The 115,343-nt window shown below is 63.3% G+C and carries 92 protein-coding genes and 1 riboswitch (2 of these 93 cut by a window edge); of the genes, 37 read left to right on the top strand and 55 right to left on the bottom strand.

Annotated features, from left to right (window positions below; translation table 11 throughout):
* Together AC3WVQ_RS17665 and AC3WVQ_RS17670 are read right to left on the bottom strand one after the other, a co-directional pair.
* Nucleotides 1-383: the beginning of an ABC transporter permease gene (locus tag AC3WVQ_RS17665; protein WP_110818895.1), read on the bottom strand. It extends 2,170 nt beyond the left edge of the window; the window shows 383 of its 2,553 coding nt (coding positions 1-383); it begins with the start codon at nucleotides 381-383; its stop codon lies off the left edge, out of view.
* Nucleotides 380-1,105, bottom strand: coding sequence for an ABC transporter ATP-binding protein (locus AC3WVQ_RS17670; protein ID WP_090295445.1), 726 nt, complete (start codon nucleotides 1,103-1,105; stop codon nucleotides 380-382). The genes AC3WVQ_RS17665 and AC3WVQ_RS17670 overlap by 4 nt, the downstream gene beginning before the upstream one ends.
* 66 nt (nucleotides 1,106-1,171) lie before the next feature.
* Between AC3WVQ_RS17670 and AC3WVQ_RS17675 the strand changes: the two genes are divergently transcribed.
* Both AC3WVQ_RS17675 and thpR read left to right on the top strand, forming a co-directional pair.
* Nucleotides 1,172-1,813 carry an arylesterase gene (locus AC3WVQ_RS17675; RefSeq protein ID WP_090295245.1) on the top strand — a complete coding sequence of 214 codons (642 nt, stop codon included), beginning with the start codon at nucleotides 1,172-1,174 and terminating at the stop codon, nucleotides 1,811-1,813.
* Nucleotides 1,814-1,927: 114 nt separating this feature from the next.
* Nucleotides 1,928-2,518 carry an RNA 2',3'-cyclic phosphodiesterase gene (gene thpR / locus AC3WVQ_RS17680; RefSeq protein WP_090295243.1) on the top strand — a complete coding sequence of 197 codons (591 nt, stop codon included), beginning with the start codon at nucleotides 1,928-1,930 and terminating at the stop codon, nucleotides 2,516-2,518.
* On the opposite strand, the gene AC3WVQ_RS17685 is transcribed toward thpR, so the two are convergent.
* Nucleotides 2,455-2,931, bottom strand: coding sequence for a low molecular weight protein-tyrosine-phosphatase (locus AC3WVQ_RS17685; protein ID WP_090295240.1), 477 nt, complete (start codon nucleotides 2,929-2,931; stop codon nucleotides 2,455-2,457). The two genes, thpR and AC3WVQ_RS17685, sit on opposite strands and share 64 nt — an antisense overlap.
* 85 nt (nucleotides 2,932-3,016) lie before the next feature.
* Here AC3WVQ_RS17685 and AC3WVQ_RS17690 point away from each other — a divergent pair, with 85 nt between their 5' ends.
* The 7 genes from AC3WVQ_RS17690 to AC3WVQ_RS17720 all read left to right on the top strand — a co-directional run bounded on the left by AC3WVQ_RS17690 (nucleotide 3,017) and on the right by AC3WVQ_RS17720 (nucleotide 9,139).
* A complete protein-coding gene (locus AC3WVQ_RS17690) occupies nucleotides 3,017-3,334 on the top strand; it encodes a 4a-hydroxytetrahydrobiopterin dehydratase (protein ID WP_060611238.1) in 318 nt (105 codons plus the stop codon).
* A gap of 86 nt (nucleotides 3,335-3,420) precedes the next feature.
* Complete coding sequence (locus AC3WVQ_RS17695) at nucleotides 3,421-3,798, top strand: YkvA family protein (protein WP_034802857.1); 378 nt, start codon at nucleotides 3,421-3,423, stop codon at nucleotides 3,796-3,798.
* A 397-nt stretch (nucleotides 3,799-4,195) separates the two neighbouring features.
* Nucleotides 4,196-4,699 carry an invasion associated locus B family protein gene (locus tag AC3WVQ_RS17700; RefSeq protein WP_034803141.1) on the top strand — a complete coding sequence of 168 codons (504 nt, stop codon included), beginning with the start codon at nucleotides 4,196-4,198 and terminating at the stop codon, nucleotides 4,697-4,699.
* 232 nt (nucleotides 4,700-4,931) lie between these two features.
* Nucleotides 4,932-6,167, top strand: a complete 1,236-nt coding sequence (gene rlmN / locus AC3WVQ_RS17705; protein ID WP_034803143.1) for a dual-specificity RNA methyltransferase RlmN — start codon at nucleotides 4,932-4,934, stop codon at nucleotides 6,165-6,167.
* A gap of 139 nt (nucleotides 6,168-6,306) precedes the next feature.
* A complete protein-coding gene (locus AC3WVQ_RS17710) occupies nucleotides 6,307-7,260 on the top strand; it encodes an ABC transporter substrate-binding protein (RefSeq protein WP_090295239.1) in 954 nt (317 codons plus the stop codon).
* 209 nt (nucleotides 7,261-7,469) lie between these two features.
* Nucleotides 7,470-8,348 (top strand): ABC transporter permease, encoded by an 879-nt coding sequence (locus AC3WVQ_RS17715; protein WP_090295237.1) that lies wholly within the window; start codon nucleotides 7,470-7,472, stop codon nucleotides 8,346-8,348.
* Nucleotides 8,345-9,139, top strand: coding sequence for an ABC transporter ATP-binding protein (locus tag AC3WVQ_RS17720; protein WP_034802864.1), 795 nt, complete (start codon nucleotides 8,345-8,347; stop codon nucleotides 9,137-9,139). Before AC3WVQ_RS17715 ends, AC3WVQ_RS17720 begins: the two co-directional genes overlap by 4 nt.
* A 63-nt stretch (nucleotides 9,140-9,202) precedes the next feature.
* Here AC3WVQ_RS17720 and AC3WVQ_RS17725 read toward each other — a convergent pair whose 3' ends face one another.
* A complete protein-coding gene (locus AC3WVQ_RS17725) occupies nucleotides 9,203-9,844 on the bottom strand; it encodes a LysE family translocator (protein ID WP_492382886.1) in 642 nt (213 codons plus the stop codon).
* A gap of 171 nt (nucleotides 9,845-10,015) precedes the next feature.
* Here AC3WVQ_RS17725 and AC3WVQ_RS17730 point away from each other — a divergent pair, with 171 nt between their 5' ends.
* Nucleotides 10,016-11,233 carry an argininosuccinate synthase gene (locus AC3WVQ_RS17730; RefSeq protein ID WP_034802869.1) on the top strand — a complete coding sequence of 406 codons (1,218 nt, stop codon included), beginning with the start codon at nucleotides 10,016-10,018 and terminating at the stop codon, nucleotides 11,231-11,233.
* 99 nt (nucleotides 11,234-11,332) lie between these two features.
* Here AC3WVQ_RS17730 and AC3WVQ_RS17735 read toward each other — a convergent pair whose 3' ends face one another.
* From AC3WVQ_RS17735 to AC3WVQ_RS17755, 5 genes are all read right to left on the bottom strand, one after another.
* Nucleotides 11,333-12,565: a multidrug effflux MFS transporter gene (locus AC3WVQ_RS17735; protein ID WP_060521468.1), complete on the bottom strand. Its 1,233-nt coding sequence runs from the start codon at nucleotides 12,563-12,565 to the stop codon at nucleotides 11,333-11,335.
* On the bottom strand, nucleotides 12,562-13,065 hold the full coding sequence (locus AC3WVQ_RS17740; protein ID WP_034803154.1) for a MarR family winged helix-turn-helix transcriptional regulator: 504 nt from the start codon (nucleotides 13,063-13,065) through the stop codon (nucleotides 12,562-12,564). Before AC3WVQ_RS17740 ends, AC3WVQ_RS17735 begins: the two co-directional genes overlap by 4 nt.
* Before the next feature lie 159 nt (nucleotides 13,066-13,224).
* Entirely contained in the window at nucleotides 13,225-15,051 is a 1,827-nt protein-coding gene (locus AC3WVQ_RS17745; protein WP_090295234.1) for an ABC-F family ATP-binding cassette domain-containing protein, read from the bottom strand.
* 3 nt (nucleotides 15,052-15,054) lie between these two features.
* On the bottom strand, nucleotides 15,055-15,705 hold the full coding sequence (locus AC3WVQ_RS17750) for a thiamine diphosphokinase (protein ID WP_060586625.1): 651 nt from the start codon (nucleotides 15,703-15,705) through the stop codon (nucleotides 15,055-15,057).
* Nucleotides 15,706-15,789: 84 nt separating this feature from the next.
* Nucleotides 15,790-16,275 (bottom strand): GNAT family N-acetyltransferase, encoded by a 486-nt coding sequence (locus tag AC3WVQ_RS17755; RefSeq protein WP_060586552.1) that lies wholly within the window; start codon nucleotides 16,273-16,275, stop codon nucleotides 15,790-15,792.
* 135 nt (nucleotides 16,276-16,410) lie between these two features.
* Nucleotides 16,411-16,529, top strand: a riboswitch (TPP riboswitch).
* 51 nt (nucleotides 16,530-16,580) lie between these two features.
* On the opposite strand from AC3WVQ_RS17755, the gene thiB reads away from it, so the two are divergent.
* From thiB to AC3WVQ_RS17775, 4 genes are all read left to right on the top strand, one after another.
* The gene (gene thiB / locus AC3WVQ_RS17760; protein WP_090295233.1) at nucleotides 16,581-17,609 is read left to right on the top strand and encodes a thiamine ABC transporter substrate binding subunit; all 1,029 of its coding nucleotides are present in this window, start codon (nucleotides 16,581-16,583) and stop codon (nucleotides 17,607-17,609) included.
* A gap of 7 nt (nucleotides 17,610-17,616) precedes the next feature.
* Nucleotides 17,617-19,242, top strand: a complete 1,626-nt coding sequence (thiP, locus tag AC3WVQ_RS17765) for a thiamine/thiamine pyrophosphate ABC transporter permease ThiP (RefSeq protein WP_255380607.1) — start codon at nucleotides 17,617-17,619, stop codon at nucleotides 19,240-19,242.
* Nucleotides 19,239-19,958 carry a thiamine ABC transporter ATP-binding protein gene (gene thiQ / locus AC3WVQ_RS17770; protein WP_060586556.1) on the top strand — a complete coding sequence of 240 codons (720 nt, stop codon included), beginning with the start codon at nucleotides 19,239-19,241 and terminating at the stop codon, nucleotides 19,956-19,958. The genes thiP and thiQ overlap by 4 nt, the downstream gene beginning before the upstream one ends.
* 301 nt (nucleotides 19,959-20,259) lie before the next feature.
* Nucleotides 20,260-21,771, top strand: a complete 1,512-nt coding sequence (locus tag AC3WVQ_RS17775; protein WP_034802887.1) for a M48 family metalloprotease — start codon at nucleotides 20,260-20,262, stop codon at nucleotides 21,769-21,771.
* Between the two features lie 218 nt (nucleotides 21,772-21,989).
* On the opposite strand, the gene AC3WVQ_RS17780 is transcribed toward AC3WVQ_RS17775, so the two are convergent.
* The 8 genes from AC3WVQ_RS17780 to AC3WVQ_RS17815 all read right to left on the bottom strand — a co-directional run bounded on the left by AC3WVQ_RS17780 (nucleotide 21,990) and on the right by AC3WVQ_RS17815 (nucleotide 31,196).
* Entirely contained in the window at nucleotides 21,990-22,856 is an 867-nt protein-coding gene (locus AC3WVQ_RS17780; RefSeq protein WP_034802890.1) for an RNA polymerase factor sigma-32, read from the bottom strand.
* A 311-nt stretch (nucleotides 22,857-23,167) separates the two neighbouring features.
* Entirely contained in the window at nucleotides 23,168-23,737 is a 570-nt protein-coding gene (locus tag AC3WVQ_RS17785; protein WP_034802893.1) for a CarD family transcriptional regulator, read from the bottom strand.
* Nucleotides 23,738-24,148: 411 nt separating this feature from the next.
* Complete coding sequence (fdxA, locus tag AC3WVQ_RS17790; RefSeq protein ID WP_060521473.1) at nucleotides 24,149-24,487, bottom strand: ferredoxin FdxA; 339 nt, start codon at nucleotides 24,485-24,487, stop codon at nucleotides 24,149-24,151.
* 270 nt (nucleotides 24,488-24,757) lie between these two features.
* A complete protein-coding gene (locus AC3WVQ_RS17795; RefSeq protein WP_060521474.1) occupies nucleotides 24,758-25,171 on the bottom strand; it encodes an RNA-binding S4 domain-containing protein in 414 nt (137 codons plus the stop codon).
* 8 nt (nucleotides 25,172-25,179) lie between these two features.
* Nucleotides 25,180-28,245 (bottom strand): helicase-related protein, encoded by a 3,066-nt coding sequence (locus AC3WVQ_RS17800; protein WP_034803172.1) that lies wholly within the window; start codon nucleotides 28,243-28,245, stop codon nucleotides 25,180-25,182.
* 653 nt (nucleotides 28,246-28,898) lie between these two features.
* Nucleotides 28,899-29,624, bottom strand: coding sequence for a beta-ketoacyl-ACP reductase (locus tag AC3WVQ_RS17805; RefSeq protein ID WP_034802902.1), 726 nt, complete (start codon nucleotides 29,622-29,624; stop codon nucleotides 28,899-28,901).
* Between the two features lie 17 nt (nucleotides 29,625-29,641).
* Nucleotides 29,642-30,001: a hypothetical protein gene (locus tag AC3WVQ_RS17810; protein WP_090295227.1), complete on the bottom strand. Its 360-nt coding sequence runs from the start codon at nucleotides 29,999-30,001 to the stop codon at nucleotides 29,642-29,644.
* A 13-nt stretch (nucleotides 30,002-30,014) separates the two neighbouring features.
* On the bottom strand, nucleotides 30,015-31,196 hold the full coding sequence (locus tag AC3WVQ_RS17815) for an acetyl-CoA C-acetyltransferase (protein WP_034802919.1): 1,182 nt from the start codon (nucleotides 31,194-31,196) through the stop codon (nucleotides 30,015-30,017).
* A 223-nt stretch (nucleotides 31,197-31,419) separates the two neighbouring features.
* Between AC3WVQ_RS17815 and phaR the strand changes: the two genes are divergently transcribed.
* Entirely contained in the window at nucleotides 31,420-31,998 is a 579-nt protein-coding gene (gene phaR, locus AC3WVQ_RS17820) for a polyhydroxyalkanoate synthesis repressor PhaR (RefSeq protein ID WP_034802922.1), read from the top strand.
* A 94-nt stretch (nucleotides 31,999-32,092) separates the two neighbouring features.
* Here the strand turns inward: phaR and AC3WVQ_RS17825 are convergent, their stop codons facing one another.
* The 5 genes from AC3WVQ_RS17825 to mtgA all read right to left on the bottom strand — a co-directional run bounded on the left by AC3WVQ_RS17825 (nucleotide 32,093) and on the right by mtgA (nucleotide 35,237).
* Entirely contained in the window at nucleotides 32,093-32,494 is a 402-nt protein-coding gene (locus AC3WVQ_RS17825) for a membrane protein (protein ID WP_034802925.1), read from the bottom strand.
* Nucleotides 32,495-32,651: 157 nt separating this feature from the next.
* Complete coding sequence (gene rpmF / locus AC3WVQ_RS17830) at nucleotides 32,652-32,837, bottom strand: 50S ribosomal protein L32 (protein WP_034802928.1); 186 nt, start codon at nucleotides 32,835-32,837, stop codon at nucleotides 32,652-32,654.
* A 145-nt stretch (nucleotides 32,838-32,982) separates the two neighbouring features.
* Nucleotides 32,983-33,630 (bottom strand): glutathione S-transferase family protein, encoded by a 648-nt coding sequence (locus AC3WVQ_RS17835; RefSeq protein WP_034802931.1) that lies wholly within the window; start codon nucleotides 33,628-33,630, stop codon nucleotides 32,983-32,985.
* Nucleotides 33,627-34,361: a DUF1868 domain-containing protein gene (locus AC3WVQ_RS17840; protein WP_110818892.1), complete on the bottom strand. Its 735-nt coding sequence runs from the start codon at nucleotides 34,359-34,361 to the stop codon at nucleotides 33,627-33,629. Before AC3WVQ_RS17840 ends, AC3WVQ_RS17835 begins: the two co-directional genes overlap by 4 nt.
* Before the next feature lie 102 nt (nucleotides 34,362-34,463).
* The gene (gene mtgA / locus AC3WVQ_RS17845) at nucleotides 34,464-35,237 is read right to left on the bottom strand and encodes a monofunctional biosynthetic peptidoglycan transglycosylase (RefSeq protein ID WP_060529995.1); all 774 of its coding nucleotides are present in this window, start codon (nucleotides 35,235-35,237) and stop codon (nucleotides 34,464-34,466) included.
* A gap of 145 nt (nucleotides 35,238-35,382) precedes the next feature.
* Here mtgA and AC3WVQ_RS17850 point away from each other — a divergent pair, with 145 nt between their 5' ends.
* The 3 genes from AC3WVQ_RS17850 (at nucleotide 35,383) to AC3WVQ_RS17860 (ending at nucleotide 38,080) form a co-directional block, all read left to right on the top strand.
* Nucleotides 35,383-36,297, top strand: coding sequence for a polyprenyl synthetase family protein (locus AC3WVQ_RS17850; RefSeq protein WP_090295225.1), 915 nt, complete (start codon nucleotides 35,383-35,385; stop codon nucleotides 36,295-36,297).
* A 4-nt stretch (nucleotides 36,298-36,301) separates the two neighbouring features.
* The gene (gene hisC, locus AC3WVQ_RS17855) at nucleotides 36,302-37,357 is read left to right on the top strand and encodes a histidinol-phosphate transaminase (protein WP_090295223.1); all 1,056 of its coding nucleotides are present in this window, start codon (nucleotides 36,302-36,304) and stop codon (nucleotides 37,355-37,357) included.
* Between the two features lie 81 nt (nucleotides 37,358-37,438).
* Nucleotides 37,439-38,080 (top strand): LysE family translocator, encoded by a 642-nt coding sequence (locus tag AC3WVQ_RS17860; protein WP_090295222.1) that lies wholly within the window; start codon nucleotides 37,439-37,441, stop codon nucleotides 38,078-38,080.
* Between the two features lie 31 nt (nucleotides 38,081-38,111).
* Here the strand turns inward: AC3WVQ_RS17860 and ispG are convergent, their stop codons facing one another.
* From ispG to AC3WVQ_RS17880, 4 genes are all read right to left on the bottom strand, one after another.
* The gene (ispG, locus tag AC3WVQ_RS17865) at nucleotides 38,112-39,365 is read right to left on the bottom strand and encodes a flavodoxin-dependent (E)-4-hydroxy-3-methylbut-2-enyl-diphosphate synthase (protein ID WP_034803175.1); all 1,254 of its coding nucleotides are present in this window, start codon (nucleotides 39,363-39,365) and stop codon (nucleotides 38,112-38,114) included.
* 163 nt (nucleotides 39,366-39,528) lie between these two features.
* Complete coding sequence (locus tag AC3WVQ_RS17870; RefSeq protein ID WP_034802948.1) at nucleotides 39,529-40,713, bottom strand: MFS transporter; 1,185 nt, start codon at nucleotides 40,711-40,713, stop codon at nucleotides 39,529-39,531.
* 29 nt (nucleotides 40,714-40,742) lie between these two features.
* On the bottom strand, nucleotides 40,743-41,129 hold the full coding sequence (locus AC3WVQ_RS17875; RefSeq protein WP_090295220.1) for a VOC family protein: 387 nt from the start codon (nucleotides 41,127-41,129) through the stop codon (nucleotides 40,743-40,745).
* On the bottom strand, nucleotides 41,126-41,908 hold the full coding sequence (locus AC3WVQ_RS17880) for a DeoR/GlpR family DNA-binding transcription regulator (RefSeq protein WP_090295219.1): 783 nt from the start codon (nucleotides 41,906-41,908) through the stop codon (nucleotides 41,126-41,128). Before AC3WVQ_RS17880 ends, AC3WVQ_RS17875 begins: the two co-directional genes overlap by 4 nt.
* Nucleotides 41,909-42,181: 273 nt before the next feature.
* On the opposite strand from AC3WVQ_RS17880, the gene AC3WVQ_RS17885 reads away from it, so the two are divergent.
* From AC3WVQ_RS17885 to AC3WVQ_RS17895, 3 genes are all read left to right on the top strand, one after another.
* Complete coding sequence (locus tag AC3WVQ_RS17885; protein WP_090295217.1) at nucleotides 42,182-42,955, top strand: amino acid ABC transporter substrate-binding protein; 774 nt, start codon at nucleotides 42,182-42,184, stop codon at nucleotides 42,953-42,955.
* Nucleotides 42,956-43,061: 106 nt separating this feature from the next.
* Nucleotides 43,062-43,742 (top strand): amino acid ABC transporter permease, encoded by a 681-nt coding sequence (locus AC3WVQ_RS17890; RefSeq protein WP_089044284.1) that lies wholly within the window; start codon nucleotides 43,062-43,064, stop codon nucleotides 43,740-43,742.
* Nucleotides 43,739-44,500: an amino acid ABC transporter ATP-binding protein gene (locus AC3WVQ_RS17895; protein ID WP_060586573.1), complete on the top strand. Its 762-nt coding sequence runs from the start codon at nucleotides 43,739-43,741 to the stop codon at nucleotides 44,498-44,500. The genes AC3WVQ_RS17890 and AC3WVQ_RS17895 overlap by 4 nt, the downstream gene beginning before the upstream one ends.
* Nucleotides 44,501-44,621: 121 nt before the next feature.
* Here AC3WVQ_RS17895 and pyc read toward each other — a convergent pair whose 3' ends face one another.
* A complete protein-coding gene (gene pyc, locus AC3WVQ_RS17900; RefSeq protein ID WP_060586575.1) occupies nucleotides 44,622-48,080 on the bottom strand; it encodes a pyruvate carboxylase in 3,459 nt (1,152 codons plus the stop codon).
* Nucleotides 48,081-48,199: 119 nt separating this feature from the next.
* Complete coding sequence (locus AC3WVQ_RS17905; protein WP_034802969.1) at nucleotides 48,200-48,940, bottom strand: helix-turn-helix transcriptional regulator; 741 nt, start codon at nucleotides 48,938-48,940, stop codon at nucleotides 48,200-48,202.
* 388 nt (nucleotides 48,941-49,328) lie between these two features.
* On the opposite strand from AC3WVQ_RS17905, the gene AC3WVQ_RS17910 reads away from it, so the two are divergent.
* Together AC3WVQ_RS17910 and AC3WVQ_RS17915 are read left to right on the top strand one after the other, a co-directional pair.
* On the top strand, nucleotides 49,329-51,086 hold the full coding sequence (locus AC3WVQ_RS17910) for a glucan ABC transporter ATP-binding protein/ permease (protein WP_034802972.1): 1,758 nt from the start codon (nucleotides 49,329-49,331) through the stop codon (nucleotides 51,084-51,086).
* A gap of 154 nt (nucleotides 51,087-51,240) precedes the next feature.
* On the top strand, nucleotides 51,241-51,873 hold the full coding sequence (locus tag AC3WVQ_RS17915) for a LysE family translocator (RefSeq protein ID WP_110818891.1): 633 nt from the start codon (nucleotides 51,241-51,243) through the stop codon (nucleotides 51,871-51,873).
* Between the two features lie 29 nt (nucleotides 51,874-51,902).
* Here AC3WVQ_RS17915 and AC3WVQ_RS17920 read toward each other — a convergent pair whose 3' ends face one another.
* From AC3WVQ_RS17920 to AC3WVQ_RS17930, 3 genes are all read right to left on the bottom strand, one after another.
* Complete coding sequence (locus AC3WVQ_RS17920; RefSeq protein ID WP_060521488.1) at nucleotides 51,903-53,057, bottom strand: OpgC family protein; 1,155 nt, start codon at nucleotides 53,055-53,057, stop codon at nucleotides 51,903-51,905.
* Nucleotides 53,058-53,376: 319 nt separating this feature from the next.
* Complete coding sequence (ndvB, locus tag AC3WVQ_RS17925) at nucleotides 53,377-62,004, bottom strand: cyclic beta-(1,2)-glucan synthase (protein ID WP_492382887.1); 8,628 nt, start codon at nucleotides 62,002-62,004, stop codon at nucleotides 53,377-53,379.
* 361 nt (nucleotides 62,005-62,365) lie between these two features.
* Nucleotides 62,366-63,259, bottom strand: a complete 894-nt coding sequence (locus AC3WVQ_RS17930) for a LysR family transcriptional regulator (RefSeq protein WP_034802979.1) — start codon at nucleotides 63,257-63,259, stop codon at nucleotides 62,366-62,368.
* A 113-nt stretch (nucleotides 63,260-63,372) separates the two neighbouring features.
* Between AC3WVQ_RS17930 and hglS the strand changes: the two genes are divergently transcribed.
* From hglS to AC3WVQ_RS17950, 4 genes are all read left to right on the top strand, one after another.
* Nucleotides 63,373-64,773 (top strand): 2-oxoadipate dioxygenase/decarboxylase HglS, encoded by a 1,401-nt coding sequence (gene hglS, locus AC3WVQ_RS17935; RefSeq protein WP_034802982.1) that lies wholly within the window; start codon nucleotides 63,373-63,375, stop codon nucleotides 64,771-64,773.
* A gap of 10 nt (nucleotides 64,774-64,783) precedes the next feature.
* Nucleotides 64,784-66,205, top strand: coding sequence for an FAD-binding oxidoreductase (locus AC3WVQ_RS17940; RefSeq protein ID WP_110818889.1), 1,422 nt, complete (start codon nucleotides 64,784-64,786; stop codon nucleotides 66,203-66,205).
* 89 nt (nucleotides 66,206-66,294) lie between these two features.
* Nucleotides 66,295-67,827 carry an L-piperidine-6-carboxylate dehydrogenase gene (gene amaB / locus AC3WVQ_RS17945; protein WP_090295209.1) on the top strand — a complete coding sequence of 511 codons (1,533 nt, stop codon included), beginning with the start codon at nucleotides 66,295-66,297 and terminating at the stop codon, nucleotides 67,825-67,827.
* A 26-nt stretch (nucleotides 67,828-67,853) separates the two neighbouring features.
* On the top strand, nucleotides 67,854-69,086 hold the full coding sequence (locus tag AC3WVQ_RS17950; RefSeq protein ID WP_034802990.1) for a pyridoxal phosphate-dependent aminotransferase: 1,233 nt from the start codon (nucleotides 67,854-67,856) through the stop codon (nucleotides 69,084-69,086).
* Between the two features lie 34 nt (nucleotides 69,087-69,120).
* Here AC3WVQ_RS17950 and AC3WVQ_RS17955 read toward each other — a convergent pair whose 3' ends face one another.
* Nucleotides 69,121-69,669: a cupin domain-containing protein gene (locus AC3WVQ_RS17955; RefSeq protein WP_034802993.1), complete on the bottom strand. Its 549-nt coding sequence runs from the start codon at nucleotides 69,667-69,669 to the stop codon at nucleotides 69,121-69,123.
* A 149-nt stretch (nucleotides 69,670-69,818) separates the two neighbouring features.
* On the opposite strand from AC3WVQ_RS17955, the gene aptA reads away from it, so the two are divergent.
* Complete coding sequence (gene aptA / locus AC3WVQ_RS17960; protein WP_090295207.1) at nucleotides 69,819-71,156, top strand: omega-aminotransferase AptA; 1,338 nt, start codon at nucleotides 69,819-69,821, stop codon at nucleotides 71,154-71,156.
* Nucleotides 71,157-71,267: 111 nt separating this feature from the next.
* On the opposite strand, the gene AC3WVQ_RS17965 is transcribed toward aptA, so the two are convergent.
* The 9 genes from AC3WVQ_RS17965 to AC3WVQ_RS18005 all read right to left on the bottom strand — a co-directional run bounded on the left by AC3WVQ_RS17965 (nucleotide 71,268) and on the right by AC3WVQ_RS18005 (nucleotide 81,197).
* The gene (locus AC3WVQ_RS17965) at nucleotides 71,268-72,533 is read right to left on the bottom strand and encodes a glycerate kinase type-2 family protein (RefSeq protein ID WP_090295442.1); all 1,266 of its coding nucleotides are present in this window, start codon (nucleotides 72,531-72,533) and stop codon (nucleotides 71,268-71,270) included.
* A gap of 9 nt (nucleotides 72,534-72,542) precedes the next feature.
* Complete coding sequence (locus AC3WVQ_RS17970; RefSeq protein WP_090295206.1) at nucleotides 72,543-72,860, bottom strand: Dabb family protein; 318 nt, start codon at nucleotides 72,858-72,860, stop codon at nucleotides 72,543-72,545.
* Nucleotides 72,861-72,867: 7 nt separating this feature from the next.
* Nucleotides 72,868-74,523 carry a GMC family oxidoreductase gene (locus AC3WVQ_RS17975; protein WP_034803005.1) on the bottom strand — a complete coding sequence of 552 codons (1,656 nt, stop codon included), beginning with the start codon at nucleotides 74,521-74,523 and terminating at the stop codon, nucleotides 72,868-72,870.
* Nucleotides 74,524-74,627: 104 nt separating this feature from the next.
* Nucleotides 74,628-75,407: a 3-ketoacyl-ACP reductase gene (locus tag AC3WVQ_RS17980; protein ID WP_034803008.1), complete on the bottom strand. Its 780-nt coding sequence runs from the start codon at nucleotides 75,405-75,407 to the stop codon at nucleotides 74,628-74,630.
* Nucleotides 75,404-76,903, bottom strand: coding sequence for an FAD-dependent oxidoreductase (locus AC3WVQ_RS17985; RefSeq protein WP_090295204.1), 1,500 nt, complete (start codon nucleotides 76,901-76,903; stop codon nucleotides 75,404-75,406). Before AC3WVQ_RS17985 ends, AC3WVQ_RS17980 begins: the two co-directional genes overlap by 4 nt.
* A 6-nt stretch (nucleotides 76,904-76,909) precedes the next feature.
* Complete coding sequence (locus tag AC3WVQ_RS17990; protein ID WP_034803014.1) at nucleotides 76,910-78,025, bottom strand: ABC transporter ATP-binding protein; 1,116 nt, start codon at nucleotides 78,023-78,025, stop codon at nucleotides 76,910-76,912.
* A 4-nt stretch (nucleotides 78,026-78,029) separates the two neighbouring features.
* The gene (locus AC3WVQ_RS17995; protein WP_034803016.1) at nucleotides 78,030-78,911 is read right to left on the bottom strand and encodes a carbohydrate ABC transporter permease; all 882 of its coding nucleotides are present in this window, start codon (nucleotides 78,909-78,911) and stop codon (nucleotides 78,030-78,032) included.
* Nucleotides 78,911-79,789: a carbohydrate ABC transporter permease gene (locus AC3WVQ_RS18000; protein ID WP_090295203.1), complete on the bottom strand. Its 879-nt coding sequence runs from the start codon at nucleotides 79,787-79,789 to the stop codon at nucleotides 78,911-78,913. The genes AC3WVQ_RS17995 and AC3WVQ_RS18000 overlap by 1 nt, the downstream gene beginning before the upstream one ends.
* Nucleotides 79,790-79,964: 175 nt before the next feature.
* Nucleotides 79,965-81,197 carry an ABC transporter substrate-binding protein gene (locus AC3WVQ_RS18005; RefSeq protein ID WP_371589769.1) on the bottom strand — a complete coding sequence of 411 codons (1,233 nt, stop codon included), beginning with the start codon at nucleotides 81,195-81,197 and terminating at the stop codon, nucleotides 79,965-79,967.
* Between the two features lie 314 nt (nucleotides 81,198-81,511).
* Between AC3WVQ_RS18005 and AC3WVQ_RS18010 the strand changes: the two genes are divergently transcribed.
* Nucleotides 81,512-82,576 carry a LacI family transcriptional regulator gene (locus AC3WVQ_RS18010; RefSeq protein WP_034803036.1) on the top strand — a complete coding sequence of 355 codons (1,065 nt, stop codon included), beginning with the start codon at nucleotides 81,512-81,514 and terminating at the stop codon, nucleotides 82,574-82,576.
* Nucleotides 82,577-82,675: 99 nt separating this feature from the next.
* Here the strand turns inward: AC3WVQ_RS18010 and AC3WVQ_RS18015 are convergent, their stop codons facing one another.
* The 5 genes from AC3WVQ_RS18015 to AC3WVQ_RS18035 are packed head-to-tail and all read right to left on the bottom strand — an operon-like array spanning nucleotide 82,676 to nucleotide 88,618.
* A complete protein-coding gene (locus tag AC3WVQ_RS18015; protein WP_090295200.1) occupies nucleotides 82,676-84,184 on the bottom strand; it encodes an aldehyde dehydrogenase family protein in 1,509 nt (502 codons plus the stop codon).
* On the bottom strand, nucleotides 84,184-84,963 hold the full coding sequence (locus AC3WVQ_RS18020) for an enoyl-CoA hydratase/isomerase family protein (RefSeq protein ID WP_090295199.1): 780 nt from the start codon (nucleotides 84,961-84,963) through the stop codon (nucleotides 84,184-84,186). The genes AC3WVQ_RS18015 and AC3WVQ_RS18020 overlap by 1 nt, the downstream gene beginning before the upstream one ends.
* The gene (locus AC3WVQ_RS18025; protein WP_090295197.1) at nucleotides 84,956-86,575 is read right to left on the bottom strand and encodes an acyl CoA:acetate/3-ketoacid CoA transferase; all 1,620 of its coding nucleotides are present in this window, start codon (nucleotides 86,573-86,575) and stop codon (nucleotides 84,956-84,958) included. The genes AC3WVQ_RS18020 and AC3WVQ_RS18025 overlap by 8 nt, the downstream gene beginning before the upstream one ends.
* A gap of 4 nt (nucleotides 86,576-86,579) precedes the next feature.
* Nucleotides 86,580-87,581 (bottom strand): Gfo/Idh/MocA family protein, encoded by a 1,002-nt coding sequence (locus AC3WVQ_RS18030; RefSeq protein ID WP_090295195.1) that lies wholly within the window; start codon nucleotides 87,579-87,581, stop codon nucleotides 86,580-86,582.
* Nucleotides 87,578-88,618: a LacI family DNA-binding transcriptional regulator gene (locus AC3WVQ_RS18035; protein ID WP_090295193.1), complete on the bottom strand. Its 1,041-nt coding sequence runs from the start codon at nucleotides 88,616-88,618 to the stop codon at nucleotides 87,578-87,580. The genes AC3WVQ_RS18030 and AC3WVQ_RS18035 overlap by 4 nt, the downstream gene beginning before the upstream one ends.
* 297 nt (nucleotides 88,619-88,915) lie before the next feature.
* Here AC3WVQ_RS18035 and AC3WVQ_RS18040 point away from each other — a divergent pair, with 297 nt between their 5' ends.
* Nucleotides 88,916-90,088, top strand: a complete 1,173-nt coding sequence (locus tag AC3WVQ_RS18040) for a dihydrodipicolinate synthase family protein (protein WP_089044270.1) — start codon at nucleotides 88,916-88,918, stop codon at nucleotides 90,086-90,088.
* 88 nt (nucleotides 90,089-90,176) lie between these two features.
* Here AC3WVQ_RS18040 and AC3WVQ_RS18045 read toward each other — a convergent pair whose 3' ends face one another.
* Nucleotides 90,177-92,342, bottom strand: a complete 2,166-nt coding sequence (locus AC3WVQ_RS18045; RefSeq protein WP_250806584.1) for a TonB-dependent receptor domain-containing protein — start codon at nucleotides 92,340-92,342, stop codon at nucleotides 90,177-90,179.
* Between the two features lie 153 nt (nucleotides 92,343-92,495).
* Between AC3WVQ_RS18045 and AC3WVQ_RS18050 the strand changes: the two genes are divergently transcribed.
* Nucleotides 92,496-93,971: a glycosyl transferase family protein gene (locus tag AC3WVQ_RS18050; protein ID WP_090295192.1), complete on the top strand. Its 1,476-nt coding sequence runs from the start codon at nucleotides 92,496-92,498 to the stop codon at nucleotides 93,969-93,971.
* Nucleotides 93,972-93,988: 17 nt separating this feature from the next.
* On the opposite strand, the gene AC3WVQ_RS18055 is transcribed toward AC3WVQ_RS18050, so the two are convergent.
* From AC3WVQ_RS18055 to AC3WVQ_RS18065, 3 genes are all read right to left on the bottom strand, one after another.
* The gene (locus AC3WVQ_RS18055) at nucleotides 93,989-96,052 is read right to left on the bottom strand and encodes a M3 family metallopeptidase (RefSeq protein ID WP_110818888.1); all 2,064 of its coding nucleotides are present in this window, start codon (nucleotides 96,050-96,052) and stop codon (nucleotides 93,989-93,991) included.
* Between the two features lie 106 nt (nucleotides 96,053-96,158).
* Entirely contained in the window at nucleotides 96,159-96,800 is a 642-nt protein-coding gene (locus tag AC3WVQ_RS18060; protein ID WP_034803056.1) for a LysE family translocator, read from the bottom strand.
* 47 nt (nucleotides 96,801-96,847) lie between these two features.
* The gene (locus AC3WVQ_RS18065) at nucleotides 96,848-96,979 is read right to left on the bottom strand and encodes a hypothetical protein (protein ID WP_255380610.1); all 132 of its coding nucleotides are present in this window, start codon (nucleotides 96,977-96,979) and stop codon (nucleotides 96,848-96,850) included.
* Between the two features lie 197 nt (nucleotides 96,980-97,176).
* Here AC3WVQ_RS18065 and leuB point away from each other — a divergent pair, with 197 nt between their 5' ends.
* Nucleotides 97,177-98,289 (top strand): 3-isopropylmalate dehydrogenase, encoded by a 1,113-nt coding sequence (gene leuB, locus AC3WVQ_RS18070; RefSeq protein ID WP_192372017.1) that lies wholly within the window; start codon nucleotides 97,177-97,179, stop codon nucleotides 98,287-98,289.
* A 230-nt stretch (nucleotides 98,290-98,519) separates the two neighbouring features.
* Nucleotides 98,520-99,209, top strand: coding sequence for a phosphatase PAP2 family protein (locus tag AC3WVQ_RS18075; protein ID WP_034800174.1), 690 nt, complete (start codon nucleotides 98,520-98,522; stop codon nucleotides 99,207-99,209).
* A 101-nt stretch (nucleotides 99,210-99,310) separates the two neighbouring features.
* Here the strand turns inward: AC3WVQ_RS18075 and AC3WVQ_RS18080 are convergent, their stop codons facing one another.
* Nucleotides 99,311-101,200: an MFS transporter gene (locus AC3WVQ_RS18080; RefSeq protein ID WP_034800173.1), complete on the bottom strand. Its 1,890-nt coding sequence runs from the start codon at nucleotides 101,198-101,200 to the stop codon at nucleotides 99,311-99,313.
* Nucleotides 101,201-101,685: 485 nt separating this feature from the next.
* Here AC3WVQ_RS18080 and AC3WVQ_RS18085 point away from each other — a divergent pair, with 485 nt between their 5' ends.
* Both AC3WVQ_RS18085 and AC3WVQ_RS18090 read left to right on the top strand, forming a co-directional pair.
* Entirely contained in the window at nucleotides 101,686-102,720 is a 1,035-nt protein-coding gene (locus tag AC3WVQ_RS18085) for an aspartate-semialdehyde dehydrogenase (protein ID WP_034800169.1), read from the top strand.
* A 193-nt stretch (nucleotides 102,721-102,913) separates the two neighbouring features.
* Complete coding sequence (locus AC3WVQ_RS18090; protein ID WP_034800180.1) at nucleotides 102,914-103,735, top strand: lytic murein transglycosylase; 822 nt, start codon at nucleotides 102,914-102,916, stop codon at nucleotides 103,733-103,735.
* Between the two features lie 79 nt (nucleotides 103,736-103,814).
* Here AC3WVQ_RS18090 and AC3WVQ_RS18095 read toward each other — a convergent pair whose 3' ends face one another.
* Together AC3WVQ_RS18095 and pdxY are read right to left on the bottom strand one after the other, a co-directional pair.
* Nucleotides 103,815-104,468: a carbonic anhydrase gene (locus AC3WVQ_RS18095; protein ID WP_034800167.1), complete on the bottom strand. Its 654-nt coding sequence runs from the start codon at nucleotides 104,466-104,468 to the stop codon at nucleotides 103,815-103,817.
* Nucleotides 104,469-104,597: 129 nt separating this feature from the next.
* Nucleotides 104,598-105,479 (bottom strand): pyridoxal kinase PdxY, encoded by an 882-nt coding sequence (gene pdxY, locus AC3WVQ_RS18100; protein WP_060609297.1) that lies wholly within the window; start codon nucleotides 105,477-105,479, stop codon nucleotides 104,598-104,600.
* A gap of 285 nt (nucleotides 105,480-105,764) precedes the next feature.
* Between pdxY and AC3WVQ_RS18105 the strand changes: the two genes are divergently transcribed.
* Together AC3WVQ_RS18105 and AC3WVQ_RS18110 are read left to right on the top strand one after the other, a co-directional pair.
* The gene (locus AC3WVQ_RS18105; RefSeq protein WP_090295186.1) at nucleotides 105,765-110,558 is read left to right on the top strand and encodes an NAD-glutamate dehydrogenase; all 4,794 of its coding nucleotides are present in this window, start codon (nucleotides 105,765-105,767) and stop codon (nucleotides 110,556-110,558) included.
* Between the two features lie 132 nt (nucleotides 110,559-110,690).
* Nucleotides 110,691-112,118, top strand: a complete 1,428-nt coding sequence (locus AC3WVQ_RS18110) for an MFS transporter (protein ID WP_090295185.1) — start codon at nucleotides 110,691-110,693, stop codon at nucleotides 112,116-112,118.
* Nucleotides 112,119-112,173: 55 nt separating this feature from the next.
* On the opposite strand, the gene purH is transcribed toward AC3WVQ_RS18110, so the two are convergent.
* A complete protein-coding gene (gene purH, locus AC3WVQ_RS18115; RefSeq protein ID WP_034800161.1) occupies nucleotides 112,174-113,784 on the bottom strand; it encodes a bifunctional phosphoribosylaminoimidazolecarboxamide formyltransferase/IMP cyclohydrolase in 1,611 nt (536 codons plus the stop codon).
* A gap of 223 nt (nucleotides 113,785-114,007) precedes the next feature.
* Nucleotides 114,008-115,343: the 3' portion of a heparinase II/III family protein gene (locus AC3WVQ_RS18120; protein WP_110819700.1), read on the bottom strand. Its footprint extends 350 nt past the window's final position; only the last 1,336 of its 1,686 coding nucleotides appear in the window; its start codon lies off the right edge, out of view — the gene reads right to left on this strand; the stop codon is at nucleotides 114,008-114,010.

Genomic DNA, 115,343 nt, shown 5'->3' on the forward strand with positions numbered 1-115,343 from the left:
AGCGTGCCATAGAGCGGATAGGCCGCTTCGACGGCCTTCAGTTCCACCAGGGCTTGATTGGAACCGTCGGGCAGCCGCGCCATAGATCTCAGGCCAGCGGAAACCGCAACGGTTCCAAGACCATCGAGATAGGCGCGCTCTTCGGTCGTTGCGACACGATTGTTAAGCTCGAAGCGAATATCGCCGGCGAGCAGTTCCTGACCCTGCGATGCGATCGTCGCTGTGATCGATTGCGACAGCGAATTGACGCCGGCAATCGCCGCCGTACCCAGCGCAATGCAGGCGAGGAAGATGTAGAAGCCCTTGAGCCCGCCGCGCATTTCACGCAGCGCCAGCCGCAGGGCAAGCAGCGGCCGCAGCCGTACCGAAGGCGCGCCGATCATGCCGAGGCCGCCTGCTGGACCGGCGCCACGGCCACGGGGTCCGCGGCGCCGCCGGCAACGATCTCGCCCGAGCGCACCCGCACCTGCCGCGCGCAGCGGTCGGCAAGGGCGGCGTCATGGGTCACGAGCACGAGTGTCATGCCGCGGTCACGCTGTTCGGCGAAAAGCAGATCGGCGATCTGCCGTCCGGTTTCAGCGTCGAGGTTGCCGGTTGGTTCGTCGGCGATCAGAAGCTTCGGCGAGGGCGCAAGCGCCCGGGCGATCGCAACGCGCTGCTGCTCGCCGCCCGAGAGCTGGCCGGGATAATGGCTGAGCCGCTCGCCGAGGCCGACGGCGACAAGCTCCTTGCGCGCGATCTCGAAGGCGCCCGACACATTGGCCAGTTCGAGCGGCACGGCGACGTTTTCGAGTGCCGTCATGTTGGGAATGAGGTGGAAGGACTGGAAGACGATGCCGATGTTGCGCCCGCGAAAGTCCGCCACCCGGTCCTCGTCGAGCCGGTGCAGCGGCGTGCCGTCGATGACGATCTCGCCGCGATCCAGCCGCTCGAGCCCGGCAAGCACCATTAGCAAAGTCGACTTGCCTGAACCGGACGGGCCGACGATGCCGACCGATTCTCCGGCATTGATCGTCAGGCTCATGCCTTTCAGCACATGCACCGAGGCGGCCGCCTCGCCCAGCGTCAGATCCGCGTTTTTAAGTTCGATGATGGTGCTGGCCAAGCGAAACAACCCTATATGAAACGAAGTGGGGAACAGAAACGGCATTCGGGATTTAGGAACAGGCCCATGGCATTAAAAGGATTTCAACGGGTTTTCTTGGCACTGATGATGACATTTGCGTTATCATGCACCGCACGCGCCGAGACGATCAGCCTGATCGGGTTCGGCGACAGCCTGATGGCGGGTTATCAGCTCCCGCCGGAGGACGCCTTCCCGGCTCGGCTCGAAAAGGCGCTGAAGGAAAAGGGCTTCGACGTGACGATCGCGAACGCCGGCGTTTCCGGCGACACGAGTTCCGGCGGTCTTGCCCGCATCGACTGGTCGGTGCCGGATGGTACCAATGGCGTGATCCTCGAGCTTGGCGCCAACGACGCGCTGCGCGGCATCGCGCCTGAAGAGACCCGCAAGAACATCGAGGCGATGATCACCCGGCTGAAGGACCGCGGCATCGCCGTGCTGCTCGCCGGCATGATGGCGCCGCCGAACATGGGCGGCGACTACGCCGCCCGCTTCAACCCGATCTATCCGGAACTCGCCAAAAAATATGGGCTGGAACTCTATCCGTTCTTTCTCGACGGCGTGGTGACGGAGGCCAAGCTCAAGCTCGAAGACGGCATGCATCCCAATGGCGACGGCGTCGGCGTCATGGTCGAGAAGGCCCTGCCCGTCGTCGAGCGGTTTCTGGCAACGCTGAACAAGACGGAGTGATGACATCGTCCACAGTTAAGGCAACGTTAATATTCTGAAGCGTCAAATACCAGTTGCGTGCAGATGCGATGCGTGATTCGCTAAGACATCTGCAAGAGATTCGGGGAGCTCGCCATGCCGAGACTATTCACCGCCCTCGAAATTCCGCGCAATGCTGCAATGAGTCTTTCATTGCTGCGCGGAGGTCTTCCCGGAGCTCGCTGGATCGATGTGGAGAACTACCACATCACCCTGCGCTTCATCGGTGACGTCGACTGGCGCACCGCCGACGAGATCATCGACAAGCTCGATCGCATCGAACGTCCTGAATTCCAACTGCAACTGAACGGCACCGGCGCATTCGGCTCGAAGAAGCCGCACTCGGTCTGGGCCGGCGTTACCAACCATCCGGAAATGTATGCGCTGCAGGCCGAAATCGAGCGCATCTGCCAAAGGCTCGGACTGGGGCCGGACCCGCGCAAGTTCACCCCGCACGTGACGCTGGCGCGGCTGCGCTCCAGCCGTGTCGAAGACGTGGTCGAGTACCTCTCGGGGCGCGGCAACTTCATGACCTCGCTCTTCACGGTCTCCCGCTTCGTGCTGCTCTCGTCGCGCGATTCAGTCGGCGGCGGACCGTACCTGACGGAAGAGCTTTTCCCGCTTCACGAGGTGCGTTCGCCGAGCCTTTCGAGCAACGACGAACATCCGGCCTCCAGCATCTGGTAAAGCGCCTCGAAGGCTTCCCGCCCTTCGTAATAGGGATCCGGCACGTCCCGCAGGTCGCCTGACGCATAATCGAGAAAGAGATGCACCTTCTGCGCCGTGCCATCCGGCGCGAGCCTTTTCAGCGTGCGGACATTGTTCTCGTCCATGCCGAGGATGAGGTCGAAATCACTGAAATCTGCCGCCGCCACCTGGCGTCCGCGCAGTGTAGAAATATCGATGCCGTGCCGCCGCGCCGTCTCTATCGATCGCCGGTCCGGCGGATCGCCGATATGCCAGGCGCCGGTTCCGGCCGAATCGATCTCCAGCGCTACAGCCAATCCCTCTTGCTTCGCCAATGCGCGCAACACGCCCTCGGCAAGCGGCGACCGGCAGATGTTGCCGAGACAAACGAAAAGAACTCTGACCGGTTTCATGCTATTCAGATTCGAAGGCTGGAGACAGTTGACGCTTATACGCGACAGCTCGGGCTTCGAACAGGCGCATGGGAGGAGACAAGCGATGGCAGCGGAGAGACTGGACGAGGCGACGATTGCCGACAACCTTCACAAGATGGAAGGGTGGGTGCGGGCCGAAGACGGCAACTCGATCTGGAAGGCGTTCCGCTTCAAGAACTTCGTCGAGGCCTTCGGCTTCATGACCGAATGCGCGATCGTCGCCGAGAAGCTCAACCATCACCCGGAATGGTTCAACGTCTACAATCGCGTCGACGTGACGCTGACGACCCATGACGCCGGCGGATTGAGCGAACTCGACTTCAAGCTGGCGGCGCGCATGGACAAGGCAGCGTCAGGCCGCATGCCCGATCATTTGAAATAGGACGCGGAATTCCCATATTGAAAGCGCCGGAGCGCCGCGCGTTCACGAGAACGCCTGGCGGCCGAGAATATAGCGGAAGCGGGACGATGGACGACATCAAGATTGGTGAAATTCTCTTGCCTGGCGAAGAATCCGAGCAGGAGCGGCGGGAAAAGCGCGTGAAGCGCCGCTTCTGGCCGACCTTTCGCCGAGCTGCCCGCCAGATCCCATTCAGCCGCGACCTGGTTGCCGCCTATTACTGCGCCATCGATCCGAAGACCCCGACACGCACCCGCGGCATCCTGCTTGCAGCCCTCGCCTATTTCGTGCTGCCGATCGATATCATCCCCGACGTGCTGGCCGTCGTCGGCTTCTCCGATGACGTTGCCGTCTTGACCGCGGCCTTTGCTGCCATCAGCGGGCAGATCAAGGAAACGCACTATACCAAGGCCGATGAGACGCTGGCCGATACGCCGGAGAGCTGACGTCGGACGCCGCCTGTCCGGTTGTGGCGCCGCATTCCCGCCCGAAAGTCAAACTCTTGCCTAATTCTTTGTGGCATAGATCTGCAAGTGACGCTGGTCGCGCGCTTTGGTGCGGCTGACGCCATGCAATGGCTTGGGGCAGGAAACCTTCTGGAACGGGCATTCCGAGGTAACGCGCATCCTCGATCGAGCCCGGTTCGGCGAAGGCGCGAATCGGCGGTCGAAAGGCACTGTGCGATGGGGCAAACCGCTCCATTTCGGGGCTAAAGCCGCGGTTTTCGGCCACCGTTGACGGTTTGGTAACCTGAATTAAGTCAAAACAAATCAAATCATGACTACGCGTCGCCCGTCTGACCTGTTTCGGGTGATCGAAAAGCAAGAAAAGCGGCAGGACCTCATGTTTGTAAGAAAGATCGCAACCGCAATCGCACTCGTTCTGGCCACCGCCAGCATGGCTGCCGCCCAGTCTCCGACGCGCATCCAGCAGTTCAACGCCTGGGGCGCCTATTCCTACAATGCCGGCGGCGGCAAGGTCTGCTACGTCCTTTCGGTTCCGAAGGAAAAGAGCCCGGCCGGCGTCGACCATGGCGACATCTTCTTCCTCGTTTCCCAGCGCCCCGGCCAGAACATCAGCTACGAGCCTCAGGCAATGATGGGCTATGCGCTGCAGGAGAACTCCAAGGTCAACGTCGTCATCGACGGCCGCACCTTCGTGATGTTCACCAAGGGCAATTCGGCCTGGGTCGAAAATGCTGCCGAAGAGCCGGCACTGGTTGCCGCCATGAAGAACGGCAAGGCCATGTCGGTCAACGCCAAGTCGCGCAAGGGTACCGCGACCTCCTACTCCTACTCGCTCTCGGGCATCTCCGCTGCGCTGAAGCAGATCGAAGCCTGCAAGTAATCGCGAGACCGAAAGTCACGCGTAGGGGCCGGCTGCAAAGCCGGCCTTTTGCGTTCAAGGGGCCTGCCTCGTGACTCCCGGCCAAAACAATGCTAAAGGGCGGCCAACTTGAGAGCCTCCGCGCCCCGATAGGCCGCTTTCGATGGCTCGACCGATTTCAATTCGCGCATCAGGACGATTTCCGGACCCGCTCTCCGGACGGCCTCTCGCCGTATGACAGGACATCATGAGCATGGCAGCCACTGAAATTCTGAACCGGGTGGAAATCGCCAAGGCGCCGCAGGTGCGCGCAGCCGTAGAGGCGGAAAAGCCGTCGCTGATCGGACTTCTGCGCGAGGACATGGCCAAGGCACTGGTCGAAAAGGGCGTGCCGGAACGCCAGGTCAAGATGCGCGTCAGCCAGCTCTGGCACTGGCTCTACGTGCGTGGCGTCTCCGACTTCGATCACATGACGAACGTGTCCAAGGACATGCGCGAGATGCTGAAGCAGCATTTCACCATCGCGCGCCCGGAGATCGTCGAGGAACAGATTTCCGGCGACGGCACCCGCAAGTGGCTGTTGCGCTTCCCGGCGCGCGGGGCCGGACGACCGGTCGAGATCGAGACCGTCTACATTCCCGAGGAAGGCCGCGGCACGCTCTGCATTTCGAGCCAGGTCGGCTGCACGCTCACCTGCTCCTTCTGTCACACCGGCACCCAGAAGCTGGTGCGCAACCTGACGGCCGAGGAAATCCTCGCGCAGCTGCTGCTTGCCCGCGACCGGCTCGGCGACTTCCCGGAGCGCGACACCCCGCAGGGCGCGATCGTGCCGGCTGAAGGCCGCAAGATCACCAACATCGTGATGATGGGCATGGGCGAGCCGCTCTATAATTTCGAGCAGGTCAAGACCGCCCTTCTGATCGCCTCTGACGGCGAAGGCCTGTCGCTGTCCAAGCGCCGCATCACGCTGTCGACCTCAGGCATCGTGCCGGAAATCTATCGCACCGGCGAAGAGATCGGCGTCATGCTGGCGATCTCGCTGCATGCCGTGCGCGACGACCTGCGCGACATGCTGGTGCCGATCAACAAGAAGTACCCGCTGAAGGAACTGATGGACGCCTGCCGCGCCTATCCCGGCCTTTCCAACGCCCGCCGCATCACCTTCGAATACGTGATGCTGAAGGACGTCAACGACAGCCTCGAAGACGCCAAGCAGTTGGTGAAGCTCCTGAAGGGTGTGCCCGCAAAGATCAACCTCATCCCCTTCAACCCCTGGCCGGGCACCAACTACCAGTGTTCCGACTGGGAGCACATCGAGAAGTTTGCCGACTTCATCAACCAGGCCGGCTACGCCTCGCCGATCCGCACACCACGCGGCCGCGACATCCTTGCCGCCTGCGGCCAGCTGAAGTCGGAATCCGAACGCATGCGCAAGGTCGACCGCCTCGCCTTCGAAGCGATGATGATCGCCAATCACGGCGAAGATTGAGACGAAGCGCCTCCTCGGGTCCTTCGTTCCTCGCCCATCACCCATCGATGAAGAACTTTGATGGGTGATGCAGTTCCTATCGATTGATTTCATGTCATCGGTTTCCTAAGAAAGCGGGACATCAATTGGAGGACAACCCATGCGCTCACTTCTCATCGCCCTTGCCGCCACGGTGGCATTCACCCTGCCCGCCCGTGCCGATGAGGTGACCGTCGCCGTAACCGCGATCGTCGAGCATCCGGCACTCGACGCGGCACGCGACGGCGTGAAGGACGCGCTGACCGCCGCCGGCTACAAGGAAGGCGAGAACCTCAAATTCATCTACGAGTCGGCCCAGGGCAACCCGGCGACCGCCGCGCAGATCGCCCGCCAGTTCGCAGGCGAAGCGCCGAACGTGATCGTTCCGATCTCGACGCCGTCGGCCCAAGCGGTCGTCTCCTCGACCCGCGATATCCCGGTCGTCTTCACCGCCGTTTCCGACCCGGTCGGCGCCCAACTGGTCAAGGACATGGACAAGCCCGGCGGTAACGTCACTGGCCTCTCCGACATGTCGCCGGTTGCCGAACACGTTGCCCTGATCAAGGAAATCCTGCCGAACGCCAAGTCGATCGGCTACCTCTACAATTCCGGCGAAGCCAACTCCGTTTCGCTGCTCGCGGTGCTGAAGACCGAGGCCGAAAAGGCCGGCCTGACCGTCGTCGAGTCCGCCGCGACCAAGTCGGCTGAAGTCCAGGGTGCTGCCCGTGCCCTCGTCGGCCGCGCCGATGCGATTTACGTGCCCACCGACAACACGATCATCTCCGCACTTGAAGGTGCCGTCGCCGTCGCCGAAGAAGCCAAGCTGCCGCTCTTCACCGCCGACACGGACTCGGTTGCCCGCGGCTCGCTCGCAGCCCTCGGCTTCAACTACTACGACGTCGGCAAGCAGACTGGCGAAATCGTCGTTCGCATCCTCAAGGGCGAAAACCCGGGCGATATCGGCGTCAAGGTTGCTGCCGGTTCCGACCTGGTGATCAACAAGAAGGCCGCCGAGAAAATGGGCGTCACCCTTCCGGAAAGTGTCGTAAAGCGCGCAACCCGCGTCGTTGAATAAGGCTTTCGGCCTTTTCAGGTTCAAGTTTGTTGCGTTTTGCCCGCCTCCGTTCCATACGGGGGCGGTTCGCTATGAGGGGCCCGGAACACCGGAGGCCGCTCCAAGTTTCTAAGCCGCACATGCGCCCGGCCGTGCGCCCCATGTGCCAAGCGGGAGCGTCGCGCTCATAAGCACAATCAGGCGCGACAGGTAGAAAAGAGGGTCTGGGGTTGAGTCTAATTGCTTTCTGGGGAGCCGTGGAGCTGGGGCTGGTCTATGCCTTCGTTGCCCTCGGCGTCTTTCTCGCATTCCGGGTTCTCGATTTTCCCGACCTCACGGTCGACGGATCGTTTCCGCTGGGCGCCGCCGTCACCGCGGTGCTGATCATCGCCGGCGTCAATCCGTGGCTTGCCGCCTGCGTGGCGATGGTCGCGGGTGCCGCAGCCGGCATCGTCACGGCGATGCTCAACGTGCGCTTCAAGATCCTCAACCTGCTCGCCTCGATCCTGACGATGATCGCGCTGTTCTCGGTCAACCTGCGCGTCATGGGCAAGCCGAACGTCGCGCTGATCAACGCCGACACGATGCTGTCACCCTTCTACGGCCTCGGCTTGCGCGATTTCTACGTCCGGCCGCTGTTTATCGGCGTGCTCGTGGTCGTCGCCGTCATCATCGTCTGGCGCTTCCTTGAGAGCGATGCCGGCCTTGCGATGCGCGCCACTGGCGCCAATGCCCGCATGGCCCGCGCACAGGGCGTCGACACCAACCGCCAGATCTATCTCGGCATGGCAATCTCCAACGCGCTCGTCGCCTTCGGTGGCGCTTTGTTCGCCCAGACCAACGGCTTTGCCGACGTCACCTCGGGTGTCGGCACCATCGTCGTCGGGCTTGCGGCGGTCATCATCGGCGAGACGCTGCTCGGTGCCCGCGGCATCCTGATTGCGCTGATCGGCTGCGTGCTCGGCTCGATCCTCTACCGCATATCGATCCAGCTGGCGCTGTCGACCGACATGCTCGGCCTGCAGGCCTCCGACCTCAACTTCGTGACCGCGGCACTCGTCACCTTCGCCCTCGTCCTTCCCCGTCTGCGTCGTGGAGGTGCGGCATGATCAGCGTCAACAACATCGAGGTCATCTTCGGCAAGGGCACGCCGCTGCAGAAGCAGGCGCTGAACGGCGTCAGCCTGACGATCGAGCAGGGCTCCTTCGTCACCGTCATTGGCTCCAACGGCGCCGGCAAGTCGACGTTGCTCGGCGTGCTCGCCGGCGACGTGCTGCCGAGTGCCGGCCAGGTGACGATCGGCAAGACAGACGTCAGCCGCAAGGGTACCGCTGCGCGCGCGGGCCTCGTCGCTCGCGTCTTCCAGGATCCGCTGACCGGCAGCTGCGGCGCGCTCTCGATCGAGGAAAACCTGGCGCTTGCTGCCAAACGTGGCGAGGCTCGCGGCCTCACAGCCGCGCTCGGCCCGAAGCGCCGCGAACATTTCCGCGAGCGTATCGCCGAGCTCAACCTCGGCCTTGAAAACCGCATGGGCGACCGCATGGACCTTCTGTCCGGCGGCCAGCGCCAGGCGGTCTCGCTGGTCATGGCGACGCTCGCAGGCTCCGAAGTGCTGCTGCTCGACGAGCATACGGCAGCCCTCGACCCTGGCATGGCCGAGTTCGTGATGAACCTGACGCAGAAGATCGTCTCGGAGCGAAAGCTGACGACGATGATGGTCACCCATTCGATGCGCCAGGCACTCGACTACGGCCACCGCACCATCATGCTCCACGGCGGCGAGATCGTGCTCGACGTCGCCGGCGACAGCCGCAAGGAACTGCAGGTCGAGGACCTGATCGCCATGTTCCGCCGCATCCGCGGCCAGACGCTCGACGACGATGCGCTGCTGATCGGCTGAGTACAGAAGACTAATTCATAACAAGGCCCGGGCATCCAAGATGTCCGGGCTTTTTGTTTTTGTTTACCGAGCCGTCGTCATGAAAATCTTCACCGCAAACACCGAGAAGACGCCGGCGAAGCTGAAATTAAGTGCCCGCATCACGCCCTTATTGCGCTGCAGCCAGGAGGCAAGCCAGTCGGCGGTGAAGACGACCAGCATGTTCACCGGCATGCCGATGGCGATGAAGAACAGGCCGAGGAACAGAAGCTTGCCGGTGACCGAGGGATCATCGGCGCTGACGAACTGCGGCAGGAAGGTCATGAAGAAGATGATGACCTTGGGGTTCAACAGGTTCACCCAGAAGCCGGCCGAGATGTTGGCAAGCGCCTTGCCTTCCGTCGGCTCGACCTTCTGCACCGAAATGCTGGAGCCGAAGCGCATCGCCTGCACCGCAAGCCAGAGCAGGTAGGCGGCACCGCCGGTCTTGAGGATGGTGAATGCGGTTGGCGAGGCGGTGATCAGCGCCGAGATGCCGAACGCGACGAGCAGCGTATGCACGACGATGCCGAAGCGGGTGCCGAGCACGACGAAGAGCGCGGCCTTCTTGCCCTGGGCGAGCGCCCGGCTGATCGAAAGCGTCATGTCCGGACCGGGTGTGGCCGCCAGAAGCAGCGTCGCAGCGGCAAAGGTCAGGAGGGCCGGCAGGCTGGGAATGAAGTCCATCGTCGTTTCCTCGGCACGGGGGTCGCCTCCAGTAATCCTGCGCCTGCGCTTTTGCCAGCGGATTCGCATCGTCAAGCGTTCTAGCGCTTGTATCGCCGCAGGTTCTGGCTAAAGTGCCGCAGATTTGCACGCGGCATCGCCGCCCTCCCCAAGACCAGACGGACGGAAACCATGGCATCGCATAAAGACGTGAAAAAGGTCGTTCTCGCCTATTCGGGCGGTCTCGACACCTCGATCATCCTGAAGTGGCTGCAGACCGAACTCGGCGCGGAAGTCGTCACCTTCACCGCCGACCTCGGCCAGGGCGAAGAGCTCGAGCCGGCCCGCAAGAAGGCCGAAATGCTCGGCATCAAGGAGATCTACATCGAGGACGTCCGCGAGGAATTCGTCAAGGATTTCGTCTTCCCGATGTTCCGCGCCAACGCCGTCTATGAAGGCGTTTACCTGCTCGGCACCTCGATCGCCCGCCCGCTGATCTCCAAGCACCTGATCGATATCGCCAAGAAGACCGGCGCCGACGCGATCGCCCATGGCGCGACCGGCAAGGGCAACGACCAGGTTCGCTTCGAGCTTTCGGCCTATGCGCTGAACCCGGACATCAAGATCATCGCGCCGTGGCGCGACTGGTCGTTCAAGAGCCGCACCGACCTGCTCGAATTCGCCGAGAAGCATCAGATCCCGGTTGCCAAGGACAAGAAGGGCGAAGCGCCGTTCTCCGTCGACGCCAACCTGCTGCACTCCTCCTCCGAGGGCAAGGTTCTCGAAGACCCGGCACTGGAAGCCCCTGAGTACGTGCACATGCGCACGATCTCGCCGGAAGCCGCTCCCGACCAGGCCACCGTCATCAAGATCGGCTTCGAGCGCGGTGACGCCGTCTCGATCAACGGCGTACGCCTGTCGCCGGCAACCCTGCTTGCCAAGCTCAACGAGTACGGCCGCGACAACGGCATCGGCCGTCTCGACCTCGTCGAGAACCGCTTCGTCGGCATGAAGTCGCGCGGCGTCTACGAGACCCCCGGCGGCACCATCCTGCTCTCCGCGCACCGCGCAATCGAGAGCATCACGCTCGACCGCGGCGCCGCCCACCTCAAGGACGAGCTGATGCCGCGCTACGCCGAGCTGATCTATTACGGCTTCTGGTTCTCACCGGAGCGCGAGATGCTGCAGGCCGCAATCGACAAGAGCCAGGAGCATGTCGAAGGCGAAGTGACGTTGAAGCTCTACAAGGGCAACGTCATGGTCATCGGCCGTGAGAGCGACAAGTCGCTCTACTCCGACAAGCTCGTCACCTTCGAGGACGACCAGGGCGCCTACGACCAGAAGGATGCCGCCGGCTTCATCAAGCTCAACGCGCTGCGCCTGCGCACGCTGGCCGCGCGCAACCGCTAAGACGACGCGTTCTGAAAAAAGAAGCCTCCGCGACCCGTTCGCGGAGGCTTTTTCATATGCAGGCCGAAGCGGTATCGATGCCGATGCCGCACCAGATTTCTACTCCGCCGCTTCCGAAAGCGGATCCTTGACCGGCACGGCGAGCGGCTGCGAGCGAACATTGCGGCTATACCAGACATAGCTCAGGATGCAGACGAGGCCGAAGCATGGAATGATCGTGCCGAGCGCCAGCACCGGAGCGCCGACCGCAGCGGCGATCGCGCCACCAAGCAGCCCCGAGCCCATCTGTACGAAACCCATCACTGCCGACGCCGTGCCAGCGATGTCCGGAAACGGCGCCATCGCCGCCGTCATCATATAGGGCATGACGAAGGCGATGCCGAAGGCATAAATCCCGATCGGCAGCATGACCGAGAGGAAGCTCGGCTGCAGAATGTGCATGGTGTAGGCAAGCGCGAGGCTGGCCGCACCGATGAAGACGAGGCCGGCCGGCACCAGCGCCTGCGGCGTGAAACGCCGCATCAGCAGCCGCACCACCACGGTTCCCGAAAAGAAAAGGCCCGACTGCATCAGCATGCCGACGCCGAACTCGGTCGGTGTCAGCCCCACCGCATTGATCAGTACGAAGGGCAGCATGGTCGCCCAGGCATAAAGTGCGCCGACCGCTCCGCCGATCACAAGTGTCGAGGAAACGAAGCGGCTGTCGCTCACCAACCGCCGATAGGCCGCAAGGATGGGCTTCAAGTGGCCCTTGGCCGGATCCGGGGTCGCGGTCTCGGCCATGAAAAACTGCACGGTGAGACAGGCCATGGCGGCAAAGCCGACCATCAGGAAGAAGATCGACTGCCACCCGAAGAGACCGAGCGCCAGGCCGCCAAGCGTCGGGGACACGGCGGGTCCGAGGGCCAGCATCATGCCGATCATGTTCATGATGCGTGCGGCCTCAGTCCCGGTGAACTGGTCGCGCACGATCGCCCGCGCCACGGTCATCCCGACGGAGGCGCCGATGCCCTGCACCAGGCGGCCGGCCAAAAGCACCGCGACGGAAGGCGCAAAGGCCGCCATCAGGCTACCGACGAGGTAGATCGCCATGAAGATCAGCGTCGCGCGGCGGCGACCGATGACATCGGAGAGCGTGCCAGACACCAACTGGGCAAAGGCGAAGCCGGCGAAATAGAGCGACAGCGTCATCTTGATCGCCGCTTCGCTGGAGGAGAAGGCGCGCACCAGTTCAGGCATCGCCGGCGTATACAGCGCCATGGAAACGGGGCCGAGCGCCACCAGGAAGGCACCGATGATGCTTGTGCGCCGCTCGCTCATGCGACGCGTCATTGCGCGGCTCCGACCCGGACTTCGGCCTTCTCCGCTGTCTCCTTACCGGCAAGGCACGGATCGAGCTGACGCAAATTGTCACGCAGGATGCGCAGGTTGGAACAGAGAAGCGCGCGCGCTTCCGAGTCCAGCCCTTCCGTATAGGCATCCATCATTTCGCGAAGACCGGTCATCAGCTCGTTGAACAACGGACCGGCCTTTTCGGTGATGACGACATTCTTGGCGCGGCGATCCGCCGGATCGGGAACGCGGGCGACGAGCCCGTTCGCCTCCAGCCTGTCGAGATAGGCCGACAGCGTCATAGGCTCAATGCCCATGCGTGTGGCGATTTCGGCCTGTTTGATGCCCTCGGTGAGCGCCACCTGGATCAGCGTGCGCGCCTCGCCAGGCGTGATGCCCAGATCCATGGCATTGACCTTGCGGTCGAAGGCCCCGCGCAAGAGGCGCGAGACATCGGTCAGAAGCATTCCAATGGTTTCGGATTCTAGCTTGAAGGGCATCATGATCGTTCACAGGTGATATAATAAGTTTTACTTATCATACCCTGTGAAAACGTTCAACGCGGAAGGCCATCTTTCCCTTGCCAGTTTAACGGTAAAACTCGCAAGGATTCAACGTATTACCTTCGCAATCCCGCGCGGGACCGTCTTTGTTGTGTCTCAGCCCTCAAGCTCCTCGCGCAGCATTTCGAGTTCCAGCCATTCCTCTTCCATGCGAGCGAGGTCGGCACGCAGCTTTTCCAGCTCCTGCGCCAGCTTCGCAAAAGCATTTGGATCTTTTGTGAAAAGATTGGGGTCCGCCATCTTTTCTTCGCGCTTGGCAGCCTCGGCTTCCGCCTTGGCAATCTCTTTCGGCAGGTTTTCGAGCGCGAATTTCTGCTTGTAGGAAAGCTTACCCTTGGCAGCCTTCGGCGCTTCGGCGGCCGGTGCGGCTGCATCGGCCTTGGCCTTTTCCGCCTTCTCGGCCTTGCGCTTCTCCTCGATCGCGCCCTTGCGCTGCGCCATCATGTCGGAATAGCCGCCGGCATACTCGATCCAGCGTCCATCCGGCGCCTCCGGATTGGCCGGCGCAATCGTCGAGGTGACGGTGCGGTCGAGGAAGTCGCGGTCGTGGCTGACGAGGATGACAGTTCCGGCAAAACCGGCGACGATCTCCTGCAAAAGGTCGAGCGTCTCGATGTCGAGATCGTTGGTCGGCTCGTCGAGGATCAGAAGGTTGGTTGCTCGCGCGAGGATGCGCGCCAGCATCAGCCTTGCGCGCTCGCCGCCCGAAAGCTCGCGGATCGGGGTGCGCGCCTGCTCTGGCTGGAACAGGAAGTCCTTCATGTAGCCGGTGACGTGGCGCTGCTCGCCATTGACCAGCAGGTTGTCGCCGCGCCCGTCCGTCAGGTAGTGCGCCAGCGTGTCGTCGAGATTGAGGTCTTCGCGCTTCTGGTCAAGCGTCGCGATTTCGAGATTGGTGCCGAGCTTGACCGTGCCCGTATCCGGCTCGATCTGTCCGGTCAGGATCTTCAGGAGCGTCGTCTTGCCGGCGCCGTTCGGGCCGACCAGACCGATGCGGTCGCCGCGGTGCACGCGGATCGAGAACGGCGCGACGATGGTGCGCTCGCCATAGGCCTTGGTGACCTTCTCCGCCTCGATCACCAGCTTGCCCGATTCCTTGGCGTCGGCGGCCGTCGCCTGTACCGTTCCCTGCGGCCCCTTGTGGCCGCGATAGGTCGCCCGCATGGTCTGCAGCTCACCGAGGCGGCGCATGTTGCGCTTGCGTCGAGCGGTCACGCCGTAGCGCAGCCAATGTTCCTCGCGCTCGATCGCCTTGCCGAGCTTGTGCTGTTCCAGCTCCTCGGCCTCCAGCACCTCGTCACGCCAAGCCTCGAAATGGGCAAAGCCGCGGTCGAGCCGCCGCGACTGGCCACGGTCGAGCCAGACGGTCGCGGTCGAGACCTTCTCCAGGAAGCGCCGGTCGTGCGAGATCAGAACGAGCGCCGAACGGCTGCGGATCAGTTCGTCTTCCAGCCATTCGATCGTCGGCAGATCGAGATGGTTGGTCGGCTCGTCGAGCAGCAGGATATCCGGCTCCGGCGCCATGACACGGGCAAGCGCCGCGCGACGCGCCTCACCGCCCGAAAGGCGCTTCGGGTCTTCCTCGCCGGTCAACCCCAGGTGCTGCAGCAGATAGGCGACGCGATAGGGATCGTCACTCGGGCCGAGTCCTGCCTCGGCATAGGTCTGCACCGTGTCGTAGCCGTCGAAATCCGGCGCCTGGTGCAGATAGCGGATGGTCGCGGAGGGATGGCGGAAGATTTCGCCCGACTGCGCCTCGGCCAGGCCCGCGGCAATCTTCATCAGCGTCGACTTGCCCGAGCCGTTGCGGCCGACCAGACAGATGCGGTCGCCCGGTTCGACTTGAAAATTGGCGCCGGCTAGCAGCGGCGCGCCGCCGAAGGTGAGGAAGATGTCGTCGAGTTTCAGAATGGGAGGCGCCAAGGCTCAGGCTCCGGAAAGATCATAGGGGCGGGCGAGCACAATGGCGCGACCGCTCTGGAGAGTGAAGCGAAGGGGACCCTCCGCAACGTTGGAAACGGTTCGGGACGAGCCGAACGGCAAGGTGAAATCGTCGAGCGGATAGCGCGCATTGACGATCGAAAGACCGGTAAGCTCGGTCAACCCGAGCACCGAGAAGAGGCAGCCCTTGGGTAGGTCGAGGTCGAGCGAGCCGGCCAGCAGCGGATAGGCCTCTTCCTCGCCCGAGGTCATCAACACGGAAAGGCCACGCTCGGCAAGGGCGACGGCATGCAGCAGGTGCATGAAGGCGTGATCGCTGCGGGTACCGCCGAGGGCGCCGGCGAAAATCAGGCGATCGGCTCCACGCGACAGCGCCGCCTCGACCGCGATCTCCCCGTCCGTCGCGGCCTTCGCCGCCGGATAGGGCTCGCGCGGGACGGAGGCGTAGTCCGCAAGAAGGGCTTCCTCGGTCGAGTCGAAATCACCGACCCAGACATCCGGCACGATGCCGAGCAATCGGGCATGGCGCATGCCGCCGTCAGCCGCAATGAAGCGACTTGCGGCCAGCTGGTGAGCCAGCCGGTCGGTCAGCGAAAGGGCGCCGCCAAGCAGAATGGTGAAGGTCGATCGAGCCATGGCAAAGCCCATAGCGCAAAGGACCGCCGAAGGAAAACGAAGAAAACCGTCGAACGAGCGGTTCTCGATATTTTGGTCAGACCATCAATGCCCCTCGGGCACCGGATCGGGAAAAAGCATGCCGGCATAAATGCCGGGGGTCGAATCCGGAATTTCGACGGCGCCGGCCACCCGCTCGTAGAACTTCGCCGGCCCGACGCCGCCGATAATCGCGTAGCCATAGCCGGCCTCGCGCATGGCCGTGAGGCTTGCAAGCAACAGTGCCTCACCGATCCCCTGCCCGCGCATGCTTTCGTCGACGCCGGTCGGACCGAAGAAGCCGAGTGCCGTTACGTCGTGGCAGGAAAAGCCGACGATCTTTTCGTCATGGACAGCGACGTGCATGCGCGTCGGGGTGGAGGAAAAGGCGGCTTCCGCCTCGCCCGCCCATCCGGCACCGAAAGTCTTTTCAATCCAGGAAACGACCAGGCGGCGCTCCGGCGCCATGGCGCGGCGAATGCTGATGCCAAGGCCAAGCTTCGACTGAGGTTCAGCCGGCAGGGCATAAAGTCGAACAAGCATATCGGGCATGACATTTCCTCCTCGCTGCCGTTGTGTAGCGCAGTTGGCGGCATACGCAAACACGAGCCATTGTGCTGGCCAGGCGTCCCCTTGCTTCGCCGTAAACATCGCTTGCCATGGGACCGAGGCAGCGGTAAATCTCTTGCCGCTCTAACGGGGTGCCTCCCGACCGCATTGCGGCCGGAGGCTGAGAGGCGTCAAAACGCCAACCCGCGGAACCTGATCCGGCTCATACCGGCGGAGGGATTAGACGCGATCGGATCGATACGCCCTTTTCCCATGCAACAACGAACTTTGGGAGAGAGGTCCTCGCCATGTCCAATTCATCGCAACTTAAATTCTTTAGCCGGCTAGCCCTTGCGACGGCCGCGAGCCTTGTTTTCTCCGGCGCCGCGACCGCCGCCGACAAGACGCTGACGGTGTACACCTATGAGAGCTTTATCACCGAATGGGGCCCGGGCGCCAAGGTCGCAGAAGCCTTCGAGAAGACCTGCGAATGCAAGGTCAACTATGTCGGCGTGGCCGACGGCGTCGAGCTGCTCACCCGCCTGAAGCTCGAAGGCGAGGCTTCCAAGGCCGACATCGTGCTTGGCCTCGACACCAACCTCGTTGCGGAAGCCAAGGCAACGGGCTTCTTCGCGCCGCACGGCGTCGAGGCAACCGGCGTCACCGTTCCCGGCAACTTCTCCGACGACACGTTCCTGCCCTATGACTACGGCCACTTCGCCGTCGTCTACGACACCGAGACGCTGAAGACGCCGCCGAAGAGCCTGAAGGAGCTGGTAGAAGGCGACCCGTCGCAGAAGATCGTCATCGAGGATCCGCGTACGTCGACGCCGGGCCTCGGCCTCCTGCTCTGGGTCAAGGCCGTCTATGGCGATGAGGCGGGTGCCGCCTGGACGAAGCTGAAGGACCGCGTTCTGACCGTCACCCCCGGCTGGTCGGAAGCCTATGGCCTCTTCACCAAGGGCGAGGCGCCGATGGTGCTGTCCTACACCACGTCGCCGGCCTACCACATGGTCGCGGAAAACACCGAGCGCTATCAGGCCGCTGCCTTCTCCGAAGGGCACTACATCCAGATCGAAGTCGCCGGCATGACCAAGAACGCCAAGGAGCCGGAACTGGCAAAGCAGTTCCTCGCCTTCATGACCGGTCCGGACTTCCAGTCGATCATCCCGACGACGAACTGGATGATGCCGGTCGCAGCGACCAAGGAGCCGCTGCCGGACGCCTTCAATAAGCTGGTCAAGCCGGAAAACACCTTCCTCCTGCCCTCGGAGGACGTCGCCAAGAACCGCAAGGCCTGGATCGACGAATGGCTTGCCGCCATGAGCAAGAACTGAGGCCGGATTGTTCGCACTGCGCGAAAATCGTATGACAGTGGTCGCCGGGGCAGCCTGCCTCGGCGTCTTCGTCCTTTTCGTCGGTCTTGCGATCGTCGCCTTGCTGAGCCAGACGGGCGGCGCGAGCGACGATGCGCTGTTCGACGCCTACATCTGGCGCGTCACCCGCTTCACGCTGCTGCAGGCGACCCTCTCGACGTTGCTGTCCGTGCTCTTTGCCATCCCCGTCGCCCGGGCGCTAGCGCGACGACCGCAGTTCCCCGGCCGCATCTGGCTGCTGCGCTTGATGGCGCTGCCACTCGGACTGCCGGTTCTGGTTGGCGCACTCGGGCTGATCGAGATCTGGGGGCGGCAGGGTTTCCTCAATTCCGGCCTACGCTGGCTCGGCCTCGCGCAGCCCGTCAGCATTTACGGCCTGTTCGGCATCCTGCTTGCCCACGTCTTCTTCAACATGCCGCTTGCAGCGCGCCTGTTCCTGGCCGGGCTCGAGCGCATCCCCGCCGAATACTGGCGCAGCGCCGCCAATCTCGGCATGCCGTCACGCGCACTCTTTCGCTTCATCGAATGGCCCGTGCTGCGCGGCCTCCTGCCGGGTGCCGCCGGCCTCGTCTTCATGCTCTGCGCCACCAGCTTCACCCTCGTGCTGACGCTCGGCGGCGGGCCTGCGGCCAGCACAATCGAAGTGGCGATCTACCAGGCGCTGCGTTTCGATTTCGATCCGCCGCGCGCGATCGCGCTGTCAGCCCTGCAGATCGCCATGACCGGCCTGCTGCTGCTCCTGCTTCGTCATCTGGCGACCGAGCCGGAAGAGGGCATGACCGGTGGCCGCACTGTGCGCCGTTTCGATGGCGCGTCAAGGATCGCGCGCCTGAGTGATGGCACCTGGATCACGCTTGCCTTTCTGTTTCTCGGCGCGCCGCTGGTCGCGGTTCTCATCTCCGGACTCGAAGCCGATCTGCTGAAGCTCGCCCGCGATCCGGCGGTGCACCGGGCGCTGCGGACGAGTGCGGCAATCGCGCTCGCCTCGGCACTCGCCTCCGTCACCATGGCAGCCGTGATGATCCGGGCGGCGGCAACCGCCACCGCGCCGCGTCACGCGACGTCGCTCTCCCGCGGCTTTGCCGGTGCCATCGGTGCCAGCACCTCGCTGATCCTCTTGGTGCCGCCGGTGGTGCTCGGCGCCGGATGGTTTCTGCTTTTGCGTCCCTTCGGTGACGTCGCGCGCTTTGCACCTGCCATCGTCGTTGCGATCAACGCGCTGATGGCGCTGCCCTTCGTCCACCGCATCCTCGCGCCGGCAATGGCGACCCATGCGGCACGGTCCGAACGGCTGACGGCAAGCCTTGGCATTCGTGGTTTTGATCGTCTGCGATGGATCGACTTTCCGGCGCTGCGCAAGCCGCTATTGATGGCCCTTTCCTTCGCCATGGCGCTGTCGCTCGGCGACCTCGGCGCCGTCGCTCTCTTCGGCAGCCAAGACATGGTGACGCTGCCGTGGCTGCTCTATAGCCGTATGGGCAGCTACCGCACCGCCGACGCCGCCGGTCTCGCCCTTTTCCTCGGGCTTCTCTGCCTGATATTCACCATCCTCGGCACGGCCAATGACAGCCGGCCGGAAGGACGCAAAGCATGATCGATCCCGTTCCCGCGATAGAGTTGCGCGATGTCGAGGTCCGTTTCGAAACGGCCAAGCTCACCTTCGATTGCACCATCGCCAAGGGGGGCATCGTCGCTGTCGCCGGTGCCTCGGGCTCCGGCAAATCGACGCTGCTCCACCTCATTGCCGGGTTCGAGGATCCCGATCGCGGCGAGGTGCGCATTCTCGGCGAGAACGTTGCCGATCGGGCGCCGTCGGAACGGCCGGTCTCGATGATCTTCCAGGACAACAACCTCTTCGCCCATCTCGACGTCGCGACCAACATCGGACTCGGCATCGACCCGGCGCTTCGGCTGAGCGCAACCGACCGCGAGAAGATTGAAGACGCGCTCCGCCGCGTCGGGCTCGAAGGCTTCGGGAAAAGGCTGCCGCCGACGCTTTCAGGCGGCGAGCGCCAGCGCGTCGCCCTCGCCCGCGCGCTTGTGCGAAAGCGCCCCCTGCTGCTGCTCGACGAGCCCTTCGCAGCGCTTGATCCCGGCATGCGCGCCGGCATGCGCACGCTCCTGCGGGAACTGCACGAGGAGGAAGGCAACACGATCCTGGTGATCACACACCATCCCGAAGACGTGAAGGCCCTGGCCGACGGCGTGCTTTTTCTCGACCAGGGGCGTATCATCGCAAACGACACCCTCGACCGCTTCCTGGCGCGGCGGGACAATGCGGCGATCGACCGCTTTCTCGGCAATACTTGAAGGACGGATCGGATTCTCCACGCCCTTGGCCGATTGCCACAATTTGACCGCGGCGCCATGCGACGCGCGAAATATCCGGCAAGGGCGCGAATATTCCCGCATCCGTTGCCGTGATACCACGGGGCAACTATTTCTACCGAGACAAACTAGGCAGGTGGCGCTGAAATCAGATACAGCAAGACCAGGACTGAGAGGTCGCGGCAGAGCAACGCTGCCGGGCTGAAAAAGTAGGACTTTCAACGCTGTCGTACCACTTGTCCGCAGGATGCGGGCGGAGCGATGGATGGGAACGGGCTGAGGCATGGAGAGGCATACAGTCACACACGACCGGTTCCCGCCGAAGGGCGGACGGCTGCGTGGACGCGCCGTGGTTGCATTGCTTGCGACCACGCTCCTTTCCGCATGCCAATCCGTGATCGAGCAGACCTACCAGCCGACCGTTTCGCCCTCCTCCAATCCGCAGATCGTCGAGGAAGTCCAGAAGAACGATCCGCGGGCGCAGCTGGGCGCGCGCGAACATCCGCGCATCGTCGCAAGCTACGGCGGCGAGTACAAGGACGCCAAGACCGAGCGCCTGGTCGCGCGCATCACCGGCGCGCTGACGGCGGTCTCCGAGAATCCGCAGCAGTCCTATCGCATCACCATCCTGAACTCGCCGGCGATCAACGCCTTCGCGCTGCCCGGTGGTTATCTCTATGTCACCCGCGGCCTGCTGGCGCTTGCCAACGATGCCTCCGAGGTCGCAGCCGTGCTGTCGCACGAGATGGCGCACGTCACCGCCAACCACGGCATCGAGCGTCAGCAGCGCGAGGAAGCCGAAGTGATCGCCAGCCGCGTGGTCTCCGAAGTCCTCTCCTCCGATATCGCCGGCAAGCAGGCGCTCGCGCGCGGCAAGCTCCGGCTCGCGGCCTTCTCGCGCAACCAGGAACTTCAGGCCGACGTGATCGGCGTGCGCATGCTCGGCGAAGCCGGCTACGACCCCTATGCAGCGGCGCGCTTCCTCGATTCGATGGCCGCCTATAGCCGCTTCACGGCGGTCGATCCGGAATCCGACCAGAGCCTCGACTTCCTGTCAAGCCACCCGAACGCGCCGCAGCGTGTCGATCTCGCGCGTCGGCACGCCCGCGCCTTCGGTCCGGAAGGCACCAGCGGCGACCGCGGTCGCGACTATTATCTCGCCGGCATCGACGGCCTGCTCTATGGCGACAGCCCGCAGGAGGGCTACGTGCGCGGCCAGACCTTCCTGCACGGCCAGCTCGGCATCCGCTTCGACGTGCCCGCCGGGTTCCAGATCGACAACAAGGCCGAAGCGGTTCTGGCGACCGGCGCCGGCGACATCGCCGTGCGCTTCGATGGCGTCGCCGACACGGGCGGCCGAAGCCTGACGGACTATATCGCCAGCGGCTGGGTCACCGGCCTGAAGCCCGACACGATCCGGCAGATCAGCGTCAACGGCCTGGAAGCCGCAACCGCGCGCGCCTCCGCCGACCGCTGGGATTTCGACGTGACGGTCATCCGCATCGACACGCGGATCTACCGCTTCCTGACCGCCGTGCCCAAGGGGTCGAGCGCACTCGAGCCGACCGCAAACCAGTTGCGCAGCACGTTCCGCCGCATGACGGCCGCTGAGACGCAGTCGCTGAAGCCGCTGCGGATCCGGGTGGTGACGGTCCGGCCCGGCGACACGATCACCACGTTGTCGGCCCGCATGATGGGAACCGATCGTAAGCTCGACCTCTTCCGGGTGATCAATGCGATGCAGGTCAGCTCGACGGTGAAGCCGGGCGACAGGGTGAAGATCGTTTCCGAATAGGATTGAGACAGGCGCAGCTGAAGCGCGTTCGGTTGCGGGCGTGAATTGCCTGCCATCTGCTAGGCAAGCACGTCGCGAGGCGCCTGAACGGTCACGAACGAAAGCACGCTGCGCCAATCGTCATCGCCAAATTGACAGCGGACAGTGCCGCTTCCCGGCGCAATGCGGGGTTCCGGCGAATAGTACGGGCATGGCGGCAGACGGTCGGCGTCAGGCGGTCAATGAATGCCTGCGGTCAGCGCCGGCGCTCGCGTCGCCAAGGCCGCCCGGAGCTTCTCCAGCGCCCGAGTTTCGATCTGGCGCACACGTTCCTTGGATATGCCGAGATCGATGCCGAGCTCTTCGAGCGTCGCTCCTTCTTCCGTCAGCCGCCGGGCGCGGATGATGCGCATTTCGCGCTCCGTCAGCGCGCACAGCGCGTCGCGCAGCCACACACGTGCCCGTTCGCCGTCGATCATCTCGCTCACCTGCTCGTCCGGCAGCGGCGCGTCGCTGGCGAGGAAATCCAGCCGTTCACCGCCATCGGAATCACTGCCGCCGACCGGCGCCTGCAGCGAGGTGTCGCTGCCGGAGAGACGTGCATCCATCGTCTGCACGTCGGCGATACTGACGCCGAGGGCAGCCGCAATCTCCTCATGCATAGCCTGCGATGTAAGCTGCCTGTCGCCCTGGGCAAGCCGGGCGCGAAGACGCCGAAGGTTGAAGAACAGGGCCTTCTGCGCCGAACTGGTGCCACCGCGGACGATCGACCAGTTGCGCAGGACATAGTCCTGCATCGACGCTCGGATCCACCAGGTGGCATAGGTGGAGAAGCGGACCTCGCGGCTCGGCTCGAAACGGGCCGCCGCCTCCAGGAGACCGATATGGCCCTCCTGGACGAGATCGCCCATCGGCAGCCCGAAATTGCGAAACTTCGCGGCCATCGAGATTACCAGACGCATATGCGACATGGCGATCTTGTTGCGGGCTTCCTGATCGTTGTCGTTTCGCCAGGCTTGCGCCAGCTTGTGCTCCTCGTCGCGCTCGAGATAGGGCGCCTCCATTGCGATCTTGATCATCCGCCGGTCTGCAGTGAGAGTCTTCATCGATCACTCCGTGACTGGCGCCGGGCGCCATTGCGTGTGAAGTCCAAAAGGCCGGACGGATGCAGTGTCCGGCAGCAGGGGGGCGTCTCGCGCCGCGATGTCGAAACTTGAAGAAACGACGCGGCGCCCTAACTTCGAAGTCACGAACCTGAACGGTGACGGGATCACAGAAGCAAGATCGCCCGGCGCGAAAGCGGCGCGCTTCTGCCGGCCTTTATAAATGCGCCCGGACGGCAAAAGTTCCATGCGATCAAAGAAAAAGCCCGGCGCGATGGCCGGGCTTTTTGGTAGTCTCAGTGCAGTCGGACAGCTTATGCAGCTTCGTCCTGAGCGTCGTCTTCGTCGATCGCCTTGCCGCGCTTCGGACCCTTGCTGAGGTTGGCCTCGACGAGGCGAACAGCTTCGGTTTCCGACATCTTGTTGACGGCAGCGATTTCGCGCGCCATGCGGTCGAGGGCAGCTTCGTAGAGCTGGCGTTCGGAATAGGACTGTTCCGGCTGGTTTTCGGCGCGGTAGAGATCGCGCACGACTTCCGCGATGGAAATCAGGTCGCCGGAATTGATCTTGGCATCGTATTCCTGGGCGCGGCGCGACCACATGGTGCGCTTCACGCGAGCCTTGCCCTGCACAACCTTCAACGCGCGGTCGACGAAATCGGTTTCGGAGAGCTTGCGCATGCCGATGCTGACGGCCTTGGCCACTGGCACTTTCAGGCGCATCTTGTCCTTCTCGAAATCGATGACAAAAAGCTCAAGCTTCATGCCGGCGACTTCCTGCTCTTCGATCGCCACGATCTGGCCAACGCCGTGGGCCGGATAGACGATCGATTCACCGGTCTTGAAGCCCTGGCGTGTCGAAGATTTTTTCTGCTGGGTCGTCATTCGTTTCAAAAACTCCCTGTTTCGCGCCGGCCATTCTGGCCGGGGCCGGGTCAGTGAGGCCCGGGATAGACGGGGATACCGCCGGGTGGGTACATCCTGGTCCGTCCAAGGAATGCAAACAGCCTCATAAAATGCGGTCACAACAGAGCAACGCCATGTTGCGTACTAGGGAGAAACCGCGTTTTGGAGATCGTTTGCTTTCGTGATGGTTTTCGGGCGCGCAAAAACACCCTCTGTGGATCAGTAGAAGGAACCTATCACAAAAAAGTGCCGAAATCAATAATTTGCTGCATGGCAGCCATCAAGCCACCATTCTCGCAACTGCGAGCGCGGCTCGTGTTTTCCCCAGCTTTGCGCCCCGGGGGCAGCTTTGCTTCGTCAGCCTCGACGAACGGCGGCGACCGCTTCGTCTCAGTCGCCCTGGCCCGGCTCGGTCGAGAAGAACTTCTCGTACTTGGCTTCGACGCCGTCCATCTCCTTCGCTTCCGGCATCGGATCGCGCTTGACGGTGATGTTCGGCCACTTCGAAGCGAAATCCGCGTTCAGTTTCAGCCACATATCAAGACCCGGCTCGGTATCCGGCTTGATCGCCTCGGCAGGACATTCCGGCTCGCAAACGCCACAATCGATGCACTCGTCGGGATGAATGACGAGGAAATTCTCACCCTCGTAGAAGCAGTCCACGGGGCAGACTTCGACACAGTCCGTATACTTGCAGCGAATGCAATTGTCGGTCACGACATACGTCATGAGGTACTCCAGCCAATGCTCACGTTTGATGGCAGACGGCAATCAATGGTGATGCTCGTCGTCCGCGCATGCTAGGAATGTCCGGCGCGCATAGCTGCCGAAGCAAACCCGATGCACCCAACGTGGGTCTGTCAGGTAAAGGCTTTATGGACCCTTTGCAAGAATATTCAATGCGCGAAACGCCACGGCAAAGGCAGAGTTTTCTAAAGGCTGTCGCGCAAAAGCGCGTCGTGTTTTACAGCCAGCGGCGGGCAGGGTTGGCGGCGCCCATCAGTCCTCGCGCGGATCGAAATCGGGCTTTAGCCGATCGGTTTCCCGCCGCTCCTTCTTCGTCGGCCGGCCCGCTCCGCGCTCGCGCGTGGCAAGCTCGTAGGCCGACAACTTCTCCTTCGGCTGCTCTGGCGTCAGATCGTCGTAAAGCAGACGCGCTTCCTCATAGGGACCGCGCCGCTCACCCGGGCCCAGGACCCGGACGATCAGACTGCGCCGGTCGAGCGCAAGTTCGAGCATATCGCCCGTCTTCAATTGAAACGACGACTGCGTCACGCGCTCGTCGTTGACGGCGACACGGCCATCCTCGATCGCCTTTTGCGCAAGCGATCGGGATTTGATCAGCCGCGTGAAAAACAGCCACTTGTCGAGACGCTGGCGCGATGCCGGGTTGGACGCAGGCTGTTTTTCCATGGTCTACCTTACTTCTTCATCTGCTCCTTGAGAGCAGCAAGCTTGGCGAAGGGCGAATCCGGATCCACCGGCTTTTCGCGACGCGGCGGACGCGCCTCGAATTTGCCCTGACCCGGCTTGCCGCCGCGGTCGTGACGATCATGACGCTCGCCGCGATCCTGACGCGGGCCGCCTTCCGGCTTGCCACCGTCATGGCGCTTGCCACGCGCCTGCTGACCACCCTTGCGCCCGCCTTCACGTCCTTCGCCCTGGCCCTGGCCCTGGCCACGCCCGTGGCGCTGACCGCCGCGACGCTGGTCGCCCTCGTGGCGGCCACCGCCCTGGCGCTGGTTGTCCTGACGGGTGCCAGGACGCCAGAGCAGAACGGGCTTGGCTTCGACCGGCTCGCCGGTCTCCGTCACTTGGGTCTCGGTCACCTGAGCCTCAGCAGGCTGGGCCCCGTCGGCAGCGACGGCAACGTCAGCTTCGGCCTTTTCGGCCTCGGCAGCAGGTGCCTCGACGACTGCAGTCTCGGCTTCTGCCGCACTGTCGCCGGCATCGGCGTCATCAACCGCAGCGACCGGTTCGGAAGCGGCGGCAGCAGCCGCAGCACCACCATCCTGACCCATGAGGAAGGCCTGGGCCTCCTCGGCCTTGACGCTGTCTGCGCGGTAGCCGAGGCCCTTCAGGATCTCTTCCATGTCGTCGGGCGTTGCACCGAGGATCGAGAGCATGGAGGTGGTCGCTGTAAAGCGGCGACCGTCATAGGCGCCTTCCGGACGCGGCTGCGTGCCCGGCTTCCACTGAAGGAGCGGTCGAATAAGGTCAGCGAGGCGCTCGAGGATATCGATGCGCACCGCGCGCTTTCCGAGGAAGCGGAAACCGGCGAGCTTGTAGAAGGTCCGCTCGAAAGACGGATCGGTAACGACAGACGTACGGCCGGCGGCGAGCATCGGGATGAGGTCGCCATAGCCGGGCTTGTCGAGGCCGTCGTTCTTCAACGCCCAGAGGAGCGTGATAAGTTCGGCCGGCGCCGGCTTCAGGAGCGCCGGCAGGAAGATGTGGTAGGCGCCGAAGCGAACGCCGTACTTGCGGATCGAAGCGCGACCGTCCTGGTCGAGCGACTTGACGTCGTCTGCGACATCGCGGCGGAACAGTACGCCGAGGTTTTCGACGAGCTGGAAGGCGAGGCCCTTGGCGAGACCTTCGAGATCTTCAGCGCGCGAAATATCGTCGAGCGGCTTCAAGACCGTTCCGATGTGATGGTTCACGAAACGCTCGATGCGCGCCAGAACGTGCTCGCGGGCGTTCGCCTGCAGCTGATCGTCGGCCAGCAGGATGACGCGCGGGCGCATGACGTGGTCGCTTGCCGTCAGACGGGCGACGGGATCGCCGAGCCAGCGCACAAGACCATCCGACGAAAGCGCCAGGTCGTTGTTGCCGGAAGCATGCAGCCGCGCGGCGCGTGCCTCAAACTCGAGCGCCAGCGCCTTCTGGGCAGCACCCTGCACAGCCTTGGCATCCGGGCCATCGCCGCCGGTCGCCAGCGTAAACCGGAAACCGGTTAGTTGTCCTACGTGATGACCTTCAACGAAGACATCACCATTCACACTGATTTCAGCTTCCAGCATAGCATTCTCTCTCAGGCGCTTCATGAGCACAGATGTCCTGCGATCAACAAAGCGTTTCGTCAACCGTTCATGTAGTGCGTCGGATAATCGATCTTCAATTTCCCGCGTCTTTTCTTGCCAGTGTGTCGGATCGGCCAGCCATCCTGGCCGGTTCGACACATAAGTCCATGTCCTGATCTGCGCGATTCGCGCCGAAAGTGTGTCGATCTCACCGTCCGTATGATCGGCCCGCCTGACCTGCTCGGCCATGAAATCTTCGTTTACGGTACCGCGGCGGACAAGATCCGCGTAGATCGTCGAGATCAAGTCGGCATGTTGAGCCGGTGTAATGCGCCGATAGTCCGGCAGCGCGCAGGCTTCCCACAGTTTTTCCACCCGCTCGGCATTGGTCGTGATGTCGACGACCTCAGGGTAGCGGGCCAAATGCTCGAACGCCTGCTGGTCTACCGCAGGTAGCGCCCGGGCAAGGCCGGGAACCGTCGGCGCGGCCTCAAGACTCTTCTTCAGAGCGGCAATCGAAGCGTAGTCGAACGCCTTCGAGCGCCACTGTAGTACCTTCACCGGATCGAACTCATGCGCCTCGATACGGTGGACCAGCTCGTTGTCGAAGGGATCGACGCGGCCGGTCACACCGAACGTACCGTCACGCAAGTGCCGGCCGGCGCGGCCGGCGATCTGCGCGAGTTCGGCCGGGTTGAGATTGCGGAACTGATAGCCGTCGAACTTGCGGTCCTGCGCGAAGGCGACATGGTCGACGTCGAGATTGAGGCCCATGCCGATCGCGTCGGTCGCGACCAGGTATTCGACGTCACCTTCCTGGTAGAGCGCCACCTGCGCATTGCGCGTGCGCGGCGACAGCGCGCCGAGCACGACGGCGGCACCGCCACGCTGGCGGCGGATCAGCTCGGCGATCGCATAGACCTCGTCGGCAGAGAAGGCGACGATCGCCGTGCGGTGCGGCAGACGGGTTATCTTCTTCGAACCGGCATAGAGCAGTTGCGACATGCGCGGTCGCTCGACGACGGTGATGCCGGGCAGCAACTGCTCGAGGATCGGCCGCATCGTTCCGGCACCAAGCAGCAGCGTCTCGCCGCGACCGCGCAGGTGCAGGATCCGGTCGGTAAAGATATGGCCGCGCTCGAGATCTCCGGCAAGCTGCACTTCATCGATCGCGACGAAGGACGCCGTCGTCTCGCGCGGCATGGCCTCGACGGTGCAGACCGAATAGCGCGCGCGATGCGGGGTGATCTTTTCCTCGCCGGTGATCAGCGCGACATTGTGGTGGCCGACCCTTTCGACCAGGCGCGTATAAACCTCGCGCGCGAGAAGCCGCAGCGGCAGGCCGATGACGCCGCTGTCGTGCGCAATCATGCGCTCGATCGCGTAGTGCGTCTTGCCGGTATTGGTAGGCCCGAGCACCGCGGTGACACCGCGGCCGCTCAGGATCATGGGGTGAACGGACACGTCATCGATCCCGGGCATTCAGAAATTACGGCAGCGTCTTTTCACGCTGGCGGCAAACACATGCCCACGCACCGAGCCAAACGCAAGGGGCGCCGACAACTAAAACCATCGCTTGGCATCTCTTAGCCCATTGCACCACCTGTTGTGGTCGGCGCAATCGACAATTGGAACAGCCGTGGAACGAATCGGCGACGAATCGACGACTCATTGTGATTCACTGTATGTTCACGACTACATATAGATTTCAACGCCGAACGTTGCACCACATGCTGAATCTGGAGCTGATTCCGCGCATCAGGCCCTTTGGCGCGCAACAATCCCGGCTCTGCCATTGCCTGACAGGTCCAAGGATTCCGAATCCAAGACTCTGGAAAGCCTGGAAAATTTTTCACGAAATTCGTCAGGGATTCACCCAAGTGAGAGAATGAGAATCGCAGTTTAGAGTCGCGACCAGTGCGGGAACAGTCGGCAGCGACTCGCAGACCGCGCGTCATTCCACCTTTGTTCTCCACAAGATATAGTGTCTACGCCCCCCTCCGGCAACGGAACTGCCAGCGCAACTTCAGGATTTCGAGCGGGATTCTTAGCGCTGCCGCCGCATGGAAACGGCGCCTCGAAAGGCGCCGTCCGGTAATGTTCGGCTTGTCTGATGCTCAGACGAAAAACTGTCCGCCGTTCGCCGAAATCGTCGAGCCGGTGATGAAGCCGGCATCGTCGGAGGCGAGGAACACCACGCAGCGGGCGATTTCTTCCGGTTCGCCGAGGCGGCCAACCGGGATCTGCGGGATGATGCGCTCGTTGAGCACCTTCTCCGGCACCGCCCGCACCATCTCCGTGCCGATATAGCCGGGGCAGATCGCGTTCACGGTAATGCCCTTGGCAGCCCCTTCCTGGGCGAGCGCCTTGGTGAAGCCGAGATCGCCGGCCTTGGCCGCCGAATAGTTGGCCTGACCCATCTGGCCCTTCTGGCCGTTGATCGACGAGATGTTGATGACGCGACCGAAGCCACGGTCACGCATGGCCGACCAGAGCGGATGCGTCATGTTGAAGAGACCGGTGAGGTTGGTGCCGATCACCTCACCCCATTGCTCCGGCGTCATCTTGTGAAACATGGCATCTCGGGTGATGCCGGCATTGTTGACGAGCACATCGACCGGACCGAGATCGGCCTCGACCTTGGCGATGCCCTCGGCACAGGCCTGATAGTTGGAAACGTCCCATTTGTAGACCGGGATGCCGGTTTCCTGCTTGAAGGCCTGAGCCTTCTCGTCATTGCCGGCATAGTTGGCAGCCACCTTGTAGCCGGCATTCTTGAGTGCGATGGAAATTGCCGCACCAATGCCGCGCGACCCACCCGTGACCAATGCTACCCTGCTCATATGCGCCTCCCACTTGATCAGTTCAGTTTTTCGAATGCCTTCTGCATCAGCTTTTCGCCGACCTGTTGCCCGTAGAGCCCGGCGGCCGCTTGAAACTGCGGCGTAGCCAGCGCGGACAGAGCCACCTCGCACTTCTCCAGCGCGAGACCCATCATCACCGCGGAGAGCTGCTCCAGCGACACCTTCAATGCGCCGCTGTCATCGTTCAAGGCCGCGACCATCACGTCCTTGAAAACGCTCTCCTCGTCGGAAGTCGTATGTTCCAGCATGCATTCTACCAGCCGCGCCTCGTTAAGAGGCGCGGGATTGGCATGTGCAGAAACGATCGGCGAACCGGCCAGAAGCAGGGAAAATGGAACCCACCTGGCGCTGTTCATGCCGCCAGACCGATCAGAACCGCTCGACGCACATGGCGACGCCCATGCCGCCGCCGATGCAGAGGGTTGCAAGCCCCTTGGAAACGCCGCGGCGCTTCATTTCGAACAGCAGCGTGTTGAGCACGCGGGCGCCCGACGCGCCGATCGGGTGACCGATGGCGATCGCGCCGCCATTGACGTTGACGATCGACGGATCCCAGCCGAGGTCTTTGTTGACCGCGCAGGCCTGGGCAGCAAAGGCTTCGTTGGCTTCCACCAGTTCGACATCGCCGATCGCCCAGCCGGCCCTTGCCAACGCCTTGCGCGACGCCGGGATCGGGCCGGTGCCCATGACCTGCGGATCGACGCCGGCGGTTGCCCAGGAAACGATACGGGCGAGCGGCTGGATGCCGCGCTTGGAGGCCTGCGCCTCGGTCATCAGCAGGGTGGCTGCGGCGCCGTCATTGAGGCCGGAAGCGTTGCCGGCGGTGACCGTGCCTTCCTTGTCGAAGGCGGGGCGCAGCTTCGTCATCTGATCGAGCGTTGCGCCGTGGCGGATATATTCGTCCTGGTCGACGGTGACGTCGCCCTTGCGACCCTTGACGATGAAGGGAATGATCTCGTCGGCAAAGCGCCCGGCCTTCTGGGCGGCTTCGGCCTTGTTCTGCGAGGCGAGCGCGAACGCATCCTGCTCCTCGCGGCTGAGCTGCCACTGGCGAGCGACGTTCTCGGCGGTGATGCCCATGTGATAACCGTAGAAGGCGTCGGTCAGGCCGTCCTTGATCATCGTGTCGATCATCTTGAAGTCGCCCATCTTCACGCCGCCGCGAAGATGCGAGCAATGCGGCGCCATCGACATGGACTCCATGCCGCCGGCGACGATGATCTCAGCATCACCGGTTGCAATCTGCTGCATGCCGAGCGCGACGGCGCGCAGGCCCGAGCCGCAGAGCTGGTTCATGCCCCAGGCGGTCTTTTCCTGAGGAACGCCCGCCTTCATCGCCGCCTGGCGCGCCGGGTTCTGGCCTTCGCCTGCCTGCAGCACCTGGCCGAGGATCACCTCGTCGACCTCGGCAGCCTCGACGCCTGCGCGCTCGAGCACGCCCTTGATGACGGCAGCGCCAAGTTCGTGCGCCGGCGTATTGCCAAAGGCACCGTTGAAGGAACCGACCGCGGTGCGGCCGGCGCTGGCGATCACGATGGAGGGATTGCTCATGGGACGTTTCCTCAGATCTTCTTGCCTAATGCAGGCAGACTGGCAAAGCGCGCGACGCAAGTCAAACGCCTTGATGCAGTGCCACAAAAGCGTCACCTAAAACGCAACCGCAAGATTTTGCACTTGCGTCGCCGCAACGCACAAAGACATTGTCAGCGGCGCGCTTTTGCGGATACTCTGAAAAACGCAATAAAGACGGGATGATGGGGGAGAGGAGACCCTGATGGCGAAGCACGAAGGCCAGATCGTTATCAAAAAATATGCGAACCGGCGGCTCTACAACACCGGGACCAGCACCTATGTCACGCTCGACGACCTGGCTGTGATGGTGAAGAAGGGTGAGGACTTCATCGTTCAGGATGCAAAATCCGGCGAGGACATCACCCATTCCGTGCTGACGCAGATCATCTTCGAGCAGGAGTCCAAGACCGGCAACACGCTGCTGCCGATCTCCTTCCTGCGCCAGCTGATCTCGTTCTACGGCGACCAGATGCAGATGGTGGTGCCGAGCTATCTCGAACACTCGATGCAGGCTTTCACCGAGCAGCAGTCGCAGATGCGCGAGCAGATCAACAAGGCCTTCGGCGACACGCCGCTCGGCAAAAACCTGCAGGTTCCGCTGCAACTTGTCGAAGAGCAGGTGCGTCGCAACACCGAGATGTTCCATCAGGCCATGCAGATGTTTTCGCCCTTCATCACCGCGCCGCCCGTGAAGGAAACAAAGAAGGCCGAAGCCAAGGATATCGACGAGCTGAAGGAGCAGCTTCGCGCGCTCCAGACCAAGCTCGACAATCTCGGCTAAGCAGGACCACCAGGCAGGAATGCGGTTCCTGCCTTCACCTCACCTGAACAGAGATCGCGGAAATCGGGGCGGCGTCGCCCCGAACCGTCTGGACCTAGAGGCCGATCGACACGTCCCGGCCGGCCGAGCGCATCGATACGGCAAAGCCGGCGATAACATCGATGAAGCTGATGGTCATCAGGATGAAGAAGAGCTGCGTTGCCGCCGGTGCGAGCAGCAGAAATTCGATCAAAAAGACGATGAACAGGATCATCGAGAGCAGATGATCCATCAGTGCGCGGCTGCTCGTGCGCGTCGCTTTCAGCAATTCGACGAAGAGCAGCAGCAGGGCGCCGACGATCAGAAGGTCGCCGAAGCGCATCGTCCAGGTCGCGCCTGATAGCATGGAGAGCGACACCATGTCGGCGTTCAGGCCGGCGAGGCCGCCGAACATTCCGATCATCGCGAGATTGTAGATTGCAAAAGGTAGGATCAGCAGCGGTATGGCAGCAAGCATCAGAACTCCTTGACCGCGTTTATGGTGGACCATGTATATGCGGCGTCGTCACGCAAGGCGCCAGCGATACCACGGCGTCCAAGCAAGATCATGTCAGATGCAAAACAAAAGGGCCGGCAGAGCCAGCCCTTTGAACCTAATCCGCGAACGGAAACGCTTATGCGCTTTCCTTCGGGGTCAGAACCTGACGGCCACGGTACATGCCGGTCTTCAGGTCGATGTGGTGCGGGCGACGCAGTTCGCCGGAGTTCTTGTCTTCGACGTAGGTCGGGGTCTTCAGAGCGTCAGCCGAACGGCGCATGCCACGCTTGGACGGGCTCGTTTTTCTTTTAGGTACAGCCATTTCATTCTCCACTTATCGGGCAAACACTGTTCAGCAGCCGAAATGGCCGTGTAAAACAGATGTTAATCACGGAAATTTGGCGCGCTTATACATGGACAACTGCCGTTTGACCAGTCCCCACGGGCAATTTTTCGACTCGACCTTTTCAGACCTCGTCTTCGGCGACGACCCACGGCTCTGCGCGGGCGGCCTCCTCCCATTTCAGGAACGCCGGATGTGCCTTCACGCGGTTCATGTAGCCGAGCGTTTCTCGATCCGCAACGAGATCGTAGACGTCGAAGCGGTTAACCACAGGCGCGTACATCGCATCGGCCGCGCTGAAGGACCCGAAGAGGAACGGGCCACCGGAACGCGCAAGCGCCTCCGTCCAGATCTGCTCGATACGTGCCACGTCCGCGCGGACGTCCGCGCCAACGTCCAGCGCCTGCTTTGGCCGACGGATGTTCATCGGGCAGGCACCACGCAGAGCGCGAAAACCGGACAGCATCTCCATCGAATAGCTGCGCGCCCGGGCGCGCGCCTGAGGGTCGGCCGGCCACAGCCCGGCGTCGGGAAAGAGTTCGGCGACATATTCGATGATCGCCAGCGATTCCCAGATAAGCAGGTCCCCGTGGCGCAGCAGCGGCACCTTTCCGGTCGGCGAGATCGCCCGGATCTCCGGATTGCCGGCGGCGAAATCGAACGGAATGACCACGTCCGAGAAATCGATGCCGACTGCCGTCATCGCGATCCATGGCCGCATCGACCAGGACGAATAGTTCTTGTTGCCGACATAGAGTGTAAGTCCGGTCATTTCTGTTCCTTGATTGCTGGTCTCTCCGAGAAAACGATCAGTTCCTCGAAATGGTTCATGTCCTCGAACGAGCAGAAGGCCGGCGGATCGAGCGCGATCACCGGCGCCTGCTCGCGCAGAAAAGCGAGCTGCTCGTCCAGCATCGCCTGCCAGCGCGGCAGCGCCGCATCGTCGAGCCAGTCGACGGGGTAAGCATAGGTGATGTGGAATTGGTAGTCGTCATGATCCGGATGGCGATAGCCGAAGGCTTCCGCGAAAGCGTCGCGCCAGGCCTTGAGACAGGCGCGGTCGGCGGCACCGTCGCCTTCGAGCGCAAGGCCCGTCGGCGTGATCTCGGTCACGCGGGCGCGGAACTGCTCCAGCGGCGCAAAATGCGCAAGCCGTTCGCGGTAGTGCGCCGTCATCACCTCGATCGGCGTATCGAGCGGCATGTCGGCCGGCCAGTAAGGGAGCTTCCGGCGGTGTTCGATGATGCCCTGGAAGATCGTCATGTGCAGGCTGGACGGGTGGGTAAAGGCGAACTGCCCCGCCTCGGGCATCGCCATCACCCGGTCGCGCACCGCAAGCACGGCGGCCTCGGACGGCGATCCGGCGGCAACGTGAGACACAACCGTGTTGCCCGGTTCCGAAAGGAACTGGCCTTCGGTGTTGTAGCGCGTTCCGAGATGTCTCGGCGGGGCATCGTTGGCGCTACGGCCAAGGGCGAAAAGCGAGGGGGAAATCAAGGTCATGGAGCAATCGGGCCTTTCGAAGGGAGAGAGGCCCAGATGGCAGAACTCTACTACGCGAGCATGACATCGCCCAGCGAGCGCATCCAATGAAAAGGTCTGATCCTAGTTATAAAGGCAGGTGATGTAACCGCCGGAGCGGCTGGCGCGGCGCTCGATCAGGTTCGCCAGGCGCTTGAGCCCGCGGCCGGGTTTTCCGGCGTTGCGCTCCTTCGGATTGGGCAGCGAGACCGCAAGCAGCGCCGCCTGCCGGCGCGAGAGCTTCGACGCCGAAACCCCGAAATGATGGCGGGCGGCCGCCTCGATACCATAGATCCCGTCGCCCCATTCGGCGATGTTCAGATAGATCTCCATCATCCGCCGCTTGCTCCACACGAAGTCGGCGGCGACCGCCAGCGGCAGTTCCATGCCCTTGCGCAGGAAGGAGCGACCGTTCCAGAGATAGAGGTTCTTGACCGTCTGCATCGGAATGGTGCTCGCGCCGCGGGTGGATTCCCCTTCGAGCGCATCCTCGACCACGCCCCGCATCTGGCCCCAGTCGACGCCGTCATGGGCGCAAAACTGCCCGTCCTCCGACATCATCACCGACTGCACCAGAACCGGGGCGATATCATCGAACTCGACCCATTGCCGATCGTAGCCGCGCAGCAGCACGAGATCGCGCAGCATGAGCGTCGAGACGGGATGGATGAACTCCACCAGGTAGAGAACGATCAGCGCGTAGGGAAGGACGAGAAAGCCCAGAACAGCCAGGACGATCTGGCGGCGACGCGTGCGCAACGTCCGGCGAAGCGAAGACCAGCGACTGGAAGGCAATTCGCCCTCCTCGCGCGCTTCCGGAACGACGTTCGCGGCCTGACTGTTCACCTCGCTGTCCATCCGCTTCTCTTAGTGCATGCGCAGGCAGAGTTGAACGGGCTTTCTGGCAAAAGGCAAGGCGCCGAGAAGGCTGTCCCAGGGAAAGCGCGCGGCTGCGACACGAATCCCCGTTGAAAGCCCTCTTCGCCCATGTCAAAGAGCGCGCATGAGCCAGGACACATCGCCTTTTACCCGTCGCCTCGCCACCAATGCCCGCACCGTCGAGGGTCTGCTGGAACGTCTGCTCGGCCAGACGACGGAAGCCGACGAAATCGCCCGGCCGGCAAACCTGCTCGCGGCCATGCGCCACGGCGTGCTGAACGGCGGCAAGCGTCTGCGCCCCTTCCTGGTGATCGAATGCGCCGATCTGCTCGGCGGCAATCGCGATGCGGCCTTGCGCGTCGGCGCGGCACTCGAATGCGTGCATTGCTATTCGCTGGTCCATGACGACCTGCCGGCGATGGACGACGACGACATGCGCCGCGGCCAGCCGACCGTGCACAGGGCCTTCGATGAGGCGACGGCGATTCTTGCCGGCGACAGCCTGCTGACCTTCGCCTTCGATATCATCGCAGCACCCGAGACAGCGCTTTCGGATGCGCAGAAGGTGGAACTGATCCTGGCGCTCGGACGCGCCGCCGGCCACGGCGGCATGGCCGGCGGACAGGCGCTCGACCTGGCCGCGGAAAAGTCGCCACCGGACGAGGCCGGGATCGTCACGCTGCAGGCGATGAAGACAGGTGCCCTGATCCGCTTTGCCTGCGAGGCTGGCGCCATCGTCGCCGGCGCTTCGAAGGAGGACCGCGCGCGGCTTCGCGCCTTCGGCGAAAAGATCGGCCTTGCCTTCCAGCTTGCCGACGACCTGCTCGACCTTACCGCGGATGCGGAGACCATGGGCAAGGCAACCGGCAAGGACGCCGCCCGTGGCAAGGGCACGCTGGTCGCGCTCAACGGCCAGACCTGGGCGGAAGACCGGCTGGAGCAACTGGTCGTCGAAGCCGAAGCGCTGCTTGCGCCCTATGGAGCGCGCTCGGCCATTCTCGTCGAAGCCGCCCGTTTCATCGCCAATCGCAGGAGCTAGATCCATGAGCAAATACTGGTCGCCGATCGTCTCCAAGCTGAAGCCCTACGTGCCTGGCGAACAGCCGCGCATCGCCAACCTGGTGAAGCTCAACACCAACGAATGCCCCTACGGTCCGTCTGAGAAGGTGCTCGACGCGATCGCCGCGGCAGCGAGCAGCGATCTTCGCCTTTATCCGGACCCGCTGGCGCTGAAGCTGCGCCAGGCCATCGCCGTACGCTATGGCGTGACCGCCGAAGAAGTCTTCGTCGGCAACGGCTCGGACGAGGTGCTGGCGCACATCTTCGCCGGCTTGCTGAAGCACGACGCGCCGCTGCTCTATCCGGATATCTCCTACAGCTTCTATTCGACCTATGCGCGGCTCTTCGAGATCGACACGGTCGAGATCCCGCTCAGCGATCGCTTCGAGATCGATCTCGCCGACTACGACCGGCCCTGCGGCGCCATCATCCTGCCGAACCCGAATGCCCCGACCGGCATCGCTTTGCCGCTCGCCGACATCGAGCGGCTGGTCGCAAGCCATCCGGACCAGCCCGTCGTCATCGACGAGGCCTATGTCGATTTCGGCGGCCAGTCGGCCGCAGAACTGGTTTCGAAATACGAGAACCTCTTGGTCGTCCAGACCTTCTCCAAGTCGCGCGCACTTGCGGGCTTGCGCGTCGGCTTCGCCATTGGCCAGCGCCCGCTGATCGAGGCGCTGGAGCGGGTGAAGGACAGCTTCAACTCCTATCCGCTCGGCCGCCCGGCCCAGGCCGGCTCCATCGCAGCGATCGAGGATGAAACCTGGTTCGAGGAGACTCGCGCCAAGATCATCGCGTCGCGCGACCGGCTCACGGCCGAACTGACAGCGCGCGGCTTCGAGGTGCTGCCTTCGTCGGCAAACTTCGTTTTCGCACGGCATCCCGGCCATCGCGGAGAAACGCTGGTGAAGGCGCTCCGCGAGCGCGCCGTGCTGGTGCGCCATTTCGCCAAGCCGCGCATCTCCGATTTCCTGCGCATCACCATCGGCACCGATGCCGAATGCGCGCGCCTGATCGAGGCGCTAGACGAGATCCTCTAAGTTGTCTCGGTGACATTTCGCTGTTTCAAACCGGCGACGAACTGATCTAGCCTCCGGCGACCGAGCCGGAGCTTTTCTCGCATGTTCGACCTGACGCCCTATCTGCCGCAGCTTCTCATTGCCTGGACCGCCTATCTGATCGCGACCGCATCGCCGGGGCCGGCGATCCTGGCGATCATCACCACCTCGGTCAGCCAGGGACGAAAGGCGGGCCTGGCGCTTGCCCTTGGCGTTCTGACGGGAAGTTACACCTGGGCAATGCTGACGGCCTCCGGTCTCTCGGCGCTGATCCGCGCCTATGGCCACGCGATCATCGTCTTGAAGATCGCCGGCGCCTGCTATCTCTTCTGGCTCGCCTATAACGCACTGCGCGCCGCCATGCGCAGCGACAAGAGCGCGATCGTACCGACGGCAAAGGTGCAGACCTCGCTGAAGCGGCTCTATCTCAAGGGGCTCGGCATCCACCTGACGAACCCCAAGGCGATCTTCTCCTGGATCATGCTGGTGTCACTCGGCATGCCCGCGGGCGCGCCGGTCGGCGTTACCGCCACTTTTATCGGCGGCTGCATGGTCTTGGGTCTGATGACCTTCTGCGGCTTTGCGATCGTCTTCTCGCTCACGCCGGTACACCGCGCTTATCTGAAGTCCAGGCGGCTGATCGAAAGCCTGATGGCCGGTTTCTTTGCCTTTGCCGGGCTGAAGCTGCTGACGTCGCGGCTCTGATCGCCCACAATTGCCGTAGACGGGCTGTCCGTTATTCGGCCGCCGCCTGGCCGCGGCCGTAGCGCTTCTCGATATAGTCGGAAACCAGCGTCTCGAAGTCGCCGGCAATGTTGGGGCCGCGCAGCGTCATTGCCTTCTCGCCGTCGATGAATACGGGGGCGGCCGGCATTTCGCCGGTGCCGGGCAAAGAGATGCCGATGTCGGCATGTTTGCTTTCGCCCGGGCCGTTGACGATGCAACCCATGACCGCGACCTTCAGGCCCTCGACGCCGGGATACTTCTCGCGCCAGACCGGCATGTTGCGGCGGATGTCGTCCTGGATCTTCTGGGCGAGTTCCTGGAACACCGTGGATGTGGTGCGTCCGCAGCCGGGACAGGCGGCAACAACGGGGATGAACTGACGGAAACCCATGACCTGCAGCAATTCCTGCGCCACCTGCACCTCGCGGGTGCGGTCGCCGCCGGGCTCAGGCGTCAGCGAAATGCGGATCGTATCGCCGATGCCCTGCTGCATGAGGATGCCGAGCGAAGCGGACGAGGCGACGATGCCCTTCGTGCCCATGCCGGCCTCGGTGAGGCCGAGATGCAGTGCGTGGTCCGAGCGGGCCGACAACATGGCATAGACGGCGATCAGGTCCTGAACGCCGGAAACCTTGGCCGAAAGGATGATGCGGTTGCGCGGCAGACCGATCTCTTCGGCGAGTTCCGCCGAGAGCAGCGCCGACTGCACGATCGTCTCGCGCGTCACCTCTTGCGCCGTCAGCGGAAAACCGTTCGCCTTGTTCTCGTCCATCAGCCGCGTCAGCAGTTCCTGGTCGAGCGAACCCCAGTTGACACCGATGCGCACCGGCTTGTCGTAGCGGATCGCCATCTCGACGATCTCGGCGAACTGCTTGTCCTTCTTGTCCTTGAACCCGACATTGCCCGGATTGATGCGATACTTCGCAAGCGCCTCGGCGCAGGCCGGATGATCGGCAAGCAGCTTGTGGCCGATATAGTGGAAGTCGCCGACGAGCGGCACGTCAAGACCAAGGCGCTCGAGCCGCTCGCGGATCTTCGGCACCGCCGCCGCACTCTCGTCGCGGTCGACGGTGATGCGCACCAGTTCCGAACCGGCCTTGTGCAGCGCGGCCACCTGGGCCACGGTCCCATCGATATCGGCCGTATCGGTGTTGGTCATCGACTGGACCACGACCGGTGCGCCGCCCCCGACGATGACGCCGCCGACATCGACGGCGACGGAGGCGCGGCGGGGCTGCGGATCGAAATCGAAGGCGGAAGACATGAAGGCCTCTTCGTGGGTCACTGAGCCGGGCGAGGATGCGGGCAGAACCCGCATGGACTTTCCTCAACTCGCCCTGGCCATTTGCCCATCAGGTGGATGAGGAAAGCCTGATTGTCAACGGCGACATCATGCCCTGACGGCGATTTGATGGCGCCGTTCCGTCTCAGTGCCCCTTAGCGTGATCCGCATGGATCGCATGGTGCGACAAGAGAAGCACGACGATGAAGAGCAGCGGCACCGAGGCGAAGATGATGGCAAAGCCCGTATGCTCGGCAACGAAGCCGATCAGCGACGGTGCGAACAGCATGCCGGAATAGCCCATGAAGGTCGCGACCGAGAGCCCGATGCCCGGCTGCAGGCCCGGCATGTTGCCGGCGGCCGAGAACGCGATCGGCACCATGTTGGAGATGCCGATGCCGGCGATCGCAAAACCGAGGATGGCGATATAGGCATTGGGCGCCGTGCCCGCGACGATCATGCCGACGAGTGCCGTGACGGTGCAGATGCGGAGCGTCCGTTTGGCGCCGAAGCGATCCCGCACGAAATCGCCGGCAAAACGCATGGTCGCCATGGTGGCGGAGAAGGCGGCAAAGCCGAAGCCGGAAAGCTCAACGGAGGCGCCAAGCTCGTTGCGCAGATAAAGCGCACCCCAGTCGAGCACTGTGCCCTCAGGCACCATCGAGAACAGCGCCATGATGCCGATCAGCCAGGGGAGCGGCGTCATCGGCAGGCGCAGCTTTTCCTTGGCTGCGCCTGGATGCGGCTTGTCAGCCAGGATCATCGGCCAAGCGGCGACAATCAGTACCAGGCAGATCGCAGTGACGACGAGGACATGCGGCAGCACACCGAAGCGGGCCATGAGGAAGCCGCCGATACCGGCACCGATCAGGCCGCCGAGGCTCCAATAGGCATGGCAGGACGACATGATCGCCCGACGCATGGATTTCTCGACCTCGACGGCATTGGCGTTCATCGCGACGTCCATTGCGCCGGCAAAACCGCCAAGCAGGAACATGGCGACAGCCGCCGTCCAGACATCGGGGACAAGCGTCAGAAGCAGAAGCAACGGCGACAGTATGATGGCGGTGACCTTGACCACCTTCTGCGACCCCACACGGGCGATGTAGCCGCCGGCAATCGGCATGAGCACCAGCGAGCCAATACCGAACATCAGGATCAACAGGCCGAGCACGCTTTCGCTGATGCCGAGCCGGTCCTTGAATTCCGGGATCTTCGGCGCCCAACTGCCGATGACGAAGCCGTTCAATAGGAAGAGCAGCGAAACCGCCAGCCGGTTGCGGGTCATGTAGCCCTGGCGGACGGTCGCGGAAGGAGAACGTTGGTCCATGGTCTTGCCTCTGTGCCGGGTCGCCCGGCTCAAATTGTGATTTCGATCAGATTTCCATCGGGGTCGCGAACAACAGCCTCATAGAAGCCATCGCCGGTCCATCGCGGTTTTGCGACCAGAATGCCGTTAGCCTCGGCGCGCGCGGCCATCGCCTCGACCGCCTGCTCGCTGCCGAGCGACAGCGCCACATGGGCAAGGCCGGTACGTTCTTCAGCCGGATCGGCCTGCCCAACCCAGGGGCCCTCCATGATCTCGAATGCCGGGCCGTCGCCAAGCGTCAGGAACCGCGAGCGAAAGCCCGGCCGCCGTCGGCTTTCATAGATCTCGCCGACTTCGGCGCCGAAGAAGGACGACCAGAAGCTGGCAATCGCCTCGAGGTTCCGCGTCCAGAGCGCCACATGCGTGATCGTCGTCATTCCGTCTCTCCCGCCATCAGGACCTCTGCCCTTGTCGCCTCGAAGGCCGACCGATGCTCGGCCGACGCATCCGCCTCGAGCAGCAGCGTCACCTTGTCATTGATATCGACGACCCCGTGCGCGGCGGCCGTACCGAGTTTGTCGCTGGTGACGGCGACAACCAGGCGCCGGCTGCGCAACGCAATGAGCCGCTTGAATTCCGCATCCTCGAAATAGATCGCCGTCAGGCCCGCAACGGCGTCGGCGCCGCACGTGCCGAGAAAGCAGAGATCGGGCCGGAGCAGCTCCGCGTCGCGCTGAGCCCGCGCGCTGATCGCCGCACCGACGGCACGGTTGAGCGGGCCACCGAGCAGGATCAGATCGACACCCGGCTTCTCCATGAGCGCGACGGCAATCAGCGGTGTGTTGGTGACGACGGTGACCGGCAGCTCCGGCTCGATCAGTTGCGCGATCGCAAGATTGGTCGAGCCGGCATCGAGGAACACGGTCATATCAGGCTTGATCAGGCCGACCGCCGTGCGCGCCAGCGCCGCCTTGCGTTCCGGCGCCATCGCCACCCGTTCTCGCAATGTGCTGTGGGCCGCCGGCGCGACCGGAAGTGCGCCACCATAGACGCGCTCGCACAGTCCTGCCGCGGCCATTTCCCGGAGATCGCGGCGGATCGTGTCTTCTGAAACGCTAAGCTCAGCCGCAAGATCAGCAGCCAGCACCCGGCCATTGGCCTTCAACCGCTCCTGGATCAGCGTCTTTCGCTCACGAAGAAGGAGTTCCCCTGACATTTTCACCAACCGTGCATAAACGTGCATGAATCGCCATAAATGCGCATAGCAATTTTTGAAACCGTTTTCAAGCCGGCACAGCGCCCAAATCGGAGCGGCGCGCGAATTTCGACAAACCGTGGCTTTTGCGCGCAATCGGGGTCAATTCGAGGAAAATTCTTCATCAAAACGCTCAGGAATTGGTGTTTTATACGCTCAGATCGCCGATTTTTTATGCGATTGTCCGCTCAATCCGGACGACGGGCCGGGCAAGAAAGAAGATGGAAAATCACGATGAAACTCCTCCCCACGCTGTTTGCCGCCGCTCTGATGCAGGTTGCCGCACTTGGCTCCGCTGAAGCCGGCGAGAATCTCGATGCGATCAAATCTGCCGGTGTCCTGAAGATCGGCACCGAGGGCACCTATGCCCCGTTCACCTATCACGACGCCTCCGGCAAGCTCGTCGGCTTCGACGTGGAGATCGGCCAGGCCGTCGCCGAGAAGCTCGGCGTCAAGGCTGAATACCTCGAAGGCAAGTGGGACGGCCTGATCGCCGGCCTCGACGCCAACCGCTACGACACGGTCATCAACCAGGTCGGCATCACCGAGGAGCGCAAGAAGAAGTACGACTTCTCCGAGCCCTATATCGCCTCCAAGGCTGTGCTGATCGTCAAGTCGGACAACGAAGAGATCAAGGGCTTTGCCGATCTCAAGGGCAAGAAGTCGGCCCAGTCGCTGACCAGCAACTTCGGCAAGCTCGCAACCGCGTCCGGCGCCGAACTCGTCGGCACCGACGGCTTCGACCAGTCGATCCAGCTCGTCTTGACCGGCCGTGCCGACGCGACGATCAACGACAGCCTCTCCTTCCTCGACTTCAAGAAGAAGAAGCCCGACGCCCCGGTCAAGATCGCCGCTGAGCAGGCCGATGCCGACTTCTCCGGCATCATCATCCGCAAGGGCGAGCCGGAGCTTCTCGAGGCGATCAACAAGGCGCTCGTCGACATCAAGGCCGACGGCACCTACGACAAGATCTCGCAGAAGTACTTCGGCGCCGACGTCTCGAAGTAACCCGATCACTGGGCCCTCGGCCGGTTTCTCAGCCGGCCATTCTCGGCTATGAAAAGCGATCCGTTCCGGACCCCGGGGCGGATCGCGCTTTTTGAAAGGCTCGCCCTTGACCACCTGGCTCCCACTGATGCTGGAATCCTTGCCGTCCCTGCTCTGGGCCGGCCTGACCTTTACCATCCCCCTGACGCTGCTTTCCTTCATCTTCGGCCTGATCCTGGGGCTCGTCACCGCCGTCGCCCGGCTCTTCGGGCCGGCACCGGTCGCCTGGATCGCGCGCTTTTACGTCTGGGTGATCCGCGGCACGCCGTTGCTGGTCCAACTCTTCGTGATCTTTTACGGCCTGCCGAGCGCCGGCATCCTGCTCGACGCCTTCACCGCAGCGCTCATCGGCTTCTCGCTGAATGTCGGCGCCTACACCTCCGAGATCATTCGCGCGGTGATTTCGTCGGTCCCGCGCGGACAATGGGAGGCAGCCTATTCGATCGGCATGAGCTGGAGCCAGGCAATGCGCCGCACGATCCTGCCGCAGGCAGCCCGCGTCGCCGTGCCGCCATTGTCGAACACGTTCATCTCGCTGGTGAAGGATACGTCGCTTGCCGCCGCCATTACTGTGCCCGAGATGTTCCAGACAGCGCAGCGCATCGTCGCCACCACCTACGAGCCGCTGATCCTCTACATCGAGGCGGCGCTGATCTATCTTGCCATGAGCTCCGTTCTTTCCGCCCTGCAGGTCAGGCTGGAGCGACGCTTCGCCCGCTATGGCGGCTTCCTGGAGGCACGCACATGATCGAGCTCTCCCACATCGAAAAGCGCTTCGGCGACAATCTCGTGCTGAAGGATATTTCCGTGACGCTCGCCGAGGGCACTGTGACCGCGCTGGTCGGCCCGTCCGGCGGCGGCAAGAGCACGCTGCTGCGCTGCATCAACCTTCTGGAGATCCCGACCTCCGGATCGATCAAGCTTGGCGACGAGAAGCTTGAATTCGCCCCTGGCCGCAAGATCGGCTGGACGGCGATCCAGCGTCTGCGCCGGCAGACCGGCATGGTGTTCCAGAACTTCCAGCTCTTCCCGCACCAGACCGCACTCGGCAATGTCATGGAAGGCCTCGTCACCGTGCTGAAATGGCCGGCGGACAGGGCAAAGACCCGGGCAATGGAACTGCTCGAAAAGGTCGGCATGGCGCACAAGGCCGACGCCTGGCCGGCAACACTTTCCGGCGGCCAGCAGCAGCGCGTGGCGATCGCCCGTGCCCTTGCCCCTTCGCCGCGCGTGCTTCTCTGCGACGAGCCGACCTCGGCGCTCGACCCTGAACTGGCGGAAGAAGTGGTCGAAGTCCTGAGCCGGCTTGCCCGCGAAGGCACCACCATGGTCATGGCCACCCACGACCTCCGGCTCGCCTCGCGCGTTGCCGACAAGGTGATCTTCCTCGACGGCGGCCTCATCGTCGAAAGCGGCGCGCCAAAGACGATCTTCTCGGCGCCCGAGCGCGAGCGAACGAAGAAGTTCATTGCCTCGCTCAGCGCTCCGCACGACTACGAGATCTGAAGGGAAGCATTGGGACCGGTTCCATTGGCCTAGGCGCTAAGCAGCCGTCGTCTCATCCATCGCAAAACAAAAACGGCCGGATTCGCATCCGGCCGTTTTTGTCTGTCCGTGTGGCAAACGCTTACGCGTCGAAGACGATCAGCAGGTCCTTGGCGTCGATCTGGTCGCCGGCGCGCACCAGAACTTCGGCGATCGTGCCGTCCTTCTCGGCATGCAGCGCCGTTTCCATCTTCATCGCCTCGATCGAGAGCAGCACGTCACCGGCCTTAACCGCCTGGCCCGGATGAACCGCGACCGTGGAGATGACGCCCGGCATCGGAGCGCCGAGCTGGGCAGCATTGCCGCCTTCGGCCTTGCGGCGCACGGCGCTCGTCGCACTGCGGTTGCGGTCCGGTACCTTGATCAGGCGCGGCTGGCCGTTGAGTTCGAAGAACACCTTGACCATGCCCTTCTCGTCCGGCTCGCTCTTGGCCTGGTGCAGGATCACCAGCGACTTGCCGCGCTCGATCTCCGGCTGCAGCTCCTCGCCCGGTCCAAGCCCATAGAAATAGGCCGGCGTCGGCAGCACGCTGACCGGACCATAGGTGTCGGCCGCGACCGCGTAATCGGTGAAGACCTTCGGGTACATCAGGTAGGAGGCGAACTCGAAGTCGTCGACCTTGCGCTCGAGCTTGTCCTCGATCGCCTTGCGCTCCGCGTCGAGATCGGCCGGCGGCAGCAGCGAGCCGGGAACGGCGGTGTAAGCCTTCTCGCCCTTCAGCGCCTTCTTCTGCAGCGCTTCCGGCCAGCCGCCCGGAGGCTGACCGAGATCGCCCTTCAGCATCGAGACGACCGAATCCGGGAAGGCGATATCCTTGGCCGGGTTCTCGACGTCGGCGACCGTCAGGTCTTGCGAGACCATCATCAGTGCCATGTCGCCGACCACCTTGGAGGACGGCGTCACCTTGACGATGTCGCCGAACATCTGGTTGGCATCGGCATAGGCCTGGGCAACGCGGTGCCACTTGGTTTCCAGCCCGAGCGAACGGGCCTGCTCCTTGAGGTTGGTGAACTGACCGCCCGGCATTTCGTGCAAGTAGACTTCCGACGCCGGTCCCTTGAGGTCGCTTTCGAAGGCGGCGTACTGGTAACGCACTGCTTCCCAATAGAAGGAGATGCGGCGGATCCATTCGGGATCGAGGCCCGGATCACGCTCCGAGCCGCGCAGCGCCTCGACGATCGAGCCGAGGCAGGGCTGCGAGGTGTTGCCGGAAAGCGCATCCATCGCCGCATCGACCACATCGACGCCGCTATCGACCGCGGCAAGCACGGTTGCAGCCGCAATGCCCGAGGTGTCGTGCGTGTGGAAATGGATCGGCAGATCCGTCGCTTCGCGCAGCGCCTTGAACAGCACGCGCGCGGCGGCCGGCTTCAACAGGCCCGCCATGTCCTTGACGGCGATCATGTGCGCACCGGCCTTTTCGAGCTCGGCCGCCAATGCCGTGTAGTACTTGAGATCGTACTTCGGGCGGGCCGAGTTCAGGATGTCGCCAGTGTAGCAGATTGCCGCCTCGCAGATGCGGTTCTCTTCAGCAACGGCCTCCATCGACACGCGCATGTTGTCGACCCAGTTGAGGCAGTCGAAGACGCGGAAGACGTCAATGCCGCCCTTCGCCGCCTGGCGGACGAAGTACTTCACGACGTTGTCGGGGTAGTTCTTGTAGCCGACGCCGTTGGCGCCGCGCAAAAGCATCTGCAGCAGCAGGTTCGGCGCGTCCTCGCGAATGCGGGCGAGACGATCCCACGGGTCCTCGGTGAGGAAGCGCATGGAAACGTCGAAGGTCGCACCACCCCAGCATTCGAGCGAGAACAACTGCGGCAGCGCACGAGCATAGGTGCCGGCGACGCGGGCGATGTCATGCGTACGCATGCGGGTCGCAAGCAGCGACTGATGGCCGTCGCGCATCGTCGTATCGGTCAGGAAAACCTGCTTTTCACCGCGCACCCACTCGGCGAATTTCTTCGGGCCGAGCGCGTCGAGCTTCTGCTTGGTACCGGCGGGGATTTCGCCCTGGATGAACGGCACGACGGGCTTGGCCGCATCCGCCGGCGGCTTCGGACGACCCTTGGCCTCCGGATGACCGTTGACGGTGACGTCGGCGAGATAGGTCAAGAGCTTCGTCGCACGGTCCTGGCGCCGGACCTGCTGGAAGAGTTCCGGCGTCGTATCGATGAAGCGGGTGGTGTAGGTGTTGTTGCGGAACTGCTCGTGGCCGATGATCGCCTCGAGGAAGGTGAGGTTGGTCGCCACACCGCGGATACGGAATTCGCGCAGCGCCCGGTCCATGCGGCTGATCGCTTCCTGAGGCGTGCTGCCCGAGGCCGTGACCTTCACCAGCAGCGGATCGTAGTAGCGGGTGATGTAGGCGCCGGTATAGGCCGTGCCGCCGTCGAGACGGATGCCGAAACCGGCCGCCGAACGATAGCCGGTGATGCGGCCGTAGTCGGGAATGAAGTTCTGCTCCGGATCTTCCGTGGTGATGCGGCACTGCAGCGCGTGGCCGTTGAGGCGGATGTCAGCCTGGTCAGGCACACCCGATTGCGGCGTGCCGATCGCCTCGCCGTCGAGAATGTGGATCTGCGCCTTGACGATGTCGATGCCGGTCACCACTTCGGTGACGGTGTGCTCGACCTGGATGCGCGGGTTCACTTCGATGAAGTAGAACTTGCCGGTGTTCACATCCATCAGATACTCGACGGTGCCGGCGCCGATGTAGTTGGTCGCCTTGGCGATCTTCAGCGAGTAGTTGGCCAGTTCCTGCCGCTGCGCATCGGAGAGGTAGGGCGCCGGCGCGCGCTCGACGACCTTCTGGTTACGGCGCTGGATGGAGCAGTCGCGCTCGAACAGATGCACGACATTGCCGTGGGTGTCGCCGAGGATCTGGCTTTCGACGTGGCGGGCGCGCTCGACCAGCTTTTCGAGATAGACCTCGTCCTTGCCGAAGGCGGCCTTGGCCTCGCGCTTGGCTTCCGTCACCTCGCGGATCAGATCCTTCGGATCGCGAATGGCGCGCATGCCGCGTCCGCCGCCGCCCCAGGAGGCCTTGAGCATGACCGGGTAGCCGATCTCGGCGGCGAGGCGATGGATTTCCTTTTCGTCGTCCGGCAGCGGATCGGTGGCCGGCACGACCGGAACGCCGACGGAAATGGCGAGGTTGCGGGCTGCGACCTTATTGCCGAGCTGACGCATCGTCGCCGGGCGCGGACCGATGAAAATGATGCCGGCGGCGTCACAGGCATCGACGAATTCCGGGCTTTCCGACAGCAGGCCGTAGCCCGGATGAATGGCGTCGGCACCCGAGAGTTTGGCGACGCGGATCACTTCCTCGATCGACAGGTAGCTTTCGATCGGGCCGAGGTCGCGCGCAAGATGCGGGCCGCGGCCGATCTGGTAGCTTTCATCCGCCTTAAAGCGGTGCAGCGCGAGTTTGTCCTCTTCCGCCCATATCGCGACCGTTTTCAGACCGAGTTCGTTTGCAGCGCGAAAAACGCGGATGGCAATTTCAGAACGGTTGGCAACAAGGATCTTCGAGATAGGCAAGTCGGTCTCCTCAATGACTTGATATTGCGGGAAATGCTGCACCCGCGAAATAAAGTATTAGCGGGTCACCGGGCAGAGCGCAATTTCAGATGCGACAGGAAACCGAATGCCTTTCGACTTTAGGAAATCAGGCCGAGACGGAAGGCGATCGCCACGACGTGGTGGCGGTTCTTGGCCTTCAGCTTTTCCTGGATTCCGTTCATGTACCAATCGACCGTGTGGCTCGAAATATCCAGCACCTTGCCGATGTCGTTGGAGGTCAGTCCGTCGGCGAGATAATTGAGGGCTTCCATTTCGCGCCGCGTCATTTGCACTTCGACACGCGAACCGAGCTCGGCCGAAACCTCGGGGTCGGTCAGGTCCAAGAGCTTCCAGAACAGCCGCTTGGCGATCGAGTCGAACAGGCTGATCTCGACAGGGCTCAGGTCGACGACGCGGCCGCCGACCGTCAGGTTGCCGAGCAGACCGCGCCGGCCGTGCACCGGGAAGATGTAGCCGTCGTAGAGACCGTGGTTGCGGGCCTCGATCATCATGCTTTCCATGCGCTTGCGATGCGGATCGGAGCGGAAAGCAAACAGCGTATCGCGCCAGCGGAAACCACGCTGGGCATGGCCGAGATAGCGGATGGTCGGGTCGATCACCACGAACTTCTTGCGGATATAGATCTGCGGCCAGCCCTCGGGCCAGCGACCGGCAAGCAGCAGCCTCAGCGGGTTGTCATGCGGCTTGGGCTGGCGCACGACGCCGTAGAAGTCGAAGCCGCAGCGATCGAGCAGGCGCTCGAATTCCGGGATGATTTCCTCGCGTGTCTTCATCTCCTCCAGAAGCGCGAGAAACTGTACGAGCAGCGTAATGTTCATGGATCACCTTCCAGGTCGATGCATATGGTCGCATTTCCGAATCCGGACATAAAGGCACCGTTCAGCGACCATTCATGTTGCACCCGCGATAATCCGTCATACCACGCCCGGTCTTATGCGAAATATGCAAGAAATCGGAGTTGGCACGACAGATAGCAGACTATGAATATTCTCGCCAAGCTCACAGACGAGCGAAACGGGAAAACGAGTGGCTGTCCTGCGTCCGGCTACGGCTTCCCATTGCCGCAAAAGACCGTCTCAGCGCGGCCCCGAGTGCTCTAACGGCGCGAGGCTTCAATGCTCGCCATGGGGAACCTCGAGGACGCGGGTGCATCCGCCGCAGAAGGTCTGCGGCGCGTCAAATCCGGTACCCGGAAGGGGTGAGACAGTGTCATTGTTCCAGGTGTATGCAAGAGCGCTCCAGTATCTTGCGGTTCACAAGTTTCGCGTCTCAGCGATCGTGCTTGCCAACGTCGTTCTGGCAGCGATCACAATTGCCGAACCGATCCTGTTCGGTCGTATCATCGACGCCATCTCGTCGAAGGGCGAAGTCACGCCGATGCTGCTCATGTGGGCAGGCCTCGGCGTCTTCAACACCGTCGCCTTCGTGCTCGTCGCCCGCGAGGCCGACCGGCTGGCCCATGGCCGCCGCGCCACGCTCCTGACGGAAGCCTTCGGCCGCATCGTTTCCATGCCGCTTGCCTGGCATAGCCAGCGCGGCACGTCCAACGCCTTGCACACGCTGCTTCGCGCCTGCGAAACCCTCTTCGGTCTCTGGCTCGAATTCATGCGCCAGCATCTGGCGACCGCCGTCGCCCTCGTTCTGCTCGTTCCGACCGCCTTTGCCATGGACGTGCGCCTGTCGCTCGTGCTCGTCGTTCTCGGCGCGCTCTATGTGGTGATCAGCAAGGTGGTCATGAGCCGCACCAAGGAAGGCCAGGCTTCGGTCGAGAACCACTACCACACGGTTTTCTCCCACGTTTCCGACGCGATCAGCAACGTTTCGGTTGTGCACAGCTACAACCGCATCGAGGCTGAAACCCGCGAGCTGAAGAAGTTCACCGAGCGGCTGATCTCGGCCCAGTTCCCGGTACTCGACTGGTGGGCACTCGCAAGCGGGCTGAACCGCGTCGCCTCGACCATCTCTATGATGGCGATCCTCGTGATCGGTACCGTGCTGGTGCAGCGCGGCGAACTCGGCGTCGGCGAAGTCATCGCCTTCATCGGCTTTGCCAACCTGCTGATCGGGCGCCTCGACCAGATGAAAGCCTTCGTCACGCAGATCTTCGAAGCTCGTGCCAAGCTCGAGGACTTCTTCACCCTCGAAGACGCCGTGCGCGAACGCGACGAGCCGGCCGGTGCGACCGAGCTGCCGCCGGTTGTCGGCGAGGTCGAGTTCCGCAACGTCTCCTTCGACTTTGCCAACACGAACCAGGGCGTGCACAACGTCTCGTTCACCGCCAAGGCCGGCCAGACGATCGCCATCGTCGGCCCGACGGGTGCCGGCAAGACGACGCTCGTCAACCTCTTGCAACGCGTCCACGATCCGCGCGACGGCCAGATCCTGATCGACGGCAACGACATCTCGAAGGTAACGCGCAAGTCGCTGCGCCGTTCGATCGCCACCGTCTTCCAGGATGCGGGCCTGATGAACCGCTCGATCTCGGAAAACATCCGGCTTGGCCGTGACGACGCGACGATCGAGGAAGTCATGGCTGCCGCCGAAGCGGCTGCTGCCTGCGACTTCATCGAGGGCCGCACGACCGGTTACGATACGGTCGTCGGCGAGCGCGGCAACCGTCTGTCGGGTGGCGAGCGCCAGCGTGTGGCCATCGCTCGCGCCATCCTCAAGAACGCGCCGATCCTGGTGCTCGACGAGGCGACCAGCGCGCTCGACGTCGAGACCGAGAACCGCGTCAAGGATGCGATCGATGCGCTGCGCAAGAACCGCACGACCTTCATCATCGCCCACCGCCTGTCGACGGTGCGCGAGGCCGACCTGGTGGTCTTCATGGACCAGGGCCGGATCGTCGAGATGGGCGGTTTCAACGAGCTCAGCCAGAGCAACGGCCGCTTTGCAGCCCTGCTCCGCGCCAGCGGCATCCTGACGGACGACGACGTCCGCATGAGCCACACGGCAGCGTAGCGCTCGCCCGACGTCAGGCAAATCGTACATCAAGCCACCCGCGGTCAGCCGCGGGTGGCTTTTCTTTTTGGGCGAGCGCCGCATCGGGAAGTCTTGTCATTCGCCAAATTGTTGGTAGACGGGAATTCCGGCTTCAATTCCAAGGGAATCACCAATGCCGGATATCTCCACCATCGCTCTGTTTGCCGCCGCAAGCCTCGTGCTGACCGCAACGCCCGGCGCTGACATGCTGCTGATTGCGTCTCGCAGCCTCAGCCAGGGCCGTGCCGTCGGGTTTCTCACCTATGCCGGCATCGCGCTTGGCACCTACTGCCATGCGCTCGCGGCAGCGCTCGGCCTCTCGCAGCTCTTCCTCACCGTACCGGTTGCCTATGAGATCGTGCGCTGGGCGGGCTGCGCCTATCTGCTTTATCTCGCCTGGAAGACGGTACGTTCGCATCCCTCGGGCGCGTCCCCGACGTCGACGCTCAAGCGGCTCTCACGCCGGCGGGTCTTCGGCGAGGGACTGATGACGAACCTGCTCAATCCGAAGATGGCGCTGTTCGTGCTGGCCCTGTTTCCCCAGTTCGTGCACCCGAATGGCGGGTCGATGGTCCTGCAGATGCTTCTGCTTGCGACCATCCTGAACGGGATCGGCTTGCTCGTGAACGGCACTGTCATCCTTGTCGGCAGCCATCTGCGCGCAAGGCTTTCCGGCTTCCGGCGTTTCCCGAAACTGCCGCAGTACCTTCTCGCCGGCGTGTTCACGGGGCTTGCCTGCCGCCTGGCACTGGGTTCAAGAACCTGACGCTGACGCACGGTCAAGGGCGGCGTTTGCTACGCCGCCCTTAGCGGTTTGGCAGACGCGATGCCGCGCAGCCATTCGAGATAATAGGCATAGGCAAAGTGCAGGCCGATGCCGGCGAGCACGAAGAGGCTGCCGAAGACCGGGTTCTTCCCTGTCACGAACAGCAGCACCTGGCCGGACATCGCCAGGATCGTGCCGAAGATGAAGATCGGTAGCGAATGACGGCCGACCACCGCCAGCGGATGATCGCGGTCAAGTTTGGCGAGGTTGCTGATCCGAGGCGTCACCGCGATGACGTAGCCGAGCGCCAGCACATGCAGCAATCGCGGCGTGGACAGGAAGGTCTTATCGAAGCCTGTCAGAACGGCCGGAAGACCGAAGGAGAGGTCGATGCTCCAGAACGAGAACAAGACCCAGACGGCGGAAACGGCAAGATAGGCACAGGACAGCATGATCAGCCAGGGCCAGCGCGGCAGCGATCCGCCGTTGCGCACATAGGTCATCATCACCACGCCGATGACGAACAGGAACTGCCAGGACCAGGGATTGAGAAACCAGTAGCCCTCGTCGAGGAAGTTCGACGGCACGAACTTGAAGATGCCCGCGGCGAACCACAGCGCGGCCGAGAGCAGAAGCAGCAGTTTCTTGCTGACGCCGTTCAGCCAGAGGATGCCCGGCAGCAGCAGGAACAGCGCCGCATACATCGACAGGATGTTGTTGTAGCCGAGCTGATGTCCCAAGAGCACCATGGCAACGATGCCCTGCTCCGTCTGTTCCACCATCGGGCGGATGTTGATCTCGCCGATCAGGTCCTGCCTTCCGAAGTAGATCGCGCCGCCGGCAAAGATCGCCAGCGTTACGATGCTCGTCATGATGTGGGCGACGTAAAGCGCCAGGGCCCGGCGCCAGATTTTGAGCGTCATGGCCAGCCGACCGCCGGAGACGAACTTGCCGCCATAGGCGATCCCGACCGAGAGGCCCGAGATTAGGACGAAAGCTTCAGCGGAATCGGAAAAGCCGAAGTTCTTGTGGGTCAGGTATTCGAGATATTGCCCGGGAACGTGATTGACGAAAATCGTCAGGAGACACAGCGCCCTGAACACATCAAGGCGTGTGTCACGCTCCTTCGGAACCAATCGGGCGGACATCGGGTCGACGCCACCCTGAAAAGTCTTTTGCAGCATGCGGTCCGTTTTCCAGGATTTGGCGCCCCTGCCCCATCCCTGTTGAAACGGGTACCGACGTCCCGCCTTTCGCGCGATGCCCGGCACCATGAAGGAGAGCGGGAGGCCATCTGCAGGCGGTTTCCCGCCCGGCACCCCGCTCACGAAATCTGCAGCGACCTTTGCGCGTCTTATCAGACGCGCAAAGGTCGCTGCAGGACTTTGAATTCCTGCGCGACGCTCAGCCGTCGAGGTCGCGCCGCCGGCAAATCCGCAAAGAAAAACCGGCCTTGCCCTTGCGGGAACAAAGCCGGTTTCATCCTGTCTTCAATGCCGGCCGTTACAGCAAAATGCCTTCATGCGCGTTTTTTGTGACACTATTGTTGACGCTGACGATCGGCTCGCCACTTTTCTTGTCGCGTTCGACCGAAATCTTGTGCCGCGCGCCATTGAGCGTCACTTCGGCCGAGTAGCCGTTCCAGGCTGCCGGCAGCACCGGGCGGATGACCAGCCTGTCGCCCTGCCGGCGAATACCGAGGATGCCCTCGACGCCGACACGGTAGAGCCAGCCGGCAGATCCCGTATACCAGGTCCAGCCGCCACGGCCCGCCAGATCGCCTTCGCCGTAGATATCGGCGGCAACGACATAGGGCTCGACGCGATAGTGTTCCGCCGCTTCGCGGTTTTCGGCATGCGAGATCGGATTCAGCATCTGGAAGACCCGCCAGGCCTCTTCCGCCCTGCCCTGTTCGGCAAAGGCCAAGGCTACCCAGGTGGCGGCGTGAGTATATTGCCCGCCATTCTCGCGCACGCCGGGCGGATAGGCCTTGATGTAGCCCGGATCCTGCGACGTCCGCTCGAGCGGCGGTGTGAACAGCCGCACGATGCGCTGGTCGGGGTCGACCAGTTCAGCCATGACCGCGTCCATCGCCTTCAGCGAACGTTGCTCGTCGCCTTCGCCCGAAAGCACGCTCCAGGACTGAGCGATCGAATCGATCCGGCACTCCAGAGCCTCACTCGTGCCAAGCGGCGTGCCATCGTCGTAATAGCCGCGACGGTAGTAGTCGCCATCCCAGCCGGCGGTCGCGAGCGCCTTCTTGAGCGCTTCGAGATGAGCCTCCCAGCGCGTAATGCGCGCCTCGTCCTTGCGCTCGCGCGCGAAGGGCAGGAAGCCACGCAGCGTGCCGGCGAGGAACCAGCCGAGCCAGGTGCTCGTGCCTTGCCCCTTCTCGCCGACCCGGTTCATGCCATCGTTCCAGTCGCCGGCAAGGAACAGTGGCAGGCCGTTCTCACCGGTCCGCTTGATCGCAAGATCGAGTGCACGGGCGCAATGCTCGTAGACGTCGCCGACCTCTTCGGAAATCTCCGGCTTGTAGAAGGCGTCGTGCTGCCCCGCTTCGAGCGCCGGGCCAGTGATGAAGGCAAGCTTCTCGGCAAGGAGATCGGACGTGCCGGTCACCGTGCAATAGCGGGTCACGGCATGGGCGAGCCAGACGACGTCGTCGGAGATCATCGTGCGCACGCCGGCGCCGGTTCCCGGCAGCCACCAATGCTGCACGTCGCCTTCGGTAAACTGGCGGGAGGCAGCGTTGAGGATCTGTGCCCGGGCGAGTTCCGGACGATGGATCAGGAACGCCAGCGTATCCTGCAACTGGTCGCGGAAACCGAAGGCACCGCTTGCCTGATAGAAGGCCGAGCGCGCCATGATGCGGCAGCCGAGGCTCTGATAGGGCAGCCAGTTGTTGATCATGGCGTTGAAGGCCGGATCCGGCGTTTCCACCTTCACGATGTCAGTGAATTCGCGCCAGAACGTCTTGTTCGCCTCAAGCACCGTGTCGAACGCGGTCTCACGCAGTTCGCCGATGATGGCTCGAACCTGATCGTCCGTATCGGTATCGCCGAGGATGAACGTGACCTGCCGTTCGGCACCGGGCTCGATGGAAATGTCCGTTGCGACCACGGCGCAAGGATCGCCGTCGACATCGACGGAGCCCGAAAGATCGGCACCCGAAGTGACCGCCTGCGGCGCCAGAATGCCGCCGATCGCGCCCAGGAACTCCCGGCGGCTGGCAGTGTAGCCGGCCGCATCGCCGCCATCGACGGCGAAGAACGCGGATCGGCCGGCAAAATCGATGCTGTAAGGGTTGGTCGCCACCAGCGCCTCGGCCGTCTCGTCCCATTTCGAAAGGACGAAGGGCGCCGAACGGGCACGGTTGTTGCCAAGCACCCACTCGTTGTAGCCGTAGAGCCTCAACTGCCGCGCCGACGCCGCACGGTTGCGGACAGACACGCGGACGAGCTTGGCCGGCAGGCTGCGATGTACCGTCTGGACGACCTGGATCTCAAGGTCGTCCTGGGTGCTGCGGAAGATCGAATAGCCGAGCCCGTGCGCCGTCTCGAAGACGACGGAACGGCGGCGCGAGAGCGCCGCATAGGGCGTGGCGACCGTGCCGCTTGCCATGTCGCGGATGAAGATGGCTTCGCCCGGCCGGTTGACGACCGTATCATTGGTCCAGGGCGTCAGCTGGTAGTCGCGCGAGTTGCGGCTCCAGGAATAGGCCGCACCCTCGGCCGAGATGTGGAAGCCGAAAGCATCATTGGAGATGACATTGATCCACGGCTGCGGCGTCGCTTCGCCGCCGCGCAGGCGCACGACGTATTCGCGACCGCCATCGGCGAAACCGCCGAAGCCGTTCCAGAAGGAAAGGCCATCGCCCTTGATTTCCGCCGGAGCGGCATCCCCGTTCTCCTGCGGCGCTGCCAGCAGCGGGCCTGAGAACTCGGCGCTCTTTTCGGAGCCTTTCACCGGTGCCGGCGAATAGAGCGAGTTGGCGCGGGCGATCTGGTCGGAGATCGTGCCGTTGCGGGCATGGAAGACCGCGCGCGAGGCCGACAGCAAGGTCGACCACGTCTCCGCCTCCATCAGGTCGCGGCGCACCGAGAAGATGTGCTGGCGCGGACCGTCCGAGAGACCGCGAAGCCTCAGGTTCTCGCACATGGAGTCGAGCGCGTGCTGCATGTCCTGGGCATAGGACGAGGCGCGCTCGTTGATGATCACGAGATCGGCGGTGATGCCGCGGGCGCGCAGGTATTCCTGGGCGCGCAGCGCCTCACGGGCGATGCCGAGATCGCCGTCGTCATTGATGCGCAGGCAGAAGATCGGGTAGTCGCCCGAAATCGCCAGCGGCCAGAGCTTCGACTGAGAATCCAGGCCGGCCTGAACCGTCGCCGAATCGGCGCGCAGATGCATGTCCGGATAGACGAGGTAGCGGCCGAGCATCTGGAAGCTTGCCGCTTCCTGCGAGGTCACGCCGACATGGCGCATCTGCACCTGGCTGCGGGTCCAGGCGTGGATGAGCTCCTGGTTGAAGGTCTCCGGATGGCGGTAGCGGTCGATCGCGCGATCGACCTCCTCGCGGCTCGGGGCGGCGATCGTCCAGAAGACGACGCTGACCTTCTTGCCGGCGGGGACGCGCACGACCCGGCGCAGCGACATGATCGGATCGAGCGTGAAGCCGTCCGTGCCGGAAAGCACCGCATCCGTATCGAAGGCAGCGGCTTCGGCAAGCGTGCGGCCCGGACCGATGAAGCGGCGACGGTCGGTCTCGGCTTCCGTATGGCGGTCGCTGCCGGCATTGTCGGTGACGAGATGCGCCACTTCCATGTCCGGATCGCCGGAGCTGCGCTTGTTGCGGCTGACGCGGATGACATCGCCGCGGCGGCTGATTTCCGTGCGCAGGAACATCTTCGAAAACGCCGGGTGTGCGCTGTCGGCCTCGTCTGTCGAAAGCACAGGCTCGGCATAGGAGGTCACTTCGATGAAGCGGTCCTGGGTGCCGGTGTTGAGCAGCATGACCCGGCGCCCTTCGGCGTCGTGTTCGGTGGCGACGATGCATTCCACCTCGCTGGTGAGATCACCGACGGTCTTGACGAATTCCGCCTTGTCGTCGCCGAAGCGCGTCAGCATCTTCTCACCGGCCGCGCGTCGCGGCTCCGACGTCGCCGACCACCAGTCGCCGGTCGTCGTATCACGCAGGAAGATGAAGGTTCCGGTACGGTCCTCGACCGGATCCGGCTTCCAGCGGGTAACCGACTGGCCGTTCCAGCGGGCGTAACCGGCGCCGTTGGCCGTCAGCATCACCGAGTAGTGGCCGTTGGAGAGGAACACGGTCTCGCGGTCCTGCGAAAGCGGGTTCTCGATGATGCGGACCTCAGGGCGCAGGAGATCGTCCTGGCCCTTGCCGACCGATTCCGGCTCGCGCTTGGCATTCATGATCGGAATGTCGCGCGGCGCCTTTTCCTGCAACAGCAGTTCGGCGGCTTCGATCACCGGATCGGCGTGGAACCACTCGCGCAGGCGGCCGTTGAAGACGACGTTGGCGACAGCCGCGATCGACATGCCATGGTGGTGGGCATAGTAGTTGCGAACCACCGCGCACTTCTGGCCCTCAGGCACGCGCGTCGGCGTGAAGTCGACGGCGTCGTGGTAGCCGTATGCGCCGAGCGCGCCGACCTCGCGGAGACGCCCGAGGTTGGCGAGCGCCGACTTCGGATCGTACATGCAGGCGAGGATCGAGGCGTAGGGCGCGATGACCGCGTTCTGGCCGAGACCACGCTTGAGACCGAGCGTCGGCACACCGAAGTTGGTGTATTGGTAGGTGAGCTCGTGGTCACGCGCGTTGAAGGCGGCTTCCGAGATGCCCCACGGCGTGCCGAGGCGACGGCCGTGGTTGATCTGTTCCTTCACGACCAGATTGTTGGTCTGGTTGAGGATACCACCCTGACGCTCCTGCATGACCAGCGGCGGCATCAGGTATTCGAACATCGAGCCGGACCAGGAGATCAGCGCACCGCGTGCGCCGATCGGCACGATCGGCCGGCCGAGCTTGTACCAGTGCTCCGTCGGAAGATCGCCCTTGGCGATGGCAAACAGGCTGGTGAGACGGGCTTCCGACGCAAGAAGGTCGTAGCAGGCCTCATCGAGCTCGTTGGCGTTGACGCGGAAGCCGATCGACAGCAGGCGCCGCTCCGGACGGAACAGGAAACCGAAATCCATCGAGAAGGCGATGTCGCGTGCCCGGTCCTTCATCACCAGCAGGCGCTGGCGCAGCGATTCGATTGCGCCGAGATCGAAGACGCCATCGGCGATATGGGCTTCGCAGGTGGTGACGAGCGAGTTGGCCCACTTCGTCACTTCGCTGCTTTGCGGCGTGCGCACCTCATGGTCGAGGTTGACGGTGAGCTTGTGCATGTCGCGCGCCAGAACGGCCAGGTTGATCACCCGGATCGAAGCGAACTCGTGTTCGCGCATAATCGCGGCGAGCGCGTTCTGAAAGCCGACGATGCGTTCTTCGATCAGGCGACGCAACGGACGCACCGTCTTGCGGTCGTCGGGCAGGTCGCGCAGCACTTCCTGAAGGATCGCAGCGACGTCGCCGATACCGGTGAGACTGCCCTGGACATGCGCCGACGGCGCTTCGGCCCAGTCGCGACACATCGACGACACGGCGATCAGATGACCGGCCAGATTGCCGCTGTCGACCGACGAAATGTAGCGCGGCTCCATCGTTTCGAGCGTATTCGTCCGGTACCAGTTGAACAGGTGGCCGCGATATTTCGGCATCCGGTCGATGGTGGCGATCGTCTGCTCCAGCCGGTTGATCGTCTCCTCGAAGCCGATCCAGCCGAAATCGCGCGCCGACATGACGGAGAGCAGATAGACGCCGATATTCGTCGGCGACGTCCGCTCGGCGAGAACCGGCTGCGGCGTTTCCTGGAAGTTGTCCGGCGGCAGGAAGTGCTGCTCGGCGGTGACGAAGGTCTCGAAGTATCGCCAGGTGCGGCGCGCGATCAGGCGCATCTCGTCGATCGCCTCATCGGAAACGACAAGCTGGTCTTCGGTTTCGGCCGACTGGCTGACGAACCAGGCAACGGCTGGAGACAGGGCCCACAGCAGCGCAAAGGGAATGCCGATGAAGGGCAGGCCGGTGTCGGAAATCGCCGCAAGGGCCAGCGAGATCGCCGACAGCGCCGGCGCAACCCACATGGCGCGGTAATAGTCGCCAATGGTGCCGTGGCCGGCGCTCTGCACCTGCGCGGCCGTGCGCCATTCCAGCATCAGTTTGCCGCTGACGAACGTGCGGTAGAGCGAACGCACGATGGCGTCGCCCATCATCGCCGCGTTGTGGGCGATGAAGACGATGCGCAGCGCGACCTGCGCGTTGGCGGCACGGACTTCGTTCAAGACCGCATGCAGGTGCGCTCGGGCAACGATGTCGTTGCGGCGCGGCAGGAGGCCGTTGATCAGCGACAGCGTCGGCGCCACGAACAGGCTGAAGATCAGCACGATCTGCCAGATCAGCGCTTCGGTCGGCTCCATGTAGTACCAGCCCATGACCGAGGCGACGAGCCAGGCAAGCGGGATCAGCGAGCGGCGCAGGTTGTCGTACATCTTCCAGCGTCCGAGCACCGACAGCCCGTTCGACAGATTGAAGATATAGGGCAGCAGCTGCCAGTCGCCGCGCGCCCAGCGATGCTGGCGCGACATTTCCACCTCGTAGCGGGTCGGGAAGTCCTCGACGAGTTCGACGTCGGTCACCAGCGCGCAACGCACGTAGGAGCCTTCGAGCAGGTCGTGGCTGAGAACGGCGTTTTCCTGGATGCGCCCCTTCAGCGCCGCCTCGAAGGCGTCGACATGATAGAGGCCCTTGCCGGTGAAGCTGCCTTCGCCGGCAATGTCCTGATAGACGTCCGAAACGGTGAAGACGTAAGGGTCGATGCCGCGGTTGGAGGAGAAGATGCGCTGGAAGGCGGAGGCTTCGCTGCCCGTCGTCAGCGACGGCGTGACGCGCGGCTGCAGCAGGCTGTAGCCGGCGATCACGTTCTGCGTCTTCGGATCGACAACCGGACGGTTGATCGGATGGTACATCTTGCCGACGAGCTTCGTCACCGCATCGCGCATCAGGCGCGTGTCGGAATCGAGCGTCATCACGTACTGAACGTTGTCCGGCACCGTGTTGGCGCCCTGCAGGAACGAGGTGTCGCGGTCACCGCGCAAGAGCATGTTCAGCTCGTGCAGCTTGCCGCGCTTGCGCTCCCAGCCCATCCACACGCCTTCCTGCTCGTTATACAGGCGGCGGCGATGCAGCAGGTAGAATCGGGTCTTGCCGTCATAGGCATAACGCGCCGAGAGCTGAGCGATCTCGCGCTTGGCATAATCGAGCACATCGGCGTCGGTGCTCGATTCCTCGTCCTTGCTGTCAGCCCAGTCGCTGACCAGTGCAAAGTAGATCTCACCGCGCGGGTTGGCGAGATAGTGAACCTCGAGATTGCGCACCAGTTCGTCGACGTGATCGCGCTTGGAAATCAGGCACGGCACCGCAACGAGCGTGCGGGCGTCCTCGGGGATCCCGTCGAGGAACTCGTAGCCGACCAGCCGCGACGGTTTGACGAACAGCGTCACCAGCGTGTTGAACAGGCCCATCGCGCCTTCCGAGGCCGGCAGCGCGAAGAGCAGCAGCATGATCAGCTTCGCGCCACTCGGGATCGCCATCGGGCTGACGAAGGAGTAGACGGCGATCATCGCCAGGATGGTCAGAAGGATGTTCGGCCCGGCGATCGCAAACCAATCGAGCCTGCGGCTGAGGCGAATGATGGTCTGCAGCACCGACGGCCGGTAGCTGATCTTCTTTTCCAGAAGCTTGCGTTGCTTGCCGACGAGGAAGGATCCGACATTCGGCTGCTGCAGCGGCGCTTCCGTCTCGGCCGCGACTTCCGCCTCGCGCACCATCTGGATGGCGATTTGCGTCACTTCGAATTCGCTGTGCCCCGAACGGCGCGCCAGCTTTTCGATCGTGTCGCGGTACTTGTTGCGCGACCCGAAATCGAGCGCCGCATAATCGGAGCCTTCACGCAGCGCCGCATCGATCTTGCTGACGCTTTCGAACCAGACGGCCCAGTCGGTGTCGTCGATCTCACGCAGGCTGCGGATGATGTTGCTCATCGTCGCATTGCCGGACGACAGGCGGTTCTGCTCGGCGACCAGCGCGCTTTCGACGTCGCTGCCGCGCTTCTCGAGCTGATCCTCGATCCAGCCGATCACGGCGCCTGAGGTCTGCGACCCGTCACGCATGCGGTAGAGCAGCTGCGCGACGAAGGTGTTGTCGGCCGCCAGCGCTTCCGATTCCGCAAGCAGCGTGCGCGACTTTTCCGGATCGCTGAGGCGAATGATCTGGTCGGCGACGTCGTTTGCCTTGCGCCGCATGCCGCGCGAGCGTTCGACGCGGATGGCAATCCGCCGCAAATTTTCGATCAGCACGAAGCGCAGGATCGACGGCAAGGCCCAGAGTTCGCCGATCTTGAAGGTCTCGTGCTTCTGGAAGCCCTCGACCATCGCCGTGATGCTTTCGCGCGTCACCGTGCTGTGGGTGTGGGCAGCGTAGAGCCAGGCGAGCGCCATGGTGCGCGGGATCACCGTGCCCGAAACCGAAATCGTCGGGAGCTGGCGATAGAACCGGCGCGGGAAATCGCGCCGCACTTCCTGGATCGCCTCTTCGACGACGTGATGGTTGTCGAGCAGCCATTCGGCGGCCGGCGTGATCGTTGCCCCGGCCTCGACGTCCGCGGCCGTCGCCCGGTAGACGCGCAGGATCTCGTTCTCGTTCTCGCGATGCCGCGGACGGAACTCGAACGGGAAGAAGCCCGGCAGCGAGGAGACACCCTTTGCCGCGAGATCCTCGCCGCATTGCCGGAGGTCCTCCATCGAAAAGAAGGTGGAGCGGATCGAATCGTTGTAATCGATCTGCTTCGCTTCCGGTTCGCGCGGTGAGGTGGGCGGCGTAGTTTGGAGCTGCATGGGTACGGGTTCTGAATCCAACCGGGGTTGATCGGCCCGGCCCTCGTCGGGGTGCCGGGTTGGCTGCGGTCCTGAGAAATCAGGCTGAGCCGGCGCGTTGCTAGACACGGTCATGTGTCCTCCCATCCACCGTCATTTCCCGGGAAACCGGGATCTGGCGGTAACAGGCACCGCCCTCGACTGGGCATCGGAGATCGCAAAGCCGGCGGCGCATTGGTTTTCAAGGCCGCGGTGATGCATGAAAATGGCATTTTTTAGCCGTGGTGCCAACAGCTTGCAAGGATTGCTCATACAAGATCGGACGTTTTGCGCACAGCCGAATCAAGCCGGAACCGGCCGCTGTGCGCGCCCCCAGTGACACTTCGATACAACTCTTTCAAATGCCCTCTTTCAAGCTTCATCGCGGGTGGCAGACGAGGCGAAACGTGATGGGGCGAGGAAGGTTCCCACGAATTTTCGACAAAAGCACCGCAGGTCAGCCCACCTGCTCGGTGATCCACTCGCGAAACGCCAGGCTGATCGGGTTTTCGAGCTTGCCCTCGGGCACGGCGAGGTAATAGCTGTTTTCCGTCTGCATCGGCCGGTCGAGCACGATCTGCAGCGTGCCGGCGGCAATTTCCTGCTCGATCAGGTAGCGTGGCAAAAGAGCAAAGCCGAGCCCGGCGGTCGCCGCCTCGATCACCATGGAAAACTGATCGAAACGGTTGCCGCGATAAGCGCCGCGCCCGTCCATGTCGTTGGCCTCGAACCATTGCGCCCAGAGTTTTGGCCTTGTGGCGAGATGGAGCATCGGCCCCGTGACGATATCTTCAGGGGAGGCAACCGGATGGGTTGCCAGCATGGCGGGACTTGCGGCGGGCACGATGATCTCACTGCAGAGATAGCTGCAGGTGGCGCGCGCCCAGACCGGCTGCCCGTAATGGATAGCCAGATCGAAATTCTGCTCCTCGAAATCGAACGGCGCAGAGCGCGAGGCGATGTTGATCACCGTGTCCGGATGGCGCTTGAGGAAATCGGGGAGACGTGGCACCAGCCAGCGGCTGCCGAAAGTCGGCAATGACGCGATCGAGAGCGTTGAATCCGCCCGGGCAGACGCCATCGCCCGTACCATCAGTTCCTCGGTCTGGTTGAGCAGGCGGCGCACCTCCGGCAGAAACTTCTGCCCGGCATCCGACAGGATCACACGCTGGCGCACACGCTCGAACAGGAGCACCCCGAGCTGGTTTTCGAGATCCTTAATCTGGCGACTGACGGCGCTCTGCGTGAGGTTCAGTTCGGCTGCGGCCTGCGTGAAGCTGCCGTGTCGCGCGGCGCATTCGAACGCCTGCAGCGTCGTCACGTCGGGAACCAGTCTTCGGCTCAACTTCATTCCGCCCTCGCATCAACATAGTCAGAAGCAACGCGATCAATGGCCAGTTCGATCGGATATGATCCGAAATGAGAATGACCTTGTCCTTCACCCATAGCGCGAGGCGAGCCCCAGTGAAAGAGAATAGTTTCGTATCCGCCGACGACATCCGCTCGGCCTTTTCCGCAGCCATGTCGGTCATGTACCGCGAAGAGGTGCCGGCCTACGGCACGCTGATGGAGCTGGTCGCCAAGGTCAACGACGATACGCTCGCCGCCGACCCCAAGCTGAAGGAGCGCCTCGACGCGACGGACTCGCTCGACCGCATCTCCGAGGAGCGCCACGGCGCGATTCGGCTCGGCACCCCCGCCGAACTCGCTATGATGCGCCGCGTCTTCGCCGTCATGGGCATGTACCCGGTCGGCTACTACGATCTCTCGACCGCTGGCGTTCCCGTGCATTCGACCGCCTTCCGCCCGGTCGGCGACGCCGCGTTGAAGCGTAATCCGTTCCGCGTCTTCACCTCGCTGCTCCGTCTCGACCTCATCGCCGACGAAACGCTGCGTGCCGAAGCCGAAGTTATTCTGGCCGCGCGCCAGATCTTCACCGCCGGCGCCGTCGAACTCACGGAAAAGGCCGAGCGCGACGGCGGTCTCGACAAGGTGGATGCAGAGCGCTTCGTCTCGGAAGTGCTCGAAACATTTCGTTGGCACGACAAGGCCAATGTCAGCCCCGACATGTACAAGCGCCTGCATGACGCCCATCGCCTGATCGCCGACGTCGTCTCCTTCAAGGGCCCCCACATCAACCACCTGACGCCGCGCACGCTCGACATCGACAAGGTGCAGGCGCTGATGCCGGAATACGCGATTGCCCCGAAGGCCGTCGTCGAGGGCCCGCCGACCCGCAAGTGCCCGATCCTGTTGCGCCAGACCTCGTTCAAGGCGCTCGAAGAGCCGGTTTCCTTCAAGGATGCCGACGGCACCTGGAAGGAAGGCTCGCACACCGCCCGCTTCGGCGAGATCGAACAGCGCGGCATCGCGCTGACACCCAAGGGCCGCGCGCTTTACGACGAACTGCTCGACGCCTCGCGCAAGATCGTCCGCCCGGCGGCCGACGGTTCCAACGCGCGCGAATACGAAGCGGCACTTGCCGGGGCTTTCGAGCCTTTCCCGGACACCTGGGCAGGCATCCGCGAAGCCGGGCTCGGCTACTTCAGCTATTCGCTGACGGAAAAAGGCCGCAAGGCCGGCGTCTCCAGCAAGCACGACATCGAAGCGTTGATCGCCGCTGGCCTCGTCCAGTTCGACGCGATCGTCTATGAAGACTTCCTGCCGGTCAGCGCCGCTGGCATCTTCCAGTCGAACCTCGGCGACGGGGCGCAGCAGGATTTCGTCGCCAGCCCGAACCAGAAGCGCTTCGAGGCCGATCTCGGTGCGACCGTGCTCAACGAGTTCGATCACTATGCCGGTATCGAGCAGGCTTCGATCGAAAGCTGCATTCAGGCCTTGACCGGCGCCATCGCTGCGGAATGATGCTTCCCTGATGATCGACCAACTGCACATCGACGCGCTCACCGACATCCTTGGAGACAAGGGTGTCGTCACGCGTCCGGAAGACCTGGAAGCCTACGAGACCGGCGCGCGCTATGATCGCGGCCGGACGCCGCTCGTGCTGCGGCCGGCGACGACCGAAGAGGTTTCCGCCGCTGTCGCCTATTGCGTCACCAACGGCATCGCGCTGATCCCGCAGTCCGGCAACACCGGCCTCGTCTCCGGCTCGACGCCGGATCAGTCGGGCGACGAAGCCATCCTCAGCCTCGACCGGCTGGCAAAACGCTTCGAACTCGACCTCGACAACCGCTCGGTTCGGCTCGATGCCGGCTTCCGGCTGTCCGATCTCAACCGGCGGCTGGAAGAGCACGGCCTGTTCTTCCCGATCGATCTCGGCGCCGACCCGCGCATCGGCGGCATGATCGCCACCAATACCGGCGGCTCACGCTTCCTGAAATACGGCGACGTGCGCCGAAACACGCTCGGCCTCAAGGTGGTGCTGGCCGACGCGGACGGCACCGTGCTCGACCTGCAATGCGACTTGCGCAAGAACAACACCGGCGTTGACTGGAAGCAGATCTTCGTCGGCACCTCGGGCGCCTTCGGCATCGTCACCGAATGCGTGCTCAACCTCGAGCGCCTGCCGCAGCAGACGGCAACGGCACTGCTGGTTCCGGCGAGCGGCGCCCATGTGATGCCGCTGCTGCGCGCCATGGAAGAACGCCTCGGCGCCTACCTTTCGGCCTTCGAGGGCATGTCGAGCAATGCCGTCAAGGCAGCCTTTGCCCACGTGCCGTCGCTGAAAAACCCGTTCCAGGCTGGCCAAGTCCCTGACTACGTCATCCTCGCCGAGATCAGCCGCACCTGGGCACCGCGCGAAGGCGAACAGTCGCTCGACGCCGTGCTGGAAACGGCGCTGGCCGAAATCTGGGAGATGGACGAGGCACCGCTCGCCGACGCCTTCGTCGGTCCGCCGCACGAAATCTGGGCCCTACGCCACGCGCTGTCTGAGGGCGTCAAGCACCTGGGCAAGCTGATCGCCTTCGATGTCTCCTTCCGCCGGGGTGACATCATGGCCTTCTGCGACCATATGAAGGCCGAAATGCCCTCGAAATTCCCCGACGTGACCGTCTGCGATTTCGGCCATATCGGCGACGGTGGCGTGCACTTCAACCTCGTCGTGCCGAAGAACAGCGACCTTCTCAAGGACGAGACTTTCGAACCCCGGCTACGCGAATGGGTTTTCGCCGTCGCCGTCGAGGAATATCACGGCAGCTTCAGCGCGGAACATGCGATCGGCCGCCGCAATCAGGCCTATTACGACTTTTATACACCAGACAAACTCAAGGACATGGCCGCGGGCCTGAAGACGCTGACCTCGCCAGGAAAGCTCGGCAGTGTGCGTTTCGGATAGGCCAGAGCGGAATGAGGAAAGTGTGTGCGGTCTTCCGCCGACATTTCGCTCCAACGAATGATCTAAACCAATAAAACGGGAGTCAGACCATGAACATCGCAACCAAGAAAGTCGACGTGACCAAGGAAGCCGCCGCGCTTCTCGAAAAGATGGGCGTCGCCAAGGAACTCTACACCGGCGGCGACATGCCTTCCTATAGCCCGGTCACCGGCGAGAAGATCGCGGCCCTCAAGACGGTTTCGGCCGCTGAAGCCGCCGCCAAGATCGACCAGGCGCATGAAGCCTTCAAGGCCTGGCGCCTGGTTCCCGCCCCGAAGCGCGGCGAACTGATCCGCCTGCTCGGCGAAGAACTGCGCGCCTTCAAGGCCGACCTCGGCCGCCTGGTTTCGATCGAAGCCGGCAAGATCACCTCCGAAGGCCTCGGCGAAGTCCAGGAAATGATCGACATCTGCGATTTCGCAGTCGGCCTTTCCCGCCAGCTCTACGGTCTGACGATCGCCACCGAGCGTCCCGGCCACCGCATGATGGAAACCTGGCACCCGCTCGGCGTCGTCGGCGTCATTTCCGCCTTCAACTTCCCGGTCGCCGTCTGGTCGTGGAACACCGCACTGGCGCTCGTCTGCGGCAACTCCGTCGTCTGGAAGCCGTCTGAAAAGACCCCGCTCACGGCGCTTGCCTCGCAGGCGATCTTCGAGCGCGCGCTCGCCCGCTTTGGCGATGCGCCGGCAGGCCTGTCGCAGGTCCTGATCGGTGACCGCACCGTCGGTGAAGTTCTCGTCGACAACCCCAAGGTTCCGCTCGTATCGGCCACCGGCTCGACGCGCATGGGCCGCGACGTCGGTCCGCGCCTCGCCAAGCGCTTCGCCCGCGCCATCCTCGAGCTCGGCGGCAACAATGCCGGCATCGTCTGCCCGTCGGCCGATCTCGACATGGCGCTGCGCGCCATCGCCTTCGGCGCCATGGGCACCGCCGGCCAGCGTTGCACCACCATGCGCCGCCTGTTCGTGCATGAAAGCGTCTACGACCAGCTCGTTCCGCGCCTGAAGAAGGCCTACGGTTCGGTCTCTGTCGGTAACCCGCTCGAAACCACCGCCCTCGTCGGCCCGCTCGTCGACAAGGCTGCCTTCGACGGCATGCAGAAGGCAATCGCCGAAGCCAAGTCGCATGGCGGCACCGTCACTGGCGGCGAGCGCGTCGAGCTCGGTTATGACAACGGCTACTACGCCAAGCCCGCTCTCGTCGAAATGCCCAAGCAGGCCGGACCGGTTCTCGAAGAAACCTTCGCGCCGATCCTCTACGTCATGAAGTACAGCGACTTCGACGCCGTCGTTGCCGATCACAATGCAGTCGCAGCCGGCCTGTCGTCCTCGATCTTCACCCGCGACATGCAGGAATCCGAGCGCTTCCTCGCCGTCGATGGCTCGGATTGCGGTATCGCCAACGTCAACATCGGCACCTCGGGCGCCGAAATCGGTGGCGCCTTCGGCGGTGAGAAGGAAACCGGCGGCGGCCGCGAATCCGGTTCGGACTCGTGGAAGGCCTACATGCGTCGCGCCACGAACACGGTGAACTATTCGAAGGCTCTGCCGCTGGCGCAGGGCGTGTCGTTCGACATCGAATAATCGGCGCACCCAGGTAGGTAGAGACCATGACCATCAACGCAACGGTCAAGGAGGCGGGCTTTGAGCCCGCCTCGCGGATCTCCTCGATCGGAGTGTCCGAAATCCTCAAGATCGGCGCCCGCGCGCAGGCCATGAAGCGCGAAGGCAAGCCGGTCATCATCCTCGGTGCGGGCGAGCCGGATTTCGACACACCCGACTTCGTCAAGGACGCCGCCTGCGAGGCGATCAAGCGCGGAGACACCAAGTACACCGCCCTCGACGGCACGCCGGAACTGAAGAAGGCGATCCGCGAAAAGTTCCAGCGTGAAAACGGCCTTGCCTACGAGCAGGACGAGATCACGGTTTCGACCGGCGCCAAGCAGATCCTGTTCAACGCCATGATGGCGTCGATCAATCCGGGCGACGAGGTTGTCATCCCGACGCCCTACTGGACCTCCTATTCGGATATCGTCCAGATCTGCGAAGGCAAGCCGGTTCTGATCCCCTGCGACGCCTCCTCCGGCTTCCGGCTGACCGCCGACAAGCTCGAGGCCGCAATCACGCCGAAGACGCGCTGGGTGCTTTTGAACTCGCCTTCGAACCCGTCGGGTGCCGCCTACAGCGCGAGCGACTACCGGCCGCTGCTCGACGTGCTCCTCAAGCATCCGCATGTGTGGCTGCTGGTCGACGACATGTACGAGCACATCGTCTATGACGGCTTCCGCTTCGTCACCCCGGCCCAGCTCGAGCCCCGCCTCAAGGACCGCACGCTCACGGTCAACGGCGTTTCCAAGGCCTATGCCATGACCGGCTGGCGCATCGGCTATGCCGGCGGTCCGCGCGACCTGATCAAGGCGATGGCTGTTGTCCAGAGCCAGGCGACCTCCTGCCCCTCCTCCGTCAGCCAGGCCGCTTCGGTTGCCGCGCTGACTGGTCCGCAGGAGTTCCTGAAGGAACGGACCGCCAGCTTCCAGCGCCGCCGCGATCTCGTCGTTACCGGCCTCAATGCCATCGACGGCCTCGATTGCCGCGTCCCGGAAGGTGCCTTCTACACCTTCTCCGGCTGCGCCGGCATGCTCGGCAAGGTCACGCCCTCGGGCAAGGCAATCGCAACGGATACGGACTTCTGCGCCTACCTCCTCGACGACGCCCACGTCGCCGTTGTTCCGGGCTCGGCCTTCGGTCTCTCGCCGTTCTTCCGCATTTCCTATGCGACCTCGGAAGCGGAACTGAAGGAAGCGCTCAAACGCATCGCCGACGCCTGCGCTCGGCTTTCTTGACGAACTCCGGACGGCGCCTCGGCGCCGTCCGCTCCTAGAACGTCGGCGGCGTACAGGCGCTGATCACTTCGCAAGGCACCGGCCCGACGCAGCGGAAACGATGCGGCCGCCGGCTTTCAAAATAATAGGCATCCCCCGGTCCCAGGATCCGCCGCTCATCGTCGACGGTGACCTCGATGCGGCCCGACAATACGATGCCCCCTTCCTCGCCGTCATGCACCAGCGGCACTTTCCCGGTATCGGCGCCCGGCTGATAGACCTCTTTCAGGATCTGCAGGCTGCGGCCGAAGAGGTTTTCGCCGATCTGGCGATAGGAAATCGGCCCCTTGCCGATCTCGACCAGTTCCTCCGCCGCATAGAACGCCTTGCGCGGTCGTTCCGGCTCGAAGGAGAAGAATTCCGCAAGCCCGATTGGAATGCCGTCGAGAATACGCTTCAGCGCACCGACGGAAGGATTGGAGGCGTTCGACTCGATCAGCGAGATCGTCGAATTGGTGACGCCGGCGCGCTTGGCCAGTTCGCGCTGCGACAGATTATGCATCAGGCGGAGATGACGAAGCCGGCTTCCGATATCGACGGTCATATGATCCGAGCCCTTGGTGTTCAGGTTGTTCGAAATAGCGCAAACATACTACAACGGTACAGTAAATTCCAATGACTTAACTGAAAGCAGAAAAGGACTTGTTTGGCAAATCAAATCATGGCGTCAATCGCCGAACTCAGGAGGATGCCATGAACCAGCACACCAAACCCAACGCCCCCGTTCTCGACAGCTATTGGATGCCGTTTACCGCCAACCGGCAGTTCAAGCAGGCTCCCCGCCTGCTCGCGTCCGCCGAAGGGATGCACTACACCAGCGCCGATGGCCGCACGATCCTCGACGGTACCGCCGGACTCTGGTGTGTGAACGCCGGCCATGGCCGCCGTCAGATCGCCTCGGCCGTCGAGCGCCAGCTGTCGACCATGGATTTCGCCCCGTCGTTCCAGATGGGCCATCCGATTGCCTTCGATTTTGCCGAGCGCCTCGCCGAAATCGCGCCGGGTCCGGAAGGCCAGAAGCTCGACCGCGTCTTCTTCACCGGTTCGGGTTCTGAATCGGTCGACACGGCCCTGAAGATGGCGATCGCCTATCAGCGCGCGATCGGCCAGGGCACCCGCACGCGCCTGATCGGCCGAGAACGCGGCTATCACGGTGTCGGCTTCGGCGGCATTTCGGTCGGTGGCATCCTCAACAACCGCCGCGTCTTCCCGCAGCTTCCTGGCTCCGACCACCTGCGCCACACGCATGACCCCGCGAAGAACGCCTTCGTCAAGGGCCAGCCGGAACACGGCGCCGAGCTTGCCGACGATCTCGAGCGGCTGGTGGCGCTGCATGGCGCCGAAACCATCGCCGCCTGCATCGTCGAGCCGGTCGCCGGCTCAACCGGCGTGCTGATCCCGCCGAAGGGATATCTTGAGCGTCTGCGCGCCATCTGCGACAAGCACGGCATCCTGTTGATCTTCGACGAAGTCATCACCGGCTTCGGCCGCCTCGGCGCCGCCTTTGCCACCGACTTCTTCGGTGTAACCCCGGATATGGTGACGGCGGCCAAGGGTCTCACCAACGGTGCGATCCCGATGGGCGCGGTCTTTGCCAGCCGCAAGGTGCATGACGCGCTGATGCATGGGCCCGAAAACGCGATCGAGCTCTTCCACGGCTACACCTATTCCGGCCATCCGGCCGCCTGCGCTGCCGGTATCGCCACGCTCGACATCTACCGCGACGAGGGCCTCATGACCCGCGCCGTCGAGCTGCAGGACGCCTGGCACGACGCCATGCACTCGCTGAAGGGCCTGCCTTATGTCATCGACATCCGCACGATCGGCCTGATCGCCGGCATCGAGTTGCAGTCGCGCGACGGCGCAATCGGCGCCCGCGCCTACGACGTCTTCGTCGATTGCTTCGAGAAGGGCCTGCTGATCCGCGTCACCGGCGACATCATAGCCTTCTCGCCGCCGCTGATCGCCGAAGAGAAACATTTTGGCGAGATCGTCTCGATCCTCGGCGATGCGCTGAAGCGCGCCAAGTAAGCCCAAGCGACGCACGACAAGGCAACGCCGCCGCCGAAGATCTCGGCGGCGGCGTCTGCATTTCGATTGCACACCTGAATCCGGCTAACGTCTCTACGCGCGAGGCGCGTCCTAACGAATCAACAGCGCCCGGAAATCGTTGACGTTGGTTCCGGTCGGTCCGGGCACGAAGAGATCGCCGCTCACGTCAAAGGCCGACCAGGCGTCGTGCCGGGTAAGATGTAGACGTGGATCGATGCCAGCCGCCCGCATGCGGGCAATGCTCTGCCCATTTGCAAAGGCACCGGCATTGTCTTCGGAGCCGTCGATGCCGTCCGTATCGGCGGCAAGCGCATCGATCCCCGACACGCCGTCGATATCGAGCGCCAGCGACAACAGGAACTCGCTGTTGCGCCCGCCCTTGCCGTGGTCCTTGCCCGAAATCGTCACCGTCGTCTCACCACCGGAAAGCAGTACGACCGGCTTGCCGAACGGCCGGTCTCTCAGCGCCACTTCGCGGGCAAGCGCTGCATGCATGCGACCGATATCGCGCGCTTCACCCTCGATCGCGTCCGAGAGTATATGCGCCTCGATGCCGAGTTCGCGCGCCTTGGCCGCCGCCGCTTCGAGCGAAACGCTTGCCGAAGCAACGACGTGACACTCATGCGCGGCAAACCGCGGATTGTCCGGATCGGGCGCTGCAGCGGCCTCCGAGCGCAGATGCGTCACCACTTGGTCGGGAAGTTCCATGCGATAGCGGGCAACGATCTCCAGCGCCTCGGCCGCCATGCTGCGATCCGGAACGGTCGGCCCCGAAGCGACGAAGGCCGGGTTGTCGCCGGGTACGTCCGAAACGACCAGACTAACGACACGCGCCGGAAAGGCGGCTGCAGCGAGCCGCCCGCCCTTTATCCGCGACACGTGCTTGCGAACGACGTTCATAGCCGAGATCGGCGCGCCGGAGGCAAGCAGCGCCTTGTTGACGGCGATCTCGTCGGCGAGCGTCAAACCCTCAGGCGGCGCCGGGAGCAGGGCCGAGCCGCCACCGGAAATCAGCGCGATGACCAGATCGTCCGCCGTCAAACCGGCCACGGCCTTCAGCAAGGCATCCGAGGCAGCAAGCCCCGCCTCATCCGGCACCGGATGAGCCGACTGCAGCACAGTGATCGTCTCACACTGTTCGATCGGTCCATGACGGGCGACGACCGTTCCGGAGAAGGGATGCTTCCAGAGCTTCTCGAAGGCGGCGGCCATCTGGCTTGCCGCCTTTCCCGCGCCGACGACCACCGTCCGCCCTTTCGGCGGGGCGGGCAGATGCGCCTTGATCGCCTCATAGGGATCGGCGGCTCGAACGGCCGCCTCGAAGAGCTCTGTCAGGAAGGGGCGCGCTGCGATCATCGCTGCCACTCAGCCGGCGATTTCGAGATCGTAGACGAGGATGCCAGCAATACCGCCCTCGGCCGCAGCAACGATCTTGGCGCCGGTCTTGCGGTGCTCCTCGTCTTCCAGATAGGCATCGCGCGCCGCCGCGTCAGTGAAGTCGACGATGAAGCCTTCGGCAAAGCCCTTGTCCATGCCCACTTCCGGGCTGACATTGGCGCCGATATGGGCGGCAAGGAATCCCTGTAGCCGGGCCTTCAGCGCGGCAATCTCCCCGAAGATCACCGCCTTCTCCTCGCTGGAGATTTCGGGGCGGAAGCGAATGAAGACACAATGGCGGATCATGGGGACCTCAACGGATATCGGCGCGGGCGCGCGGGCGGCTGTCGTTGCGTTCGTGGGCGAAGATCGCCGGCGGCAGGGGCTGGCGCTCGCGGATGATGTCGGCGCCCTTCTCCCCCATCATGATCGTCGGCCCGTTGGTGTTGCAAGAGGGAACGCGCGGCATCACCGAGCTGTCGCAGACGCGCAGGCCTTCAAGGCCACGCACCTTGAGATCGAGCCCGACCACCGCCATCGCGTCCGTGCCCATCTTGCAGGTGCCGACGGGGTGATGGTCGGTCTTGGCGTTGGCGCAGCCGTAGTCGAAGAACTGCTCATCGCTGACGACCGAATTGCCCGGCAGGCGCTCCGCCAGCACGAAGGGCTTGAGCGCCGCCTGCTGCATGATCTCGCGGGCGATCTTCAGGCCTTCGATGGACATCCTGCGATCATGCGGATCCTCCCAGTAGTTGGGATCGATCAGCGGCGCTGCCGCCGGATCGGAGGAGGAAAGCCGCACCGTTCCGCGCGAGCGCGGATGCAGATAGGCGGAGTTCAGCGTCACGCCGGCATTCTTCAGCTTTTCGACGCCCGCCTCGATGCCCGAGCCGAGACCGAGATGGAACTGGATATCGGGCGAGCGGGCGTTCGGATCGGCATACCAGAAGCCACCGGTCTCAAACAGCGACGACGCCACCGGGCCCGAGCGGAAGAGTACATATTGCAGGCCGGCCCATAGCGTACGATGGAGTTTTGCGACGCCGTCATAGGTGTGGTCGCCGGTGCATTCGGAAATGACAAAGAGATCGAGGTGATCCTGCAGGTTGCCGCCGACACCCGGTAGGTCATGTTTTACCGCGACACCCACCGATTTCAGGTGATCGGCAGGCCCAATGCCGGACTGCAACAAGAGCTTGGGCGAACCGATGGCGCCGGAAGTTACCAGCACCTCACGCTCCGCCCGGATGATCTCGCTGCCCTTGCCGGTGACGACTTCGACGCCGACGGCACGTGTACCCTCAAGCACGATCCGCGCCACGCGCGCGCCGGTGCGAACCGTCAGATTGCGGCGATCCTTAATCGGCGAAAGATAGGCAAGCGATGCGCTCGAGCGGCGGCGATTGCGCTGGGTGAGTTGATAGAAGCCGACGCCCGCCTGCTGGCGACCGTTGAAATCATGATTGTAGGGAATGCCGAGCTCCTGACCGGCGCGGATATAGGCGTCGCAGATCGGCAGCGCCGCCGTAGGCATCGAGACACCGAGCGGGCCGCCATAGGCGTGATAGTCGTCGGCAAAGCGCTGGTTGTCTTCTGAGCGCTTGAAATAGGGAAGCACGCTGCGATAGTCCCAGCCGGTGCAGCCGTCTTCGGACGCCCAGAGGTCGTAGTCGGCGGCGTTGCCGCGGGTATAGAGCTGGGCATTGATCGACGAGCCACCACCGATGACCTTGGCCTGGGTATAGCGTAGCACCCTGCCCTTCATGTGCTTCTGCGGCACGGTCTCCCAGCCCCAGCTGGCAACGCCCTTGGTCATCTTGGCAAAACCGGCCGGCATATGAAACAGCGGATTCCAGTCGCCGCCACCGGCCTCCAGCAAAAGGACACGGACCGATGGATCCTCGGAGAGGCGATTGGCGAGTACGCAGCCGGCCGGGCCGGCGCCGGTGATGATGTAGTCGTAGCTCATTCCCTGTCTTCCCTCCGCCGTCACCAATTTGGAACGTTCCAAATTTTCGACGTGTTCAATTCAAACCCTGCCCGCTTGCGAGCCTCAAAAATCCTGCGCGTTTCCTAGAGACGGCCGATCGAAAGCCCGCCATCCGCCTGGATGACCGAGCCGGTGGCAAAGGCGAATTTGCCGCCGGCAAGCCCGGCCGCGATATTGCCGATGTCATCGGGCTCGCCCCAGCGCCGCATCGGCACCAACCCGCCGTCAATCAAGCCATCGTATTTCGCCGAGACGCCGGCGGTCATGTCGGAGCGGATGATACCCGGCCGGATCTCGAAAACCGAGATGCCGGTATTGGCAAGCCTGAGCGCCAGCCCCTGGCTGAAGGCGGCAAGGCCGGCCTTGGTCATGCAATAGTCGAGCCGCTCGGGCGACGTCATCGTTGCCGAAACCGAGGTGATGTTGATGATCGACCGCGGTGCTACATCAGCCGGATCCGTCAGCATCGAGACGAGCACGGCCTGGGTGAAGAACACCGTTCCCCGCAGGTTGGTGGCGACGATCGTGTCGAAATTTTCCGGCAGCAGATCGAGGAAATCACCCCGCATCACCGAGGCGATGCCGGCATTGTTGACGAGGCAGCGGATCGGACCGAGCTCGGCGCGAACACGCTCGACAGTCGCCGCATGGCCGCTGATATCGGCAAGGTTCGCTTCGATGTAGATCGCCCGGCCGTGGTCGCCGGAAAGTTCCGACAGCGTCTGGGCGGTCGTCGCGTCCGCCGCACCGAGGCCGGTGAGCGCAATATCGAAGCCCTCGCGGGCGAGCGCACGGGCGACGCCGAGACCGATGCCGCGGCGGCCGCCGGTGACGATGGCGACGGGGCGCGTCGATGACGTCATGATCGAAACTCCCTAGTGGCGATATGGTCGGCGACCCTGAGCGCCTGAGCGGCAACGGTCAGCGCCGGATTGACGGCAGCCGATGTCGGCAGGAAGCTCGCGTCGACGACGAAGAGGTTCGGGTGGTCGTAGGCGCGACAGTAGGTGTCGAGCGGCGCATGCTTCGGGTCTTTGCCCATCCGCACCGTGCCGCACTGGTGTGACGGCGTGCGTTTGTCGAAAGCCTGGGACAGCACGATCGGATAACCGGCTGCCTTGAAATGCGCGCGCATCTTCGCTTCGAGCCCGGACAGCGCCTCCATGTTCGAGCGTCGCCACTGCATGATGATGCCGTTGCCGTCGACCATGATGCGGCTTTCCGGGTTCGGCAGGTCCTCCGTCATCATGTACCAGTCGACCGCATGGCCGGCCATGAAATCGAAGGCAAACCGCGGTGCCCAGAGGGGCGCATTGGCCTTGAGGATGTCGCCGTTGATCTTGCCGAGCAGCTGGACGTTGCCGAGCGGCAGGCCATCCCTGCCGCCGGTGAGGTAATAGTCGTTCAGCATCAGCGTCTTCTGGTAGATGCTGTCGTTGCGCTTGAACGGGTTGATTGCCAGCATGGCGCTGCAATTGTGGTTCATGAAGTTGCGGCCGACCTGGTCGGAGGCGTTGGCGAGCCCCTTGCCGTCGCCGGAGCGCAAGAGGATGGCGGCCGAATTGATCGCGCCCGCCGACAGGATCACCAGCTTCGGCGACAGCTTCTTCTTCTCGCCCCTGTGGGTGTAGTGGATCGCCTCGATCCGGCCGCCGGGTCCCGCCTCCAGCGTGTCGACATGCGCCGAGGTGATCAGCTCGATATTGGGATCCTTCAGTGCGGAAGCGAGCGATGCGGTTTCAGCGTCCATCTTGCCGTTGCCGGTGTTCGGAAACCCGTCCCAGGGCGTGCGCCCGCCGGCAAGCCAGGCGTCGATGTCGACGCCGAGCGGCAGCGTTGCCGGATTGAGCCCCTGCGCCTTCAGCTCTGCACGGGCCCGCGCAATCGCCGGCTCGTCCGGCACCGGGCCGAAAGTGTAAGGCGAGCTGTGGAACGGCTCCGTCGGGTCGTCGCCCAATTCGCCGCGCACCTCAAACAGCTGCTCGGCCTTGCCGTACCAGGGCTCCAGCTCCTCGTAAGGGAAAGGCCACGCCGGCGAAACGCCGCCGAGATGCTGCATCTCGGTGAAATCTTCGGCCCGGTAGCGCAGGAGCACCGCACCGAAGAGCTTGGAATTGCCGCCGACGAAGTAGAAGTTTCCGGGGTTGAACTCGGTGCCGTCGGGTTCGCGCCACATCTCCCTCGGGCGGAAGTGGCCCTTGACGAAGATCGAGCTGTAGCTGCGCGCCTCCGGCGTATCGGGCAGGCGGTCGCCACGCTCGAGGATGGCGATGCGGGCGCCGGAGCCGGCAAGCCCCGCCGCAAGCGTGGAGCCGCCGATCCCCGACCCGATAATGACGATCTCCGGCTGCTGCTGCATCGTTGGTTACGCGATCCGCTGCTGGCTCTGCGGATCGAAGAACACCGCCTTGTCGAGATTGAAGGCAAGGCGCGAGGTCTGCCCGGGCGCGATGCGGGCATCGGCTCTCAGCCGGGCAACGATCTCCTTGCCGCCGAGACGGGTGACCGCAAAGGTATCGGAGCCGGCCGGCTCGACCACCTCGATCAGGCACTCGCCCTCGGCGACCACCTTGGCATTGCGGTCGGCGCCATCAGGATCGGTCAGCGCTTCCGGACGGATGCCGAAGACGACGTCCTTGCCGGCATAGGCAGACAGTGCGCCGTTGGCCTGAGGCACCGCAAGCTTCAGCGGCTCGGCATTCGGACGCGTCAGCGTGACCGCAATGTCGGAGCCGCTCTTTTCGATCCGCGCCGTCAGCAGGTTCATCGCCGGCGAGCCCATGAAGTCGGCGACGAACATGTTGGCCGGGTTGTTGTAGATCTCGGCCGGCGTCCCGAACTGCTGCAGCACGCCATCCTTCAGCACCGCGATCTTGGTCGCCAGCGTCATCGCCTCGATCTGGTCGTGGGTCACGTAGACGATCGTCGTCTTCATGCGGTTGTGCAGCCGCTTGATTTCGGTGCGCATGTCGACGCGCAGCTTTGCGTCGAGGTTGGAGAGCGGCTCGTCGAACAGGAAGACCTGCGGGTTGCGCACCAGCGCCCGGCCCATGGCGACGCGCTGGCGCTGGCCGCCCGAGAGCTGGCTCGGCTTGCGATCGAGCAGATGGCCGATCTGCAGCATTTCCGAGACCTGCTTGATCGCCTTTTCGCGCTCCTCCTTCGGCACGCCGCGGATTTCCATGCCGAAGGCGATGTTTCCGGCAACCGTCATGTTCGGGTAGAGCGCGTAGGACTGGAACACCATGGCGATGTCGCGCTTCGAGGGATGCAGATCGGCAACCGAACGACCGTTGATGGCGATCTCGCCCGATGTGATCGGCTCCAGACCGGCAATGGTGTTGAGAAGTGTGGACTTGCCGCAGCCCGAGGGGCCGACCAGCACCAGGAAGCCGCCTTCTTCGATCTCCAGGTTGATATCCTTCAGGATCTCGAGCGAGCCATAGGATTTGCGCAGGTTGCTGATTTTCAAGAAAGACATGAGCTTATCCTTTCACGGCGCCCGACATCAGCCCGCGAACGAAGTAGCGGCCGGACACGATGTAGACGATGAGCGTTGGCAGGGCGGCGAGGATCGCGCCCGCGAAGTGGACGTTGTATTCCTTGACGCCTGTCGAGGACGAAACGAGGTTGTTCAGCGCGACCGTCATCGGCGTCGAATAGGGGCCTGAGAAGGACGCGCCGAACAGGAAGTCGTTCCAGATGTTGGTGAACTGCCAGATGACCGAGACGACGATGATCGGACCGGAGGACGGCAACAGGATGCGCCAAAAGATCTGGAAGAAGCTGGCGCCGTCGATCTGCGCTGCGCGCACCAGCTCGGTCGGGAACGCTTCGTAGTAGTTGCGGAAATAGAGCGTCGTGAAGCCGATGCCGTAGATCACATGGACGAAGATCAGGCCCCAGATCGAACCGGCTATCCCAAGGATGCCGAGGATGCGTGCCATCGGGATCAGCACGATCTGGAACGGGATGAAGCACGAGAGCAGCAGCATGCCGAAGAAGATGTTGGCACCGGGAAAGCGCCACTTCGTCAGCACGTAGCCATTGAGTGCGCCGATGATCGTCGAGATTGCTACGGCCGGCACGACCATCAGGATCGAGTTGATGAAGAAGGGTTTCAGGCCGGTCGGCTGCACGCCGATCTGCGCCGTCGACCAGGCCTGAAGCCACGGCTCGACCGTAAAGGTCTGCGGCAGGTTGAGCATGCCGCCCTGGCGGATCTCGTCGAGCGGCTTCACCGAGTTCACCAGCATGACGTAGAGCGGCAACAGCGAATAGAGCGCAAAGAGGATCAGCGCGGTGTAGATCAACGCGCGGGTGAGGCGGTTGTGTGAAATGATGTTGTCTGGGCTCGGAGCGCTCATCAGCGTCGTGCTCCCCGGATTTCGGAATAGAGATAGGGAACGATGATCGAGAAGATCATCACCAGCATGATGATCGCCGAGGACGCGCCGATGCCCATCTGGTTGCGGGTGAAGGTGTAGGAATACATGAAGGTCGCCGGCAGTTCGGTCGCCTGGCCGGGGCCGCCGCCGGTGAGCGCGATGATCAGGTCGTAGGCCTTGATCGCCAGATGCGCGAGCACCACGAATGCGGAAAGAAACACCGGCCGCATCAGGGGAATGATGATCCGGCGATAGATCGTCGAGGTCTTGGCGCCGTCGATCTGCGCTGCCTTGATGATCTCGTTGTCCACGCCGCGAAGGCCCGCAAGGAACATCGCCATGATGAAGCCGGTCGACTGCCAGACCGCGGCAATGACGACGCAGTAGATCGCGTAGTTGCGGTCCTTGATCCAGTTGAACGAGAAGCTCTCCCAGCCCCAGAGGTGCATGGTGTTCTCAAGGCCGATGCCGGGATCGAGGAACCACTTCCAGGCCGTTCCGGTCACGATGAACGAGAGTGCCATCGGGTAGAGGTAGATCGGCCGCAGGAAACCTTCGGCCCGGATCTTCTGGTCGAGCAGGATTGCCAGCCCAAGGCCGAGCACGGAGCAGATGGTGATATAGAGCGCGGCGAAGATCGCCAGGTTGCTCACCGCCCGCCACCAGTGCGGCAGCGCCCACAGCTTCGAATAATTGCTTAACCCGACGAAATTGTAGGACGGCAGCATCTTGCTGTCCGTCATCGACAGAAAGCCGGTATAGGCAATAAAGCCATAGACAAAGATCAGGACGATGAGGAAGCTCGGGGCAAGCACCAGCTTCGGTATCAGGTCCTGCAGGCGACTGCGGCTATCCATGAACGTTCACCACTTCTGGCGCGGCCGTCGGGAAATCCCTGATATCGGCATCCGCGCGAGGTTCTGGGTATCAAAGCGCCCCTCCCCGCGTCCTGTTGGCCACGGCGGTTCGACGGCGCCTGCATGTCGGAATAGGGTGTCCGGGGCGCCTAGAGTGCGCCCCGGAGCGAGCCCGTTACTTCGCGGCCTCGACGGCCGAGACCAGTTCCTTGACGGCCTCTTCGGACGTCAGTTCGCCGTTGAACTCGCGCGTCACGACGTCGTAGATCGCGTTCTTGACGGCAGCCGGGTTGGCATGGCCATGGGCCATGGAGCCGAAGAGCTTGCCGTTGGTGTTGGCTTCTGCCAGGTCCTTGATGCCCTTCTTGCCGCAGGCGTCGAAGTCCGTGTCCGGAACGTCGGTGCGCGCCGGGACCGAGCCCTTGACCACGTTGAAGGCCGACTGGAAGGTCGGGCTTTCGATCGCCGAAGCCATGGCGAGCTGGGCCGGAACCTTGTCGTCGGCAACCTTGAACATCGCGAACTGGTCGGAGTTGAAGGTCACGGACCCTTGCGTACCCGGGAAGCGCATGCAGACGAAATCGGTGCCCGGCACCTTCTTGGCCTTCAGGAATTCGCCCTTGGCCCAGTCGCCCATGAACTGCAGGCCGGCCTTGTTCTCGATAACCATGGCGGAAGCGAGGTTCCAGTCACGGCCCGAGAAGTTGTCGTCGACATAGGAGCGCAGCTTCGTCATGCGGTCGAAGGCTTCCTTCATCTTGTCGCCGCCGAGCGCTGACGGGTCGAGATCGATGAAAGCCTGCTTGTAGAAGTCGGTGCCGAGCGAAAGCACGACGGCGTCGAAGATCGTCGCATCCTGCCAGGGCTGGCCGCCATGGGCGATCGGGGTGATCCCCTGGGCCTTGAAGTTGTCGAGCAGGGCAACCAGTTCGTCCCAGTTGGTCGGCTCCTTGCCGCCAGCCTTGTCGAGGGCGGCCTTGTTGATCCAGACCCAGTTGGTCGAATGCACGTTGACCGGCGCTGCGATCCAGTGGCCGTCATACTTCGAGAATTGCTGCAGGGCGGTCGGGATCACCTTGTCCCAGCCTTCCTTGGAAGCGGTCTCGTCGAGGTTGCCGAGTGCGCCTTCCTTGGCCCAGTCGAGAATGTCGAAGCCGAGCATCTGCACGGCGGTCGGAGCGTTGCCCGCGGTGACGCGAGCGCGCAGAACCGTCATCGCTTCCGTACCGCCACCGCCGGCAACCGGCATGTCGGTCCAGGTGATGCCCTTGCTTTCCAAGTCCTTCTTCAGAACGTCGAGTGCGGCGGCTTCGCCACCGGATGTCCACCAGTGCAGAACTTCCACATTTTCGGCTGCGCGCGCGGCGGTGGCCGCCATCATCAGCGCCACAACGGCCGTCGTCGTCATCAACTTGCGCATCGTTTTCCTCCCGTTTGCAAGTTAACGAGGCGGAACCTCCTCCACCCCGGAATTCGCGCCGCTTCAGCCAGCGGCTGGCCATTTAAAACGTTATAAATTCAGCAAGTCAAGCATTCCGCCATTTTGTATTTTAGCACCTTCGGAACCGTTTGAATTTACTGAATTATATAGCTCACATTAGCTATTGCAGTGCAGCAAGCCATGCCGCGATGCGAGATTTAAAACGTTTTCATGATTCGATTGCCTAAGCCCTCGCACCACGATACAAACACCGCTCCCGCCCGCGTTCAGAAAGACTAGCATTGGCCGATCCCTCCAAGCCCGCCCACGCCGAAGACATTGGTTCTGCCGTCAAGCGCGGCAAGCCGACCCTTCGCACGATCGCGGAAATCACCGGCCTTGCGGTCACCACCGTTTCGCGTGCCCTTTCCGATGCGCCGCAGATCTCGCTCGATACCCGCAAGCGAGTGCGCGAGGTCGCAGACGAGATCGGCTATTCGCCCGACCGGGCCGCCCAGCGCCTGAAGACCGGCCGCACCAATGTCATCGGCGTGCTGCTCGACCCGCACGAGGAAATCCTCGGCTACGGCACCTCGATCATGAGCGGCATCGCCAAGGCACTTCAGGGCACGGCCTACCACCTGATCGTCATGCCGAACTTCCTGAACTCGACCAATGTCGAGGCGGTCAACTACATCACCCGCAACGCGATGGCCGATGGCCTGATCTTCTCGCGCACGGAACCGCTCGATCCCCGGGTCCGATTGCTGTCCGATCTCGGCTTTCCCTTCGTCACCCATGGGCGCACGGAGCTTTCCACCCCGCATCCCTATGTCGACTACGACAACTTCACCTTTTCCTACCAGGCGACGAAGCGCCTGATCGCCAAGGGCAGGCGCAAGCCGGCCCTGATCAGTGGCCCCGCCGATTTCACCTTTGCCGGCCATCTTCAGCACGGCTTCATGACCGCCGTGCGCGAGGCGGGCTGCGCCTACGAAATCCTCTCGGGCATCGATCTCGACAGCCCGGCAGGCGCCATCCGCGACCGCGTGCGCCAGCGCTACGCCGAGCCCGATCCACCGGACAGTTTCATGTGCGGCGGCGAAGTCTGCGCGCTCGCAACCATCACCGGCATGAGCGATTGCGGGCTGACGCTCGGACGCGAATACGACATCGTCGCCAAGCAGACCTCGCATCTCCTGAGCGCCATCCAGCCGCAGGTCGAGACGATCTACGAGGACCTGACGGCGACCGGCGAGGACATGGGCCGGGTGCTCCTGCAGAAGATCGGCGGCGAAAGCGACGTCAGCAAGCTGCAGCTGCTGCTCTGTCCGCAGATCCCATCGAGCTTCGGCGCGGCCGGCTGAGCGGGCGAACACGGCACGCAAGGCGGTGTCACGTGACGCTGCCTCCTGCCCCAATGTTCTCCCCATCGTCCGCATGTCCTCTCCTCCCCTGTTTCAGCCTTAGCGCGGCATCCACCAGCCGGTACGCGGCCCCATATGCATGTTGAGCGTCTTGGTCTCGGTGTAATCCTCGACCGAATGCCGGCCGAGTTCGCGGCCGAGGCCGGACTGGCGGTAGCCGCCGAAGGGCAGTTCCGACGCACCATCCATGAAGGTGTTCATCCAGATGGTGCCGGCGCGCACGCGGCGGCCGATCGTCAGGCAGGTGTCGAAGTCGCGGCTCCACACCCCGGCCGAAAGACCATAGTCGATCGCATTAGCGATGCCGATCGCCTCTTCCGTCGTCTCGAAGGTCAGCACCGAGAGAATCGGGCCGAACACTTCTTCGCGCGCCACCGCCATGTCCGGGCGCACGGAAGAAAGGATCGTCGGCGCCATGAACTGGCCCATGCCGAGATCGAGCGCGGTGCCGCCATGGGCAACCGCAGCGCCATCCTTGGAAGCAGCAGAAACATAGCTGGCGATCTTTTCCAGATGCTGCGGCGTGATGATTGCGCCGACCTGGGTTTCCGGATTGAGCGGATCGCCGACCTTCACCTTGGCCGAGAGCTCGGCGATGCGGCGCGTCACCTCGTCGGCGATGTCACGGTGCAGGATCAATCGCGAGCCGGCATTGCAGCATTCGCCGGCATTGAAATAGGCGCCGAAGACGGCGGCATCGATGAATTCGTCGAGATTGGCGTCGGGGAAAACGATCTGCGGGTTCTTGCCGCCGAGTTCCAGCGAGACCTTCTTCAGCGTCTGGGCAGCATTGGCCATGGTCAGGCGGCCGACGCCGGTCGAGCCGGTGAAGGACACCATGTCGACATCCGGATGCGTCGTCATTGGCGCGCCGACCTCCGGCCCCGTGCCGGTGATGATGTTGACCACGCCGGCGGGAACGCCGGCGGCTTCGAGGATTTCACCGAGCAGCAGCGTCGAGGCCGAGGTCAGCTCGGACGGCTTGACGACAGTGGTGCAGCCAGCGGCCAGCGCAAAGGGCAGCTTCTGGCTGACGATCAGGAACGGGAAATTCCAGGGCGTGATGATCGAGACGACACCGATCGCCTCGCGCAGCACGACGCCAAGTGTACCGTCACCGAGCGTGTTGTAGCTTTCGCCATGCAGATCGCGGGCGAGAGCCGCGGCGTAGCGCCAGATATCGGCGGCACCGCCGAGTTCGCCCTTGGCTTGGCTGATCGGCTTGCCGGATTCGATCGCATCGAGATAGGCAAGCTCATCGGCGCGCTCGGCAATGATATCGGCTGCGCGCAAAAGCACCAGCGAACGCTGCGAAGCGGTCATGCGCGGCCAGGTGCCCTCGTCGAAGGCACGGCGTGCGGCAGCAATCGCTTTTTCGGCGTCGGCCTTGGTGCCCGCCTGATAGCGGCTGACGACGACGCCGTGGCCCGGCGCCACGCGCTCGATCGTACGGCCCTCGGCGCTGTCCACCCATTTGCCGTCGATCAGCATCTGGAAGGCGCGAACCTTTTGGCCGTCGATCGGCTTGGGTTTCACGAGCACGGTCATTACCATTCTCCCTTGAATTGGGCTTCACGCTTTTCGGAGAAGGCAACGACACCTTCCTTGAGGTCGCCGGTCTTGGCGACAAGGATCGAGCCGAGCGCTTCGACTGCGGATCCGTTGTCTTCGCCATTCGCCGAAGCGAGCATCAGTTTCGAAATCTCGAGCGCCGCAGGCCCGCGCTTGGCGACACGCGCCGCATAATCGCGGGCAGCTGAAAGCACCGTGCCGGTCTCGACGACGGCATCGACCAGACCTTCGCGCAGAGCAGCCTCGGCGGTGAACATCTCGCCGCCCAGCACCATGCGCCTGACGATCTGGGCGCCAAAGCGAGAGACGAGGCGCTGCGTGCCCGACCAGCCGGGCACCATGCCGAGGCTCGTCTCCGGCAGCCCGATCTTGATCTGCGCTTCGGCCAGCCGGATATCGGCGGCCGCCGCCAGTTCCAGCCCACCGCCAAGCGCATGGCCGTTAAGAGCGGCGATGACGGGCATGCGCAGCGTCGCCAGCCGCTCGAACACGCGGTGGCCGAACCGTACCCAGTCATGCCCGAAGGCAGGCGCATCCATACCGCCCCAGGCTTTGATGTCACCGCCGGCCGAAAATGCCTTGCCCTCGCCGGTGAGGATGACGACACGCACATTGCGGTCGGCTTCAATCTCGTCGCAAGCCGATGCCAACGCCTTCAGCATGTCGATATCGAAGGCATTGAGCTTGTCCGGACGGGCAACCGTCATGGTCGCGATCGGTCCATCAACCTCGATGCGGATACGGCCTTCAGCCACGGTCGCCTCCCTGAAGCCGGCGCGCCGGCTTCTTCGGCAGTTCAAGACCAAGCAATGCATCCTGGAACAGACCCGCATCCATGGTCTTCAGTCTGTCGGAAACGATCAGTGGGAATTCCGACTGGTCGAGAATATGCGCCTGCAGGTCGACTCCCGGCGCGATCTCGGTCAGCATCACGCCCTCGGGCGTCAGCTTCATCACGCAGCGCTCGGTGATATAGGTGATGTCCTGGCCCTGCTCGATGCCGCGACGGCCTGAGAAGGTGACGTGTTCGACCTCGTTGACCAGCTTCTTCAGCTTGCCTTCCTTTTCGATCACCAGTTTGCCGTCGGCGACCGCGAGCTTGGCGCCGGCATTGAACATGCCGGAGAAGACGATCTTCTTCGCCCGTGCCGTTATGTCGACGAAACCGCCGGCGCCGGCCGTCACATGCGGGCGGAAAGAGAGTTTCGACACGTTGACCGAGCCGTTGCGATCGATCTCAAGGAAGGAGAGCAGCGAGGCATCGAAGCCGGCGCCCTGGAAATAAGTGAACTGATAGGGCGAGGGCATGAAGGCATCGGCATTGGAGGCGCAGCCGAAGGCGAAGTCGAGCAGCGGCACACCGCCGACAGCGCCCTGCTCGATCACCCAGGTGACCGCACCGTGCAGCCCCTCTTCGAGCAGGATGCGCGGCACATTGGCCGAAATGCCGAAGCCGAGATTGACGGCGCTGCCGGCTTCAAGCTCCTGCGCCACGCGGCGGGCAATGACCTTCTGGATATTGAATTCCGGCACCCGGAAACTGTCGAGCGGCCGGAAGATCTCGCCGGAAATCGCCGGATCGTAGAGCGTCTGGGTCGTCTGTTTCTGGTCGGGATCGACGATGACATAATCCACCAGCACGCCCGGCACGCGCACGTCGTGGGGTTTCAGTGAGCCTTCCTTGGTGATGCGCTTGACCTGGGCAATGACGATGCCGCCATTGTTGCGGGCAGCGAGCGCCTGGTCGAGACCACCGAGATAGGCGCCCTCGTGCTCATAGGTGAGATTGCCGCGCTCGTCCGCCGTCGTCGCGCGGATGATCGCCACTTGCGGCGCGATCGCCTTGAAATAGAGCCAGTCCTCGCCTTCGAACGAGACCTTCTTAACCATGGGCTCAGCCGCGGCCGAAGCATTCATGGCGCAGCCTTCGCGCGACGGATCGACGAAGGTGTCGAGGCCGACCTTGGTCATCACGCCCGGGCGCTTGGCCGCGGCCTCGCGGTGCATGTCGAACAGGATGCCGGAGGGCACGTTGTAGGCCGCCACCTCGTCAGCGCCGATCATCTGCCAGATCAACGGCGGTTCCGCACTCGACGGACCCGAGGGATAGGAGCCGCCGATGATCTTCTTCAGCAGACCCTTCTTGGCGATATAGTCGACGCCCTTGATGCCGCTCATGTCGCCGGCGGCAATCGGATGCAGCGTCGTCAGGTCGCGTGGGTGGCCGGTCGTCTCGAACCGCTCGCCGATCGCCTTGAGCATCAGATCCGGGCAGCCGAGGCCGCTGGACGAGGAGACCGAAACCACCGCGCCATCCGGGATCAGGGCAGCCGCTTCGGCCGGCGAGATGTGCTTTTTCATCGACATGAGTTCAAAGTCCCGTTTCGATCGCCACGGCCCGGCCGGTGGCCGCCGCCTTGACGACGGCAAGGCCCGTTGCCAGCGACCAGACGCCATCCTCGCCCGTCGCAGATGGACGGCCGTTGCCCCGGGCAGCGGCATGGAAAGCGGAAAGCGCTGTTTCGTAGAGATTGCGGTGGTCGAGCGTCAGCTCGCTCTCGCCATCGGCGTTGCGCAGCGTCACCGTGCCTGTCGGCTTCTGCGTCATCACGTTGCGGCCGATCAGCGATCCTTCGGTGCCATGCACCTCAAGACCGGTCTCTGCGTATTTGGTGGTGAAGGCATCGTGGAACTGTGCGATGACGCCGGAGCGGAAGTGGATGACACCCATGACGCCATCCTCCAGGCCTTCCTTGCCCATGCCGGCACTGTGACTGATGGCAACGGCCTCGATCGGATCGTCGTTGAGGATGAAGCGCAGCGTATCGGCGTCATGCACGGTGATGTCGAGAATGACGCCGCCGCCGGCGTCCGGCCTCTCCAGTCGCCAGCCCTGGAGATGCGGCGGCAGATAGACGGCGTGGAAGACGCGGGCTGCAATCGGCCGGCCGATCCTGCCCTCGGCGATCGCATCGCGCATTGCGCGGTGGCTGGCGGCATTGCGCAGGTGGTGGTTGGTAGCAAGAACGACACCCGCTTCCTGCGCTGCGCTCACCATGTCGCGCGCATCCTCCAGCGTCATCGCCAGCGGCTTCTCGCAGAGCACGTGCTTGCCGGCAGCGATCGCCGCCAGCGTCTGCTCGCGATGCAGTTCATTGGTGGTGGAGACATAGACGGCATCGACATCGGGATCGCCGACGAGTTCGGCAACAGTGGTCACCGACTTGGCGATGCCGTTCTCCTCGGCGTAAGCCGCGCCGCGCTCCGCGCTCGTGCTCATGACGGAGACGACCTCGCCTCCGGCGGCGCGGATTGCGCCGATCACCCATTCGCGCGCAATCGTGCTTGCGCCGATCAGACCCCACCGTGTCATGCCAGTGCCTCCCTTTTTCTCTCGATTGCAGCGCCGCAGCTCTGGCGAACGACGAGACGAACCGAACCGACGATGGCTTCCGGCTCCGCCTTACCGGCCTTGATCTGCTTCAACAGCAGTTCGGCCGCCCGTTGGCCCATGCCTTGCGGATCGACGGACACCGTCGTCAGCGCCGGAACTGCTGTCTTCGCCTCGATCACGTCGTCGAAACCGATAACGGCAAAATCGGCACCCGGCTCAAGCCGCCGGGCCCTCAGGCCATCGCAGACGCCGAAAGCGACCGCATCATTGAAGCAGAGTGCGGCCGTCGGCCGGTCGGCGAGCATCATCGCCTGCTCCACCGCCGTCACCCCGCCGGCACGCGACGGCGCCGAACCGATGATCAGCGATTCCGAAACCGGCATGCCGGCCTCGACGAGCGCATCGCGGTAGCCGCGCATGCGCGCCTCGAAGACGGCGGTGTCGGAAAAGCCGCCGAGGAAGGCGATGCGCTGGTGACCACGTTCGATCAGATGACGCACCGCGGCCACGGCACCAGCGTGGTTGTCGGAGATCAGCGAAGAGACATTTGCACCGGCAATGTCGCGGACGACGAGCACGACGGGAATGCCGCTCTCGACCAAAGGCGCAAGATCGGCCGCTTCGGTGCCACGCGCCGGCGAGATGATCAGGCCGGAAACGCCATGCTCGCGCATCGACGCGACCACTTCGCGCTGGCGCTCGATCTTTTCGCCGGTATTGGCAAGAAACTGCACGAAGCCTGCCGATTGCACGACCGCATCGACGCCGACGGCGAGTTCCGCAAAGAAGCTGTTGGTGAGATCGTTGACGACGATGCCGATGATCTTGGACTTCGATTGCCGAAGATTGGCAGCACCGCGATTATAGACATAGCCGAGATCGCGGATGGCGGCATTCACTTTGGCGCGCGTCGCCTCATTGACGAGCGAGCTGCCCTGAAGAACGAGCGACACGGTCGACTTCGACACGCCGGCAGCGTGCGCAATATCGATGACCGTTACCCTCTCCTTAACCACAGCATCCTCCCGAATTCTTCTGCCTGCTTTCTTCTTTCATAATTGGAACGTTCCAATTTCGTCAAGAGTTGGTTGATCACTTTTTTCCCGTCCAGCCGCGCTCGGTCTAGACAAAAGGCACCTTGAGAAGCGTCGCGATCTGCGGTTTGACGGATTATTTAATTGAATTTCAATGATATTATTGGAGATCCGCAATCGCCTGGAGGAGGATCGCCTCGCCTGAAAAACATTGCCGCTTGCCATTTGGAACGATCCAAAGTATTCCAGGACAAACGTCCGCGGAGGAGACCAACCCCAATGACAAGCCTGACGCTGCCGCGCCAAGACGGCTCGCTTGAACAGTATCGCCTGACCGGAACGCCGATCGAACGGCCCAACACGCCGCCGACCTTCAACCGCATCGCCTATGCGGCCGCCCATGTGGTCTCGGATCCGCTCAAGGATCTCGATCCCTGGGGCAACCCGGCGATCGACTGGGACGTGACGATGGCGTTTCGCCATCACCTCTGGAGCCTGGGTTTCAAAATCGCCGAGGCGATGGACACCGCCCAACGCGGCATGGGCCTTGCCTGGCCGGGCGCGCAGGAGCTGATCCGCCGATCGCTCAGCGATGCGCGGCAGGTAGCGGGCGCCGATCTTGCCTGTGGCGCCGGCACCGACCATCTTGCGCCCACCGATGCACGCTCGCTTGACGATGTGATTGCCGCCTATGAGGAACAGGTCGGCTTCGTCGAAGGCGAGGGGGGCAGGGCGATCATGATGGCAAGCCGGGCGCTCGCCCGCGTCGCGCGATCGGCCGACGACTATCGCCTCGTCTATGGCCGCATCCTCGGCCAGACCAGGCACAAGGTGGTGTTGCATTGGCTCGGCGACATGTTCGATCCGCAACTTCGGGGCTATTGGGGTTCGGAGAATTTCGACCAGGCGCTCGATACGGTGCTCTCGATCATCGAAGCCAACCGCGACAAGGTCGAAGGCATCAAGATTTCGCTGCTCGACAACGCCAAGGAAGTGGCACTGCGCAATCGCCTGCCCGAAGGCGTGCTCTGCTTTACCGGCGACGACTTCAACTATGCCGAGCTGATCGAGGGCGACGGCACGAAGTACAGCCACGCGCTGCTCGGCATCTTCGATGCGGTGGCGCCCTCCGCCTCCAAGGCACTCGCGGCGCTGGCGAAGGACGATCTCGCCACCTTCCGCGGCGTGATCGAGCCGACCGTGCCCCTGTCCCGCAAGATCTTCGAGGCGCCGACACAGTATTACAAGGCCGGCGTCGTTCTCCTCGCCTGGCTGAACGGCCACCAGCGCCACTTCACCATGCCCGCCGGCATGCAGTCCGCCCGCGGGGTGCTGCACTACGCCGATATCTTCCGCCTCGCCGACCGCGCCAATGTGCTCGACCGGCCGGAACTGGCGCTCCAGAGAATGAAAAGCCTGCTATCGACCCTCGGCGTGGACCAAAGCGCCTGAGAAAGAGCGGCGCTTGAGAAATGACAGACGGCGCCTTCCGGGCGCCGTCTGTTTTCGATCGGGAGCCGGGCAGGGGCCGGCCGGATGATCAGAATGTTGCCGTTAGGCTCATCCAGAAGCGGCGGCCTTCCATGACCGTGTTGAAATCGGTCTGCTCGACTTCCTTGTCGAAGAGATTGTAGACCGCGGCGTTCAGCGTCAGGCCCTCGCCGACATCATATTTCGTGCCGATATCGACCGTCGTATAGGCGTCGTACTTGCGGCCCTGCTGGCCGTTGATCGTCACCGGCTTGCCGTTGGTGCCGATGCGCGGGCCGGCGGCGATCTCTTCGCCGTGATAGCTGACGGAAGCCCAGGCTTCTAGCCCTTCGACCGGCGTGTACCAATCAGCCCTGAGATTGGCCATGTGTTCCGGCGTGCGCGCCAGCGGGAAGCCGGCAAAGGTGCCGGTCTTCTGTTCGGACTGCGTGTAGGTGTAGCTCGCGCGAAGTGTCAGATCCGGCGTCGCATTCCAGGTCGCGGTGAGCTCGACGCCCTGAATGATCGCGTCGTCGATATTGTAGTTGTACCAGAGGCGGTAGTTCGGGTCCTCGCTCCAGCGCACCGGATTGCCGGCCGAATCCAGCACCATCGAGTTGGAGATCTTGTCCCGGAAATCCGTATAGAAATAGGTACCACCGAGAATGACGTCGCCATTGTCCCAAACCGCGCCGATTTCATAGCTCGTGCTCGATTCGGCCTTCAGGTTCGGGTCGGCGATGATCACGCCGCAGGTGCCGGTCGGACCATAAGAGCAACCGCCACCGCCGGTCGTATAGGCATAACCCGGCGCGATGCTGCGGATATCGGGCGCACGGAAGCCGGTGGAAATGCCGCCCTTTACCGTCAGCATGTCGGTCGCGTTCCAGACGCCGTAGATGCGCGGGCTCAAGTGGTAGCCATATTCCTCATGATGATCGAGACGCAGGCCCGTGGTCAGCGCGAAGTCATCGACCATGCGCCATTCGTCTTCGGCAAACAGCGCCCATTGCGTCGCCGAGAAGGTCTCGTTCAAGCCCGTGCGTCGACCCGGGTTCTGGTCGGAAAGCCGCGCCTCGAAATATTGCCCGCCAGTCACCAGCGTGTGGCTGCCGCCGAGATCGAAGGGGGTGGTGAACTTGCCGTCGATGACGGTGTTGCGCACCTCGGGCGCGCGCGGCTGCTTGACGAAGCGACCGTCTGCCTGGCTGTAGTTGTAGGTCCGGCGCTCCGCCCATTCCTGCAGGATGGAGAAGTCAGACGTCGTCGGTCCCCAGCGGCCCGTATGGGAGAACGACCAGTGATCGCGGTCGTTGTCGTTGTAGGTGCTGACCGCGCGCGGTCCGGGCTCGATCGTCTTGCCGACATTGGCATCGCGGCGAAGCCGTGCGGTCCCGCCTTCGAGGAAGAAGTCATGATCCTCGTTCGGCGTATAGGAAAGCCGCGCCGTCAGATCGTGTTCCTTCGAACCGGTGATGCCGGAAAGGAACCTGTCCTCACTGCGCTTCAGGCCGCGGCCCCAGATCTGTACGCCGAGCGTGTCTTTCAGGATCGGCCCGCTGGTGTAGAACGACATTTGGCCCGAATTGCCGAACTGCTTGTGCTGCTGCATCGTGCCGTCGGTGGTGAACGAGCCGGTCCAGCTGTCGGCGACCTTGCGGGTGATGATGTTGATGACCCCACCCATGGCATCGGAACCGTAGAGCGACGACATCGGCCCACGGACGATCTCGATACGCTCGATGGCGGCGGCCGGCGGAATGAAGCTCTGCTCGAAACCGGAGTTGCCATTGGTGCGCGCGTCACGCGTGCTCTGGCGCTTTCCGTCGACAAGAATCAGCGTGTAGGAGCCGGGCAGGCCGCGGATGAAGATGTCGCGCTCGTTGGCGACACCTGTCACCGCAACCCCTTGCGCGTCGCGAAGCGCATCGGTGAGATCGCGGAACGACCGCTTTTGCAGGTCTTCGCCCGAGATCACCGTGATGCTCGCCGGCGCATCCTTGACGTTTTGCTCGAACCCGGTCGCCGTCACCACAATCTGCTCGAGTTCGGTCGCCTTCTCCTTCTCCTTTTCCTTGGCCTTCTGTGCCAAGGCTTCCGTCGGCACCGTCAGCGCCGTGCCGGCGAGGCAGGCGCAGACGAAACGACGTGACCATCCGGCCGAGCCGCACCGGTTCCAGCGGTCCCCTTGCCGCTGCCCCTCGGTTTCGGTCTCAGGCCCCATCCGCTTCATCATCTTCGCCCCGCATATATCTTGAGTAATGAACTCCACTTAGTTATTGGCGAGGGAGACGGTCAACGACGCTGTTTTGGAACCGTTCCAAATACGAAACGACGCAAAACAGCGCCCGCGAATATGCCGGATGAGACAGAAAGGCGGGACGGAACCATGGCGAAAGCAACGGCGAGCGTGACAGGAGGCGCGTCGGCGTCCAACGAACGTCAGACGGATCTGAGCAAGCTGCGCCTGCTCCTGGCGCTGGACGCACTGCTACGCGAAAACAGCGTCAGCCGTGCCGCTTCAAGCGTCGGTCTGCAGCCCTCGGCAATGAGCCGCTTGCTCGGTCAATTGCGTGAGGACTATGCCGATCCGCTGTTCCTGCGCACAGGTCATGGCCTGCGCCCGACCCCGCTTGCCGAGTCTCTGCGGCTACGCGTGCGCGCTCTTGCCGCAGAGACCGAAGCCCTGCTTGACGCACGCGCCGCTGGCTCCGCGTCCGCACCCACACAGACAGGTCACGCCGGCTGGGAAGGGCAGGCACTGACCGACGCACCACCGCTGGCGGTCCGGCCAAGCCGCCTGCTTGAGGGGGAGCCGGCACCGGAACAGTTCGCCGCAAAGCTGGCCGAAATCGGCGACGATGCCGCCCCTGAACGACGATTGGCTCGCTGCATCGCGACTGTCGGCACCGGCGCCGGCCGCAGCCGCCCCTTGAGCGAAGAGGAGGCCGAGGACGCGCTGGCGATCATCCTTGCCGGCGAAGCGGACCCGGTGCAGATCGGTGCGCTGATGACGGTGCTGCATTATCGCGGACCGACGGCGGTGGAGGTGGCCGGTTTCGTGCGCGCCATGCGCCGCCATATCGGCGCAATTGAACCGGGAAACGGCATCGCCGACCTCGATTGGCCCTGCTACCTCTCGCCCAAATTGAAGACTGCGCCCTGGTTCCTGCATGCGGCACGGCTTGTCGTCGATGCCGGGCATCGCGTCGTGCTGCATGGAAGCTACGGTGAAGAGGGTACGGATCGGTACAAGCTGGAGGTGGCCGCTTCCGCAGCCGGCATCCCGATCTGCACGTCGATCACGGCCGCCAAGACAGCGCTTCGGTCGGCAGGCATCGCCTATCTGCCGCTCTCGGCCTTTGCGCCGCAGGTCTATCGCTTGCTGGGGCTCTATCGGCTGATGGAGATGCGCATGCCGCTAAACGCCGCCATACACCTCATCAATCCGATGGGCGGACGGACAAGCCTTCTCGGCGTCGCCAATCCCTCGAGCCGCACGCTCAGCCGCGACATCGCCATGCTGCTCGGCACGAGAGAGTTGACGATCCTCGGCAACACCCGCGACCACGCTGAGTTCACGCCCTACCGCCAGACGCCCCTTTTCCGCCTTGTCGGCGGCGAAGCCTCCGAAGTCATCATTCCCGCGAAAATCGCGCCGCCGGCCGAACCGCGCACCGGCTTGAGCAGCCGCGAATACTGGCAGGCGGTTTGGACTGGTGCTGCCCGCGACGAGCGCGCGGAAACCACCATCATTACGACGGCGGCTGCCGCCCTTGTCAGTCTGCGCAATCATGACGACTTCGAGGCTGCTTGCGAGACAGTGCGGGGACTTTGGAACAACCGATCACGCCGGATGGCGTGATCGGAAATCGGCGTGGCTCAGGCAGCCAGGCCCTTTTTCGCGAGCATCGCATCCGGGCTCGGCAGTTTGCCGCGAAAGGCCTTGTAGGCATCCTCCGGATCGATCGAGCCTCCGACCGAATAGATGTTGTCCTTGAGGCGGGCGGCCATGGCCGGATCGAAGGCGTTGCCGGTTTCCTCGAAGGCGGCGAAGGCATCGGCGTCGAGCACTTCCGACCACATGTAGGAATAGTAGCCGGCCGAGTAGCCGTCGCCCGAGAAGACGTGCAGGAAGTGCGGGCTGCGATGGCGCATGACGATGGATTTCGGCATGCCGATCTCATCGAGCTTCTTGGCTTCGAGCGCCATCGGTTCCGCCGTCACCGCGGCCGTATGATAGGCCATATCGACCAGTGCGGACGACGTGAACTCGACCGTGGCGAAGCCCGAGTTGAAGGTTCGCGCCGCCAGCACCTTGTCGAGCAGCGCCTGCGGCATCGGCTCGCCCGTCTGGTAGTGCACCGCATAACGCTTCAGGATCTCCGGCACCGTCAGCCAATGTTCGTAAAGCTGCGACGGCAGCTCGACGAAGTCACGCGACACACCCGTGCCGGACACCGAAGGGTAGGTGACGTTGGATAGCATGCCATGCAATGCGTGCCCGAACTCGTGGAAGAGCGTTCGGGCATCATCGAGCGACAGCAGCGCCGGCTTGCCCTCGGCGGGCTTGGCGAAATTGCAGACGTTGTAGATGATCGGCAGCTCGCCTTCGGCGCCGTTCTTCAGCTTGAGCTTGTGCTGCGACTGGAACGAACTCATCCACGCACCGGAGCGCTTCGAAGACCGGGCGAAGTAGTCGCCAAGGAACAATGCCACCAGCTTGCCGGATGCATCCTTGATCTCGAAGACGCGCACGTCGGGATGGTAGGCGGCAATGCCCTTCTTCTCCGTCGCGGTAATGCCGAACAGACGCTTGGCGACATCGAAGCAGGCCTCGATGATCTTTTCGAGCTGCAGGTAAGGCTTGAGTTCGCCTTCGGAGAAATTGAACTTTTCGGCGCGGAGCTTCTCGGCGTAATGGCGCCAGTCCCAAGGCATGACGTCGTGATTGCGGCCCTCGTCGGCAACAAGCCGGGCAAGCTCGGCCTCTTCCTCGCGGGCGCGGGCAACCGCCTTTTCCCAGACTTGCATCAGCAGGCCGTTCACGGCAGTGGGCGTCTTCGCCATGGTATCGTCGAGCTTCAGCGACGCGAAGTTATCATAGCCGAGCAGCTTCGCCTTTTCGGCCCGCAGCGCCAGCATCTCGGCGATCAGCCCGCGATTGTCGGTGTCGCCGCCATTTTCACCGCGCGCGATCCAGGCGCGGAAGGCCTGCTCGCGAAGCTCGCGATTGTCGGAGAAGGTCAGGAACGGTTCGATGATCGAGCGCGACAGGGTGACGGCGTACTTGCCCTTCTGGCCGCGGTCTTCGGCAACCGCCGCCATGGCGTCGCGCAGGAAGTCCGGCAGGCCGGCGAGCTGTTCCTCGCTCTCCAAGAACAGAACCCAGCTCTTCTCATCGGCGAGCACGTTCTGCCCGAACCTGGCGCCGAGGCCGGCGAGTTTCTCGTTGATCGCTGCCAGCCGCTCCTGCTCGGGCTTTGCGAGCTTGGCGCCGGATTTGACGAAACCCTTCCAGTGGCGCTCGAGTACGCGCGTCGCTTCAAGATCGAGGCCAAGCCCTGCGCGCCCTTCCCACAGCGTGTCGATGCGCTTGAAGAGCGCCGCATTCATGCCAATTTTCGAATAGTGCCGGGACATCTTCGGCGCGATATCGCGCTCCAGCGCCTGGATCGTCTCGTTGGTGTCGGCGCCGGCCTTGTTCCAGAAGATCGAGGATACGCGCGACAGTCCGTCACCGGCGATCTCCAGCGCAATGATCGTGTTTTCGAAGGTCGGCGCCGCCGGGTTTTCGGCAATCGCGTCGATCTCCGCCTCATGTTCCCTGAAAGCCGCGTCGAACGCCGGAGCAAAATCCTCGTCCTTCACCAGGTCGAAACGCGGCAGGCCTTCGTGGCCGGTCCATGCGGTGAGCGCGGGATTGAGCGGGGTGCTGGTGGTCATCAGAAATCCTTTCGCATGCGGTCCGACGCGGGGCCGGGGAGGGGCGTCGCTGATCTATGACATCAGGACGCGGAGGCAATGGAGGTGGTCGTGAGGGGGCTTGCCGTCAAGGCCTGCGCAAACCGAGAAGCCCGGGGGCAGCGTGCCAGACCGCCTGAACGGCAAAGCCGATGAACAGGAGACCGGAGAGCCGGACGATCGCGAGTTCGTGGCGTCGGTAGAAACGCCGCACGACGGAGGTGCCGATGATGACGATCAGGATCAGATCGGCCACGAGAAATCCGATCAGCGAGACGCCGAGCAGCGCCGGCAGCGCATCGAACTCGAGCGCGTTGGCCGAGCTGGCCAGCAGCGCCGTGAAGGTTGCGAGCGCTACCGGATAGCCCTTGGGATTGGTGAGTCCAAAAATCAGTCCGCGTCTCAAAGGACGCTCGACTGTCACGAGCGCGCGGTTCTCCCCGGCGGGGCGTGCGCGCAATGCCGTCCAGCCGATCCAGCCGAGATAGGCGCCGCAGAAGAGACCGAGGATATCGAAAATCGTCGTGCCGACGGAGCGCGCGCCGACGATTGCGACCAGCGCCAGGGTCGACCAGAGAACGTCACCGGCAAGGTGTCCGCCCATGAACAAGGCGCCTGCCTTGCGCCCCTGGCCGGCGCCGATGCCGAGCAGCGCCAGAAACGCCGGTCCGGGAATAAGGACATAGGAGAGGGCGGCGAGAAAGGCTCCAATCAGCAGCGTCTCGGACATGGCGGGTTCCCAGTTGCGTTACCCGCATTCGATCCGGAGGCACCGTTTCAGTCAAGAGGAAAGCTAAGCCAACTATAGGACGACGCGGGTGAGCGCTTGCCGGAAGGCCGGCCAGTAAAGGTCAGGTTCTTGGTCGTGGCGCGGATATGGGCGGCGACGGCGTGAACGAAATTGCTCATGTTTTTCTCCTCGAGGGATCGACGGCCAGGCAGGTACACGGCTTCTAGACCATCATCGCAGTGCCCCGGCCGATCAGCTGTTCCGTAGGGAACGTTCCGCTCGCGGCCGCGCACAAATCTTTCGTTTCGCCGATTTCCCTCGATACGAAGTTGCGCTAGAACGCGGCCGAGTTTTCCCCCCGCGAGAAGGACTATCCATGACTGTGCGCAACCTCTTCCTTCTGCCCGGCGACGGCATCGGCCCGGAAGCCATGGCGGAAGTCCGCAAAATCATCGCCTACATGAATGCCGAGCTTGGTGCCGGCTTCGTGACGGACGAGGGCCTGGTCGGCGGTTCGGCCTATGACGCCCACGGTCAGGCGATCTCGGAAGAGGACATGAAGAAGGCGCTTGCCGCCGATGCGGTGCTGTTCGGCGCCGTCGGCGGTCCGAAGTGGGATGCGGTGCCCTACGAGGTGCGCCCGGAAGCCGGTCTGCTGCGCCTGCGCAAGGATCTCGAGCTCTTCGCCAACCTGCGCCCGGCGATCTGCTACCCGGCGCTTTCCGCCGCCTCGTCGCTCAAGCCGGAACTGGTCGAAGGCCTCGACATCCTGATCGTGCGCGAGCTGACCGGTGGCGTCTATTTCGGCGAGCCGAAGGAGATCATCGATCTCGGCAACGGCCAGAAGCGTGGCATCGACACCCAGGTCTACGACACCTACGAGATCGAGCGCATCGCGGGCGTCGCCTTCGAGCTGGCCCGCACCCGCAACAACCGCGTCTGCTCGATGGAAAAGCGCAACGTCATGAAGTCGGGCGTGTTGTGGAACCAGGTGGTGACCGAGACGCACAAGGCGAAGTACTCCGACGTCCAGCTCGAGCACATGCTGGCGGACGCCGGCGGCATGCAGCTGGTGCGCCAGCCCAAGCAGTTCGACGTCATCGTCACCGACAACCTGTTCGGCGACATGCTGTCGGACGTGGCGGCGATGCTCACCGGTTCGCTCGGCATGCTGCCGTCCGCCTCGCTCGGCGCACCGGATGGTGTCAGCGGCAAGCGCAAGGCGCTCTATGAGCCGGTGCATGGCTCGGCACCCGACATTGCCGGCCAGGGCATTGCCAACCCGATCGCGATGATCGCCTCGTTCGCCATGTGCCTGCGCTATTCCTTCAACCTGGTGACGGAAGCCGACAATCTGGAGAAGGCGATCGCCACCGTGCTCGACCAGGGCATCCGCACCGGCGACATCATGGCCGAAGGGGCGAAGAAGGTCGGCACCACCGAGATGGGCGACGCCATCCTTGCCGAGTTCAAGGCGCTGTCGGCGTAAGCGACAACCGATCCTGAACGGCGTCACGCTGACGCCAACAGGCCTACGAAAACCAACACCTCCGGAGCGCATCCGGAGGTGTTTTGCGTTTCACGGCCTTGAATTTGCCAAAAGAACCGACACATCGGAAAAAGACGGACCGGGGCCGCCTGGCGCGGGAAGCGCTCTGCATCGTGCCCCGACAGGAACAGACAATTGCCGCGCGATCTGGGTGGCAGGATGGGAGAACCATGAACCGACCACTTGCGGCCACCGGATGGATCGTGCTGACAACAGCCATCCTCGTGTTCGCGCTCATCCCGCTCGATCCGTTCCTGTCACAGCGCGCGCAAGGCCTGCCGGACAACATCGTCACCTTCAATGAAAGGATCACCGATTTCGGTACCTTTGGCTGGATGATCTATCTTTCCGGTATCCTGCTTGCGGGGGCCTTCGTGCTGCGCCGGGCGGCAAGCCAGGGGCCGCTTCAAAACAAGGCGCGCACTGCCCGCGACCTCGCCGCCTATTTCCTTTTGACGATCGGCACCGCCAGCGCGTTGGTGCATACGCTGAAGCTCCTGATCGGCCGGGCACGACCGGAACTCTTTGCCGAGCTCGGCGCCTACAGCCTGACGCCGTTCGCCGCCAGTGATCTCTATGAGAGCTTTCCGTCCGGGCACTCGACTGCGGCCGGTGCGTTTTTCGGCGTCTTCGCCATGCTGCTGCCGAGACTGAGGCCACTCTTTCTGGTCCTGGCGCTGACGATCGGTGTTTCCCGCGTCATCGTTGGCGCACACTATCCGAGCGACGTCGCCGCCGGGCTGCTGCTCGGCCTTTGGACATCGGTGATGATGGCGTTTGTCTTTGCCAAATACGGTCGCCTGTTTCGCCTCGGCCCGGGCGGTTGGCCGCTTGCCGGACGCAGCGAGCCGACCCAATAAAAAAGCCGGCGCGGAAGACCGCGCCGGAGTCAGGAGAGCCATGATAGCTCGGGGAAGATTTGAGGTGCCCCCGGGATTTGTTCTCTCCGGGAGCGCCGGGCTTAATCCATCGCGTGGATGTCGCGATCCTTCGTTTCCGGCAGGAACAGGAGGCCGATGACCAGCGTGATCCCTGCAAAGACGATCGGGTACCAGAGGCCGTAGTAGATATCGCCCTGGGCAGCACTCATCGCGAAGGCCGTTGCCGGAAGCAGCCCGCCGAACCAGCCGTTGCCGATGTGGTAGGGCAGCGACATGCCGGTGTAGCGGATGCGGGTCGGGAAGAGTTCGACCAGCAGGGCTGCGATCGGGCCGTAGACCATCGTCACGTAGATGACGAGCACGGTGAGCACCGCGATGATCGTCGTCCAGTTGACATTGGCAGGATCCGCGACCATCGCGTAGGTGCCGCCGCCGGCGATCGTGTAGACGGCCATTTCGGTGGCAGCGCCCACTTCATCCTTGGTCAGCAGCTTGTCGGCGATGAGCTTTTCGGCCGGAACCATGGTCTTTTCGCCGCCGCGGACAGCGGCTGCGTCAAGCGACAGTTCCGGGTTGGCGGTGACAAAACCGTCAAGCTTGGCGTCCGGAACCTTTGCCGCGCCACGAACCAGCGGGTAGCCGGCATTGTGGAGCGCCATGTTGGTCTGCTTTTCGAAGGCGGCGTTGGCGGCCTTGGCACCATCGCCAGCAGCGACTGCGTCGTAGCTGTTGATCGTGGTGTCGCCGACCTTGACCGTCGCCGCCGTGCCCGCCGCAGCCGTCGTGACGACGTCGTAGGGAACGGAGTTCTTGGTGAGGAACGCGGTTGCGATGTCGCACGAGGTTGTGAACTTCGCCGTGCCCGTCGGGTTGAACTGGAATTTGCAGTCGCCGGGAGCCGCGGTCACCGTTGCGCGAACGGTTGCCTGGGCTTCAGCGAGTGCAGGGTTACCGGCCCAGGTCAGCGCCTTGAACAGCGGGAAGTAGGTGAGCATCGCAAGCAGCAGACCGGCCATGATGATCGGCTTGCGGCCGATCTTGTCGGAGAGCCAGCCGAATAGCACGAAGAAGCCCGTGCCAATCAAAAGCGAGGCGGCGACCATGATGTTGGCCGACTGACCGTCTACTTTCAGGACGCCGGTCAGGAAGAACAGCGCGTAGAACTGACCGGAGTACCAGACCACGGCTTGTCCGACGACGGCACCGAACAGCGCCAGAAGCGCGATCTTGGCGTTCTTCCACTGGCCGAAGGCTTCCCGAAGCGGCGCCTTGGAGCCCTTGCCCTCTTCCTTCATCTTCTTGAAGGCCGGGGATTCGTTCATCTTCAGACGGATCCAGACGGAAATGCCGAGAAGCACGCAGGACAGCAGGAACGGAATGCGCCAGCCCCAGGCGGCGAAGGCTTCCTTGCCGAGCGCGAACTGCACGAGCAGGATCACCACCAGCGACAGGAACAGACCGAGCGTCGCCGTGGTCTGGATCCAGGACGTGAAGTAGCCGCGACGCCCATGCGGGGCGTGTTCGGCCACGTAGGTTGCCGCACCGCCATATTCGCCGCCGAGCGCCAGGCCCTGCAGCATGCGCAGCACGATGAGCAGGATCGGCGCGGCAATGCCGATCGAGGCAGCGCCGGGCAGGATGCCGACCAGGAAGGTCGACAGACCCATGATCAGGATCGTCACGAGGAAGGTGTATTTGCGGCCGACGAGGTCACCCAGGCGACCGAAGACGAGCGCGCCGAACGGGCGAACCAGGAAGCCCGCGGCAAAGGCCAGAAGCGCGAAGATGTTACGCGTCGTTTCCGGGTAGGAACTGAAGAAGGTCGCGCCGATGTAGACGGCGAGCGAACCGTAGAGATAGAAATCGTACCATTCGAAGACGGTACCGAGCGACGAGGCGAAGATGACCTTCTTCTCCTCGCCGGTCATCGGACGCGTTTTTGCGTCGTCCGCTGTCGCGACATTTGCCATTTTGATAATCCTCCACTCCAAAGGAGCGCCCATTGGCTGGTCCAGCATTCCTCCCTCGAACGTCCGGACGTGGTGCGCCTGAAATGAGGATGTCAGAAAAGTGTCATCACAGGCAGAGATGCTTTCGGCTTATGACTTTCGTCTAATGCGGCGATCGATCGCGGGCAGGGCGGGGGCGTGCCGGCGCGCGGCAATGTCTTGACTCTTCCCCAAAACCGCGTAAGAGCAGCGACGAACGAGGAAATCACCACCATGCGACCGATCGGTCCAGCCATCGCTGCTTTGATCCTGCCGGCTCTTGCCGCGGGGCAGGATGTCGATTTTTCGTTCGCTTGCAAAACAACGGCCAAAACGACGACGAAAACCGTCTGACGTCTCTGGCCCTCCGCTCTCTCCCCGGTTTGGCCGGGGACAGGAACCCTCGCGGCAGGTCGCGCGGTTTCCCCCTCACCCGACGAGGAGAGACAGAAAAGAGAGCTTAGATCATGGGTTTCAAGATTGCAGTCGCAGGCGCCACCGGCAATGTCGGCCGGGAGATGCTGAACATCCTTTCCGAACGCGGCTTTCCCGCGGATGAAGTGGTCGCCCTCGCTTCCGCCCGCTCCCAGGGCACCGAAGTTTCCTTCGGCGACAAGACCCTCAAGGTCAAGAACCTCGAAAACTACGACTTCTCCGACACCGATATCTGCCTGATGTCGGCTGGCGGCGCCGTATCGCTGAAGTATTCGCCGAAGATCGGCCAGCAGGGCTGCGTCGTCATCGACAACTCCTCGGCCTGGCGCTACGACGCCGAAGTGCCGCTGATCGTTCCGGAAGTGAACCCGGACGCGATCGCGCAGTTCACCAAGAAGAACATCATCGCCAACCCGAATTGCTCGACCGCCCAGCTTGTCGTCGCGCTGAAGCCGCTGCACGACCACGCCAAGATCAAGCGCGTCGTCGTCTCGACCTACCAGTCGGTTTCCGGCGCCGGCAAGGACGGCATGGACGAACTCTTCAACCAGACCCGCGCCGTCTTCGTTGCCGATCCGATCGAATCGAAGAAGTTCACCAAGCGCATCGCCTTCAACGTCATTCCGCACATCGACGTGTTCATGGAAGACGGCTACACGAAGGAAGAGTGGAAGGTTCTCGCCGAGACCAAGAAGATGCTCGACCCGAAGATCAAGGTGACCTGCACCGCCGTGCGCGTTCCCGTCTTCATCGGCCATTCGGAATCGGTGAACATCGAGTTCGAAAACGAGATCACCGCTGACGAAGCGCGCGACATCCTGCGCGAAGCGCCGGGTTGCCTCGTCGTCGACAAGCACGAGAACGGCGGCTACGTCACTCCTTACGAGTGCGCCGGCGAAGATGCGACCTACATCTCGCGCATCCGCGAAGACGCAACCGTCGAGAACGGCCTCAACCTGTGGGTCGTTTCCGACAACCTGCGCAAGGGTGCCGCTCTGAACGCGATCCAGATTGCCGAGCTGCTGGTCAATCGTGGCCTCATCAAGCCGCGCAAGCAGGCTGCCTGAAAACGGCATTAGAACCATTCACTCCCGCCAGGCTCTTTCGAGCCTGGCGGGTTTCCTGTTTCACGAGGGGCCGATCCTTCCCGGATTCACGTGAAACCACGATAAAGTTACCTGCCGCTTGCGGTAGGTGACACGGCCGGCGAAGGCTGGCATTTTTAAGAGCAACGAGATTCGGGCTATGACGGGGTATTTCATGCACAGGGCGAAGTGCGCAGCAGTGGGGCTTGCCGCCCTGATTTCGACTGCAGTTTTTCCGGCGGTGGCATCTGCCGCCCAATGCGGCAATGACGGAAGCGGCTTTGAAGCCTGGGTGCAGAACTTCAAGCAGCAGGCCTCCGGCAACGGCATCAGCCCGCAGGTGCTCGACCGTGCACTCTCCGGCGTCTCCTACAACAAGGCGACGATCCGCGCCGACCGCGGCCAGAAGAGCTTCAAGCTGTCGCTCGAGCAGTTCATGCAGAAGCGCGGCGGCCAAGTGATCATTTCCCGCGGCAAGAAGATGAAGCAGCAGAACGCCGCACTCTTTACCAGCATCGAGCGGCGCTACGGCGTGCCGGCTGGCCCGCTGATTGCCATCTGGGGCATGGAAACCGGCTTCGGCGGTTTCATGGGCAAGGAGCACACGCTCTCGGCCGTTTCGACGCTGGCCTATGACTGCCGTCGCTCGGACTACTTCACCAACCAGCTCTATGCGGCCCTGCAGCTCGTGCAGCGCGGCGATCTGAGCCCGGATGCGCGTGGCGCCGCCCATGGCGAAATCGGCCAGACCCAGTTCCTGCCCGCCAACGTCCTGAAATACGGCGTCGATGGCGATGGCAACGGCCATGTCGACATGGTTCGCTCCAAGGCTGACGCGCTGGCATCCACCGCCAATTTCCTGCGCGGCCATGGCTGGCAGCCGGGCGCCGGCTATCAGCAGGGCCAGGCGAACTTCGCTGCGATCCAGGGCTGGAACGCCGCAAGCGTCTACCAGCAAGCGATCGCCATCATCGGCGCCGAGATCGACGGTCTCTAGGATTTTCGTCCTTCGGAACGCATAACCAACCAGACAAAAGGCCCGGTTCGAAAGAGCCGGGCCTTTTTTTGCTGACCGCTTACATTCCCGGGCGGGAAAAATCGCCCGTCACCGGGTCCATCACCCAGAGTTCGCCGGTCGAGATGTCGAACCAGGCGCCGTGCAGGTGGAGCTTGCCCTTGGCCTCGAGGATCTGGACGCACGGGAAAGTGCGCAGATTGGCAAGCGAGTTGCGGATCGAAACTCGCTCGAGCGCACGCTGGCGCTCCGCCTGCGTCATCACGTCGTTGCTCTGGATCTGCTCAGCCGCGGGCCTCAGCAGATGCATCCAGCGACCGATGAAATCGCCCGGTGACAGAGGCTCCGCATCGGGATCGAGTGCCGCTTTGATACCACCACAGCGGCCATGGCCCATGACGACGATGTCGCTGACGCGCAGCGACTGCACGGCGAACTCGAGGGCCGCCGAAGTGGAGTGGTAGTGACCATCCGGCTCGTAGGGCGGCATGAGATTGGCGACGTTGCGCACGACGAAGAGTTCGCCCGGGCCGCTGTCGAAGATCGTTTCCGGCGCAGCACGCGAGTCGCAACAGGCAATCACCATCGTCTTCGGCTTTTGACCGGTTTCCGCCAGCGCCTTGTAGCGTTTCTGCTGCTCGCTGAAGCGACCGTTCATGAAGTTGTGGTAGCCGTTCAGAAGATAGTCCGGAAAACGCTGCTGCTGCTTGTCCATCGATTGCTCCGCTCGTGCTTCAAGGCGGCATGGCCGGCTTTCGCCCACCTGCGCCTCCGTCATGAAAATGATCGCGATCTAAAATTCAATCCACGATGCCATAGGGGTGGCGGTCCGTGAACAGCTTCTTCACTTGCGCCGCATCTGATTCGGATGAACCAGTCGGCGCATCTGCACCATCGCCATTGGCGTCGATAGGCTCGACGCGTCCTGCTCGATGGTCAGTTCATCCGCGCCGCGCTTGACGCTCCGCGCGATGATCTCAAATACGCTCGCAGTCGCCATCTGCAAGGCACGTTCCTCTGAAAGTCCTTCAAGGATCCGGGCGAGAAACACCGCCGCCAACAGGTCGCCCGTACCATTCGGCGGGTTTTCGACCAAACGATGTTCGGCAAGCAGGGCGTGGTTGCCCGAGAGAAAGAGATTACCGGTCCCGCCGCTCATCATCGGCACGGCAGACGTCACCAAGACGCGGGCCGGACCGAGGCCGAGCGCTGCGTCAAGGATCGCCGTGTTCGTCTCCAACGTCGCCCCGGCAAGCCAGGCAAGCTCGTAACGGTTCGGGGTCGCGAGATTTGCAAGCGGCAGCAACCGGTCGCGAATGGCAACCGCCGTGGTTTCCGGCACATAGAGACCGCCAGCATCGCCGATCACGGGGTCGCAGGCGTAGATCAGTTTGGGATTGCGCTCCTTCAGCGCCGTCACCAGCCGGGCCACGCTTTCGGCCTGTCCGGCCGAGCCTAGGTAGCCCGAAAGCACGGCGCGCACCTCTCCGGCCCAGGGTGCTGCCATGAGGTCATCGATCACCGACCCGAAATCCTGATCGGAAATGGTGACCCGCGTCGAGCGGCCGTGGCCCGGGTGCCAGGGGAGGATGACGGTCGGGAGGGCCCAGACTGGATGCCCCAGAGTTTCGAGCGCGAAGACCACGGCCCTGTTGCCCACCTTGCCGCGCACGACATGGCTCGAGATGACGATGACGGCGCCGGGCAGGGAAGGCATTTCGGGCATCGACCAGTCCAATCCTACGATCTCGAAACTCTGTTCACCCGACTGTCACCCCCCTGTCAACAGCCGATGTCAGATAGGCTCCGGAGAAGCCTCTGGCGTTTTCGTGCTTTTTCTTCGATTTTCGAGCAATTTTCGCGAAATTACCTTCGATTTAAATGGATTTAAGCTGTTTTCACGTGAAATTCTCCGATTTTGGGCTCGATTTTGCCGAAATCAGCGTAAAAAGCGGTCGCCATTAGCCATGGTTCTGATAGGGTTTGGCCTATCATGAATGGGAGAGACTTCATGGGCGTGAAATACAATCCGAAGCGGGACAGACACATCGACGCAGCGAAGGCGGCCGCCATCAAACTGGGCGTCGAGGCGCTGGCGCCGGAGATCCTCTTCGGTGGGGCCAGCAACGATGACCTCGATCTCTATTCGGCGGACATGCTGGCGCTGACGGCCGCCCATGCCTATCAGGAACTCGCCCGCTGGGATGGCGGCAAGCCGCAGGTTTCCGTCGAAACCGTCGCCGGTGTAGCACCTGGCGGCACCGAGGTGTCGATCATCGCGGTCACCGAACGCAACATGCCGTTCCTCTATGATTCGGTCATGGGGGAAATCACCAGCACCCACCGTGACATTCACCTCGCGATCCACCCCATCCTGGTCAAGGAACCGGGCAAGCCGGCAAAGCTCTTCGATCCCGAAGAGGAAAGCGATCCGTCGCACCGCGTCAGCCACATCCAGATCCATCTGACGAAGCTCGCGCCGGTCGAGGCCGAACAGCTCAGCAACCGCATTCGCGACGTGCTGGAGCAGGTGCACCAGGCTGTGCACGACTGGCCAGCGATGACCGCGCTGCTCGATCATGCGATGCAGGAGCTGGAGGCCTATAACGCCTCGCGCAAGAAGAGCGACCGCGACGAGGCGCTTGCCTTCCTCCGCTGGTTGCGTGACAACAACTTCACCTTCCTCGGCATGCGCGAATACACCTATTCCGGTAAGGGCGGAAAGGCGATGGTCGAGCGCGGCAAGGGCAGGGGCCTCGGCATGCTCTCCAATCCCGATGTGCGCGTGCTGCGCCAGGGCAAGGACGCGGTGCTGACTACGCCTGAAATTCTCGCCTTCCTCGAAAGCCCGGATTTCCTGATCGTCACCAAGGCCAACGTCAAATCGGTCGTCCATCGCCGCGCCTATATGGATTATATCGGTGTCAAGCGCTTCGACGCCGACGGCAATGTCGCCGGAGAACTGCGCATCGTCGGCCTCTTCACCTCCTCGGCCTATACCCGCCAGGCGGCCGAGATCCCGCTTTTGCGCCACAAGATCGAAAAGATCGTCGATCACTTCGGCTACGATCCGCAGAGCCATTCCGGGAAGATGCTCGACAACACGCTCGAATCCTATCCGCGCGACGATCTCTTCCAGATCGATGTCGGCCTGCTCGCCGCTTTCTGCGAACAGATCAACGAACTCGGCGACCGGCCGCGCATCCGAGTACTGCCACGCATCGACCATTTCGACCGCTTCGTCTCGGTCATCGTCTTCGTGCCGCGCGAACAGTACGATTCGGATGTGCGCGAAAAGATCGGCGACTACTTGAAGACGGTCTATGACGGTCGCGTCTCCGCCTACTACCCGGCCTTCCCGGAAGGGGGCCTTGCCCGCGTCCACTTCATCATCGGCCGCTCCGCCGGCAAGACGCCGCGCATTCCGCAGGCCAAGCTCGAAGAAGCCGTTCGCGGCATCGTCACCCGCTGGATCGACCGGTTCGACCTGCTTGCCCGCAAGGACGGCATCGAGCTCGATGTCGACAATGCCTACCAGTCGTTCTTCACGCCGGCTGAAGCCTATGCCGATCTGGCCGACATCGCCGCCTGCAAGGGCCCGGATCCGATCCGCATCGAGTTCTACCACTATCCGCGCGCCGTCTCGCGGCCGGACACCGCCGAGCTCAAGATCTTCCACGCCAGCGAACCCGTGTCGCTGTCGCGCCGCGTACCTTTGCTTGAAAACCTCGGCTTCCGGGTCATCAGCGAACAGACCTACGACATCGGCGTCAATGCCCACGGCGAAGAGAAGCGCAAGGTCGTGCTGCACGACATGGAGCTGATCCATCGTGATGGCCTTGCGCTGAACCTCGAAAAATCCGGCCCGGCGCTGGAAGAGGCGTTCCTGGCCGCCTGGAACGGCGCGATCGAGGACGACAACTTCAACCGGCTGATCCTGCTTGCGGGCCTCAACGCCCGCGAGGTGACGGTGCTGCGCGCCTATGCCCGCTATCTGCGACAGGCCGGCATCACCTACTCTCAGGGCTATATCGCCGACACGCTGAACAAGTATCCGGCGATTGCCGCCGATATCTTCAAGCTGTTCGTGACCCGGATGGATCCGCAACTCGAGGAAAAGCCGCGCGCCAAGAAGTGCAACGCGCTGCTGTCGGCGATCGAGGACGCGCTCTCGGCCGTGCCGAGCCTCGACGAGGACCGGATTTTGCGACGCTACGTCAACGCGATCGAAGCGACGCTCCGGACCAACTACTTCCAGCATGACGCCGACGGCAAGCCGCGCGCGGTACTCGCCTTCAAGCTGGACCCGAAGCAGCTCGACGGTCTGCCGGAACCGCATCCGTTCCGCGAAATCTTCGTCTACGGCACCGAGGTCGAAGGCGTGCACCTGCGCTTCGGCAAGGTCGCCCGCGGCGGCCTTCGCTGGTCGGACCGCGCCCAGGACTACCGCACGGAAGTGCTCGGTCTGGTGAAGGCGCAGCAGGTCAAGAACGCCGTTATCGTGCCCGTCGGCGCCAAGGGCGGCTTCTATCCGAAGCTGCTTCCGGCGGGCGGCACCCGCGACGAAATCTTCAAGGCCGGCACCGAAGCTTACAAGACCTTCATCCGCACGCTGCTGTCGGTCACCGACAACATCGTCGGCCAGGATGTCGTACCGCCGGCCGACACGCAGCGCCATGACGGCGACGACCCTTACTTCGTCGTTGCTGCCGACAAGGGCACCGCGACCTTCTCCGACACGGCCAACGGCCTTGCACAGGAAGCGGGCTTCTGGCTCGACGACGCCTTCGCATCGGGCGGTTCCGCCGGCTACGACCACAAGAAGATGGGCATCACCGCCCGCGGCGCCTGGGAGACCGTCAAGCGGCACTTCCGTGAGATGGACACCGACATCCAGACGACGCCCTTCACCGTTGCTGGCGTTGGCGACATGTCGGGCGACGTCTTCGGCAACGGCATGCTTCTGTCCGAGAAGATCCGCCTCATCGCAGCCTTCGATCATCGCGATATCTTCATCGATCCGAATCCGGATATCGATGGGTCCTTTGCCGAGCGCAAGCGCATGTTCGACCTGCCGCGTTCGAGCTGGCAGGACTATGACCGCAAGACGCTTTCGAACGGCGCGATGATCATCTCGCGTGCCGAGAAGTCGGTGACGTTGACGCCTGAGGCGATGGCCGCCATCGGCCTCGACAAGCAGAAGGCAACGCCCTTCGAGATCATGAACGCGATCCTGAAGAGCCAGGTCGACCTGCTCTGGTTCGGCGGTATCGGCACCTATGTGCGCGGCAGCAACGAAACGGACGCCGAAGTTGGCGATCGCGCCAACGACGCCATTCGCGTGGCAGCCGAAGAGGTCCGCGCCCGCGTCATCGGCGAGGGCGCCAACCTCGGCGTCACCCAGAAGGGCCGCATCGGCTTCGGCCTCAATGGCGGCCGCTGCAACTCGGATGCCATCGACAATTCGGCGGGCGTCAACTCCTCCGACGTCGAGGTCAACATCAAGATCGCGCTGGCTTCCGCCATGCGCGATGGTCGCCTGACCCGTCCGAAGCGCAACACGCTGCTCGCCTCGATGACCGAGGAAGTGGGCCACCTAGTGCTGCGCAACAACTACGAGCAGTCGCTGGCGATCTCTCTGACCGCCATGCAAGGGCTCGGCAACCGCACGACGCTCGGCCGGCTCATGACCCGGCTGGAGGCCGACGGCCATCTCAACCGCAAGGTCGAGACGCTGCCGACCGACCAGGCCATGACCGAGCGTTACCAGGCGGGCAAGCCATTGACCCGCCCGGAGATCGGCGTGCTGCTCTCCTACTCCAAGCTCGTTCTCTTCGATGAGCTGATTGCGAGCGAGCTGCCCGACGATCCGTACTTCACGGCGACGCTCGAGCGTTACTTCCCGGGCAAGATGCGCAAGGCCTATGCCGGCGATATCCACGGTCACCGCCTGCGCCGCGAAATCATCGCGACGATCCTCGCCAACGAGGTCATCAACCGCGGTGGTCCGGCCTTTGTCTCGACCCTGACGGACGCCACCGGCTTCCTCTCGGCCGACGTCGTCAAGGCGGCGGTGCTGGCGCTCGACGGCTTCGACCTGCCGCGGATCTATGATGAGATCGACGCGCTCGACAACAAGATCGGCGGCGGCCTGCAGAACATCCTCTACCAGGAAGTCGGCCGCATCTTCACGCTCGTCACCGAGCGGGCGCTGCGCACCCATGCGGCGACCGGCTCGGTCTCCGAGGCCGTATCGCGCCTCGGCGACGGCCTGCAGAAGCTGCGTGCGACCATGCGCACTGCAGTGTCCGGCGAGAGCGCCGAAGAAGCCCGGTTGAAGACGGCAGCCTTCGTCGAGGGTGGCGTTCCCGCCAAGCTCGCCGAGGAAATCTCGGAACTGGCGCTGATGACGCTGGTGCCCGAGATCATGCAGATTGCCGCAGAAACCGGCGAGACGCTGAGCCGCACGGCGCAAGGTTATTTCGCCGTCACCGACACGCTTCGCATCAACCGTCTGCTGGCGGCATCCGATCGCGTTCCGGCAACCGAGCAGTTCGAGGCCATGGCTCTGTCACGCGCTGTATCCGATATTGCGGCGGCACGCCGGGATATCACCGCGGCAGCCCTGCGCGAGCAGAAGAAGGAGCGCAGCCCGGTTGCGGCCTGGGAAGAAAGCGAGCGCGTCCGTGTCGCCCAGGCGACTGGCCAGCTGCGCCTTCTGACCGAGAAGGGTGAAACGACGCTTGCCAAGATCACCGTCGCTGCAGGTCTCCTCAACGACCTGGCACGCGGAAGGGCCAAGTAACGGTACCAAAGAGGATGCGGGCAGTTTTTTCGCCCGCGTCCGGTTCCAGACCTTTTGGAATCGGTTCAATTGAAGATAGGCTGCGCCGCGCGTTCGAGGGGACGCGTGGCGCAGTCGTTTCGGGAGGGGACTTTGCAGATTTCGGCCGGGGGGACTGAAGACCAGCCACGCACGTCCCGTGCGGGCATCGGCGGCTGGATGCTGTTCGACTGGGCCGCGCAGCCCTTCTTCACCGTCATCACGACCTTCATCTTCGGCCCCTATTTCGTATCGCGGCTGACGGAGGACCATGCGGTCGGCCAGGCGATGTGGGGCTACACGCTCACGGTTTCGGGCATCATCATCGCGGTTCTTTCGCCGGTGCTCGGCTCGATCGCCGACGCCACCGGGCCGCGCAAACCCTGGATCGCCTTCTTCGCCGTCATCAAGATCGCATCGCTGGCTATGCTCTGGTTCGCAGCCCCCGGCTCGCCGATCCTCTATCCGGCGATCTTCATGATCCTCGCGACGGTCGCGGCCGAGTTCTCGATCGTCTTCAACGATTCGATGATGCCCCGTCTGGTGCCGGAGAAGGACGTGGGGCGCATTTCCAACATCGCCTGGGGGCTCGGCTATCTCGGCGGCATGATCGTGCTGGTCGCCGTCGTGGCCTTGCTTGCCGGAAGTCCTGAGACCGGCAAGACGGCGCTTGGCATCGACCCTCTGTTCGGCCTGGATCCGGCAAAGGGGGAGGATGCACGCATCACCGGCCCGATCTCCGCCGTCTGGTACCTCGTCTTTATCCTGCCGATGTTCCTGTTCACGCCCGATGCCACCAAGGCGGCAATGTCGCTCGGCAAGGCAACCGTCACTGGCCTCAGGGAGCTCAAGGGCACGCTCGTCGAGCTTCGGGAAAGGCGTGGGATCCTGCGCTTCCTGATCGCGCGCATGGTCTTCCAGGACGGCGTCAATGGTCTGCTGGCACTCGGCGGCACCTTCGCGGCCGCGATGTTCGCCTGGCAGACCCTGGAGCTCGGCGTCTACGGCATCATTCTCAACGTCGTCGCGATCGGCGGCTGCCTCTGCGCCAGCTGGCTGGATGCGCACCTTGGCTCCAAGGTGATCGTCACCGCCAGCCTGATCTGCCTGACGATTGCCACGATCGGCATCGTCTCGACAGGCCCCGGCTTCACGCTGTTCGGGCTGCTGCCGCTGTCGATGGAAGATACCGGCGGCCTGTTCGGCACGGCCGCCGAAAAGGCCTACATTCTCTACGGCCTGCTCGTCGGTGTCGCCTTCGGCCCCGTTCAGGCCTCGTCGCGCTCCTACCTCGCCCGCAGCGTCAGCCTCGACGAGGCCGGTCGCTACTTCGGCCTCTATGCGCTGTCCGGCCGGGCCACCTCGTTCCTCGCCCCCGCATCCGTTGCCACGATCACGCTTGCCACCGGCTCGGCACGGATCGGCATGATGGCGCTGATTGCTTTTCTGGTGATCGGCCTGCTGATCCTTCTGCGCACGCCCTATCCGGCCGATGACGGTCGCAAAAAAGCCGCCGCATCCTGGGGAAGCGACGGCTTCTGACTGTTGGGCCTTAGCGGCCAATTCCGGACAGACGCCCAGCGCCCGCCCGACGATCTTAGTGGCGGAAGTGGCGCATGCCAGTGAAGACCATGGCGACGCCATGCTCGTTCGCAGCCGCAATCACCTCTTCGTCACGCATGGAGCCGCCCGGCTGGATGACGGCCGTAGCACCCGCGGCGATCGCCGAGAGCAGGCCGTCGGCAAACGGCAGGAAGGCTTCGGAGGCAACGGCCGAACCCTTGGTGAGCGGCGTTGCAAGGCCCAGCGCTTTTGCGGCTTCTTCGGCCTTGATCGCGGCGATGCGGGCGGAATCGACACGGCTCATCTGGCCGGCGCCGATGCCGGCCGTCTGGCCGTCCTTGGCATAAACGATCGCATTCGACTTCACGTGCTTGGCCACCTTGAAGGCGAACTTCATGTCTTCGAGTTCCTGGGGCGTCGGCGCGCGCTTGGTGACGACCTTGAGTTCGAGATCCTCCACCATGCCGTTGTCGCGCGTCTGCACGAGCAGGCCGCCCGAGACGGTCTTTGCGGCAAGACCCGGAATGCGCGGATCCGGCAGGCCACCGGTCGCAAGCAGACGCAGGTTCGGCTTGCGGGCAATCACGGCCTTGGCCGCATCGCTGACCGAAGGCGCGATGATCACTTCGGTGAAGAGCTTGACGATCTCTTCGGCCGTCTCCGCATCGAGCTCCTGGTTGAGCGCGATGATGCCGCCGAAAGCCGAGGTGGAATCGCAGGCAAGCGCTCGGCGATAGGCTTCGGCAAGCGTCGGCGCGGTCGCGACGCCGCAAGGGTTGGCATGCTTGATGATCGCGACCGCCGGTGCCTTCTCGGGCAGGAACTCGGCCACCAGCTCGAAGGCGGCATCCGTGTCGTTAATGTTGTTGTAAGAGAGCTGCTTGCCCTGCAGCAGCGTCGCGGTGGCGACACCCGGGCGGTTCTCTCCGGTGAGATAAAAGCCCGCCTTCTGGTGCGGGTTTTCGCCGTAGCGCATTTCTTCCTTCAGGACGCCGCCGATGACGCGATGGCGCGGCATCGGGGTGTCGAGCGCCTCGGCAAACCAGTTGGAAATGGCCGCGTCATAGGCGGCAGTCCGGGCATAGGCCTTGGCGGCCATCTTCTGGCGGAAGGCATAGGTCGTCTTGCCGGAAGCAAGCTCTTCGAGCAGCACCGGATAGTCGGCCGGATCGGTGACGATCGTCACATAGGCATGGTTCTTGGCCGAGGCGCGGATCATCGCCGGGCCGCCGATATCGATGTTTTCGACCGTCGTCGGGTAGTCGCCGCCCTTGGCCCTGACCTCTTCGAAGGGATAGAGGTTGATGATCGCGAGGTCGATGGCGGTGATGCCGTGCGTCGACATGGCCGCAACGTGATCGGCATCGTCACGGATCGCCAAGAGGCCACCGTGAACGCCCGGATGCAGCGTCTTCACGCGGCCGTCCATGACCTCGGGAAAGCCGGTCAGCTCGGAAACGTCGCTCACCGGCAGGCCAGCCTCGGAGAGTGCCTTGTGGGTCCCGCCCGTCGAAACGAGCCGGATGCCCTTTTCGTTAAGGGCGCGCGCGAGCTCGACGACGCCCGTCTTGTCGGAGACGGAGAGGAGGGCGGTGCGGACCGTAACCTCGTTCGGGGCGGGGATTTTCTTGGAGGCGACAGCCACAACCATGCTCCTTTGGCGGCGCCGGACGCCCCGGGAGGAAGCTCCGGCGGTTGAGATGGCTGCCCGTTAGCATAGCTTGCCGGGCGAAGGAACCTCGCCGGGCCTGAAGATCGCGATGAATCTGGATCGGATCGATCCAAATTCTTCAATGCGATCGCTCCTGAAACGCGAACGGAAAACTTGAGGCGCTTTCTTGGGCGTGCCCGTCGTCAAGACAGAAGGCTCAGTTCGCGCGTGAAAACGTCCACTGGATCTCCGGCTGCTGCGCAATCGCAAAGGTCACCGTCAGCTGCTGCGAGGCCCGGATACCCGAAGGATCGGCAAAGAAGATGTCCTCCTCGACGGCAAGATCACCATCCTGGCAGGCAAACAGCCAGATCTCGCCATCCGGCGCCGTCAGGAAGATCTCGCGGGCGCTGTTCTGGCGAATGGCGACCGCCGGGTGAATGTGGAACCGCGCCACGGCAATCGCGGTATCGCTTGCCTCCGGGTCGCTGCCGTCGGCGCGCGACAGCCGGTCGCGACCGCGGACCATGCGACCGCCGTTCAAAACACCGATACCACGCTCGTGGACCAGGCCGAAGGCGGCAAGATAGCCATCGTGGCTTGCGGTCACCGACTCGAGCCCGCCCGCTTCGTCCTTGCGGGCCGCCGCCACGTGCTTGACGCCCGACGTCATGATCGGTCCGAGAAAGCGCGATTGCGAGAAGCGCGACGACGACGTGTCGTTGACCGTCACGGTCGAATGGGCAGCCGTCATCCGCGCCATCTGGCGGAATCGCTCCCCGGCAAACTTCGGGGCGCCGGAATTGACGACGAAGCGCGTCTTGCCCGAGGACATTTCGAAGGACAGGCAGCCGGCATGGGCACTGCGCGACAGGTCTACGGAAAGCGGCCGGCCGGTGTCCATAATGACAACGGTGTTTTCCATGGCCATACGTTCGTAGTGGGCGTGCGGCAGGGAGCGGAAGGGTTCGCCGGCCGTCTCGTCATAGCGCAGCACCGACGCCAGTTCATGCGCCAGAACCGAGGTAGCACCATTAAACAGCGCGAGTTCGCCGCCCTGGTGCCGGAAGAAGCGCAGGGCCGGGTACATCCGGTCGATGCAGGGAATGAGGCGCGACGGCACGTCATGCCCGAGATTAACGTAGGTCTGGCGGAGTGGCAGCAGATCCAGCAACAGCTCAAGGCCCGCGCGCGGACTACGCGAGAAGTGGCTGCCGTCGGGCAGGATCTGGCGGTCGAGTTCGAGATCGAGATGGCGCGATGCCTTGCGGATGGCGCCGGGCGATGCCGGCATGGAAACCGACGCCATGGCAAGCGCAAGCCGCACCCGAAGCCTCTGCTCGCCGTCGCGCACCGTATCGGCGATATGCCTGAGATAGCGCACCTGCAGCGCCAGGCTTTTCAGGAAACGGCGGTAGAAGCCATGCTCGGCATTGCGCAGCACCACCGGCGAATGGGACAGCCAGGCGATGATGCGCTGCGCCATGATATCCGCATCCCAGGCGATGCCGCCGAGATCGCGTCCATGGGTGCCGATCCAGTCGTCGACGATC

The sequence above is a fragment of the Ensifer sp. EB106-05-01-XG146 genome, from assembly GCF_058791875.1.

What these genes read in the sequence shown, in the direction of transcription:
- AC3WVQ_RS17675 (WP_090295245.1), top strand. Translation starts at nt 1,172, where the DNA reads ATGGCATTAAAAGGATTTCAACGGGTTTTCTTGGCACTGATGATGACA.
- thpR (WP_090295243.1), top strand. Translation starts at nt 1,928, where the DNA reads ATGCCGAGACTATTCACCGCCCTCGAAATTCCGCGCAATGCTGCAATG.
- AC3WVQ_RS17685 (WP_090295240.1), bottom strand. Translation starts at nt 2,931, where the DNA reads ATGAAACCGGTCAGAGTTCTTTTCGTTTGTCTCGGCAACATCTGCCGG.
- AC3WVQ_RS17690 (WP_060611238.1), top strand. Translation starts at nt 3,017, where the DNA reads ATGGCAGCGGAGAGACTGGACGAGGCGACGATTGCCGACAACCTTCAC.
- AC3WVQ_RS17695 (WP_034802857.1), top strand. Translation starts at nt 3,421, where the DNA reads ATGGACGACATCAAGATTGGTGAAATTCTCTTGCCTGGCGAAGAATCC.
- AC3WVQ_RS17700 (WP_034803141.1), top strand. Translation starts at nt 4,196, where the DNA reads ATGTTTGTAAGAAAGATCGCAACCGCAATCGCACTCGTTCTGGCCACC.
- rlmN (WP_034803143.1), top strand. Translation starts at nt 4,932, where the DNA reads ATGGCAGCCACTGAAATTCTGAACCGGGTGGAAATCGCCAAGGCGCCG.
- AC3WVQ_RS17710 (WP_090295239.1), top strand. Translation starts at nt 6,307, where the DNA reads ATGCGCTCACTTCTCATCGCCCTTGCCGCCACGGTGGCATTCACCCTG.
- AC3WVQ_RS17720 (WP_034802864.1), top strand. Translation starts at nt 8,345, where the DNA reads ATGATCAGCGTCAACAACATCGAGGTCATCTTCGGCAAGGGCACGCCG.
- AC3WVQ_RS17725 (WP_492382886.1), bottom strand. Translation starts at nt 9,844, where the DNA reads ATGGACTTCATTCCCAGCCTGCCGGCCCTCCTGACCTTTGCCGCTGCG.
- AC3WVQ_RS17730 (WP_034802869.1), top strand. Translation starts at nt 10,016, where the DNA reads ATGGCATCGCATAAAGACGTGAAAAAGGTCGTTCTCGCCTATTCGGGC.
- AC3WVQ_RS17735 (WP_060521468.1), bottom strand. Translation starts at nt 12,565, where the DNA reads ATGACGCGTCGCATGAGCGAGCGGCGCACAAGCATCATCGGTGCCTTC.
- AC3WVQ_RS17740 (WP_034803154.1), bottom strand. Translation starts at nt 13,065, where the DNA reads ATGCCCTTCAAGCTAGAATCCGAAACCATTGGAATGCTTCTGACCGAT.
- AC3WVQ_RS17750 (WP_060586625.1), bottom strand. Translation starts at nt 15,705, where the DNA reads ATGGCTCGATCGACCTTCACCATTCTGCTTGGCGGCGCCCTTTCGCTG.
- AC3WVQ_RS17755 (WP_060586552.1), bottom strand. Translation starts at nt 16,275, where the DNA reads ATGCCCGATATGCTTGTTCGACTTTATGCCCTGCCGGCTGAACCTCAG.
- thiB (WP_090295233.1), top strand. Translation starts at nt 16,581, where the DNA reads ATGTCCAATTCATCGCAACTTAAATTCTTTAGCCGGCTAGCCCTTGCG.
- thiQ (WP_060586556.1), top strand. Translation starts at nt 19,239, where the DNA reads ATGATCGATCCCGTTCCCGCGATAGAGTTGCGCGATGTCGAGGTCCGT.
- AC3WVQ_RS17775 (WP_034802887.1), top strand. Translation starts at nt 20,260, where the DNA reads ATGGAGAGGCATACAGTCACACACGACCGGTTCCCGCCGAAGGGCGGA.
- AC3WVQ_RS17780 (WP_034802890.1), bottom strand. Translation starts at nt 22,856, where the DNA reads ATGAAGACTCTCACTGCAGACCGGCGGATGATCAAGATCGCAATGGAG.
- AC3WVQ_RS17785 (WP_034802893.1), bottom strand. Translation starts at nt 23,737, where the DNA reads ATGACGACCCAGCAGAAAAAATCTTCGACACGCCAGGGCTTCAAGACC.
- fdxA (WP_060521473.1), bottom strand. Translation starts at nt 24,487, where the DNA reads ATGACGTATGTCGTGACCGACAATTGCATTCGCTGCAAGTATACGGAC.
- AC3WVQ_RS17795 (WP_060521474.1), bottom strand. Translation starts at nt 25,171, where the DNA reads ATGGAAAAACAGCCTGCGTCCAACCCGGCATCGCGCCAGCGTCTCGAC.
- AC3WVQ_RS17805 (WP_034802902.1), bottom strand. Translation starts at nt 29,624, where the DNA reads ATGAGCAGGGTAGCATTGGTCACGGGTGGGTCGCGCGGCATTGGTGCG.
- AC3WVQ_RS17810 (WP_090295227.1), bottom strand. Translation starts at nt 30,001, where the DNA reads ATGAACAGCGCCAGGTGGGTTCCATTTTCCCTGCTTCTGGCCGGTTCG.
- AC3WVQ_RS17815 (WP_034802919.1), bottom strand. Translation starts at nt 31,196, where the DNA reads ATGAGCAATCCCTCCATCGTGATCGCCAGCGCCGGCCGCACCGCGGTC.
- phaR (WP_034802922.1), top strand. Translation starts at nt 31,420, where the DNA reads ATGGCGAAGCACGAAGGCCAGATCGTTATCAAAAAATATGCGAACCGG.
- AC3WVQ_RS17825 (WP_034802925.1), bottom strand. Translation starts at nt 32,494, where the DNA reads ATGCTTGCTGCCATACCGCTGCTGATCCTACCTTTTGCAATCTACAAT.
- rpmF (WP_034802928.1), bottom strand. Translation starts at nt 32,837, where the DNA reads ATGGCTGTACCTAAAAGAAAAACGAGCCCGTCCAAGCGTGGCATGCGC.
- AC3WVQ_RS17835 (WP_034802931.1), bottom strand. Translation starts at nt 33,630, where the DNA reads ATGACCGGACTTACACTCTATGTCGGCAACAAGAACTATTCGTCCTGG.
- AC3WVQ_RS17840 (WP_110818892.1), bottom strand. Translation starts at nt 34,361, where the DNA reads ATGACCTTGATTTCCCCCTCGCTTTTCGCCCTTGGCCGTAGCGCCAAC.
- mtgA (WP_060529995.1), bottom strand. Translation starts at nt 35,237, where the DNA reads ATGGACAGCGAGGTGAACAGTCAGGCCGCGAACGTCGTTCCGGAAGCG.
- AC3WVQ_RS17850 (WP_090295225.1), top strand. Translation starts at nt 35,383, where the DNA reads ATGAGCCAGGACACATCGCCTTTTACCCGTCGCCTCGCCACCAATGCC.
- hisC (WP_090295223.1), top strand. Translation starts at nt 36,302, where the DNA reads ATGAGCAAATACTGGTCGCCGATCGTCTCCAAGCTGAAGCCCTACGTG.
- AC3WVQ_RS17860 (WP_090295222.1), top strand. Translation starts at nt 37,439, where the DNA reads ATGTTCGACCTGACGCCCTATCTGCCGCAGCTTCTCATTGCCTGGACC.
- ispG (WP_034803175.1), bottom strand. Translation starts at nt 39,365, where the DNA reads ATGTCTTCCGCCTTCGATTTCGATCCGCAGCCCCGCCGCGCCTCCGTC.
- AC3WVQ_RS17870 (WP_034802948.1), bottom strand. Translation starts at nt 40,713, where the DNA reads ATGGACCAACGTTCTCCTTCCGCGACCGTCCGCCAGGGCTACATGACC.
- AC3WVQ_RS17875 (WP_090295220.1), bottom strand. Translation starts at nt 41,129, where the DNA reads ATGACGACGATCACGCATGTGGCGCTCTGGACGCGGAACCTCGAGGCG.
- AC3WVQ_RS17880 (WP_090295219.1), bottom strand. Translation starts at nt 41,908, where the DNA reads ATGTCAGGGGAACTCCTTCTTCGTGAGCGAAAGACGCTGATCCAGGAG.
- AC3WVQ_RS17885 (WP_090295217.1), top strand. Translation starts at nt 42,182, where the DNA reads ATGAAACTCCTCCCCACGCTGTTTGCCGCCGCTCTGATGCAGGTTGCC.
- AC3WVQ_RS17895 (WP_060586573.1), top strand. Translation starts at nt 43,739, where the DNA reads ATGATCGAGCTCTCCCACATCGAAAAGCGCTTCGGCGACAATCTCGTG.
- AC3WVQ_RS17905 (WP_034802969.1), bottom strand. Translation starts at nt 48,940, where the DNA reads ATGAACATTACGCTGCTCGTACAGTTTCTCGCGCTTCTGGAGGAGATG.
- AC3WVQ_RS17915 (WP_110818891.1), top strand. Translation starts at nt 51,241, where the DNA reads ATGCCGGATATCTCCACCATCGCTCTGTTTGCCGCCGCAAGCCTCGTG.
- AC3WVQ_RS17920 (WP_060521488.1), bottom strand. Translation starts at nt 53,057, where the DNA reads ATGCTGCAAAAGACTTTTCAGGGTGGCGTCGACCCGATGTCCGCCCGA.
- ndvB (WP_492382887.1), bottom strand. Translation starts at nt 62,004, where the DNA reads ATGACCGTGTCTAGCAACGCGCCGGCTCAGCCTGATTTCTCAGGACCG.
- AC3WVQ_RS17930 (WP_034802979.1), bottom strand. Translation starts at nt 63,259, where the DNA reads ATGAAGTTGAGCCGAAGACTGGTTCCCGACGTGACGACGCTGCAGGCG.
- AC3WVQ_RS17940 (WP_110818889.1), top strand. Translation starts at nt 64,784, where the DNA reads ATGATCGACCAACTGCACATCGACGCGCTCACCGACATCCTTGGAGAC.
- amaB (WP_090295209.1), top strand. Translation starts at nt 66,295, where the DNA reads ATGAACATCGCAACCAAGAAAGTCGACGTGACCAAGGAAGCCGCCGCG.
- AC3WVQ_RS17950 (WP_034802990.1), top strand. Translation starts at nt 67,854, where the DNA reads ATGACCATCAACGCAACGGTCAAGGAGGCGGGCTTTGAGCCCGCCTCG.
- AC3WVQ_RS17955 (WP_034802993.1), bottom strand. Translation starts at nt 69,669, where the DNA reads ATGACCGTCGATATCGGAAGCCGGCTTCGTCATCTCCGCCTGATGCAT.
- aptA (WP_090295207.1), top strand. Translation starts at nt 69,819, where the DNA reads ATGAACCAGCACACCAAACCCAACGCCCCCGTTCTCGACAGCTATTGG.
- AC3WVQ_RS17965 (WP_090295442.1), bottom strand. Translation starts at nt 72,533, where the DNA reads ATGATCGCAGCGCGCCCCTTCCTGACAGAGCTCTTCGAGGCGGCCGTT.
- AC3WVQ_RS17970 (WP_090295206.1), bottom strand. Translation starts at nt 72,860, where the DNA reads ATGATCCGCCATTGTGTCTTCATTCGCTTCCGCCCCGAAATCTCCAGC.
- AC3WVQ_RS17975 (WP_034803005.1), bottom strand. Translation starts at nt 74,523, where the DNA reads ATGAGCTACGACTACATCATCACCGGCGCCGGCCCGGCCGGCTGCGTA.
- AC3WVQ_RS17980 (WP_034803008.1), bottom strand. Translation starts at nt 75,407, where the DNA reads ATGACGTCATCGACGCGCCCCGTCGCCATCGTCACCGGCGGCCGCCGC.
- AC3WVQ_RS17985 (WP_090295204.1), bottom strand. Translation starts at nt 76,903, where the DNA reads ATGCAGCAGCAGCCGGAGATCGTCATTATCGGGTCGGGGATCGGCGGC.
- AC3WVQ_RS17990 (WP_034803014.1), bottom strand. Translation starts at nt 78,025, where the DNA reads ATGTCTTTCTTGAAAATCAGCAACCTGCGCAAATCCTATGGCTCGCTC.
- AC3WVQ_RS17995 (WP_034803016.1), bottom strand. Translation starts at nt 78,911, where the DNA reads ATGAGCGCTCCGAGCCCAGACAACATCATTTCACACAACCGCCTCACC.
- AC3WVQ_RS18000 (WP_090295203.1), bottom strand. Translation starts at nt 79,789, where the DNA reads ATGGATAGCCGCAGTCGCCTGCAGGACCTGATACCGAAGCTGGTGCTT.
- AC3WVQ_RS18005 (WP_371589769.1), bottom strand. Translation starts at nt 81,197, where the DNA reads ATGACGACGACGGCCGTTGTGGCGCTGATGATGGCGGCCACCGCCGCG.
- AC3WVQ_RS18015 (WP_090295200.1), bottom strand. Translation starts at nt 84,184, where the DNA reads ATGACCGTGCTCGTGAAACCCAAGCCGATCGACGGCCAAAAGGTTCGC.
- AC3WVQ_RS18025 (WP_090295197.1), bottom strand. Translation starts at nt 86,575, where the DNA reads ATGTCGATGAAAAAGCACATCTCGCCGGCCGAAGCGGCTGCCCTGATC.
- AC3WVQ_RS18030 (WP_090295195.1), bottom strand. Translation starts at nt 87,581, where the DNA reads ATGACACGGTGGGGTCTGATCGGCGCAAGCACGATTGCGCGCGAATGG.
- AC3WVQ_RS18040 (WP_089044270.1), top strand. Translation starts at nt 88,916, where the DNA reads ATGACAAGCCTGACGCTGCCGCGCCAAGACGGCTCGCTTGAACAGTAT.
- AC3WVQ_RS18045 (WP_250806584.1), bottom strand. Translation starts at nt 92,342, where the DNA reads ATGATGAAGCGGATGGGGCCTGAGACCGAAACCGAGGGGCAGCGGCAA.
- AC3WVQ_RS18050 (WP_090295192.1), top strand. Translation starts at nt 92,496, where the DNA reads ATGGCGAAAGCAACGGCGAGCGTGACAGGAGGCGCGTCGGCGTCCAAC.
- AC3WVQ_RS18055 (WP_110818888.1), bottom strand. Translation starts at nt 96,052, where the DNA reads ATGACCACCAGCACCCCGCTCAATCCCGCGCTCACCGCATGGACCGGC.
- AC3WVQ_RS18060 (WP_034803056.1), bottom strand. Translation starts at nt 96,800, where the DNA reads ATGTCCGAGACGCTGCTGATTGGAGCCTTTCTCGCCGCCCTCTCCTAT.
- AC3WVQ_RS18065 (WP_255380610.1), bottom strand. Translation starts at nt 96,979, where the DNA reads ATGAGCAATTTCGTTCACGCCGTCGCCGCCCATATCCGCGCCACGACC.
- leuB (WP_192372017.1), top strand. Translation starts at nt 97,177, where the DNA reads ATGACTGTGCGCAACCTCTTCCTTCTGCCCGGCGACGGCATCGGCCCG.
- AC3WVQ_RS18075 (WP_034800174.1), top strand. Translation starts at nt 98,520, where the DNA reads ATGAACCGACCACTTGCGGCCACCGGATGGATCGTGCTGACAACAGCC.
- AC3WVQ_RS18080 (WP_034800173.1), bottom strand. Translation starts at nt 101,200, where the DNA reads ATGGCAAATGTCGCGACAGCGGACGACGCAAAAACGCGTCCGATGACC.
- AC3WVQ_RS18085 (WP_034800169.1), top strand. Translation starts at nt 101,686, where the DNA reads ATGGGTTTCAAGATTGCAGTCGCAGGCGCCACCGGCAATGTCGGCCGG.
- AC3WVQ_RS18090 (WP_034800180.1), top strand. Translation starts at nt 102,914, where the DNA reads ATGCACAGGGCGAAGTGCGCAGCAGTGGGGCTTGCCGCCCTGATTTCG.
- AC3WVQ_RS18095 (WP_034800167.1), bottom strand. Translation starts at nt 104,468, where the DNA reads ATGGACAAGCAGCAGCAGCGTTTTCCGGACTATCTTCTGAACGGCTAC.
- pdxY (WP_060609297.1), bottom strand. Translation starts at nt 105,479, where the DNA reads ATGCCCGAAATGCCTTCCCTGCCCGGCGCCGTCATCGTCATCTCGAGC.
- AC3WVQ_RS18105 (WP_090295186.1), top strand. Translation starts at nt 105,765, where the DNA reads ATGGGCGTGAAATACAATCCGAAGCGGGACAGACACATCGACGCAGCG.